Here is a 115,343-nt window from a genome sequence, read left to right on the forward strand (position 1 = left end):
TCAGCCAGCGCCTTGACGAGCGGCGCCATCTTGATCGCTTCGGGCCGCGTGCCGAAGACGGAGAGAATTTTCATAACCGGATAGAAGAAGCGCCGCCTACGCGTCGCAGACGCGCACACCGCACACAGGACTGACGAAGGGAATCGATTGACGCCTCGTCCGTGCCTCCTTCTTGTTGTCGTGCGACCGTGGGGGCGGGGATATCGTGCGTCGTGCAGGCCGCAATTTTCTCAATGAACGCGCCATTGCCGCCACCCCTCGTTTTTTTAAACAGAAAGGCTGACTAGGATTACCCCTTCTTTAGGGGTGACGGTAATGAATGGGAAGCCGCGGAGAAAAAGTGACGAATACACGCGTGCGTTGCTGAAACTGTCCGCTGGGCGCGGAACCGCACTGGCGCTTGCATTGCAGCCGATTGATTGCCTGAAATCGAATGACCGGGCAGTGAATCAGCGTTTCATGTCCGGTTTGTCTTGAAAACCGAAGCATGCGCAATTGCAACGCAAATGAAAACACAAAAAGCGAGAATCATTCCCACCCATTCGAGGGGTATGTCGATTGATCAGCAAAAAAAAATGCGCGGCGCCTTCCAAACGCCGCGCGCTGTGCATTGTTGGGGGAAGCACAGAAGTTAAATCGATTCGAGTTCGCGACCGCGTGTTTCGGGCAACGTGAGCGCCGCCACAATCAGCAGGCCGTAGGCGCCTGCTGCGAAGATGCCGATGGCATGGCCGAGCGAAGAATGCGCACTCACCTGCCCGATCAGGAACGGAAAGCACGCGCCAACCGCCCGGCCGACGTTGTAGCAAAAGCCCTGGCCCGAGCCGCGCACCGACGTCGGGAACAGCTCGGTCAGGAAGGCGCCCATGCCGGCAAAGATGCCCGACGCAAAGAAGCCAAGCGGCAGGCCGAGCAGCAGCATCATGCTGTCGGTAACTTCCAGGTGCGTGTAGGCCAGCGCCACCACCATCGAGCCCACCGCAAAGAGGATGAAATTGCGTTTGCGGCCCAGGCGGTCGGTCAGCACGGCGCTGGTGAGGTAGCCGATGTACGACCCGATGATCACCACGGCCAGATAGCCGCCGGTGCCCAGCACGGTGAGATGACGTTCGGTCTTCAGGAACGTTGGCAGCCAGGTGGTGATGGCGTAGTAGCCGCCTTGTGCGCCGGTGGTCAGCACGGCGGCGCGCAGCGTGGTGCTCAACAGCCGTGGCGAGAAGATGGCGAAGAAGCTTGTACGTTCGGCGGCCTGCGACTTTGCTTCCTGAAACACCTCCGGCTCTTTCACCAGCCGGCGCAGGAAGAACACGAACACCGCCGGCACGATCCCAACGAGGAACAACGCGCGCCATGCGGTTTCAGGCGGCATCACGCTGAAGAACCACGCATACAGCAATGCCGACGCGCCCCAGCCCAGCGCCCAACCGGCCTGCACCATGCCGACGGCCTTGCCGCGGTCCTGCGCGCGAATGGCCTCGCCGATCAGCACGGCGCCGGCCGTCCACTCGCCGCCAAAGCCGAAGCCCATCAGCGTGCGAGCAATCAGCAGTTGCTCGTAGTTCTGCGCGAGGCCGCAGAGGAAGGTGAACACCGCAAACCAGAGGATCGTGATCTGCAGCGCGCGCACGCGCCCGATGCGGTCCGACAGGATGCCGGCCACCCAGCCGCCTGCCGCCGATGCCAGCAACGTGCAGGTGCCGATCAACCCCGCATCGGCCTTGGACAGCCCCCACACGCCGATCAACGTGGGGATGACGAAGCTGAGGATCTGCGTGTCCATCGCGTCGAGCGCGTAGCCGACCTTGCAACTCCAGAACGTGCGCCGCTCCTGCGCGGAGATCTCTCCGTACCAGCGGAACAGGCCGCCGGAATTGGCTGCGGCTGAGGCGTCCGGCTCGGTGGGCGCTCGCGCAACCGTGGCTTCGGTTGTCATGGTGTTTCCTCCTTGTTACTGATGCTGTCTCGATGCGTTGATCGCTTATTGCTATAGACGAGCGCCTCTGCGTGCGCCAGTTGGAACCCCGATACCCGTCCGTCTTGTCTGTCTTTCTTCCGGCCCTGCGAGCGCGTGTTCAGGCGAGCGCTGCGGTGCGCAGGTCGGTGATCAGCATGTGCCCCGGCGCATGCGTGATGCACAGCTCAGGCCGCGCCTGTTGCACCACGGCCTGGGGTGTCACACCGCAGGCCCAGAACACCGGCACCTCGCCCGGCTGCACGGGCACCGCATCGCCCCAATCGGGCTGGGAGATATCTGCAATGCCGATGGCCGCCGGATCGCCAAAGTGCACCGGCGCCCCGTGCGCACGCGGCATGCGCGAGGTGATTTCAATCGCGCGGATGGCGTCGGGCACCGTCATCGGCCGCATCGACACCACCAGCTTGCCCGCCAGGCGCGACGTGCCGACCGTCTCGATCGACGTGCGATACATCGCCACGTTGCGCGACAGGGCGATATGGCGCAGCGGCACGCCGGCCTCCATCAACGCATGCTCGAACGAGAACGAGCAGCCGATGGCGAAGGCGACCATGTCGTCCGTCCACAGCGCTTCAACGTCGGCCGGCTCGTCGGCCAGCTCACCGTTGCGGTAGACGCGATAGCGCGGCACGTCGCGGCGCACGTCAACGTCCTGGCCCAGATGGCGGAATACCGGCACGCCGGGCTCGGTCACGTCCAGCAGCGGGCACGGTTTCGGGTTGAGCTGGCAGAAACGCAGGAACTCGTTGGCCCACGTATCGCGCAGCATCACGATGTTGGCCTGCACGTAGCCATCGCACAGACCGCTGGTATGGCCCCGCAGCACGCCCGAGCGCGCCGCCAGCCGGGCGGAATACGGATTTGCGTAGGCCACGCGGGCACCCGTGCGGGCGGGTGCGGGCGCCGGTTGTTCCGGCATTCTCTTCGCCTGGGCTGTCTCCACTGCCGTCGTCATGCAAGTGCTTCCCAAAAGGGTGGTTCGGTTGTTCGTGCGACAAATTGTGAAAGCGTGATGAAACGCGGTCCAACGAAAGTTTCGGATTGCGGGCGATAGGAAAAGATGATTGCCGAGGCGACTGCAGCACCGCGTGTAGAATCCTCGCCCCACCGTTTGCCCTCCTGGCCTGACATGGACTACCAAGCGATCCTGGACACTATCCACCGCGACATCCAGCCGGTCCTCGGCCGGGGGCGGGTTGCCGATTACATCCCCGAGCTGGCCGGCGCCAGCGCGACGGATTTCGGCATGGCCCTCGTCACGCTCGGCGGCGATGTCTACACGGTGGGCAAGTCCGATGTGCCGTTCTCGATCCAGAGCGTGTCCAAGCTGTTCGCCTGCACGCTGGCCTTCCAGCTCGAGGGCGAAGCGCTCTGGCAGCGCGTTGGCCGCGAACCTTCCGGCAACGCATTCAACTCGCTGGTGCAGCTCGAATACGAGAACGGCATCCCGCGCAACCCGTTCATCAATGCCGGTGCGCTGGTCGTGACCGACGTGCTGTGCCGGCGCTTCGTGCAGGCCGAGACCGCGCTGGTGCAGTTCATGCGGCGGCTGGTCGACAACCCGCGCATCGACTACGTGCGGCGGGTGGCCGAATCCGAACTGGCCCACGCCGACCGCAATCGCGCAATGGCGCACTTCATGAAGAGCTTCGGCAACCTGCACATGCCGGTAGAAACCGTCATCGATGCGTACTGCCGCCAGTGCGCCATCGAGATGGACTGCACGGACCTCGCACGCGCGGTGCTGTTTCTCGCCAACGGCGGCGTCGTGCCGTGGAGCGGCGAGCGCATCGTCGAGGCCAGCCCCGCCAAGCGCCTCTCCGCACTGATGCTGACCTGCGGCACCTACGACGCAGCAGGCGACTTTGTCTATCGCGTCGGCCTGCCCGCCAAGAGCGGCGTGGGCGGCGGCATCGTTGCCGTGCTGCCCGGCGAATTTGGCGTGTGCGTGTGGTCGCCGGGGCTGGACGTCAGCGGCAACTCGCTGGCCGGGCTGCAGGCGCTGGAATGGCTGACGACGCTGACCGGGCGCTCGATCTTCTGACGCTGCCGCCACGGCACGTTGCGTAGTTCAGGCGGCTCAGGCCGCTTCCGAGTTGCGCTCGACTTCTTCGGCGATGGCGTAGCGCGGGCCGACCGACAGGCAGAATTCCCGCGCCATCGTGCGCGCCAGGCCGACGATAGCCTCGTGCACCTCCAGCCCCGCCCCCGCGCGCCACGACGCGATGATTGGCAAGGTGGGCAACGCCGGCTCCACTTCCAGCACCGTCAAGGCGCCGCTCTCGATGCGGTCGCGCACCAGAACGGTGGGCAACGCGCCCACGCCAAAGCCGTCGCCCACCAGGCGCGTCATGGCGGCCACCGAGTTGACGCAGTTCACGCGCGGTGATTCCACGCCGCTCAGGTGCAGCAGGTTGAGCATGTCCTGATGCGGCCGCGAGTTGCGCACGAAGGTGATGAGCCGTTCGCGCGCCAGTTCGCCCAGGCTGCCATACGGATGGGCCAGCCGCGAATTGGTGGCCACCACCCAGTGAATCGGGTACTGCGCGAGCTGCACGTTGCGCACGCTTTCGGCGCGCAGCAGATCGGTCTGGAAGGCAATGTCGAGCGCACCCTTCTGCAATTGCTCGACGAGGTGCATGGCGCTGTCGGCCACGAGTTCGATTTCCAGCGCAGGGAACATCTCGGCGGTGCGCGCGATGAGCGGCGAGAGCCACGTGTGGATGACGCTGTCCATCGCCCCCACTCGCACGCGCCCTTCAAAGCCCGGGCGCTGCGCCACCGCCGCCTGCAATTGGTGCAGCGTGCTCACCATGCGGTCTGCGTATTCCAGCACCTTGTGGCCGTCGGGCGTGAGCTGCACGCCGCGGGTGTCGCGGTCGAACAGGCGTACGCCCAGCTCTTCTTCCAGCGCGGCGATCCGCGCCGAAATGGAGGCCTGCGTGGTGAACAGCTTGTCTGCGGTGAGGCGAAAACTGCGCAGCCGCGCCACCCAGACAAAGGTTTCCAAGAAACGTAGGTTCATGCCCTGCCCCTCGTATTGTTGTATGCGGCTCGCCTGCGTCGCACCCGCAGCGCCATCGGCCCATGCAGCGCGCCCAGGTTACGGATTTTCGTGCTGCGGCGCACGCCCCTGCGCGCCTGTTCGGTGGTTTTTACGCAAGCCCCATCAAAACTGCCACGGGACTTCGTAGTTTCTACAACGCAAGCGCTTCCACGGCCACGCTGCACTACGTAATTCGCCAATAGCTGCGTCGGCAACCGGCGTCCAGAATGCCCCTATCACCCGATTGCTTTCAATCAGGCCCACCCCGCATGGGGCGCCGCTGGAGAACACCATGCCCGCCATCGACGAGATCAACGGCCGCATCGTCTACTACCGTCCGCCGCCCCCTCCGCCGCCTCCGCCCACGCCCGAACAGAAACAGGCCGCCGCCGACGCCAAGACCAGGACCGACGCCGCAATCCAGACGGCCAACACGGCGGTCAACAACTACATCAACAACGGCGACGACTCGAAGGCCGCGCAGGCCACGCTCGACAAGCCGCTCTCGGACGTCATCAACTCGGTGCAGAACGAGTTGCGGCGGCAGGCCGACGAAGCGCGCGCGGGCAGCGAAAAGAAGGCCATCGAAGACGCAGCCGCCGCCATCAAGAAGCGCGACCCGGACGCCAAATGGCTCGACAAGATCGTCGACGACGCAAAAGACGCGGTGGAGAAGCAAGACCCGAGCCAGCGCACCGCCTCGGAAGCCCGCGACGGCGTGCTCGACGCGCAGGACAAGCTGCAGGACGCGCAGAGCATCAAGGTCACCAACCGCACGATCGCTGAAGACAAGCAGGACTCGATCAACACGGCGCAGGCCAACCTGAACAAGGCCATCCAGGATTTCAAGACCGCGCTCGGCAATGAGCTTTCCACGTACGAGAACTTCGGCTCGGGCGACAACCTGAAGGCCGCCAACGACGCCGCCGATGCGCTGGCAAAAGCCCATCCCGACTGGGACGACGGCAGCCTCGCATTTGCCAGGAACATCGCCACGGCCGACGCGGTCCAGTACCAGATCAACCACATCAACCCGAACGACCCGACGCTGTCGGCGCAGGACAAGGCACTCGCCACCAACGACCCGGTGCAGTTTGCGTGCGTGCAGCTTGCGCGACCGCATGCCAGCGACAAGAACGCCGAGCAGATCTACGAGCAGATCGGCGCGGCCAGCTACGACGTGCGCGTGAACTACACCAAGGACCAGGTCGCCGCCAAGATGAAGGCGGGCGATGCCGAGGGCGCGCTGAAGATCCTGTCGACCAACATGAACGACGTGTCGGTCACCAGCGCCGACCCCGAAGCGCGCGCGCATCTGTACGAAGTGGCCGGCGCACCGTTCTTCAACGCGCACAGCGACTACTTCAACAAGCAGATCACCGACCTCACCCAGGTCTACAAGTACGATCCGAAAGACACCGACAGCGGCAAGAAGATGGCCGACAGCACGGTCAAGTACGACGCCGTCGGCAAATGGATGAAAGACCTCGCCAAGGTGGCGCCGCCCGAAGTGGCGGGCAACCTGCTGACCACCGTTGAAGACCGCTTCAACGACAACGGCCACTGGTTTCAGAGCAATTCGGGCGATACCTCCGGCCTGATCCCGCACGGGTCGGATTTTTACGGGGGCTTGAGCCTGACGGCCGCCGTGGCCGATTCGCCACGCTTTGCCAGCGATCAGCCGAGCACCGACCATGCCCAGCAGGTGGCCAACTGGCTGACCACCAACTCCAACGCCAAATCGTTCCTCTACAGCATGCAGACCTCCGGCTCGGGGGGCAGCATGCCGTCGTGGGTGCCGGTGCAGAACGCCGTGGGCGACGGCAATGGCGCCACCGTCACGAACGCGCTGATCCAGCAGCACGGCAAGGACTTGCCCAACGCCGACATGCTGCAACGCGCCTTCGACCGCGGCAACGAGAAGGTCCAGCAGAAGCAGGCGGAAGCGGACTACAAGACGTTCCAGGCCGACCAGAACGGCGGCCTCAAGAACATCTTCGGGCAGATGTCCAAAGCCACGTTCGGCAAGGACAACCCGCTCTACAACGACAAGACGCAGGCCTTCACCGGCCCTGACGCCGATACGCAGCGCAAGAACTACATCGGCGCGGCGCTGATGATTCAGGCCGACAACTCGGGTGCACAGGCCAGCGGCGACACCAACGCCGCCTGGTACACCAGCGCCAACGGCACCAAGATCATCAACGAGGTCAACAAGGCGATACACGACGCCGGCGGCGACAACCCGAGCGTGAAGGCCATCCCGATCGCCTATGTCGACAAGAGCGCGGGGGTCATGCCCACCGCGCTGTTTGAAGTCACGGACAAGAACGGCACGAAGCATTACGTCGATGACCGCGGCTGGACCTACGACAACCTCGACGACTACCGCCATAACAACGCGCTGTCCGACGGCGGCACGATCTACCTACCCAAAAACCTCGCAGGCAAGGTCGGGCTCGACAGCAACGGCGTTCCCGACGTCGACCACTTCAGCGCGCACATCACCACCACGGGACAGAAGATCCGGCACGTTGTCGATATCGTGGCCGGTGTGGCGACGGCGGTGGGCGGCGTGATCCTGTCGGTGGGCACGTTTGGCGGCGCATCGATCGTGGGCGGCGCCATGGTGGCCGTGGGCACAGGCTGGATCGTTGGCGAATCCGTCGACCATCTCCATACGCTGGCTGACCACGGCCGCTCGTGGTCGCCCACCAACCCCGAGGCATTTAACGACTGGCTCGCCATCGTCACATCCGCAGCGGGTGAGTACAGCTTGGCGGGCAAAGGTGTGTCCGCGCTGTCGGAAGCGGCGGCGGCCTCAAAGATGTTCACGCTCACCCGCTCGGCTTCCGATTTGGTGGCCGGTGGCGGCGGCATCGTCATGACCGGCGCGCAGGTCAAGGACCTGCTGATGTACGGCGACCGGATGTCGGGCGAGCAGAAGGCCGAATCCATCATGTTCCTGGGCCTCGGCCTCGGGCAGGTAGGGGCAACGCGCATGCTGGAGCGTGTTGGCCTGTCGCAGGGCACCGAACGCGTCGGCCTGCTCAATGCACTGAAGAACAACGCCGACCGCTACAAGCCGACCGAGATGGCGCCCGAACCGACCACGGTGGCCGCCAACGACCCGGCCAGTGCCGGCCGCCCCACAACCGATCTGACCACCGAGCCGGTCATCACGCAAGCCGGCGGCAAGACCAACGAGCCGGGCACCACCACGCCCGGCACGGAAGGCAAGGACGGCACGACCGGCAAGCCCGCCACCGACCCGGTCGACCCCGCCGCAGGCAAGCCCAAGACCGCAGGCGAACCGACCACCGAACCCGGCAAAACCAGCCCGCCCGGGGACGAAGGCAGCCCGACCAACACGACACCTGCCCGCCCCTCCCGGCCGCTGCCGCGTGCCCTGGACGACCTGGCCAACCCGGAGGTCACGCTGACGAGCTTTACCGACACGCAAAAGGCGCTGGACGCCGGCACGCAGAACGCTTTGTCGCAGCATGCCGATCTGCTGCTGGACGCAGAGAACTACCGCACCAGCGGGACCACCACCGGCCGCCACCCGCGTGGCATTGGCGTGCGGCGCCTAGCTGCCGCCCTGCGAGAGATGAGCGACGAGCAGCGCAAGCTCATCCTGAGCAAGGCCGAGTTCGCGCACGACACCGCCAACATCAAAGACCCGGTACGCATGAGCTGGCGCCAGCGCATGCAGCTCTATCGCGGCAAGTCGTCGGTATTCGGGCGCACGGCGGATCGCATCATGTCGCCGGTGGACCGCATCCAGGCCATGTTCATCGACCGCGGCATCCGCAATTTCTTCGTCAAGGGCGGGACAGAAGACGCTGCCGCCGCGCTGATGGGCAAGCGCATCCTGATGGTGACCGGCTTTACGGTGGGGCGCGACCCGACGACGGGCCGCAAGCTGCCCGAGACAGACGGCCCCGTTGGCACCGGCGAGAAGGCTGCCGTCCTTGCGCAAGCCGGCTACGACATCACCGTCGCCACTGACTCGGCCAACATGCCCGTGCTCAAGGCGGTGCTCGACACGTATGAAGGCGGCCACCTGGTCAAGCTTGAACTGTTCGATGCCAAGCGCGGCCAACCCGCACGCGATGCGGCCAACGAACTGCTCGACCGGGTGCAGCCCGAAGCCGTGGTCGCCATCGAGCTGCCCGCGCGCAATGCCGACGGCGATTACCTGAACATGCGCGGCATCTCGGTCGCCGATGTCAATGCACCGAAAGACCAGATCATTCTGGAAGCCAACAAACGCAAGGGCATCGTTACGGTGGGCGTGGGCGACGGCGGCAATGAGGCCGGCATGGGCAGCCTGCGCAGCAAGATCCCGCCCGTCAAACTGGCTGACGGCAGCACGGTGGATTTCGCATCGACGGTGCCGGTGGACTTTCCTGTCACGGCGTGGAACTCCAACTTTGGCGCGCAGGCCATCCTGGCGAACATGCTGCGCAACATGGGCCGACTGGACCTCATGCCCAAGCCCGAGCAACTGCACGCGGCCATCAAGGCTTCGGTGGAAGCCGGCGCGGTGGACGGCGTGAGCCGCAAGGGCGAAGCCAGCGTCGACGGCTTCGCCTCGCAGGTGCACCAGGGCATGCTCGTGCTGTTGCGCAACGCCATGAACCACATGCCCGATGGCAAGACGTTTGACGAAGCCACGCCCAACGAACCCTTTACCGTTGCGGCCTTCGACTCCAGCAACGGCGGGCTGATCGCGGCCAAGAACATGCTGGCCATCATCAAGGCCGAAACCGGTGAAGACCTGCAGATGGTGCCGGTGGTGGACCATGCCAACGCGCCGTACGGCCCCAAGAGCCCCGAGACGCTCATTCGCTTGGTCGGCAACGGCCTGCAGACCGCGCAGCGCCTGAAGGCGGCCATGGTGGCGATGGCGTGCAACACCGCGTGCACGGCGTTCCCGAAAGCGCTGGACAACGTGGACGTGCCCGTCATCAACCTGATTGACGTGACCTCGCGCGCGATGGTGGAACACGGCGGCGACCGCCCTGCCGTCATCGCTACCGCCGGCACCGTCAAGAGCGGCGCATATCAGAACAAGGTTGCCGAACTGACCGATGGTGAGATCACCCCGCAGGCCGTGGCTGCCCACAAGTTTGCGGATTTCGTCAACGACCTCAAGCACAAGAGCGATGACCCGGCAGTGAAGGCAGAGCTGCAGGCCGCCTCGGACAAGTACGTGGAGGAACTCGATCCGAACACCACATCGCTGTGGCTGTGCTGCACGCACTATCCGGCGATGAAGGATTTCCTCGTAACGTCGCTGCAGAAGCGCGGGATGGATATTCCCGTGATCGATCCGATGGAGTACCAGGCCAAGGCGCTGCTCAACGAAATCGGCAAGAGTGAATGGCACACGCCCAGCGCGGCGTACTCCACCGATCCGTACGTCGTGACTTCCGGCAAGACGGGGCCCGTGAGCCAATCGGTGCAGAACCTGATGGAGCGCCTCAACGTGCCCGTGCAGCGCGTGCGTAGATTCGGCCCGGGCAAGACGCTGGACGGCACCATCCCGCCGAACCCGCGCATGGAGCCGACGCCCATCAGCAACGCCGTGATGGCGATGTTCAACCCCGACATGGCGCGCATTGAAAACCCGAAGGGGGTCGACAACGCCGCCGCTGCCCTGCAGGACAGCAATCGCATCCTGGTGTTGGCCGGCGCGCGCAATGCGCATGGTGCTGTGGACACCGACGGCATCGCCGGCGCCGCCGTGTTCGGGCACGACATGCAGGCAGCCGGCAAGCAGGTTGTGTATGTGGTGCCGCACGAGGCGGTACCGGCACTCGATGCGGCGCTTCAGGCACGCGGCGCCGCCGTCAACGACTACAGTATCGTGCCGTTCGACGCGGCACCGGGCGAGCAGGCACGCACCACCGCGCAGGATCTGATCCATCAGGAGTCGCCGGACACGATCGTCTCCATCAACGTGCACGGGCGCAACGCCGATGGCCGTTACATCGACCAGAACGGCAACGACGTCACCGACCAGACCGTGCCGCTGGACGAGGTGGTCGCCACCGGCTGGAAGACCGACGGCGTGACGACCATCGGTGTGGGCTCGCGCGGGCATGAGGCCGGCATGGGCAACACGCGCCGCACGGCCCCGCAGGTAACCCTGCCCGACGGCACCGTGGTCGACCCACGCTCCGTGGTGCCGGCCGACCACTACGTGAGCGCATCGAACTCCAACTGGGGCGCACACGGCCTTGCCGCGTCGGCGTTGAAAGCCGCCGGCCGCACGGATCTGCTGAGCACGCACCAACAGCACATGGACGCGCTGGAGGCGAGTGCCAACGCAGGCGCCGTGGATGGCGTGACCGGCCGGGCCGACCCGACCGTGGGCGGGCACGACACCAATACCTACCAGACCGTCGTGCAGATGATCAACCTGGCCGCGGGCAAGAAGCCCGACGTGCCCCCGCCGACGACTGCGAATGCAGCAGGACCGAACGGGCCGAATGGACCGAGGGGTCCCGAGGGCCCACAGCCCAAAGACCCCGCGTCCACCACGGAGCCCACCGGCAGCAAGACCACCGAGCCGATCACCGCAAAAACCAGCGAAGCCGGCAACGACGGCAACGGCACGCCACCGACCGACCCTGACAGCGCCGCCAACGCCGGCGAGCCCAAGCGCAAACCGTGGATCCGCTGGATCTTCGCGGGCTCGCTCACCGGGGCGTTCTCCACGGCGGCGAGTTCGGCCACGCTTACCGGAAGCGCTGCCACGCATGCGGTGTTCGATCCGACGATCACGAGCCCGGTCTCGTTCATGTATCGGGGCAGCATCGCGGCGCTGCGTGCCAACAAGACACGCGCGATCAACGAGCAGCTGGGCAAGCTCGGCACGGAAGACTCTGCCTCGGCGCTGGCGTGGCTCAAGGCCAACGTGCGTGACCGGGCCGGCCGCTGGGGCCTGTCCAAGACAGACCGTGCGGCCATCGGCGAGGCGCTGGACCACTTCCAGGCCAACCCGGATGCACTGACCGATGCGCTCAGCAAGAAGGACAACCCCGACGCCCAGACCGATCGCAACGTGCAGTGGCTGCAGGCATTGACGAGCGCACCGGCCAAACTGCTCTCGCCCAAGAGCCCCATGGGCCGCGCGAACGACACGCTGCAGCTGCTCACGCTGGCGCTGAACAACGGCAACACGGCTTACTGGTTTGCCACCCACGGCGCGCACCTGAACACACCGGCGTTCTGGAGCAACGCGCTGTTCCTCAGCGCCAACCTTGCGCTGTCGAGCCGCAACTTTGCCGGGCGCCTGGGCGCCACGTTCAACGACAAGGCGACCAACACGAGCCCGTGGCTGAACCGCGCACAGGCCTTCACGATGTCGCTATATACGGTCGGTTCGGTGCCGCTCGCCATGAACGACGCCCTCATGCATACGAACAGCCCCGCCATAGGCGCGACCAAGGCAGCCCTGGACCTGGCCTTCGGTGCGGGCGCACTGCGCATTGCCGGGGACCTGATGCCCAAGCTCGGCCAGCGGTTGCCCAGCAATGCCATGCTGCCCGGCGGCGTGATCCTGGGTGTGGCGGCCGTCACGCGCTTCGGCATCGAGCTGTTCGTGCCGAACCAGGCGGCCAAACCGGCCGTGGCGCAAGTCCAGGGCAACGGCAACGGCAATAACAACGGGCAGGACCAGAACAGCCAGCCCATTACCGCGTTCCCGCTGCCCGACATGCAGGGCGTGAGCGGCGATGTACTTCGCGCCAACGCCCCGCACGCGTTGCCATCGGTGGGCACGGCGACCTCGCCGCAGTACGCCATCGTTGGCCCGGGCGACACGCTCTGGCAACTGAGCGCCGCGGATGCCGCCAAGCTGCTGGGCACCACGGCCCCGGCATCCGACGCGCGTACGGCCGCCGCACTCGACAAACTGCCGCCCATGAACAGCCAGTTCGACTGGGCGGCGCTGGATGGCAATCCGTACACGCAAGGCGCAACGGGGCTGGACCCGGATCTCGTCGTCCCGGGTGACATCGTGCGCATCGGATAGCCCGGAAAGCGGGCACGGATCGGCGGACGCAGCAGTCGGGCGTCCGCTTTTTTCGTGCTCGTTCGCGCCGTCTCTACGCTTTCAGGAGGTGGACGACACGTACGGATTGCCGACTGCGTCTGCACCTTCGGCCCAGCGCAGCAGCGCGGCCACATCGCGGAACAGCGTGCGGTCAATGGTGGTATCCATCGGCACGGTGTCGTGCAGCCGCTCCGCCAGGCCTGCATTGGCGGCGGTCGGTACGAGGTGGTATTCGGCCATCTGCCGGATGCGCTGGACAGCCTCGCCGCTGCCCTTGGCGATCACCATCGGCAGCGTGCCGTCGCCGGGGTAATACAGCGCCACGGCATGCCGCGCGCTGAAGACGATGGCAGTCGCAATGCGCATGCGATCTTCCAATGCGCTGTATTGCACTTCCAATGCAAGCTGGCGACGGCGCCCCACGATGTGCGGATCGCCCTGCAGTTCGCGGTGCTCGCGGCGCAGTTCTTCGGTGGACATGCGGTTTTTCTTGAAGAACTCGAAGCGCACGTGCCAGTAGTCCAGCGCGGCCATCAGCACATACACCACTGCCGCCCAGCCGAACAGCAGAAGAACGAGATGCGCGACGACCGCCAGAATCGCCGCCGGCCGCCCGTAGCCCGCCTGCAGGGGCAGCGCCAACGACCCGCGAATCACCACGAACAGCGTCAGCGCCAGGCAGGCCACCTTGAACAGCATGATGGCCAGCCCGATCAGGTTGCGCACGGAAAACATCCGCTGGATGCCCTCGCCAGGATTGAGCCGCGACATTTTCGGCGTCAAGCGTTTGGGCGCGAACATCCCACCCACCTGGGCAAACGCACCCAGCACGGCGAGCACGGTCACCAGCACCAATACGGCTGCGCTCAACAAGATCCACTCCGCCCCCGCCGATACGAGTGCCTGCCGCACCGCTGCCGTCGGGTCGCGCGCCTGCGCCACCGCGTTGACGTTCTGTATCAGCAGACCCCGCATGCGTTCGAGCAGCCATGGCCCGCCCTGCCACAGCAACATGAGCATCCCAATGAAGACAAGCGCGCTCGTCACGTCGGCGCTGCGGACGACCTCGCCTTCGCGCCGCGCGTCTTCCAGCCGGCGCTGTGTCGGCTTGTGCTGTTTCTCGCTCATGTGCCGGGGCTGTGCAGCAATGCGCGCAACAGCCAGACCATCTCGCCGTTGCCGGCCAGGAAAGTGCGCAGCGATTCAAAGACAAAGCCGAGAAACAGCACCATCATCAGCACGGCCAGCAGGCTCTTCACGGGCTGGGCGAACAGGAACACGTTCAACTGCGGCACCGAGCGGTTGATCAATCCGATGCCCAGTTCCGCCACCACCAGCACGATGATGACCGGTGCGGCCAGCTTGAGCGTCCAGCCGAGCACGCTGTCGGCCTCGTGCACGGCAAACTGCTCCAGCGCGACCGACGCGCTGGGCAGCATGCGTTCGATCGGCCAGAGCTTGTACGACTCGAAGAACGCGCCGAGCATCACGTGCAGGCCGCCGCCCGTGACGAACAACGTGACGGCCATGAAGCCGAGGAAGCTGGCGGTGGGGCCGCTCTCGTGCCCCGCCACGGGGTCGAAGAAGGAGGCGTTGCCCGAGCCCGTCTGGAAGTCGATCAGGTGGCCGATGTTCTCGATCGCCCAGAGCAGTGCGCCAAACGCCATGCCCAGCAGCACGCCAATCAGCGCCTCCTTGAGCGCAAGGGCCATCCACAGGCCGCCGCCCTGCACGTTCATCGCCGCGCCTGCCATGGACGGCGCCACGAACACGGCCAGGATGGCGATGAACCCGCTGCGCACCATGCCCGTCACCACGCGCCCGCTGAACACGGGCACGATGAACATGACGGGCAGCAAGCGCGGCAGCACCAGCAACGCCTGGCGGAACAGGCCTTCCATGGAATGCGGATCGAATCCCTGCATCGGCTCAGGCGGGGGTCGTGTGGCGGCCAAACTGGCGCGCGAGCTGCGCCTCAAGCGCGGCGTCTTCTTCCTGCCATTCCGCCGCGCGGCGCTGGGCGGCCACCACGCGCTGTTCCGCGCGGTCGACGGCTTCGCATTTGGCGTTGGCGCGCGCGACATGCCGCTGGGCGCGTGCCTGCGCCATCTGTTCGGCTGCCAGCGCCGTGCCGGTCTGCTGCGATTCGACATGCGCTTCGACGATGGCGCGATCCAGCGCCAGCCGCGCAGCGTTGGCCCCGCATAGCAGCGCGACGGCACTGCGCGCATCTTCGCGCACGGCCTGCTCGATGGCGGCGTCGTGCGCGGAACGGGCCGATACCGTCTGCTGCAGCCCCTGCTGTGCCGCCGCGTTCTGTGCGGCAGCCTGCGCCACCAGGGCAGCCTGCTTCTGAGCCCGCGCCACGGCACCGAGCTTGCGCGCCTCGCGCACGCGGGCGAGTTGGCGCAGCACGTCGCTCATAGCGCCTCCACCACGGCTTCGAGATCGGCCACGGTGCGCTCCAGCTTCACACGCACGTCGGCGTCCTGCTCAAAGAAGCGCGACAGTGCGGCATGCGCGCGCAATGCGGTATCGCCGAGGGCATCGCTGCCCTCGCGGTATTCGCCGATCTGCACGAGCAGTTCGATCTCGTGGTATTTGGCCAGCAGTTCGCGCACGCGTTGCGCGGCGGCGCGGTGCGCGGGCGTGGTCACCTGCGGCATCACGCGGCTGATACTCGCCAGCAGGTCGATGGCCGGATAGCGCCCTGCCAGCGCCTGCTTGCGTGAGAGCACGATGTGCCCATCGACGATGGAGCGCACTTCTTCGGCGATCGGGTCGCTCTCTTCATCGCCTTCGACCAGCACTGTGTAGAACGCGGTGATGACGCCATGCGCACCGGCGCCCGCGCGCTCCAGCAATTGCGGCAACACCGAGAATGTCGACGGCGGAAAACTGCGCCGCGTGGGCGGCTCGCCGCTGGCCAGGCCCACCTCGCGCTGCGCCCGCGCAAAGCGCGTGAGCGAATCGACCAGCAGCAGCACGTTCTTGCCGCGGTCTCGGAAGTACTCCGCCACGGCGGTCGCGACCAGCGCGCACTTCACGCGCTCCATGGCTGGGCGGTCGGACGTGGACACCACCAACACCGTCTTGCGCCGGGTCGCCTCGGGCAGACACAGCTCCAGGAATTCACGCACTTCGCGCCCGCGTTCGCCAATCAGCGCGATGACGTTGACGTCGCTCTGCGCGCCGCGCGCAATCATGCCGAGCAGTGTGCTCTTGCCCACGCCCGATGGCGCGAAGATGCCCAGCCGCTGGCCAATCCCCACCGTCAGCATGGCGTCGATGGCGCGCACGCCGGTGGAAAGCGGTGCGTCGATGCGGCGGCGTGACAGGGGGCTGGGCGGCTCTGCATGCGTGGAAACACGCTCGTTGGTAAAAAGCGGCCCGCCGTCATCCATGGGCGCGCCGAGCCCGTCGAGCACGCGGCCGAGCAGCGCATCGCCCACGCCAAAGCGGTGCGCACTGCCGGACGGAATCACCTCCGTGGCGGCCGACAAACCGTGCACGCTGCCCAGCGGCGTCAGCAACGTGGACTGCCGCTCGAAGCCGACCACTTCCGCATACACGCTGCGCTCGCCCGGCGTCCGCAGTTCGCACACCTCGCCCAACCGCGCCTGGATGCCCGATGCATTGAGCATGAGCCCCACCGCGCGATGAATGCGCCCGCGCATCTGCACGCCAGTGCCCACGCCGTCGGGACGTTCCAGCACGTCGCGCAGGCTGCGTTCCAGATCGCCCGCGTCGATGATGTGACTGACGGCGGGTTCGGTCATGTTTCGTCCCCGACCAGCGCGGCGTGCAGCGCTGCCAGTTGCGTGTCGATGCCCGCCTCAACCACGCCGGATGCGGTCTCCACCACCAGCGCCTCTTCCGACAGGCTGGCGTCGGGCACCACGCGCACGCGGCGGGTGCCGTCGGTCATGGTCTCCAACACGCGCTCCAAGTCCGCCACCTGCTGCGGGGCGATGCGCACCGTCAGCACCGGCTCGTGTTCGACCAGCGTTTCGATGCGTGCAAAGGCCTTGGCATAGATGGCCTCGCGCGGCAGGTCGGCCACCAGCTCGCGCACGGTGCGTGTGACGAGTTCGGCCATCAACTGTTTCATGGCCGCCAGCGCGCGCGCGTTGGCGAGCGCATCGGCGTACAGGCGCGTGGCGGCTTCGCGTTCGCCTTTTTCATAGCCAGCGTCGTAGCCGGCCTTGAGCTGCTGCTCGCGCTGCGCCTCGGCGTCTTCCAGCAGGCGCTCGCGCTCGTCCTGCGCGTTGCCGAGGATGCTCGTCGCATCAAGTAGCGCGGCGTACTCGTGTTGTTTGAGCACCTTGCGCTCGCTCAGGATCTGCAGCTTGTCGGTGGTAATCAGAAAAGCCAGTCCCATGCCGGCACCTGTTCAGGAATCAAGCTCAGCCGCAGCAGTTCGCCCAGTTCTGCGCGTTGCGTGCGGCCCAGCAAATACGGCGGCCGATCGGCATCGGCGGCGTTGCGCGGAAATTTCAACGCCAGCCGACGGATGACGGCCGGGCCGAACGGCACCAGAAAATCGGTCAACAGCCGACGCCCGCGGGCACGCAGCGTTTCCACCACGAGGCGCGGGTGCTGACGCTGCGCATGCAGGGTCTCGGCGACGGCCTCGAAGGCGGGCATGCGCTCCAGTGCAAAGGCCACCAGCGGTGCGCCCAGCGCCAGATCGATGGCCTGGCGCGTCTTGCGCGGGACGTCGCCTTCGCGCAGCCACTGGCGGTGCAGGCACAGGCCACAGCACACGGCCATGCGCTCCAGCGCGTCGGCGGGCAACAGGGCGATGCGCTTTTCCACGGCAGCAAAGTCGTAGTCCCATTGCCCTTGCAACTGATGCGCCTGCAGCAGCGCCCGCGCCAGCACGGCGCGGCCGGCCTCGCCGTAGCGGGCCGGGTCGCGCAGCGGGAGCGGCCAGTCCGCCGGCAGCCACGATGCGTCGATGTAGCGATCCGGGCGCAGGTTGAACGTGGCGACCAGCCCCGCGAGGCGCGCATCGAGGGTCATGACGCGCGCTCCGGCCCTCGTCCGGCCAGGTTGTCGAATACGCCGCGTCGCCAGGCCACGAGCCCGGTCACCACCAGTGCCGCGACAATCAGCAGGCCCAGCAGCCACACCAGCGGATTGCGCGTGCTGAAGGTACCGAGCAGCGCGGCGCCTTTTCGCACATCCACCGGCACCGGCTGCGCGCCCTGCAGGAACAGCGATACGTTGTCGTAGCTCAGCCCCTCGATGCTGTGCGCGACGAGGTCTTTCACCATCGGCGCCATGGCGGTGAGGTTCACGCCGGGCCGGTAGCGGATGTACACGGCGGCTGATGCGGGCTTGGCCTTGTCGGCCAGCGGATCGTTCTCGGGAATGACGACGTGCACGTGCGCGAGCATCACGCCATCCACATCCAGCAGCGTGCGCGACAGCTCCTGCGATACGCCGTAGATGTAGCGCACCCGCTCTTCGGCCGGCGTGGCCACCAGCCCCTGCTTCTGGAACACCTGGCCGAGCGACGCGAGGCGCGGGCGCGGCAGGCCCTGCGCACGCAGCACCGCCAGCGAGGGGCCCATGTCGGCCTGGTCGACAGTGAGCGTCCAGGTGCGGCCCTCCTGGCCCTGGCCGTCCTGCACGAGCTTCTGTCCGCTGATGCCGGCTGAGGACAGCGCGGCCACCATCTCGTTGACCTCGACCTCCGACAGGCCGGTGTACAGCTCCTGCTCGCACCCGGCCAGGCCGAAGAGGCAGGCAAGCGCCATCAGCACACCCAGCAATCGGTTCATGTCAGCCTTCCTGGTTTTTCAGCAGCGAGTGGCTCACGCCGTTGGCGGCCTGCGCAAAGCTCATGTCCATCTGGTACTCGGCCAGCGTCATCGAGGCGAAGTAGCTGAAGTCGGCCAGCTTCACCATCGTCATGGTCACGTCCATGCTGTCGAGCGAATCGAGCATTTCCTGCCGCTTGCTGTTGATGCTGGTGTAGCGCTCGTTGAGGTCGTGCCCGTAGTCGCGCCACTGGCCCATCGCACCGTCCGCGCCGGGCCCCCGCGTGAATGAGAACGACACATCCGGCACGGGCGATGGCGTTGCGTGGGCGGCCATCGGAATCGGCTGCGCCGGTAGCGTCGCCGGCTGCGCGGCGGTGGTCGCAAGGGGGCGCATCATGCTGCCGAACTGCTGCGCATCCGCGGGCATTGCAGCCTGCGTTGCTGGAGCGCCGATGCCCTGCTCGACCTGCCCTGGCCCCTGGGCCGCATACGCGGCGGGGTTCACCTGCGCGGCCTGGCTGGCGCCGGCAGCACCGCCGGCTTGGGCCTGTGCGGCTTGAGTTGCGGCAACGGCCGCAATCGCATTTGCTTCGATCGACATCGTGCCCTCCTGAGTTCGATGAAGCGGCGGCAGGCCGCGCCCGCCGCCGCTGGGTTGCGCCTCAGCTAGCTCGCGCGCCGTCGCGGACGGCACCGGCGGCCGAAGCTGCCGTGTTGCTCAGCGATTGGGCCGCGCCGATGATGCCGCTGGCGGCGGCGCCCTTGGCTGCGGCGGCCTGCACGGCCGTGGCGATCTTCAGCTGGTCTTCGCCGGACTGGTTGATGCTGCCGATGGCGCCGTCGACGCCGGTAGCGGGTGTGCCCATGGTGCTCTCCTGGATGTCAGTCAAAAAGGTCAAAAGGGTCAAAAAGGTCAAAAGGAACGACCAACTTCACTGCCAACTGCTTGCGGCGGAAGCCGACCTCGCATCTGCCGGCCACCTCCGTACGACACACCGGGCGCATAGGAGAAAGGGGACCCTCTGCGCTACGGTGTTTGCGGCTGGATCGGCCAGGTGACCGATTGCCCGCCGCGGTCGAGCACCACACCATCTGAAGCGATGCTCTTCACCTGGAGGCCGCCCTTGAGCCGGGCGCCCTCGAAATACAACTGGCCGTCGCGCGTCTGCACAAAGCGCGTGCCGTCTTCGTCTTCGTACGTGCTGACGATGGCGGGCAGGCCGTCGGCGCGCGGCGTTTCCGCCACGATGTTCGGCGGCGGCGGGCCATCCCACGCCACGTGGTCGACCACTTCGACAGCGGGCTTGGCGTCGCGCGCGTAATTGCGGATGCGCTGCCATGCCTGGGCACGATCGGCCGTGCCGCTCACCACGATGCGGCCATGTCCGTCGTAAGCCACGTTCAGCGCGGCGGTGCCGCTGGTGCCGCCCGCGCTGAAGTACTGCTGCGCGGCGGCCAGCAGGTCGCTCACCACGTACACCTCGCCGATCGACACATCGGACAACCCGCGCGCGCGGCTCAGCAGCGCCTGGTGGTCGGCCTCGGTCGGCACGTAGCCGGAAACGCGCGACGTGCCATCCGACGCGGGCGTCACCACGATCTCCGGCGGGTCGCCCAGGGCGTGCCGCACCTGCGCCGCTCGCGCCGCAGGGTCGCGGCCCCAGAGCGACCAGCCGTCGTGCCCGGCAAACGCCACCACACCGCCGGCCAGCAGAACCGCAAGCCACAGGCCGATGCCGGCCACCAGCCACGTCCGCCCGCGCCCGGCCTTGGTCGACACGCGCGACAGCCACACCGCCGCGGCCAGCGGCAGCCATGACGGCACGCGCTCTGCCAGCACCGCGGCGCCCGCGCCTTCCACCGCAGCGGCCGGCATGCGGATCGTCCCGACCTTCTCGATGCCGACGCGGATGTCGCCCATGGCAATCACATCGCCCGGCACCACGCTGCGACGCGTCTGGCCGAACGGCTGGCCGTTGAGCGTCGGCTCGGCGTCGTCCAGGCGCCGCGCAGACACCGCGATGCCGCCCACCTCGAACATCAGCTCCCGCGCGGCGACGCTGCTGTCGGGCACGATGATTTCGCAGGTGGGCGCCGAGCCGACCACGTTGGCGCCCATCCGCAGCGGCATCGATCTGCCGTACAGCGGACCGCTCAGGAAGCAGAGCTTCCAGGGCGATTTATCCGCGTGCGGCGAGGGTGGTGTGGCTGGCGGGTTCATGCAGTCGCGAAACAGGCGGCGTGGGCAAGGCACCGACACTGGCCGGCGGCGAGTTGGGCGCCGGCGTGTTGGGCAGCGGGCCCGGTTTCCAATCGGTCGCACCCGGCACCGGCATGCCAACACCCGGGATCGACACGGCGGGCACGTCGTTCGGGTTGGTGCTGGCCGTGGTCAGGACGCGCGGGGTCAGCAGATAGAAGCGCTCCATGTGCTGACCGGTCTTGTTGGTGTACTTGAACAGGTTGCCGATGAAGGGCACGTCCGACAGGAACGGAATGCCCGACTTGGTGTTGTTCAGGCTGTCGGAGTTGAAGCCGGCAATCAGCAGGCTCTTGCCCTCTTCGATCATCGCCTTGGTCACGATCGAGCGCTCCTGCACCACCGGCAGTTGCGAGACGCGGTCGTTGGTCAGGTTGCCGTCGTCGATGTCGATCGACATCATCACGCTCATCTGGCCGGCCTCGTTGACGATGAGCGGCGTGACCTTCACGCTCGTGCCCGTCGTGATGCCGTACAGCGATGCATCCTGAAAGCCCGACACCGGCACGTAGAAGTGGATGAGGTTCTCAAGGATGGCCTCGGTGTTGTCCAGCGCCAGCACCTTCGGCTTGGCCTGCAGTTGCGCGTTGCCGCTCTGCGTAAGTGCGTTGATGCGCGCCAGCAGGTAGTTCCGCAGGCTGCCGCCGATCGACGCGGTGAGCGCCATGCCAACCGGCGTGGTGGTGCCGGTCTGGCCGTCTTCGGTGGTGCCCACGTTGAAGGTGAGCGGCGGGTTGTTTCCGTTGCCGGATTGGAAATCGCCGTGCTTGGTGTGCAGGCGCCAGTCCACGCCGAGGCTGTCGAGCGAATCGGTGCTGATGTCTATGATCGTGAGGTTGATCTCCACCAGCCGCGGCTTGGTATCGAGCGAGGCGATCAGGCGTTCGTACTGCGCCATGTGCTCGGGCACGTCGCGAATCAGCACGGCGTTGATGCCGGCGTCGGCCTCGATGCGGGGCAGGTCGGGTGGCGTACCGCTGCCGGATGCGGCAGCCGCCTGCGCGCCGTAACCGGAATCGCCTTGCGCGCCGGCCAGCGGGATCTCGATGCGCGGCACGTTGATGCTGTCGCCGGAGCTGAGCTTCATCTGCCGTGTCGGCCCCGTCAGCCGCATGGCGCGGGTGGGCGACGTGCCGGGGCTGCTGGCTGCCGGGTTGGGCGCCCCCAGCAGGCGGCGCATCATGGTCGCGATGCCAGGAATGGTCACGGGCTTGCCGGACCGGTTGATCTCCACATCGCCCGCCCATGCGTACTTGAGCGGGAATGCGCGAATCTCGGCGCGATCCGCACCGCGTGACGGATCGGCAATCGACGCAATGGCCTGCCGCACGAGTTCCACATAGCGCTTCGGGCCAGACGCGTAGACCGTGTTTTCCTTGTCGCTGACGACGAGCGGAAAGCGCTGATCGGTGATCTGCATGGCGCGCAGGATCTGCGCAAGCTCAGGGCCGCTGCCCTTCGGGATCGGGAAGACCTGCGTCTGTGAATCGTCGGCGCGGTCCACGTAGATGAGCGAGCCGTCGTAGTACCAGGTGAGCCCGTAGGTGGCGCACACGGTGTTGAGCGTGCTGGCCGGCGGGCCCGAGAACTTGCCGTTGATGGTGCCTTCCACCTTCGGGTCGACGACCGCCGTCACGCCCTGGGATGCCGCCAGCTCGCGGATGAAATCGCCCACCTTCTTGCCTTCGGCCACCAGCGTGTACGACCGGTTGCGCCAGCGCAGCTCGGCCGCCTCCACCACGGCCGCCGTCGTCAGCAGCCACAGGCACGCCGCTGATGCACTCCACTGCAGGAATCGATAGCGTTTGTTCACGCGTGTTCTCGCTCGGTTATGTTGTTGTTCGTTCGGCGCCATCTCGCGATCCCCCCGCTAGAAAGGCGCCACACCGCCGTAAAACACCTGATCGAGTGCCATGCGGGCAAAACGCAGCACCTCGCGTCCGCCCCACCCCGCCAGCACCACGATGGTCACCATCACCGCAATCAGCCGCACCGACAGGCCGATGCTCTGATCCTGGATCTGCGTCACTGCCTGCGCGATGGCAATCAGCAACGCCGATACCGTTGCCACCGCCACCACCGGCAACGAGACCAGCAGCACCAGCAGCAAGCCCTGGCGTGTGGCTTCGAGAATGGTGGCGCTCATGTTCATGGGCCTGTCTCCTTGCGTGTTCCTGCGTTCCGTCAGTTCCGTGCGTTCTGCGTATTCACGCGGGGTTCGTCACCCAGCCCACGGTGTTGAGTTCGATGGCTTCGTCGATCTCCTGGTACGACAGCACCGGCAGATCGCCAAACACCGGCTGCAGCATCGTCTTGACGTAGCGCCGGCAGTTGAGCGACACCATCACCGCCAGCGGGCGCCCATGGCGATCTTTCTCCAGCGGGCGTGTGCCACCCAGGATCTTCACCACCTGGTCGGTAATCGCCTGTTTGGCGTCGCGCGTGAGGCTCAGCACGCTGCCCTGCTTGGTGTGCACCACGGCCTGCTCGATGCGCTCCTGCAAGGACTGCTCGAACAGCACCACATCGAGCACGCGGCTAGTGCCGCAAAACTGCTCGGTGATCTGGCGGTGCAAGTCCACGCGCACCAGCTCCACCAGGCCGATCACGTCTTCGGGCTCTTTGGGCGACCACGTGATCAGGCTCTCGAAGATGGCGCGCAGGTTGCGGATCGACACGCCTTCCTGCACGAGCCGGCGCAGCACTTCGGTAATGCGCTGCGGGGGCACCAGGCGCGTGAGTTCGGCCACCAGCTCGCCGTGTTCGCGGCGCATGATCTGGATCAGGTTCTGCGTTTCCTGAATGCCGATGAGCGACGCGGCGTTGCGTTCGATGAGCGATTCGACTTCGGCGGCCAGACGGTCTTCGGCGCGCATGGCGTTATCCGAAATCGCATCGCGCTCGGGCAGCGTGCCCTCGGCGGCCAGCACGTCCTGCACGAGCAGCGCGTAGCCCTGGGCCGGCAAGGTCGCGTCCCAGTTCAGTTGCACGCGCGGGAACACCGCGCCGAGCCTGCGCTGCACGCGCGATTTCGCTTCGGCCAGGCGGGTCTGCAGGGCGACGAGGTCGATCTCGCCGCGCAGGTCTTCCGACAGGCGCACGGCGATGGGCGCCGCAATGCCCTCTGCCGGCGAGCCTGCTTCGGGCTCGGTCAATCGCCGTGCATCGGGGCCGAGCACCAGCAGGTCGAGCGGCGGCGCCTGACGGCGCTGGCGCATCCGGAGAAACGCTGCGGCCGCAGTGCCGATGGCCAGCAGCAGGAAGGACCACTTCGGAAACCCGGGCACCAGCAGGAACGCCAGCAGCACGCCGCTGGCCATCAGCATGCCGCGCGGGTGGGCCGTGATCTGCGCGCCGATCTGCTGGCCAAGGTGGCGTGCTTCACGGTCCCGCGTCGCCACGCGCGTGGTGACGATGCCGGCGGCAATCGACACCAGCAGCGACGGAATCTGCGAGGCCATGCCGTCGCCCACCGTCAGGATCGCGTAACGGTGCAGCGCATCGCCGATGGACATGCCGTGCATCAACGCGCCCACGGCAATGCCGGCCAGGATGTTGATGATCGCGATGATGATGCCGGCAATGGCGTCGCCCTTGACGAACTTCATCGCGCCGTCCATCGCGCCGTGCAGCTGCGACTCCTGCTCCAGCGCCTCGCGGCGGCGCTTGGCCTCATCCGACGTGATGATGCCGGCGCGCAGGTCCGCATCGATGCTCATCTGCTTGCCGGGCATCGCGTCGAGCGAAAACCGCGCGCCGACCTCGGCCACGCGCTCCGAGCCCTTTGCGATCACGATGAACTGCACCACCGCGATCACCAGGAACACGACACCGCCTACCACGAAGTTGTTGCCGACCACGAGCTTGCCGAAAGTGTCGATCACATGGCCCGCATTGGCCTGCAGCAGGATCAGCTTGCACGACGCGATGTTCAGCGAAAGCCGGAACAGCGTCGTAAACAGCAGCACCGCCGGAAACGACGAGAACGCCAGCGCCGACGGCAGATAGATCGATACGCACAGCAGCACGATGCTGGCCGCCAGATTCAGCGAGATGAGACCGTCCAAGACCACGGTCGGCAGCGGCAGCACGAACAGCGCGACCACCGCCACCACAAACACGGCAATCGCAATGTCGTAGTTCACCAGCCGCGCCCAGCGCATGCCGGTAAGCGGAACGTCCAACGCTGCAGCAAGATTCCGAGGCTTTGCCATGGAGCGCCTTTGTGCCTGTTTGGGGCCGTGCGGGCCAATGGCCCACGAATGTCCGTAGAAGCCAGACACCGTTCGGCACCCGCTTCCCTTGCGAAAAGTGTAGAAGTGAGGGGCCTGTCCGCTCAACGCTGAAACTCGTAGTCGCGCGGCAAATCTCTGACGAAGTTTCGGGGTCGACTACGCTTTTCGGTAGTTCATCGCGGCGTGTGCGCGCCACTACAGTGAGTGCATTCACTTGCCACGCGAGAGGCCACGGTTGACTGCTTCGAATGTGGGTGCCGGCGATGTCCGCGCGCCGATCCTGTTTGGCGAAGAACACATCGTGGTCGATGCGGAATCGATCCGGCTGGGCGCAATGGCGCGCGCCGAGTCGTTCTCTGAAACCGCGCAGGATCTGCGGGCCGCGCACGGTGCGCAGGAACGGCAATTGCTGCTGCGCGCCGTCTTGCGCAGCATCGGCTTCGACTGGCTCTGCTACTACCGGCTGACGCGCATTGGCGAATCGATTACGCGGGTGCTGTACTTTCGCGCCTATTCGCCGCCCAACTGGCCGAAGCGCTACGTCGACGAACGCTACTTTGAAGTCGACCCGCGTCTGGCCTTCGCGCTGCGCTACGAATGGCCACTCGTATGGGATCTGGCCGACCTGGGCGCCACGCCCACCGCACCGGCGGAGGCGGACCGTTTGCACCGTCTGCTGCAAGACGCGGAGCGCTGCGGCCTGCGCAGCGGCATCAGCTTTGGTGTCGTGAGCCCCCGCAGCCTGGAACACAGCGTCATCTGCTTCGGATCGGGCAACAACGCCAAGGGCTGGATTGCCGACAACGTGGTCGGCCAGGCCTATGCCGTGGGGCTGGGACTGCATGAATTTCTCATGCAGCACGCCAAGCCGCTGCATGAAGACACGCACGCGCGGGCGCTCACGCAGGTGCAACGCCAGATTCTGGAATTCATCACCAGCGGCCTGTCGGACAAGGCGATTGCCGAGCAGCTGAACATGTCGCCGCACAACGTCGACTATCACCTGCGTCAGCTCAAGAAAAAGTACGGTGCGCAGAACCGCGTGCAGCTCGCCTACATGGCCGGGCGCATGTTCATGACATGAATACGCTGGACGCCCGCATGCTTTCGGCCGTCGACCCGACATTGGCGCGCACGCTGTCGCGCCTGTATCTGGCGCGCGCGGCACTACCGTTTTCCGTAGGGGACACGCCCTACGAAGCGCGTTGCGAAGCCCATGCCCTGCACGCTGCGGCACAAGCCTACCGGTTCACGCTGGGCGATGCGCCGGGCTGGCTGCTGCTCGATGCCGCCGCCGAGCGCGCGTGGCTGGCCGACGCCGCGGATGCGCACGTACCGCAAGCCCTGCGCTGCGCCGTGCTGGCCGATGCGCTGGCGCCGCTCACACGTGCCATCGAACAACGCACCGGACGCCCCCTCGCGTGGCTGCCGGAGGCCGCCTCGCCTGACGTACGCCTGGACCGGCCCGACGTGCTGCACATGATCATCTCGCGCCGCGATGGCGAACCGGCCGAAGACCGTGCCGCATCGTGGCAGGGACGCGCGGGGCTGCTGTTCGATGCGCCGCAGGCGTTGGCCGAACTGTGCCCGGCGGAACTCGCTGCCGATCCCATCCCGCTGGCGGCCTTCATGGGTACGCAGGTGCCGCTGCGCTTCGAGCTGGGCGCCACCTTTCTGTCGCGCCGCGACTTTGCCGGCATTGCGCTGGGCGACATCGTCCGCATCGAAAAATGGCTGCCCGCCGGCGACGCGCTGCGCTGCGTGGCCCGCGTGCGCGGACGGCTGCACCTGCGTGTGTTCGGGCAAGTGCAAGGCAACCGCATCGTCGTGGAAAACGTGGAGGAAAGACCGATGACAACCGACAGCCCCGCCACCACCACCGCAGCATCCGCGCCGGAACCCGCCGCGCGGCCGCTTCCCACCGACAGCCTGGATGACATCGAACTGGTCACGACCTTCGAGCTGGAAGAGCGGCGCCTGTCGTTGGCCGAGCTGCGCGCGTTGCGGCCCGGCACTGTGATGGAGCTGGCGCAGCCGCTCAACCAGGCCGTCATCCGCATCCTCGCCAACGGCATGCCGGTCGGAGAAGGCCACCTGATCGCGGTCGGCAACCGGCTCGGTGTGCGCGTATCGCGCTTCATAGGCCAGCCAGCGCCCGGACAGGCATAACGCCCGCCTCGCGCCCCCCCCCCAACCAGAACAACGCATCGATACACTCGACACGCACATGGGAAACCTGCCCAATCCCGTAGCGATGATTGCCGTGGTGGCGGCACTGGGCATCGCGCCCTTTGCCGCGCTCATGGTCACGAGCTACACCAAGCTGGTGGTGGTGTTTGGCCTGCTGCGCTCGGCGCTGGGCATTCAGCAAGTCCCGCCCAACATCGTGCTCAACGGCATCGCGCTGATCCTGACGGTGTTCATCATGGCGCCCGTCGGCATGGAGATGGTCGACAACCTGCGCGGGCGCAACTTCAACCTGAGCAGCCAGATGAGCGTGGATGACGTGATCGCCATCCTTGATGCCGCGCAGCCGCCGGTGAAGAAATTCCTGGAGGCGCATACGCTGGAATCGGAGCGCAATTTCTTCGTCAAATCCGCCACGAGCATCTGGCCCAAGGAGCGCGCCGCCGGCCTCAAGAACGATGACCTGACCGTGCTTGTACCGAGCTTCACCCTTACCGAGCTGATCAAGGCGTTCCAGGTGGGCTTTGTGCTCTACATCATCTTCGTGGTGGTCGACCTGGTGGTGGCCAACCTGCTGCTGGCGTTGGGCATGCAGATGATCGCGCCGACCACCATCTCGGTGCCGTTCAAGCTGCTGCTGTTCGTGATGCTCGACGGCTGGTCGGTGCTGGTGCACGGGCTCGTGCTGTCTTACCGATAAAGGTGGCGACCATGCGAGCCCGCGCTTTCATCGCTGCCGCCATGACGTTGGGCGCCTGCATGACGGCCACGTCGGCCGTGGCGGGGCCGCGCATTGACGCGCGTGCCTTCGCCACGCTGGCAGCCACCTGCGCGCCGCGCGTGGACCGCCTCACGCTCGAAGCGCTGGTGCGCACGGAATCGGCCTACAACCCGTATGCGATCGGCGTGGTGGGCGGCCGTCTGGTGCGCCAGCCTGCCACGCTGGAAGAAGCCGTGGCAACGGCACGTTCGCTGGAACGCCAGGGCTACAACTTCAGCGTCGGACTCGGGCAGGTGAACCGCTACAACCTCGCCCGGTTTGGCGAGACGCTGGAAACCGCCTTCGACGCCTGCCGCAACCTGCGCGCAGGCGGCACCATCCTCGCTGAATGCTTTGCGCGTTCATTGCCGCGCTACGGCGATCAGCAACAGGCGTTGCGGGCGGCGCTGTCGTGCTACTACAGCGGCAATTTCGAGACCGGCTTCCGCCATGGCTATGTGCAGAAGGTCGTCGCCAACGCGGGCGACGTGCCTGCCATCGTGCCCGACGCAGCCGGTGGGCGCATCGAGCCGATTCCGGTGGTACCCGCCGGCGGCGGTACGCCGGCCCCGAGGGCGCCGCGTGCCGCATCAGCGCCGGCCCAGCCGCGGGTGCTGACCGGCAGCGCGTGCACGGGCCAAACCGGTCGGCAGGTCATGATCCTTGCGTGCAACCGCGCCGACGGCACATCCTGCCTGCGCTGCGTGGCGCTGCCGCGCTGAATGTCGCGCTGAACGCCGCGCGGCAACGCCCACATCGTCCTTGCGTCCTTCCCGATCGGATCAGATCAGGTTCAGGCGGCCCGCAATGTAAGCGAGCTGGGCACGGTTGGTCGCACCGTAGCGGCGGCGAATCAGCCGCAGGTGGTAATCCACGTTGTGCGCCGTGGTGTGCAGCTTGATGGCGATTTCCTTGTCGCTCATGCCCGCAGCCAGGCACGTCAGCACACGGCTTTGCATGACGGTGAGCGGCGCATCTTCGCCGCAGGCCCGCGTATTGCGCGTGAACGTTTGCAGCGGCGCCCGCCAGACCTGGTGCAGCGCCATGCCGAAGAGGATCGACTGGCCCAGCACGCTGTCGCTGATCCACTCCCGCCCCGCATGCGGCGCGCTGAGGCTGACGATCGCGTGGCTCGTGCCCTTGCCGGCGCCCAGGCTGAACATCACGCCGCTGCGCAGCCCGTGCTCGTCCATTGTCTGCAGCAGCACGCGCAACGCTGGATCCATGCGCGCGTGACCCCGCGCAAGCGATGCCAGATCCCATACCAGCGGCATGCCGGTCGCAAACACCGCAGGCAGACGCGGGTCGACGGCGAACAGGCGCTCTTCGCAGTAACGCTGCAGAAAGCGCGGTGCCACGTAGTTCTTGAGCATGGCGACCGTCGGCGGCGCGTTTTCGTGGCGTTCGGCCAGCGCGTAGGTCAACGACGAAAAGCCCATCAGCCCCATCAGCCCCGACACAATGCGCGCGCGCTCGGCGACGCCGCGTGCGGCTTGCAACTCGGCCGCCAGACGCAGTCGGCCAGGCTGTGCAGGCACCGGCTCGAACAGCAGCGCGTGCTCGTCCACGGGAACAACGTCGGTGCCCGGCGGCAGCGGCAGGAAAAAGCGATCGCCATTGGCCGCGTCGTCTGCGGCTGTGCGCGCAGCCAGGGAATCGGCGTGGCCGGGTAATGATGCCGTCAAGGGTGCCGTCAAGGGCGCGGCCTCGGCCCTGGCGGACAGGGCATTCAGGTCGATCTGGACGGAAGCGCTCGCGTGGGCGGAACCACCGGACGGCGCGTCCACCTCGTTGAGCGCGGGGCGCGCGTCCATCAGCAGCGCCAGGTCTTCAGCGCGGGGAAAACGTACTGCCTGCAAACCATCTGAGCGATGTGCGGCGGCCATTGCCGTCCTCCGGTCATGTTGGAAACACCCGCTTGGCTGCCGGAATGCGTCCGGCCATGGCCAAGGCTGTTTCCCCCCCGGGGGATGACATTTGCTGTGCGGTGACCCTGTGCACCGCGGGCGCGGATCGTGAAAAGCGACGTCCGGCCTACGTTTTGGCGCATTGTTGCAAGCCGATGGCAACGTTGTCCAACAAAACTTTTTAGTGCCCCACCATCGACGCGGCTTATGTCGCAATGCAGCGAACCTCGCTTCTGACAATGGCTGCAAGTCGCCCCATGCATGCCCCTTGCCGCATGCCGGACATCACTGTGTCAGGATTGACCGGGCGTTATATCCAACCCTATATTGCGGATAATTCACCCAATCTGTCGCCGGCACCCAACGCGTCACCCGGCCCTTCGCGGGCATCACCCGGCCGGCCGACGGCACCTTCGCAACGCATCCGCATGTCTGCTTCCATCTGGACGCCTCTGCTGCTTTCACTGAAGGTGGCCGGCTGGGCGACGGTTCTTAACCTCGTGCTGGGCGTCGGTGCGGCGTACGCACTCGCGCGCACGCGCAGCCGCCTGCGCGACGTCATCGATTCAGTCCTGACGCTGCCCCTGGTGCTGCCGCCGACGGTGCTCGGCTATTACCTGCTGGTGCTGCTGGGCCGGCGCGGCCCGATCGGCGGATGGCTGGACAGCCTGGGCATCCAGCTCGTCTTTACGTGGCAGGGCGCGGTGATTGCCTCCACCGTTGTGGCGTTCCCGCTGGTCATGAAGTCGGCACGCGCCGCCTTTGAAGGCGTCGATCATCAGCTGGAAAACGCGGCGCGCGTGCTGGGCCTGCCCGAGACCGCCGTGTTCTTTCGCGTCACGCTGCCGTTGGCCGCGCGCGGCATTGCCGCCGGCGTGCTGCTGGCCTTTGCGCGGGCCTTGGGCGAATTTGGCGCCACGCTGATGATTGCCGGCAACCTGCCGGGCCGCACGCAGACGCTGTCCGTCGCCATCTACGAAGCCGTGCAGGCCGGCGACGACGCCACGGCCAACACGCTGGTGCTGATCACCTCGCTCACCTGCATCGTGGTGCTGGTGGTGGCCAGCCGCCTGCTGCGGGGGCGCGCGCCGAACCTGCAGGAGCAGCTGGCATGAGCGGCGGCATGATCGACCTCGTCGTGCAGAAAACGCTGGCCAGCGCGGCGCGGGTGTTCTCGCTCGACATTGCCGTGCGCTCCGACAGCCGGCGCGTGGTGCTGTACGGCCCGTCAGGCGCCGGCAAGAGCCTCACGCTGCGCGCCATTGCCGGGCTGATGACACCAGAGCGCGGCCGCATCGTGCTGAACGGCCGCACGCTGTTCGACCATGCCGACGGCATCAACCTCAGTGCGCAGGAACGCCGCGTCGGCTATCTATTCCAGGATTACGCGCTCTTCAATCACCTGACGGTGGCCCAGAACATTGCCTTCGGGCTCAAGCGCGGTTGGTTCAACCCGCCGCGCCGCACGCACGACCCGCGGGTTCAGCAGTGGATCGACACGTTCGAGCTGGGCGCCGTCGCCGCCAATTTTCCGACGCAGATTTCCGGCGGCCAGCGCCAGCGTGTGGCACTGGCCCGCGCGCTGATTGCCGAGCCGTCCATGCTGCTGCTCGACGAGCCCTTTGCCGCGCTGGACCCGGCGTTGCGCACGCGCATGCGCTCCGAGCTGTCTGCCCTGCAAGCGCGGCTGCAGGTGCCGATGCTGATGATTACGCACGACCCGGCCGATGTAGAGATGTTCGGCGACCACGTATTCGAGCTGCGCGACGGCCGTGTCGTGGCCGATGCCGTGCGGGCGCCCGATGCGCCACCGCTCTCGCCGTATCCGCATCTGACGGCGGTGGTCAACCGCTAGCGTCAGAACACGCCCAACGCGAGCCCGGTCGCCATGGCCTGCCCAAGGGAACGGCAGTGCTCCAAGTCATCTGCGCCAAGTTGTTTTGGCGCGAGGATGGCCTCCGGCGTTTGCGCGTGCGTGCAGACGATGATCGGCTCGGCCACGGGCTTGAGCCGCCAGCCGGTGGCAATGCGTTCAATCTGACGCACCGCGTTCTGGCCATCGCTGCCCGCGCAGATCAGGCACGCGTATGGACGGCCGTTGATGTGATCGAGCGCGGGGTAGTAGCAGCGATCGAAGAAATCCTTGAGCTGACCGCTGATGGCAGCGAGGTTTTCGGGTGTTGCGAAAAGATAGCCGTCTGCGGCAAGCACATCGTCGGGACCGGCCTGCGCGGCGTGCAGCAAACGCACAGTCACACCGCCCTCTTCTGCGGCGCCGCTCTGCGCGGCCTCGGCCATCTGGCGCGTGCCGCCCGTCATCGAGTGGTAGACGATCAGCAGGGTCTTGGGCGTCATGGGCGCTTCAGGCCAATCCCAGAATCACGCTCGACGCTTCAAACACGGCCACGGCTTCCACGCCTGCGGCCAGTGCCAGCGTTTCCACCGCCGTGCGCGAGAGCATGGCCACCAGCACGGTTTCCCCCGCCGACGCGGCACTCGCATCCAGCAGGCGCAGCCGCACTTCGGCCTGCACCGCACCATCGCGGATTTCCGTGACCACGCACGGCAATTGGTTCTCTGCCGAGACGCGCCACTCGCCGGCGCCGCGCATCAGCATCACGGCAGGCGCCTTGATGAGTGCAACGGCCTGCACGCCCGGTGCCAGCCCAAGCGCGCGCGTGCTCTCCTGCGTGATGGTGGCGGCGACAGGCTGACCGCCGGGCAGGCGCAGCGTCACCACATCGTTGACAGCGCCCGGTGCGACCGATTCGACCGTGCCGAACAGCGTATTGCGCGCGCTCGTGCGCAGCATCAGGCGGCGCAGCAGGTGGACGTCTTCACTGGCGGCTTGCGCGGCGGCATCCAGGCGCTCGACAAAGCGGCGGTGCTCGGCTTCCAGGGCGCGAAAACTCTCGATCAGCCGTTGCGCGCGCGGCGTCAGCACGCTGCCGCCACCGCCCTTGCCGCCCGTGGTGCGCACCACCAGTGGCTCGCCGGCCAGGTTGTTCATGGTGTCGATGGCGTCCCACGCGGCCTTGTAGGAAAGACCCACGGCTTTGGCGCCTGCCGTGATGGAGCCGGTCTGCCCGATGGCAGCCAACAGTTCGATCCGGCCACGCCCGCCCCAGTTGTCTTCACCGGCGCGCAGCCAGATGGTGCCGTCGAGTTCCAGCATGTCGTCCCGTCTTGGATGGAGATTGCAACATGCAGGATGTTAACGTGTTAACGCCGATGCGCTGGCTCAAGCCGCCGCCAGGCGCGGCGTACGCACATGCAGCAGCACCGAGCGCGAGAGCAGCAGCCCGCCCAGGAAGCCGAACAGCGCGCTGAACAGCGCCATGAAGCTGCCGGAGTGCGAGACTTCCGGGTGCATCGCCAGCATCACGTTGTAGGCGTAGCGGGCAGAGAACAAGCCGACGATCACCACCATCGGCACCCAGCTTCCGGGCACGCGCACGGTGTCGGCGGTTTCAGACACGGCACCGTCGGGCGGAGACATGTACGTCAGCAGGAATGCCAGCAGAACAGCCACCAGCCACATCGTCAGCGCCAGCGCGCCGCCGTGGCTTGCCATCGACACGCCATAGAGCGAGTACGCGGCCACCACGAGCGGCAGCACGATCAGGCGGCGGCGCGACACGATGCGCGACTGCATCTGACGCACCCCGATGCCGATCAGCACGGCAAACACCACGAACACCCAGGCGGGCGTATGCGACACGATGGAGGTAATCGACTCGAGCATGGCGGTCTCCCTGTTGGAATGACGCCAGCTTAGGTGCCGGCTCCCGCACGCGGGAGCGGATTGCGACGAACGGCAGAAACGCCGGTGTGAACGGTGGGAAAGGCGCGTTTCCGGCCAGGCCGTCAGCCCAGCGCGGCGCGCACGCCGGCATCCACCACCGACAGGTGCGCCCGCAGCAAGCGGTCGAAACCTTCGGCCGTGACCGGCTTGCCGATGTAGTAACCCTGGATTTCCTGGCAGCCCGCCTTGGCGAGAAACTCCACCTGGTCGGCATCTTCCACGCCTTCGGCGGTGACCGTCATGCCCAGGGCGCGGGCCATGGCGACGATGGCCTCCGTCAGCGCCACGGAATCCGGATCGCCCGGAATGCCTGTGATGAACGAACGGTCGATCTTCACGTTGCTGATCGGGAAGCGCTGGAGATACGACAGCGATGAATAGCCGGTGCCGAAATCGTCGATGGAGATCCGGATGCCCTGCGCGGTGAGCGCATCGAACATGGGGCGCACTTCGTCCGCACCGCCCATCAGCAGGCTTTCGGTAATTTCGACTTCGAGCGCGGTGGGCGGCAGGCCGGTGTCGGCCAGCGTCTGCTCGATCATCGGCACCACGTCGCCGGCCTGGAACTGGCGCGCCGACAGGTTGACCGCCATGCGGAAGTCGTAGCCCAGCGCCTCGTACCAGATCACGGCCTGTTCGCACGCACGGCGCAGGACCCACGCGCCAATCGGCACGATCAGGCCCGTCTCTTCCGCCACCGGGATGAACTCCACCGGCGAGATCGCGCCAAGCTTGGCGCTGTTCCAGCGCAGCAGGGCCTCGGCGCCGACGATGCGATGGCTGGCCAGGTCGTACTTGGGCTGATAGACGAGCTGCAGTTCGTTGTTCTCGCGCGCGTCACGCAGCGCGTTTTCCAGCATGTAGCGGCGTTGCAGCCGGGCGTTCAGTTCAGCCGTGTAGAACTGCGCGCGGTTGCGGCCGTTCTGCTTGGCGCGGTACATGGCGGCGTCGGCCGAACGGAGCAGATCGGAACCCGAAATGCCGTCGTGCGGATACAGCGCCACGCCAATCGACACGCCCAGGTAATAGCGCCCGTTGACGGTGTCGAACGGCTCGCGCATGGCCTGCAGCAAACGCTCTGCCAGCAACGCAATGCGCTTTCCTTCGACACGCTGGTCGATCAGGATGACGAACTCGTCGCCACCCAGACGCGCGATCACGTCGCCAGGGCCGATGCAGTCGGTCAGGCGCGCGGCGGCGCTTTGCAGCAGCGTGTCGCCGCAGGCATGGCCCGCGGTGTCGTTCACGCTCTTGAAGCGGTCGAGGTCGAGGAAGAACAGCGCCAGTTCGCGGCTCTCGTCACGCGCGCCTTCAATGGCGCTTTCGAGGTGCGAGATGAAGAAGCTGCGGTTGGTCAGCCCCGTGAGCGCGTCGTGCGCGGCCAGATGGCGCAGGCGCTGCTCGGCGCGCTTGATGTCGGTGATGTCGGCAAACGACAGCATCACGCTGCTGGGCGTCGGCTCGGCGTGACGACGGATGGGAATGATGTTCTGCCGCACCCACATCAGTTCGCCCGTCTTGAGCAACAGCCCATACACGCGGCCGAAGATGGGCTCGCCGGTGCGCAGCACGTGAGCGGACGGCATCATGGTCAGGCCGACTTCCTTGCCGTCTTCATCGACCACCCGTTGAATCGGGTCGAGTCGGTTGCGGCCGACCAGCTGCCCGGGACGCACACGCAGGATGCGCTCGGCGCTGGCGTTGGCTGCCTGCACCACACCGTCCGGCGACATGATGACGACGCCTTCGTGCAGGTTCGAAATCGCCAGCCGATAGCGCTCTTCGCTTTCGGCCAGACCACGCTCAACGTTGTCTTTCTGAATGGCGACGCCTGCCAGGTGCGTGACGTCGTCAAGGAAATGCTGTTCTTCTTCCGCGGGCATGCTCGGCTGTCGATAGAACAACGCGAGCACGCCAAGCTTGTCCCCGCGCGATGAACGGATCGGCAACGCCCAGGCAGAAGCAAAGCCGGCCGACAATGCTGCCGTGCGCTCATGCTGCCAGCGCGGGTCGGTCGCAATGTTGTCGATAAGAACGGTGTCGCCCAGGTACACGGCGCAACCGCAGGCACCGGCATCGGGGCCGACAGGGTTGTTTTCCAGTGTGGCGGCGTAGGCCGCAGGCAGCGTGGGGGCCGCGGCCACGCGCAGCGTCTGAGAGGCGGCATCCAGCAACAGCACCGCCGACATGGCATTCGGATAGACCTGCTCGACGTACAGGCACAGGTGGCGCAGCACGGTCGACAGCGTCGCATTGGAGGCAAGTTGCGCAAGCACGGCATTCTCCGAAGCGAGCAGGCGGCGCGCATGCAGCGCCTCGGCGCGGGCCTGAACGGCGTGTCGCTCCAACGCATGGCGCGACACGGCTTCACGCAGCACGAGCATGACGGCGGGCTGGCCCTCGTGCTCGCACGCGGCGGCTTCGCTGGCAACCAGAACATGCGTGTAGTCGGCGCGCACGAGACGGTGCTCGACGGGCTGAGAAGATACGCCGCTGCTGACCATACCGGCCAGGCGCGGCACCGTCTGGGCCACGTCATCGGGATGAATCAGGCCGGCGAGTTGCAGGCCTGCCAGCTGCGTGGGGTCCTGGGCGCCCAACAAGCGCGCAGCGGCGGGGTTGGCCTGCACCACGCGCCCATCCACGGTCAGCAGGACCGCGTCGGATGACAGCCGGGACAGCGCCTCGAAATCGGTATTGCGCCCGTCGGCCATCGCCCCGGCCATGACCGCCACCGGACGTTGCGCGGCCTCGGGGCTGGGCGCAACGTCTGCAGGAGAGGCTCCGGCCTGGGCCGGAAGGAACTGGGTCATGGACAATGCGATGGCGTGAGCGATAACGGCAACAGCGACGGCAATGGGAAAGCGAGTCGCGAGACTACACGTGTCTCGACCCTAACCACAACGGCGCGCTGGTGGAAAACTGAAGGGTGTTGCTTGCGATACCCCTGCCGCGCATGTGGTGGCCGCCCTACGTTTGCACGGCCCAAGAAAAAACCCGCGCTCAGTTGACGAGGCGCGGGTTGAAATCTCTGGACCGTGTCGATCTGTTCCAGAGAGGAGAACCGACCCATGGGGCAATCGACGCAGTCACGCGTTGCATCGCCATGTTGTAAATCATAGTGGCCCCCTCGGAAAAACAAAGGGCGGAAAAGGCCGGGTATTCCATCCCATTTTCATTTCCGCCGACCCATTTGTTTTTGGCACTGCAAGAACCCCACTGCTGCTTGTCCCGTCTGCTTCCATCGCCTGCATGCGCGAGCCTGATGTGCAGCCCGTTTCACGATACCGGCGACGCCGGAAAAATCTCCCCGGCATATTGGTTGGTCGCTACATTGATAAGAATGTTCCGAGCGGTGCGATTATGTCGGTCACATGAAGCATTCTGTGCACATCAAATCACGCTTGAGTGACCTGTGAGGCAGATTGCCACGTCAAGTTCGGACGCGGCGTGCCGTTATTGGTCGAAAGAGCGCGCCTGTCCCGTGACGTTGCAGGCGCAATTTGGATGCCCGCGTCTGGACTGTCATGCCATCTCTGTCTCCCCCCACTACTCGACCGCTTTCGCGGCGCACGACACGGTTGCTGATTGCCGTGAGCGTCCTGGCCGCACTCGTCGCGCTGCCGCGCGCGCACGCTTCCACGACGCCAGCGCCGGCGACTGCTTCCAGTCCGCCACCGGTTGCTGTTGCTGCACCCACGCCCATTCCGGCCGCCAAGCCGGCCAAGGCCACCACGGTGGCTTCCAACGCCCCCACCTGTCACGCGATCATGCAGCGCCTGTCGGGCAGCCTGGCGGCCACGCCCAGCACCGCCGACAAGCCCGGCACCGTGATGATCGACGTCGACAAAGCCGGCGTGATGATGGCCTGCAGCCATTCCGACTCGGTGGCCATCCCCGTACCGGGCGGCAAGGCCAGATGACACCGCTCGTGTTCGCGCGCCGCGTCATGGCTGGCATGTTGGCGGCGCTGGCAGCGCTGTCCATGCCGGTGGCCGGCGCCGAACGCTGGATCCCGCTGCCCGACCAGCCGGACAGCCACGCGTCGCTCGACGTCGGCAGCATCCAGCGCATGCCCAGCGGCCCGGTCAGCGCCTGGGTGCGCGTGGAAGCGTCCAACCGCGCGGGCATGCGTTCGCTGCAGCGCATGTTCGGCGCGTTCCGGGGCGACATGGCCGATTTCCTGTACACCGTCGATTGCCGCAGCCGGCAGTTTTCCGTTTCGCAGGCCAAGCTGTATCAGGGCGCGCTGACCGTCAGCGAAAGACAGATCGCCAACGACGCCGGTTGGCAACGCGTGGATGGCGTCGGCCTGGCGGGCGAAGTCGCGCGCCAGCTCTGCAGCGGATAGCGCTCCAACGCGCTGCGTCGCATCGCGGTGCCATCGTTGGTAACATCGACGCGTGCGCCGCGCCCCCTCTTCCCCATCGACCCAACCAACTGATCCTCGCGTCACTGCAGACGCGAGCGTCTTCGGCACGCTTGCACGCGGCTCGCACGCGTCGCTGGAGCGCGTCGCGCATCTGGGCGATGGCGTGACCGCCGCCATCTGGCGCAACGAGCACGACGAGGCGCGCTACATCCAGCCCGAGCACCACACGCTTTCGGTCTATCTGCAGGGCGGGTACACCACGCATCGCCAGGATCTGCCGCACCTGTTCGGTGCGCCGGGGCGCGTCTGCATGCTGCCGGCCGAACACCAGTCGAGCTGGGTGATCGAGCAGCCGATGCGTTTCGTTCATCTGTATTTCACGCCGGACGCGTTGGCCGGGCACGCCGTGCGTCTGCTCGACGCAGAGCCCCGTCTGTTCACGCTGCACGACCGCACCTTTATTGAAGACGCGCTTCTCGCCCAAGCCTGCGCGAACATCGCCCAGCTCGATTGGGCCGACCTGGACGACCGCATGCGCGCCAACGCCCTGGCCAACGACACGCTGTCGTATCTAGTGCATACGCAGGGGCGCACGCGGGCGCTGGCCGTGCGCGGCGGATTGGCACCGCACGTGTGCCGGCGCATTGCCGCACGCATCGATGCCGAACTGCATCTGCCGCTGTCGCTCGGACAACTGGCGGCCGAGGCGAACCTGTCGGAATTTCATTTCGCGCGGATGTTTCGCATGTCGTTCGGGGTGGCGCCGCATGAATGGGTGCTGCAGCAGCGCATGGCGCGTGCGCAAACGCTGCTGCGCACGACCGGCCTTGCGCTGGCAGCGATTGCAGAGCAATGCGGCTTTGCCAGCCCGAGCCATTTCAGCCGGCGATTTGCGCTGCAGCTTGGCGCGTCGCCGTCGCGCTACCGGCAGGCGTGGCAACGCGGGTAAGCCGCAATCTGCCACGTCAATATCCGAACGACCGTGCATCGCGATGGTGCGATCGTACGGCGGTCATATCGGCCGAAATGCTGTGCTGCACTAGCGTTTTCCACGATAGAGGCGCATGGGCCGGCGCAGTAACGTTGAAGCGGGTTCCCCATGGAGACCGCCATGTTTACCCATATCCTCCTGCCGACCGACGGCTCCGAGCAGTGCCGCAAGGCCATCGACGGCGCGCTGAAGCTGGCGCGCGCCACCGGTTGCCGCCTGACCGCCTACACGTGCATTGAAGAGTTCCCCAACATGGCGTATTCCGCCGGTGTGGGCGAGTGTCCGCATGCGCACTACATGGAAACGGTGCAGGGCCATGCCAAGGACTGCATCGAGCGCATTGCCGCGCGGGCGCGCGAAGAAGGCGTGCAGTTCGACAGCGATGTCTCGCAGTTTTCCGAGCCTTACCTCGGCATTCTTGACGCGGCCAAGCGGCACGCGTGCGACGTCATCTTCATGGCATCGCACGGGCACCGCAGCCTGATGGGCCGACTGCTGATCGGCAACGAGACGCGCAAGGTTCTGACCTACGCGCACGTGCCGGTGGTGGTTTACCGCTAGGAATCTGTTCACAGGCCGCTTGCAGGCCGTGAACCGATTCCCACGCCGATCGCGGATCGCGCTTTACATTACATCGCTGCCAGTCCCGGCGGCGGCGCACCTTCGTCATGCCCCGGCGGGAGTTCGGCCACACGCTGGGCCTCGCGATCGGCGATCTGCTTGCGTTGTTCAGGCGTGAGCACCTGCATGACCTTGGCACCGGCCTGCGCACGCAGTTGCGCTTCACGGGCCACGGCGCGACCCAGCGTTTCGGTCAGGCTACGGGCACGCGCTTCGTCATACTGGCCGGAAGCCACCATCTGATGCAGATCGCGCCGGGCGTGCTCGATGGCCTTGCGCTGTTCGCGCGCTTCCGGCATCTGCGCATATTCGATGGCAAAGATCTTGTCGCGCTGCTCTTCGCTCAGGGCCAGCCCGCGCAGGAAAGGCGCGCCGCCATGATGCGGCCCCATGCCATGCGGACCGGCTGGGCCGAACGCAGGCCCGGGCCCTCGCCCCATCATGCCCGGGCCATGTTGCGGCATCGGCGGCATCGGCGAGAGCGGCGCCGCGCCCGGAGCGGCAGTCTGGGCCACCGCGGCACACGAGAAAATGAGCCCGGCAGCAGCAGCGGCCAGGCGGCGGGAAATCACAGCGGTCATGATGAAGCTCCTGATAAGAACGTCGGCCGGACACGCCAGCCATACGCCTACTGTAGCCATCGACCCTGCATGAAAAGTGGGCGAACCGTGGAGTTTTCTTGAACCTCAGGCGTCGAGCCGGTAACCCACGCCATAGACGGAATGGATCAGCTCGGTGCCCGGACTCACCTGCTCCATCTTGCGACGCAGGTTCTTGATGTGGGTATCGACCGTGCGGTCGGTCACGATGCGGTGGTCGTCGTAGATCTGCTCGAGCAGATTGGAGCGCGACAGAATCCGCCCGGGCGCAGCGGCCAGCGCCGCCAGCAGGCGGAACTCCACCGGTGTGAGGTCAAGGCGCTGGCCGCGCAGCGTTGCGGCATAGGCGGCACTGTCGATCTGCAGCGCGCTTTCCGGCACGCCGCCGCCGCGCTGCACACGGCGCAGGATGGTCTTGATGCGCGCCACGAGTTCGCGCGGGCTGAAGGGCTTGCAGACGTAGTCGTCGGCGCCCAGTTCGAGGCCGAGCAGGCGGTCGATTTCTTCCACGCGCGCCGTCACCATGACGATGGGCACCTCGCTGAAGGCACGCACCTCGCGGCAGATTTCCAGGCCGTCCTTGCCGGGCAGCATCAGGTCCAGCAGCACGAGTTCGGGCGCCGTCTCGCGAACGCGCTGCGTCGCGTGCGTGCCATCGGCCAGCCACTCGGTCTCGTAGTGAGCGGCGCGCAGATAGTCGGTCATCAATGCAGCCAGCTTGGGTTCGTCTTCAATGATCAGAATCATGGTCGGCTAGCGGATCAAGCACATCAAGAACAGGCAGGCGGATGGCAATCCACAGCCCGCCCAACGGCGAATGTCTGGCTTCAATGGTGCCGCCGTGCGCGGCGACGATGGTCTGGCACAGGCTCAGGCCCAGGCCGGCCCCGCCCTGCGCCCGGCTGCGGGAAGCATCCACACGGAACAAGCGGTCGAAGATGCGCGGCAGCATGGCCTCGGGCACGCCCGGCGCGCTGTCCTGCACGTCGATCTGCTGCCAACCGCCATCCTGATGGACATGCACGCGCAGCGTGCCGCCGGCGTCGGTATAGCGCAGCGTGTTTTCCAGCAGGTTCTGTATGACCTGCCGCAGGCGCTGCGGGTCGCCGTTAACCATCGTGGCATGCGACGGCGCTGCCGGCACGTCTAGCTGCAGCGCGATGCGCTTTTCCATCAGGCGCGGCGTGAAGCCTTGCACGGCGCTGCACACGGTGTCGGCCAGGTCGAGCGGCTCCATGTGGAACGCCAGTGCGCCCACGTCGGCGAGCGAAAGTTCATACAAGTCGTCGATGAGCTTGCTGAGTGTCGATACCTCGGCCTGCAATGACGCGAGCGACGTAGCGGTCAACGGGCGCACGCCGTCTTCCAGTGCTTCGAGTTCGCCGCGCAGCACGGCCAGCGGCGTGCGCAGCTCGTGGGAGATATCCGCCGTGAGCTGACGACGCATCTTCTGGTTGGCCTCCAGCGACGCGGCAAGGTGGTTGAAATCCGCCGCCAGCTCGCCGAGTTCATCGCGCGAGTGGACGTCGACGCGGGTGGCGTAGTCGCCGTCGGCCATGCGGCGCGCGGCATCCGTCAGCCGGCGCATCGGCGCGAGCAGGCCGCGTGCGAGCAGCACCGCCACCAGCGCCGCCAGCAGGACCGACAACCCGGCGATGATCCACGTCGCGCGCAACTGCTGCGCCTGGAAGGCCTGATCCGCGCCCTCGGGCACGCGCACCCGCGGCGGCATGGCCAACCAGCCGACGGTCTGGCCGTTGTGGTGGAGTTCCTGCCAACGTGCATTCGGCCCCAGTGGCGGCCCGTCGCCAATGATGACGTTGCGCTGGGCATCCAGCAGCCAGATCGGCGAGTGTGGGATCGGCGGCTCGCCGGGCGGGTGCGGCGGCATGCGGCCTGCGGTGGGCGGCCCCGGTGGAGGCGGTGCGTCTTTGCTCATGCCGGGCGGGATCGGATCGAAGCGATGGCCCGGTGGCAGGTCGAAACGGTCGCCGCCCATGCCGTTGGCGCGTGCCCGCGCGCCCTCGCGGCGCAGCAGGCGGAACCACGCCATGCGATCGTCGCGCAGGAAATCCCAGCTGCCGTGCTGCGTGTAGGCAGCCTCGACGCCTTGTGCCAGCGAGGCCATGCGCTCAGCCTCGCGTGCGTTCACGTAGTCGAGAAAGTTGGCGTCAAACCGCCAGCGCACCGCCGCACCCATGGCGAGCGCAACGACGATGCTCAGCATGAACAACGCAACGAACAGCTTGGAGGTGATACCGAAAGACGGGCGCATGGATCAGTCAGGGCTGCGGGGCGCCGCCGGCTGGCGCGGCTCCCGGCCTGGTCAGCGGCAGGCACGGCGCCATCTTACCGGGCACATTGCCGCAGAAAACCGCAGCATACCAATCGCCCGTGCGCAAAAAATGAGCGAAATGCGAAGAAAGCGTATGCTGCTGCCACGCTGCACCTCCATAGAGCACAGATTCGCGCATTCCCTCACAAGGAACCGCCCTTGTCCAACCGGCCGGCCAACCTCGCGTTCTCGATGCACCGCTGCGCCATGCGCGGCGTGGAAGCCGTCGCCGCCGATTCCGGCCACGCTTTTCCGCGCCACACGCATGGCCAGTTCGGCATCGGCATCGTCGATCGCGGGGCGCAGAAGTCGTTCAGCGGACGCGGCACCGTGGAAGCCGGCGCGGGCGACGTCATCACGGTCAATCCGCTTGAAGTGCACGATGGCACACCCATCGGCGATGCCGGCCGCGCGTGGCGCATGCTTTACCTTGATCCTGGCGTGGTCGCCGACATGGCGTCGGATCTGCACCCCGGCCACTACGGCGACGCCGAGTTTGACCGCCCTGTCATCCGCGACGCCACGCTCGCACCGCGCGTGCGCCTGCTGTTCGCGCAGATGACGACGCCCGCCGCCCAAAACGACGCGCTGCTGCGCGAGCAACTGCTGCTGTCGGTACTGGCGGACGCGCTGCATCCCGCCAACCGGCCGACCGGCAAACAGGGCGACGCCGCACCCGACGCCATCCGGCTCGCGCGCACGCGCATCGACGATGACCCGGCCGCGGCCATCTCCCTGCTCGACCTCGCGCGCGAAACCGGCCTGAGCCGCTTCCAGGTATTGCGCGGCTTTGCCCGCGTCACGGGCCTCACGCCCCACGCCTATCAGGTGCAGCGTCGCGTGGCCCTGGCGCGCCGGCTGATCGCCCAAGGCGAGCCGTTGGCGGACGTGGCGGCCGCTTGCGGCTTTGCCGATCAAAGCCACATGACGCGGCAGTTCGTGCGCAAGTACGGCGTGTCGCCAGGCATGGTGGCGGCGGCGCGCTAGGCGCGTCTTTCCCGCCCCGCTGCAATTTCGTTCAAGACGCGCGCATCGCGTGCGCCCATCCTGCGACCTCCACACACACGCAGGATGCGATATGCCCAAACTGTCCGGACGACTTGAAGGTTGTCTCTACCTTGCCCTCGCGATGGTGCTGGTGGGCAGCACCGTAGCGGCCAGCAAGATCATCGCGGCGGGCTTGCCGCCCTTTACGGCGACGGCGCTGCGCTTTGCGATGGCACTGCCGATGTTCCTCGTCATCATGCGCATGACCCGTTCGCGCTGGCCCGTGCTTGCACGCCGCGACTGGGTGCTGCTCTTCCTGCAGGCGGCCGCTGGCAGCGTGGGCTATACGACGCTGCTCATTTCGGGCCTGCGGCACACGTCTGCCGCAGACGCGGGCGTCATCATCGGGACGCTGCCGGTCATGTCGGCGCTTATTGCGATCGTGCTGCTGGGCGAACGTCCCGGCCGCGCGGTGCTGGGGGCGATTGGGCTGGCAACCGCCGGCGTGCTGACCATCGCCCTGCAACCGCGCGGCGACGCGGCACATCCGCTCCTCGGCAACCTGCTGGTGATGGGCGCCGTGGTGTGCGAGGGGCTCTTCATCCTGCTCAACAAGCGGCTGCGCACGCCGGTACCGCCGCTGGCGCTGTCGGCATTGATGAGTGCGTTCGGTTTGCTGACGGCGCTGGCGCCCGCGCTGTGGGAAGCGCCGTGGCAGTTGCACGCATCGGCGCAGACAACGCACGCGCTGATGGCGGTGGCGTACTACGCCATCGTGCCGACCGTCGGTGGTTTTGTGCTGTGGTACGCCGGGGCTGCGCGTGTGAGCGGTGCGGAGGCTTCGTTATTCACTGCGCTGGCGCCAGTGGCAGCCGTCGTATTTGCCGCCGCGCTGCTCGGCGAGGCCGTCAGCACGCGCCAGATCGGCGGCATTGCGTGCGTGCTGGCGGGTGTGCTGAGCCTTGGATTGGCGCGCGCACCAAGGCCGGCCTCATCGGCGACGTCTTAGGCTTCAGCCTCTGGAGCCGTCACATCTTCCATGCGCTCGATGCGCACGCGCACGATGCGGCGGCTCCCTGCTTCAAGGATCACGAAACGCAGGTCGTGGCGCACCAGCGTGTCGCCCACTTCGGGCAGGCGGTCCCACTGGTTGAAGAGATAACCGCCGAGGCTCGTGGCGCCGCCGCCTTCGTCGAGCAGCCAGTCGACATGCAGTACATCTTCGAGCTGGCGCAGGTCGGCCTCGCCAGCGACCTCCCAGCAGCCATCGCTGACTTCCACCACGCCGGGGCGTTCGTCTTCATCGGGGAATTCACCCGCAATGGCTTCGAGCACGTCGATGGGTGTCACCACGCCCTGCACCACGTCCAGCGGATCCGTCACCACCAGCATGCGCCCGCGCGCACGCTTGAGCTGATCCATCAGGCGCAGGATGCCGATGTTGTCGGACACCTTGAGCGCGGGCTTGACGCTGCGGTCTACGTCGATGGCGCCGCGCGTGTCGAGGTCGCCCATCAGGTCTTTGGCACGTGCCACACCCACGAGATCATCCAGCCCGCCGCGGCATACCGGAAACTGGTTGTGCGGCACGGCCAGCAGCAGCTTGCGCGTGACGGCCGCATCGGCGTCCAGATCCACCCACGAAATATCGTGGCGCGGCGTCATGATGGAACGCACCGAGCGCTCAGCCAGGTCGAGCACGCCGCTGACCATGCTGCGCTCTTCCGGGCGGAACACGGTCTCGGACGCGGTCTGGCCGGCCTCGTGCGAAACCGCCTCGTGCGATTCGGACTCCGCCGGCGCGCCGCGACGCTCGCCCAGGAGGCTCAGCACAGCATCGGCGGTGCGCTCGCGCAGCGGGCGGCGGCGCTCGTAACGCACGGTATTGCGCTGGGCCACCTGGTTGAAGAACTCGATCAGGATCGAGAAGCCGATGGCGGCGTACAGATAGCCCTTCGGAATATGAAAGCCCAGGCCCTCGGCAACGAGTGAGAAGCCGATCATCAGCAGGAAGCTCAGGCACAGCACCACCACCGTGCGATGCGCGTTGACGAACTCCGTCAGCGGGCGCGAAGCAAACAGCATGGCGCCCATCGCGATCACCACGGCCGCCATCATCACCGGCAGGTCGTTGACCATGCCCACGGCGGTGATGACAGAGTCGATGGAGAACACTGCATCGAGAATCACCACCTGCGCGATCACATTCCAGAACTTGCCGTGACCGCTGCCGTGGCTCTCGTCCTGCGGCTGGCCATCCAGACGCTCGTGCAGCTCCGACGTGGCCTTGAACAGCAGGAAGAAACCGCCGAGCAACAGGATGATCGATCGGCCCGACAGATCCACCGGCCCCAGCGTGAGCAGCGGCTTGGTCAGCCCGATCAGCCACGACATGGTGGCCAGCAGCACCATGCGCATCACCAGGGCAAGGCCCAGCCCGATCATCCGGGCGCGGTCGCGCAGGGCCGGCGGCAGCTTGTTGACGAGGATGGCAATGAAAACGAGGTTGTCGATGCCGAGAACGATCTCGAGCACCACCAGGGTAAACAGGCCGATCCAGATGGACGGGTCAGCAAGCCAGGTCATAGCGGGAAGTAGAAGACAGCAGAAAGACGATCCGCCGATGATAACCGCAGCGCACGTGCGGCCTTGCGCAAATCCTGCGCAAAGTGTTGCAACAAACGGGCCGGGCGGCTCCGGCCGGGCCGATCAGCGCTGTGCAACGCGGCTGCCGCCCTGGGCGCCGGATTGCGCCGTCCGCACGGGGCGATAGCCGTCGGTGAGCGTCTTGAGGAAGGCCACGATGTCACGCACGTCGGCCTCGGACAGCACGGGCTTGTCGCCGGGCTTGCCGCCAAACGGGGGATCCATGTTGACGTTGGCCCGGTATTGGGGCGGCAGGTCATCGAACTTGTCGACCGTGCCGTCCGCCTTGCGCGGATACCACTTCTGCGGCTGGGTGTCGCGCTGGGCGTAGAAGCGCACCGCGTCTTCCAGCGAATGGATGGCACCGTTGTGGAAGAAGGTCTTGCGCAGCGCCACGTTGCGCAGCGACGGCGTGCGGAACCGCCCGCAATAGTCGGCGCGGTCTTTCAGATCGGTCCGGTCGGGGCCGCACAGGCCCAGGTCGAAGAACTTCGGATCGGCATTCGCGGCCAGCGTGCGATTGCGCGGAACGCCCACGGCAATATGGCCGAAATCGGTGAAGGCCGGGAACGCCCCGCCCTGCTTGATCGCGCTCACGTGGCACGAGGCGCAGTTGCCCTTGGCCGGATCGGCAAACAGCTGCAGGCCGCGCATCTCCTGCGGCGACAGCTTCACCTGCTTGCGCAAAAACGCGTCGTACTTGCTGTCGTACGGATAGAACTCGGACGGCGTCTGCTGGAAGACTTCGAGCGCCATCAGCGCCGCGCGGAAGGCCGTGTCTTCGTTGTCGAGGATGTCGTTGCCGAATACCTGGCGGAACGTCTGCGCGTGGCGGCCATTGCGCAACTTGGCCACCACGGCGGCCTGCGTGCCATTGGCCATCTCGTGCCCCGACAGCAGCGGGATGCGCGCCTGGTCGTGCGTGGACGACACACGGCCGTCCCAGGTGTAGCCGCCAGTCGGGCCCTGGTCTTCCGAGTCGTTGCCATCGTTCTCGTAGAAATGCTCGGTGAATGCAGGAACGTTCTGGAGATAGCGCAATGACGGCGCGGCACGCACGCCCGTTTTGTTCATGCCCGTACCACCGAGCTGCACCGACAGATCGTTCGGCGGGCCATAGCCGTGCGTGGGGCTATGGCAGCTCGCGCAGGCCTGCTTGCCGGAGGCCGACAGGGCGGGATCGAAGAACAACGCCTTGCCCAGCGCCGTCATCGCCGGCACCGACGGGCGGCGCGTTGCCATCATCGTGTAGAAGGCTTTTTCGTAGGCCGGTGCCGCCGCCGGCTTGCCGGCCGTTGCTGCTGCGGGTGCCGCTGCTGGCGCCGCAGCGGCCGGTGTAGACGCCGCCATGGTCGCGGCATGGGCTGCCGCCGGCTCCCCTCGCCCGCAGCCACTCAACCCGACGACCGTCCCGGCAAGCGCCGAAACAGCGATCATGCGAAACGTTGCAGCGGGCAGGAAACAAGGCATTTTCGACGGACGCAATTTTGGGAGCCTTGCAACTTAGCATGGCGCCCATGACACTTTGATGTCGTCAAATGCATGTCACGTCAGCCCTTGGAGAGGTCCCATGGTGGCAAATGTCTTCAAACGTTCGGTGGTGCCCCTGCTCATCCTGACGATGGTGCTCGCCCTGAACTGGAGCGAAATGCGCTCCACGCCTGCGTTTTCATCATCAACTTGTCACACACGAAGCACAGACTCCGGCTCGCTTTCGTCCCCCACACAACAATCCAGGGAAATCATGAGCCGAGCGCTTCGTCTTCTGCCGCTGACCGCGTTGGTCGCGGCCAGCATGTCTGCCTGTGGTGGCAGCGATTCGAACAGCAGTGCCTCCGCGTCCACCTCGGGCGTGGTGACGGGCAGCTACTTCGAGAATGCCAAGGTCTGTATCGACGCCAACAACAATGGCAAATGCGATGCCGGTGAGGCCAGCACGCGCACCGACAAGAACGGCGCATACACGCTGCCGGGCTCGGGCGCGATCACGGTGGAAATCGGCACGGACGCGTTCCGCAATGACCCGGACACCGGCGCCCACACGGCCATCACGCAGCCGCTGGTGTTCCGCGCACCGGCCGGTGCCAACGCCGTCGTCAGCGCCATCTCGACCGAGCTGGCAGCCCTGATGGACAGCAACGGCGGCGACATCAACGCTGCCAAGACGGCACTCGCCGCACGCCTGGGCGTGACCATCGACAAGCTGCTGGAAGACCACAACAAGGAAACCGATGCCGGCACCAAGGCCGCGCTGCAGGCTGAAATCGAGCAGGCGATCGCGCTGATTGCCGATGCCGTGGCCAACGGCGGCGACTTCGGCAAGACGATTCGCGACGGCGTGGCCAAGCGCATGGCGCTGACCAACAACGTCAAAACGATCGTGGTGATCTACGCAGAAAACCGCGGCTTCGACAACCTGTACGGCCTGTTCCCGGGCGCCAACGGCATCCCCGGTGTGAACCCGACTTCGACCGGTACCGCCGTTGCGCAGAAGGACTTCGACGGCTCGGTGCTGCCGACGCTGCCGCCCACTTGGGGTGGCGTGACCGCAGGCGGCCAAAGCGTGCAGATCACACAGGCGTCCACGGCCAACATGCCGAACCAGATGTTCCAGATCGACAGCGCATCGGGCTTCGGCAGCACGGGCACGGTGGTCGGCCAGAACGTCATCACGCGCGACCTGTGGCACCGCTTCTATCAGAACCAGATGCAGATCAACGGTGGCAAGAACGACAAGTTCGCCGCCTTTGCCGATGCCGGTGGCCTGACGATGGGCTACTACGACGGCAGCAAGATGGCCATGTGGAACATCGCCAAGCAATACACGCTGGCGGACAACTTCTTCATGGGCGCGTTCGGCGGTTCGTTCCTGAACCACCAATACCTGATCTGCGCGTGCGCACCGATCTACCCGAATGCCAAGACGTCGCCGGCGGTCAATAGCATCGCCAACGTCAAGACGAATGCAGACGGCAGCCCGACGCTCATCCCGGCCGCAAGCTCGGTGATGGCCGGTGCGCCGACGTCATACGCAGGCGCGGGCGACGATGGCAACGCCACGAAGGACGGCAACCTGACGCCGGTCGACAGCAACGGCAATTCCTACGCCGTCAACACGATGCAGCCGCCGTACCAGCCTTCGGGCAACGCCGTGGCCAGCGGCAACGCGGCTTACGCCGATCCGACCAAGGCCACCACCCTGCCGAAGCAGTCGACCACCAACATCGGTGACCTGCTGACCGCCCGCGGCGTGGACTGGGCCTGGTACGCCGGCGCCTGGAACGCGGCCATCGCCGACGCCCCGAACGCTACGCGCAGCGTGATCTACAGCGGTTCGATCCAGTTCCAGCCGCACCACCAGCCGTTCAACTACTTCAGCCGCTTCGACCCGGCCACGAGCACCGGCGCCGCCGAGCGTGCCGCCCACCTGCGCGACTACGACGCCGCGTTCCTGCAAGACGCCGCCGCAGGCAAGCTGCCCGCCGTCACGTTCTACAAGCCGCAAGGCAACCTGAACCAGCACCCGGGCTATGCCAACGTGACCGACGGCGACGCGCACATCGCCAACGTGATCGCCCAGCTGCAGAAGAGCCCGCAGTGGAAGAACATGGTGATCGTCGTGACGTATGACGAAAACGGCGGCTTCTACGACCACGCCACGGTGCCGAAGGCCGACCGCTGGGGCCCGGGCACGCGTATCCCGGCGATCATCGTCTCGCCGTTCGCCAAGAAGGGTTTCGTTGACCACACCCAGTACGACACGGCTTCGGTCCTGCGCCTGATCACGCACCGCTTCGACCTGCCGACGCTGCCGGGTATCAAGCAACGTGACGCCGCGCTCATCTCCAACGGCAACAAGCCGATGGGCGACCTGACCAACGCGCTGGACTTCACGCAGACGCAATAACGCTGCTGCGCAGTCCCACGAAAAAGGCGGTCGGAGCAATCCTGGCCGCCTTTTTCCTTGCCCGTTATTTGCCCTTCTTCTTGCCGGCGGGCTTTTCGCTCTCCAGCGTCTCGAGCCGCATCCCCACTTTGATCGTCACCTGCCAGTGCGCGATCCTGCCGTCGACCAGGTGGCCGCGTGTTTCCAGCACTTCAAACCAGTCCAGATGCTTGAGCGTTTCGCCCGCACGCGCGATGGCGTTGCGAATCGCGGCATCGCTCGAGTCGGGTGAAGAACCGACCAGCTCGATCATCTTGTAGGTATGGGAACCCATATCGCCTCCTTGTTGGCATGGTTGGAACGTCGGCAGGGTGCTGCAAGGCGCGATGTGCATGCGGATGGTTCGATGCGCGCGCCATGGCACTTACCAGAATGGCACCTGCCCCCGCACCTTGATAGCCCAGATTTGCACGGGGCTGAAAATTCTTGGCGGTTAATTGCGTTTACAAATCTGACAAATCTCGTCAACAGACCGACGCGTGACGTCAAACCCTCGCCGATCCCGCGCCTTTGATGCTTGGCGATGTGCCATTTTTCGGGCGGCCGTACGATGCGGCCACGTCAAACCGGGCTGGTACGGAACCTGCGTTGCGGTGGATACCCGTGTCCCCCAAAGAGGAGGCGCCATGCGCCATCCCGAACAACAAGCATCCGCCTCATACTCGCCGCTGTCGGCCGTGCCGCCGGCACCGCCGGCTTCGCACGACACCGCGCGCCTGATCGCCGAGACCATCCCGTTTCATATCGAACGCGGCGGCCGAAGCATCGAGGCCACCTATTCGACCCGCAACGGCATCGTGACCGTCAAATACCGGGGCAAGACGCTCTCTACCTATTCGCCGCAGGGCGACGAAGCCAACTACAAGGCCGTCGCCCGGCAGCTGCTCAGCGTCATGCTGACCATCTGAGCAACACCGCACTGCCTCATTGCCGGGCCTTGGCCGCGCGCTGCGCCGGGCGGCCAAAGTCGGCACGCAGTGCATCCTTGGCTCGTTCGAGAATCCGGCGCCGCCCGGCGCTGAGGTTGTGCCCCGCCCGATTGATATAGAACGTCAGCATTGACATGGCCGACTGGAATGCCGTCCCCTTGCGCCGCCGGCTGTGCTCGGCGGATGCCTTGAGCGAGGCCGCAATCCGCGCGGGGCTGCGCGACTTGAAGATGTCAGGCTCGATATCCAGCGCGTCGCTGGTTTCCATCACATGGTGCGACCAGCGGTGGGGCTTTGACTTGGCCTCCGATTTGGCCTGCGACGGCTTCGACCGGGTGCGATGCGTGGCCATGATGAAATCTCCTGTAACGATGTACCGGCAGTTCCGCAAGCCGCGTACCCGTGCGGGCGGCTACAGAAGGCGGACTTCCGTTACGATGACGGTCGCTTCACGCCTCCTTTCCGCTTCCTTCATTGATCGCCGGGCTCCGGCGCACATTCAACGTGTCTGGCGACGCCGGTCTTTCCCCCGCTTCCTCTTCCGCCTCTGCGCAAACGCTGTCGCATGCGCCGTTTTCCTACCCCGCCTTCCGGCTGTTCTGGTTCGCCAGACTGTCCACCACGTTCGCGTATCAGATGTTCGGGGTGGCCGTCGGCTGGCAGATCTACGACCTGACGCGCAGCGCCTATGTGCTGGGGCTGGTCGGGCTGGCGCAGTTTCTGCCGTCGGTGGTGCTGGTGCTGGCCTCCGGCCATATTGCGGACCGCTACGACCGGCGGTACGTCGTGCGCGCCTGTCAGGCCATCGAGGCGTTGGTGGCGCTTGCGCTGGCCGTCATGGCAGCGAACGGGCATGCCGGCGTGCAGCCCATCTTCCTGTGCGTGGTCGTGATTGGCGCGATGCGCGCGTTCGAGACGCCGACGCTGCAAGCATTGTTGCCGACGCTGGTGCCGCCGCAGGCGTTGCCGCGCGCCGTGGCGCTGTCCAGCTCTGCCGGGCAGACCGGCGTCATCCTGGGGCCGGCGCTCGGCGGTTTTCTGTACGTGGCCGGGGCGCCCGTGGTGTATGCCACGGCAGCCGGGCTCTTTCTGCTCGCGCACGTATTGCTGGCGCTGGTGCGGATGGAGCGCGCCGTGCCGGTCAGCACGCCGGTGAGCCTCGCATCGCTGTTTGCTGGCATCGCGTTCATCAAGGGGCGGCCGGTGGTGCTGGGTGCCATCTCGCTCGACCTGTTTGCCGTGCTGCTGGGCGGTGCGACGGCGCTGTTGCCGATCTATGCGCGCGACATTCTCGGAACGGGCGCGTGGGGGCTGGGGCTGCTGCGCTCGGCGCCGGCGGTGGGGGCGCTGGGTATGGCGCTCTTCCTCGCACACCGTCCGCTGGATCGGCAGGTCGGCCGGGTGATGTTCGCCGCCGTGGCCGTGTTCGGACTGGCGACGCTGGTGTTCGGGGTGTCGCGCTGGCTGCCGCTGTCGATGCTGGCGCTGGTGGTGCTAGGCGCATCGGACATGATCAGTGTGGTGATCCGCACGTCGCTGGTGCAGCTCGATACGCCCGATGCCATGCGCGGGCGCGTGAGTGCCGTCAACTCCGTGTTCGTGGGTGCGTCCAACCAGTTGGGCGAATTCGAATCGGGCATGCTGGCCGGGTTGCTGGGGCCCGTGGCCTCGGTGGTGATTGGCGGCCTGGGCACGCTGTTGGTGGTGGCCGCCTGGATGCGGCTGTTCCCCGCGCTGACGCGGCGCGACCGCATGCGCGATCCGCACCCGGAACCCGCCGGACACCCCTCTTCAGGGGGATAAACCCGGCAGACCGCGCCACTGCTGGCCTGAGCAAGAATCGGGCGCCGTCTTGCAAGCGTGTCAGCGAAACCCCGATGGCACCGATGGCGACCAGTTCGTATCCTGAGTCACCTTTGGCTGCTCTGCTCTCTGCCCGGTGCTGCAACCGACTGTGACGTCCATTCCGCCCTCCTCGCCCCGCCCGTCGGATACGCGTGCTGCCGGCCCCGCCCGGCTGGCGGACCCCGGTCCCTTCAGCGCCAGCGGGTTCAACGCTGCACCGGCCATTCGCCCTTCGGCATGGCTGGTGGCGATCGGCGCGGCCGCGGTCGGAACCATTGGGCGGGTGCTGCTCGAATCGGCAATGGGCATCCATCTGCCGTTTTATCTGGCGTTTCCCGTGGTGACGATTGCCGCGTGGTACGGCGGCTTCTGGCCGGGCATCCTCGCCATCGTCTGTTACGCAGGGCTGTTCATGGGCCTGGCCGCCTTGCAAAGCTGGCCTGCCGCGGTGCCGCTGACATCGGTCCAGCTGACGGTGTTTGGGGTCGGTGCGCTGCTCATCTGCGCGTTGTGCGAGCAGTTGCGCCGCGCCCGCGCGGGGGCTGAGCGACGCGCGCGGGCTGAAACCCAGCAACGCCTGTCGCAGCAGCGCCTGCTGGCCGCGCTGCAGGCTTCGCCCATTTCGCTGTACGACGTCGACAACACAATGCACTTCACGTGGGTGCACAACCCCGTCTTCGGCCTGCCACCCGAACAGCTGCTGGGACGGACGGTGCGCGAAGTGTTCGGCCGCCGGGCCGCATCGCGCCTGACCGAAGCCGGCCAGCGCGTCATCGCAACGGGTACGCCCACGCGCGTGGAGTTCGCCTTCCGGCGGCGCCACACGCAGCGCGTGGTCTACGACGTGGTAGTCATGCCGCTGCGCGACGACACCGGCGAGATCATCGGCCTGACCAACGCCGTGATCGACATCAGCGAGCGCCGCCAGGCCGAGGCCCGCCGCACGCAACTCCTCGAGGCCGAATCCCGCGCACGCGAAGAAGCCGAGCGCGCCAGCCGCCTGAAAGACGACTTCCTGGCAACCGTCAGCCACGAACTGCGCACGCCGCTCAACGCAGTACTGGGCTGGGCCCAGTTGCTGAACATGCGCGCCTACGATGAGGCGATGTTCAAGCGCGGCATTGAAGCCATCGAGCGCAGCGCGCGCACGCAGGTTCACCTGATCGACGATCTGCTCGACATGTCGGCCATCCTCTCGGGCAAGGTTCCGCTGGAGATCGGCCCCGTGGACCTGGCCGACGTGCTGGAGCGCGCGCGCGAGACCATCGAGCCGATGGCCCGCCAGAAGAACATCACCATCGATACCGAATTCCTGCCCGTGCCGATGCTGCAAGGCGATGCCGGGCGCCTGAAGCAGGTGTTCTGGAACCTGCTGGCCAACGCCGTCAAGTTCACGCCCGAAGGCGGACACATCCGGCTTTCGGTGCATCCGGCGCCCGAAGGTGTCGTCGCCACGGTGCGCGACACCGGCATCGGCATCGAGCCGGCCTTCCTGCCGCATATCTTTGACCGCTTCCAGCAGGCGGACCTGTCCAGCACGCGCCGCCACGGCGGGCTTGGCCTGGGGCTCGCGATTGCCAAGCAGCTCGTCGAGCTGCATCACGGCCGCATCACCGCCGCCAGCAGCGGCGCAGACCGCGGCACCACCATGGCCGTGTCGCTGCCGCTGCATGCCGCGCAACCGGGCGAACAGGCCAACCGCACGCCGGGCCTCGTCGCGGGGACGGGCATGCCGACGCTGGACGGCATCCGCGTGCTGGCGGTGGACGACAACCCCGAATCGCTCGGCGTGATCGCACTGATGCTGGAGCGCTATGGCGCCGAGGTTGTCACCGTACCCAGCGGCGCCGCAGCGCTCGATGCCCTGGAGGAGGCGGCGGCCAACGCCTACCCCTTCGACGCGCTGGTCAGTGACCTCGCCATGCCGGGTATGGACGGCATGCAGCTCGTGCGGGCCGTGCGCGAACGCGGCTTGACCGACCTGCCCGCCATCGCGGTGACGGCATTTGCCGACCCGATCCGCCTCAAGGCAGCGAAGGAAGCCGGCTACCAATCCGTCATCACCAAGCCGATCTTCCCAGGCGAACTGGGCCACGTGCTGGCCGCCAATGTGCATCGCAAGACGGGGCCTGAAACGCTGGCATGACACACCGGTAGCCATGCCTTGACGGAATGGTTGACCGAACAAAAGTCATTGGCGCAGTTCGTTGCGCATCCGCATACTCGATAGCCTGTGCCGATCGGTGGGCATCTCTCCCCTAGCAGTTGCCAGCACCCGCTCAACCGATCGGCCAGCTTGCCCTTCCCATCAGCCGCGCTCGCGGTTGTCTGCCGTATCCATAAGAACGCCCGAATCCTTCCCTGTCCGTGTGGACTGCGCTGGCATGCCGGGCTCAGAGAGGAGACTGCATCGCCATGCCCATCCGTTCGCTTCCTGTTCTGCTGTCGGCCGTTGCGCTCGGCATGTCCGCGCAGGCCCTGGCCAAAGACGCGCCCCAAGCCACCACGCAGACCATCGTCGTACCGGGCCTATCCAAGCCCGCCGACATCCTGATCGACCGCTGGGGCGTGCCGCACATCTATGCCAAGAGCGAAGACGACGGCTTCTTCGCGCAAGGCTTCAATGCTGCGCGAGACCGCCTTTTCCAGATTGACCTGTGGCGCCGCCGGGGTCTGGGCCAACTGTCGGAAGTGTTCGGGCCGGCCTATGTGGAACAGGATCGCGCCACGCGGCTGTTCCTCTATCGCGGTGACATGCAGGTCGAATGGAACCGCTACAGCCCCGACGCGCAGCGCATTGCCACGCGCTTCGTCGCCGGCATCAATGCATATGTCGACTGGCTGGCCCGGCATCCGGAGCAGATGCCGTTCGAATTCCGCAAGCTGAACTACGCGCCCGCGCATTGGGCACCGGAAGACGTGGTGCGCATTCGCAGCCACGGCCTGACGCGCAATCTGCAATCGGAAGTTGCACGCGCCAACGTGGCCTGCAAGGCCAACCTCGCCGACGACACCGTCCGCTTCGGCCTGCAGCCCGCCTGGCAAACCCAGTTGCCCGAAGGCCTGGACCCATGCCTGCCGAAGGATCTGCTGAAGGTGTTCACCCTGGCCACGCAAGGCGTGAAACTCACGCCGGAATCGCTCAAGGGTGTAGACGTCGACAGCACGCGCGTCGCTGCCGCGGCCAACCTCGAAGAGACGATGGAAGGCAGCAACAACTGGGTGATCGCACCGGGCAAATCCACCACCGGCCGCGCCGTGATGGCCAATGACCCGCACCGCGCGTATTCGGCACCGAGCCTGCGCTACATCGCCCACATCAGCACACCCACGCTCGACATCATCGGCGCCGGAGAGCCCTCGCTGCCGGCCGTGTCGATCGGGCATAACGGCCACGTCGCGTTCGGCCTCACCATCTTCAACATCGACCAGGAAGACCTCTACGTCTACGAGCTGAACCCGGCCAACAACAGCGAATACCGCTACAACGGCGGCTGGGAGCCCTTCACCGTGCTGCACGAAACCGTGAAGGTGCGCGGCGGTGACTCCCGCCCCGTCGACCTCACCTTCACGCGCCACGGCCCGGTCATCTACGTCGACGCCGAGAAACATCGCGCCTATGCGGTGCGCTCCGCGTGGCTGTCGCCGGGCATGTCGCCGTATTTCGGCTCGGTCGGCTACATGCGCGCACGCACCTTCGCGCAGTTCAAGCAGTCAATGATGAACTGGGGCGCCCCCACCGAAAACCAGGTCTATGCCGACACGAAGGGCAACATCGGCTGGGTGCCTGGCGGCCTCGCCCCGATCCGCCCCAACTGGGACGGCCTGCTGCCCGTGCCCGGCGACGGCCGCTTCGAATGGGCCGGCTTCTGGCGCGGCGATCAACTGCCCAGCAGCTACAACCCGAAGTCGGGCTACTTTACCTCGTCCAACGAGATGAACCTGCCGGCGGATTATCCGTACCGCGAGCGCAAACTCGGCTTTGAGTGGACCAACGGTTCGCGCCACGCACGCATTGACGAAGTGCTGGCTAGGCTCGACAAGGTGTCGATCGAAGATTCGATGCGCCTGCAGAACGACATGGTGTCGATCCCGGCGCGCAGGCTGATGGCCCTGCTGGCGCCGCTGTCGTCCAACGACGCCGACACGCAGGCCGCGCTCAACCTGCTCAAGGGCTGGAACGCGACGATGCTGGCGGACTCTCCGCAAGCCGCGCTGCATGAGGTCTGGTTTACGCACCACCTTGGCCGCGCATTCAAGAACGCCGTGTTGTCCAAGGCCGGCGCCGAAGCCATGGCAGCGCCTGACACGGCAGTCATGCTCGACACGCTAGAGCACCCGCAAGGCAGCGAACGCAAGTTCGGCGAAGACCCGCAACAAGCCGCCGCCAAGCGTGATGCCGTGCTGCTCGACAGCCTGAAGAATGCGTGGGCCGATATGGTCAAGCGCCAGGGCCCGAACCCGCAAGCGTGGAACTGGGGCCAGCTGCACCACAACCTGAACGCCCACCCGTTCGCCGCCATCGTCGACGAGGCCACGCGCGCCAAACTCAACGTCGGCCCCACGCCTGAAGGCGGCAGCCCCTACACACCCAACCAGTCGACGTATCGCGCGAGCGATTTCCTGCAGACAAACGGCCCGTCGTTCCGCACGGTGGTGGACGTCGGCAACTGGGACAACTCCCGCGCCGTCAACCTGCCCGGTCAGTCCGGCAACCCCGACAGCCCGCACTACCGCGACCTGGCACCGCTATGGCTCAAGGGCGAGTACTTCCCGCTGCTGTATTCGCGCAAGGCTGTGGAAGCCGCAACCGAGTCGCGCGTGCACCTGGTGCCTGGAAAGTAAGCACACGATGCGCAAGCAAAAACGCCACCGCAAATACGCGGTGGCGTTTTTCTTTACCCAACAAGAACACAACTGGGCACCAACAATATCCATTCAGGCAGTCTGCATGGACGCCAACGCCGCCCGCACAACCTCCGCCCGCGGAATCGGCGCCACAGCGCTATACCCCGTCGTAGAAATCGCAGCCGCCACATTGGCATACCGCGCCGCCTCTGCAGGCGAATCCCCGGCAACAATCCGCGCCACAAACGCACCACCAAAGCAGTCCCCAGCCCCGGTCGCATCGACGGCATTGACGGTATGACGCGGCACCAGCGTACGGGACTCCGGTGTGGCCACGTAGCAGCCTTCCGCACCCATCTTGAGCGCTACCAGCTTCACGCCCCAGCCGAGCAGCGTATCGACAATGCCGTCACGGTCATGACAATCGAGCAGCACGGTCACATCGTCCCAACTCGGCAGGCACAGATCGCACGTGCGCATCGCTTCCTGCATCACGGCGCGGGCACGTGCGAGCGGCCACAGGCGCAAGCGCAGGTTGGTGTCAAACGACACCAGCACACCCGCAGCGCGCGCATGCGCCATCGCTGCCAAACCCGCGTCGCACGCGGTGTCGCTGATCGCCAGGCTGATCCCCGACAGGTGAAACGCCTTGGCAGACGCAATCGCCTGCAGCGGCAGTTGCGCGGTTTGGAAGCGGCTCGCAGCCGAGCCTGCACGCAGGTAGTCGAAATGGTGACCACGCGCGTCGTGCGAAACGAAGTACAGGCCGGTGGGCGCCTGCGCATCGGTGTGCACGTAGGTATGGTCGACGCCTTCGTCCTGCCACAGCGCACGCAGCGCCTGGCCGAAGCGGTCGGCGCCCACCGCGCTGATATAACCCGTGCGTGCGCCCTGCCGTGCCGCGGCAATGCAGAAGTTCGACGTATCGCCGCCGAAGCCGAAATTCCACGACGTGCTGCCGGGATCCGCCTGATTGAACTCGATCAGCGCTTCGCCATAGGCGAGGATGTCTGCCATGGGCGCCCCGCTCAGAAGTAGGTCTGCACAACGTCGACCACGTTGTAGGCGTCGTCAACGACAGAAATCTGGCGCCACTTGTCGAAGGTGAGGCACGGGTGCGAGATGTCGAAGGCGATCATGTCGCCGACCTTGATGTCGTCACCCGGGGCGATCTTCAGGTAGGCATGCTGATCCATCATGCCGGTGATTTCCCAGTGCGCCAGCGTGGCCGACGGCGTCTTGTCGCCCGGCCGGAAATGCAACACCGGCAGCGGCAGACCGGCGTCGAATGCAGCATCGCGCTTGCCCAGCGCAATGATGGCGCGCTCGCCCTCGGGCACGGATTGCACATAGGCCCACAGTTGCAGGGCGGGCAGCAGGCTCGAACGCATCTTGTGCGCGATCGGGTTGTTGGCGTCGATACGGGCCTGCGCGGCGCGGTAGATGCCCACGTCGTGCGTCAGATAGCAGCCGGGGCGCAGCACCACATCCAGCGGCTGGCCGATATTGGCCTTGGCGAACTCTTCGGCCACGACGTCGTACCAGGCTGAACCGGCGCCCGTCAGCACGGCCGGCGTGCGCTGGAGGCGCCCGTCCTTTGCAAGGTCACCCATCACCTTTACCGCGCGCTGCAGGAACGTGCGGATATCCGCCTCTTCCTTGATCACGCCTTCATAAACTTCCACGCCGGCAAGCTTGACGGCGCCATCGGCCCGCGTGAGCGCATCGAGCACCGATTGCAGTTGCGCGTCGTCGCGCACGCCCGTACGGCCACCCTGCACGCCCAGTTCGATCAGCACCTGGATCGGGCGCCCCGCCTTGCCGAAGAAGGCGGCAAGCTGATCGACCTGATCCGCCGCATCCACCAGGCAGAAGAACTCGAACGTCGGATCGGCCAGCAACTCGGCCAGGATCGCCATGTTGCGCTTGCCGACCAGCTGGTTGGCCATCAGCACGCGACGCACGCCGTGGGCATACGCAATGCGCGTCTGGTGCGCCGTTGCCAGCGTGATGCCCCACGCACCGCCGGCCAGCTGACGTTGGAACAGGCGCGGCGCCATCGTCGTCTTGCCATGCGGCGCAAGCTTGGCGCCGTATTCGCTCACGAAGCGCTGCATCCATGCGAGGTTGTGCTCCACGCGCGACTGCGAGAGCACCGCCGCGGGCAGGTTCAGGTCTTCGTTCAATACGTTCCACCGCTGGGCAGCGATCTGCTCCGGCGTGCATGCGGCTTCCAACGCACCCAAGCCCTTGTCGAGCGGGTTGACGACGGCGTTGGCGCCTCCTTGGTACTTTGTATCACTCATGGGAATGGACTCGTGTTCCTTTGGGGGTAAACATCGGGTTGACACAATGATAGCGGCGAAACTATTCTCCGGGCCAGCCTGTTACAAAGTACCAAAGCACTCTCAAAGCCGCTATCCGGACGACTACCGGGGGCCAGAATGCGAGACCCTAAGCCCGACCCGATGCGTGAACCGATGGACATCGTGACCCGACTCTCCCAGCGTGCCGCTGAACTGCGCCCCGCGGAGCAAAAGGTCGCGCAGACCGTCCTGAGCGACATTGCAGAAGCCGCCGCCGGCAGCATCCAGACACTCGCCGAACGCGCCGGCGTGAGTGAGGCCAGCGTCACCCGTTTTGCCAAGGCGATGGGTTGCCGCGACGTGCGCGAACTCAAGCTCAAGCTAGCGCAGGCAGCCGCAGTCGGCCAGCGCTTTCTGGATGGCGGTGCGGACCGCCCGCCCTCCAGCGCAGACGGCATCCTGGCCGACATCAGCAATGTGCTGGAGGCCAACCGCGCGCTGGTGCAGCCCGAGGCCTTCCGCACTGCCGCTATCGCACTGGTGGCGGCGCGCATGATTGCCGTGTTCGGCATGGGCGGCGGCTCGACCACCATGGCCGACGAAATGCGCTACCGGCTCGCCCGCCTGGGACGGCCGGTCACCACCTATCATGATTCGATGCTGCAGCGGATGGTCGCGGCCACGCTCAGCCCGGACGACGTGGTGGTCGTGTTTTCCGTGACCGGCCACGTGCCGGAGGTGATCGACAGCGTGACCATCGCGCGCGAGTACGGCGCCCGGATCGTCGCCATCACGGCCATGGGCTCGCCCCTGGCGACGCTGGCCGATGTCTTGCTGCCGATCCAGGCCATGGAAACCGATTTCATCTTCAAGCCGTCGTCATCGCGCTACGCCATGATGATGATGATCGACCTGCTGGCGACCGAGGTCGCGCTGCAGCAGTCCGATCGCAGCAAGGAGCTTTTACGGCGCATCAAGTACGTGCTCGATGCGCATCGCGGCGGCGGCAATCGCCAGCCGCTCGGAGATTGACATGCAGCAGTACGACACCGTCATCCGTCAGGTCCGCATTGTGGACGGCAGCGGCCACGAACCCGAGGCCACGCTGTTCGACGTGGCCATCACCGACGGCCGCATCGCCGCCATCGCCACATCCGACTCCACCGCGTGGCTGGGGGATGAGGAAATCGCCGGCGAGGGCCGCGTCCTTGCTCCTGGCTTCATCGACGTGCATACGCACGACGACACGAACGTGATTCGCACGCCCGACATGCTGTGCAAGGTGTCGCAAGGCATCACGACCGTCATCGTGGGCAACTGCGGCATCAGCGCGTCGCCGGCCACGCTCAAGGGCGAGCCGCCCGACCCGATGAACCTGCTGGGGCCTGCCAGCGCGTTTGCGTATCCGACCTTCGCGTCGTACGTGGACGCCGTCGAGCGCGCGCAACCGGCTGTGAACGTCGCCGCGCTGGTCGGGCACACGGCGCTGCGCAACAACCATCTGGACCGCCTCGACCGCCCCGCCACCGCTAACGAGGTTGAAGGCATGCGCGCGCAGCTGCGCGAGGCGCTCGACCACGGCGCGCTCGGCCTGTCGACCGGCCTGGCCTACGCCAACGCCTTTGCGTCGACCACCGAAGAAGTGATGGGCCTGGCGGAGCCGCTGGCCGAGGCCGGCGCGATCTACACGACGCATCTGCGTACCGAATTTGCGGCGATTCTCGATGCGATGGACGAGGCGTATCGCGTTGGCAAACATGCGCGCGTGCCGATCGTGATCTCGCACCTGAAGTGCGCAGGCGCTGCCAATTGGGGCCGCGCGGGCGAGGTGCTGGAATCCATCGAAGGTGCGCAGCGCTATCAGCCGGTGGGCTGCGACTGCTATCCGTACACCGCAAGCTCGTCCACGCTGGACCTCAAGCAGGTGACGGACGAATTCGACATCTTCATCACGTGGTCGGAGCCCGAACCCAGCATGGCCGGGCAGACGCTCAAGGAGATTGCTGCGGCGTGGGGCACCGACCTGATGGACGCCGCGCGGCGCCTGCAGCCGGCGGGCGCCGTGTACCACAACATGTCGGCGCAGGACCTGGACCGCATCATCACGCACCCCGCCACCGTCATCGGCTCTGACGGCCTGCCGAACGATCCGAAACCGCATCCGCGCCTGTGGGGCGCCTTCCCGCGCGTGCTCGGTTACTACAGCCGGGAGCGCAAGCTGCTCTCGCTTGCAGCCGCCGTCCGCAAGATGACGGGCCAGTCGGCCGAGCGCTTCGGGCTGAGCGAACGCGGCCTCGTGCGCGAAGGCTACTGGGCCGATCTCGTGCTGTTCGATCCGGAAACGGTGCGCGATGTCGCCACCTTTACCGACCCGCAGCAACCGGCGACAGGCATTGCGGCCGTGTGGGTCAACGGCCGTCTGTCGTATGAGGGAGGCGCCACGCAGCCCGCTGTGCGGACACCCGGCGCGGGTCGCTTCCTCAAGCGCGGCCTGCGTGCGCCGGCAACGGCGGCCGCCGAGGTCCACTGAATCCAAGTTTTGTTTGCAAGTTTGAAAGAAGGAACGTAGCGATGACGATTACCCGAATTGGCGTTGAAGGCGGCACCGGCACCGGGGGCCAGCACCTCCCCTTTGCCCGTGCGGCGGGCGCAGACGGCTGGCTGTTTGTGTCGGGCCAGACGCCCATGGTGAACGGCGAGGTGGTCGGCAACGGCATCGTCGAGCAATCGCACCAGACCATCAAGAATGTGCTGGCCATCCTGGCCGAAGCCGGCTACGGGCCCGAGCACGTCGTGCGCTGCGGCGTGTGGCTGGATGATCCGCGCGACTTCCAGTCGTTCAACAAGGTGTTCAAGGAGTACTTCGGCGCCAACCCGCCCGCGCGCGCCTGCGTGGTGTCGAGCATGGTCATCGACTGCAAGGTCGAAGTCGATTGCGTGGCCTACAAGAAGCCGTAATCCGCATTTTCATAAGGGCGCGCTGCACGACGGGGCGCCCAGACAACAAGAGCCGTGAATATCCCTGAGGAGGAAACCCGATGGTCCCGATGCAAGGCAACTCGCTATTGCTGACCGCCGCGCTGGCGGTGGTCGCACTGATCTACCTGATCGCTGTCCAGAAACTGAACCCGTTCGTCACGCTGATCGTCGTCTCGCTCGTGCTGGGCGTGGTGGTTGGCATGCCGATGGGCAATATCGTCAAGGCATTCGAAACCGGGGTGGGCAACACGCTGGGCCACATCGCCCTGGTGGTGGGCCTCGGGACGATGCTCGGCAAGATGATGGCGGAATCAGGCGGGGCCGAGCGCATCGCCAAAACGCTCATCAGTGCCTTTGGCGAGAAGAACGCGCACTGGGCCATGATGGTCGTGGCGTTCATCATCGGCTTGCCGGTGTTCTTCGAAGTCGGCTTCGTGCTGCTGATCCCGATTGCCTTCAACGTGGCCAAGCGCACGGGCACGCCGATCCTGCTGGTGGGCCTTCCGATGGTGGCCGGTCTGTCGGTGGTGCATGGTCTGATCCCGCCGCACCCGGCCGCGCTGCTGGCCGTGACGGCGTATCAGGCCGACATCGGCAAGACCATCATGTATGCGCTGATCGTCGGCCTGCCGACTGCCATCCTGGCCGGTCCGCTGTGGGCGATGCTGGTCTCGCGCTACGTCAAGCCGGACGAGAACAACCCGCTGGCTGCGCAGTTTGTTGAAGCCGACCAGAAGCGCGAGCTGCCGGGCTTTGGCGTGACGCTGTTCACGATCCTGCTGCCGGTGGTGCTGATGCTGATCGGCAGCTGGGCCGACCTGATCGTGCCGCCCAAGACACTGGCAAACGACATCCTGAAGCTGGCCGGCAACTCCGTGATGGCCCTGCTGATTGCCGCCATCGTGAGCTTCTACACGTTCGGCAAGGCACGCGGCTTCAATCGCGACACCATTCTCAAGTTCACCAACGAGTGTCTGGCCCCGATCGCCACGATCACGCTGGTGGTGGGCGCAGGCGGCGGCTTCGGCCAGATCCTGCGTGATTCGGGCGTGTCGAAGGCCATCGTGGCCGTCGCCACCGATGCCCATCTGTCGCCGCTGCTGCTGGGCTGGGTGGTGGCCGTGCTGATCCGCATCGCCACGGGTTCGGCCACGGTGGCCATGACGACCGCCTGCGGTATCGTCGCGCCGATCGCAGCCGCCTCGGGCGCCGCCGTCAAGCCGGAGCTGATGGTGCTGGCCACCGGCGCAGGCTCGCTGATCCTGTCGCACGTGAACGACGGCGGCTTCTGGCTGGTGAAGGAGTACTTCAACCTGACCGTGCCGCAAACCTTCAAGACGTGGACGGTGCTGGAAACCATCATCTCGATCGTCGCGCTGCTGCTCACGCTGGCGCTGGCGACCGTCGTTTAAGCTTGTTCCGTTGAAGTTGATCTAGGAGAACGTTGTGGGTATCGATTCCGTCGTCAAGGCCGGCCCGGTCATCCCGGTGCTGCAGTTCCAATCTGTCGATGAGGGCGTCAAGGTGTGCCGCGCGCTGTACGAGGGCGGTATCCGCACGTTCGAGATCACGATGCGCACGCCGGTGGCGCTCGACGTGATCCGTGCGGTGGTGAAGGACCTGGGCAGCGATGCCATCGTCGGCGCCGGCACGCTCACGCGGCCGGAGCATTTCCAGCAAGCGAAGGATGCGGGTGCAGTGTTCGCGGTGTCGCCGGGCATTACGCCGATGCTGGCCGTGGCACAGGCGAAAGCTGAACTGGACTGGCTGCCGGGCATCGCCACGCCGTCCGAGCTGATCCTGGCACTGGAGTTCAGCCTGACCACGCTGAAGTTCTTCCCGGCCGAAGCGGCTGGCGGCATCCCGATGCTCAAGTCGATCTACGGGCCGTTTGGCGATGTGCGTTTCTGCCCCACCGGCGGGATCACGCCGCAAAGCGCGCCAGACTATCTCGCACTTCCCAACGTGGTGTGCGTGGGCGGCTCGTGGATGGTGCCCAAGGACAAGGTCGCGGCCGGCGACTGGGCAGGCATCACGGCGCTCGCCAAGGAAGCCGCCGCGCTCAAGCGGTAACCAGCGTCACCTCTCTCGCGCGGCCGGCTGGTCGTCAGACAAAGCTGACCGCGCGCTCCATCTGCTCCCGATATTGAACGATGTCTTCAATGGTCAGCACCGGCAGGTTGTGCTGATCGGCGAAGCACACCGCGTCGTCACGGCGCGCCATGGTGCCGTCGGGCAGCATCAGTTCGCATAGCACGGCGGCCGGCGGCAAGCCTGCCAGGCGTGCCAGGTCGACCGAGCCCTCGGTATGACCGCGCCGCGTCAGCACCCCACCCTCCTTTGCCACCAGCGGGAATACGTGCCCCGGGCTGACGACCGATTGCGTATCGGCATCCGGCGCGATCGCCGCGCGGATGGTCGTGATGCGATCCGCCGCCGATACGCCGGTGCTCACGCCGGTGCGGGCTTCGATCGACACCGTGAACGCCGTGCCGTACTGGCTGCGGTTGTCTTCCACCATCGGGCGCAAGCCGAGCGACGCGCTCTTCTCCGCCGTCAGGCACAGGCAGACGATGCCGCTGCATTCGCGAATCAGCATGGCCATGCTGGCCTGCGTGAGCTTGTCGGCGGCGACGATGAGGTCGGCCTCGTTTTCGCGGTCGGCATCGTCGAGCACGACAACGGGCACGCCAAGCCGCACCGCGTCGAGCGCGGCGGCCATGCGCGCGGGCATGTCGGCCGGATCGAAGCGGGCTTCGATGGCGTCAAACGCCACATTCGCAGCAGACAATGCGGGCGGGTGAACTGCAGGGGATTGCTGAGTGGACAACATGGAAACGCTCCTCGCAAGATTGGCGACAAGACGTTCCAGGGCAAGCAGACAAACACGCGCGAGCCATGCAGCGGCGCAGCCCGGCACAAAGCCAGGCGCGCTCCTGCAGCTCGCGCGTGTTGTTCCGCACATCTTCTTCCATCCGGACTCTGACCGTCGGCCCCGGCATCTCACCGGATCTGCTGACCCCTGCATGCAGGCGCATGCAAGGCGCTCGCGGGCTCACGGACGCACGGTCCGCATACCGCCGGTGGGGAATTTCACCCCGCCCTGAAGACGTACTGAACCGGCAGGATTGCCGGCAAACGCAATGCTACCGCAACAAGTTGCAACGATTCGACCCTACTGACGGGTCGGGCAAAGCGCTATGCCGTCATATCGTTATCACGCCATTTCGCTCACCGCGCCCGGGCCAGCATGGCATGCAGCAGCACATCGGCGCCGCGCGTCACATCTTCGGGAAGCGCGTCTTCCGCTTCGTTATGGCTCAGACCGTTGACGCACGGGATGAAGATCATCGCTGTCGGGCAATGCTTGGCAATGTGGATGGCGTCGTGCCCCGCGCCGCTCACGATGCGCTGATGCGGGTAGTCGAGGGCCCCCACCGCATCGGCCACCGCCTTCACGCAAGCGGGGTCGAACGGCGTGGCCGGGCTGACCCAGTGCTGGTCAATCTGCACGGCCAAGCCGCGGCGCTCTGCAATGTCGGCAAAGCGTTCACGCAGCGCGGCCTCCATCTCGGCAATGCGCGCGTCTTCGTGGTGACGCAAATCCACCGTGAACGTGAGATCGGCGGCGATGGTGTTGCGCGAGGCATTGCGGATGCCGAGTTCGCCAATCGTCACGAGTCCATGCGGCGCAAAACTGTCGACCAGCGCTTCCAGCGCGGTCGCCATCTCCGCCGCTGCGAACATCGCGTCGCGCCGGAAACGCATGGGCGTGGTGCCCGCATGGGCGGCCTGGCCCTGCACATGCACATCGAGCCAGCGGATCGCCTGCCCGCCCGTCACCACGCCAATCGGCACGCCGTTCTCTTCCAGGATCGGCCCTTGTTCGATATGCGCCTCGAAGTAGGCGTCGAACGGTGCACCGGGGATGGCACGTTCGCCCGCGTAGCCCGTTGCCGCCAGCGCTTCGGCCACGGAGATGCCCTGCGCATCACGCGAGGCCAAAGCCTGTTCCAGCGGCATGACGCCTGCAAATGCGGCTGAACCCAACATGGCGGGCGTAAAGCGTGCGCCCTCCTCGTTGGTCCACACGACAATCTCGATGGGCTTGTCGGTTTCGATGTCCGCATCGTTGAGCGTGCGCACGACTTCCAGCGCGGCCAGCACACCGTAGACGCCGTCGAAGCGCCCGCCTTCGGGTTGCGTGTCGAGATGACTGCCGCTCGCCACGGGGCGGGCTTGCGCCGATTTGCCGGCACGACGCGCAAACAGATTGCCGACGCGATCGGTGCTCAGCGTCATGCCCGCGTCTTTGCACCAGCGCACGAACAGCGCGCGGCCGGCCGCGTCTTCTTCCGTGAGCGCCAGGCGCCGCACACCGCCTTTTGGCGTGGCACCGACCGCCGCCATTTCCATCAGGCTCGACCACAGCCGCGCCCCGTTGACCTTCAACATGTCTCCATTCCTTTTGCATGCGCGCCGACCGGCTCGGCGCATCCAGCCGCCTTTATCTGGCAATCGCAAAATGCGCGTCAAATTGCGAATGTTTATTCGGCCTATAAATCAGGCAAATACTGCTGGCCCGAAGCGTGCATCCACCCATTGCCCGCGTCGCTCATACGCACCGCAATGGCGCGATCAAGGCGTGCAGCTCCCAATCCCAGGACATAAGCCCGGCTAATACGGGGGAATCAAAAATGCGAATTTGCCGCCGCCCACGTCGATGCGCATAAATGGCGGCGTCGGCTGACGACCGACACCCCGCTTCCGCGACACAGACCGATGCCTGAACATCGGCGGCGCGCTGGCGGGGCCACGCCCAAAAGAGGAGGACGCCCCATGTCAACGCCGCAACCATCCACCGCGACGCACCAGCCCGTGCGCGCGGCCACCGCCGCCTTCATCGGCACCGCCGTCGAGTTCTACGACTACTACACCTACGCCACGGCCGCCGCGCTCGTGCTGGGCGAAGTGTTCTTTCCAAGCAGCAACCATTTCCTGAGCACGATGGCGTCGTTCGCCACGTTCTTTGTCGGCTTCATCGCACGGCCGTTGTCCGGCGCAGTGTTCGGGCATCTGGGCGACCGCATCGGCCGGAAAAAGATGCTGCTGGTGACGATGTTCCTGATGGGCATCGCCACGACCGGCATCGGCCTGCTTCCGGGCTACGCGACCATCGGCATCTGGGCGCCGATCCTGCTGGTGTTGCTGCGCGTGCTGCAGGGCATTGCGGTGGGCGGCGAATGGGGCGGCGCGGTGCTCATGGCAAGCGAGCATGCGCCGAAGGCCAAGCGCGTGTTTTTCGCGTCGTTCCCGCAGATGGGCAGCCCGGTCGGGTTGATCCTGTCGCTGCTGTCGTTCCGGCTGGTGTCGTCGCTCGATCATGAGAGCTTCATCACGTGGGGCTGGCGCCTGCCGTTCCTGGCCAGCTTCGTGTTGCTGCTTGTCGGTGTGGCGATCCGCATGGGCGTGAAGGAATCGCCCGAGTTCGAGCGCATGAAGCAGAACAACGAGGTGCTCAAGAACCCCGTGGGCGAAGTGTTGCGCACCGCGTGGCGCCCGATCGTGCTGGCGGCCATGGCCACCACCATCGGCTCCGCTGGGTTCTTCTTCACCAACACGTTCATGATTTCGTACGTAACGACGTACCTCGGCATGTCGAAGGCACTGATTCTCGACTGCCTGTTCGTCGTGACGATCCTGCAGCTGCTGTCGCAGCCGGTGTCGGCGCTGCTGGCGCAACGCTACGGAGACACGCGCTTCCTGACGTGGGCGGCGTCCATTTCGATGCTCACGCCGTATCCGATGTTCCTGCTGGTGAGCACGCAGAATCCGGTGGCGATGGTGGCAGGCATCACGCTGGCGGTGGTCACGCTGTCGGCCGTGTATGCCGTCATCGCAGGCTTCATGACGCCCGCCTTCCCGACGCGCGTGCGCTACTCGGGCATCTCGATCGCCTATCAGGTGTGCACCATGATCGCCGGCGGCACCACCCCGCTGATCGGCACGATGCTGGCCGAACGCTACAAGGGCGAATGGCTGCCGCTGGCGCTGTTCTTTACGGTGCTCTCCGCGATCTCGTTGATCGGCATCATCGGCCTGGGGCGGTATCGCGACGGCAAACAGCCTGAAGAAACCACGGCGCTCGCCACAAACTGATGTCTACCTCCCTCCGTATTCCCATGGAAGCCCAACCCGTTTCGCTGCACACGCGCCGCCCCGCGACCTTCTCTGAAACCGAATGGCAGGTTCGTACCGATCTGGCTGCGCTGTATCGGCTCGTCGATCATTTCCGCATGACGGACATGATCGACACGCACATCACCGCACGGCTGCCCGATGAAGACGGCCGCCCGACCTTCCTCATCAACCGCTACGGCGTGCTGTTCGGCGAGATGCGCGCATCGGATCTCGTCAAGATCGATCTGGAGGGCAACGTCATCGACGAACGCGCCGATGCGGACCGGGAGCACTACGCCGTCAATGCGGCCGGCTTCACGATCCACTCCGCCATCCATGCAGCGCGCAGCGATCTGCATTTCGTGGTCCATACGCATACGGCCGCGGGCATTGCGGTGTCGGCACAAGAGCATGGCTTGCTGCCGATCAGCCAGCATGCGCTGAAGTTCTACGGCAAGCTCGCGTATCACGACTACGAAGGCATCGCGCTGGACCTGGGCGAGCGCGAACGCCTCGTGCACGACTTCGGCCAGCACAAGGCGATGATCCTGCGCAACCATGGCCTGCTCGCCGGCGGCCACACGGCAGCAGATGCGTTTCACGAAATCTACTTTCTCGAGCGCGCCTGCCAGGCGCAGATTCAGGCACTGGCCGGCGGCACGCCGCTGCGCATGCCGCCCGAAGACGTGCGCCAGCGCACCGCCGCGCAGTTCAATCGGGAAGAGTCGCCCGTCATTGCGCGCCGCGCATGGCTCGCCGCGCTGCGGCTGATCGATACGTCCCGCTCCGATTACCGGAGCTGATGCGCATGACGACCCTCGCCCTCATCAGCCGCGACTACGACATGTCGCACCTGGTGCCGTCCATCCTGCGCGCCGCGCCCGAGTTCGACGTGCGCATGTACGGCGAGCCCGCCGCGCGGGACGCCGAGATCGCCGTCTGCTGGAACCCGCCCGAAGGCGCCATCGCCGCCATGCCGCGCGTGCGACTCGTGCACAGCATCGCCGCGGGTGTCGACAACATCCTCATCGACCCGACATTGCCGGCGGTGCCGCTCTGCCGCGTGGTCGACCCGCAGCACGCACGCGGCATGGCGGAATTCGTTACGTGGGGCGTGCTGCATTTCCACCGGCAGTTGGACCGCGTGCTGGCCAACCAGCGCAGCGCCACATGGTTCCGGCCCGAACAGCAGCCTCCGTCAGCCTGCACCGTGGGCGTGATGGGCCTGGGAGAAATCGGTTCGCATGTCGCCGGAGAACTGCATCGCCTCGGCTTCAGCGTGCGGGGCTGGGCGCGCCAGTCGCGTGATTTGCCCGGTATCGGCGTGTACTGCGGGCAAGCCGGCCTGCCGATGTTCCTGGACGGCACCGATATCCTGATCTGCCTCTTGCCGCTCACTGACGCCACCCGCGGCTTGCTGAACGCCGCCACATTCGGGCGGCTCAAGCCGGGTGCCAAGCTCATTCACGTCGGGCGCGGCGAGCATTTGGTCGCAGCGGATCTGCTCGACGCATTGCAAACCGGCCACCTCGGCGGCGCCATCGTCGATGTGTTTCCGAACGAGCCACTGCCCGCGAACGATCTGCTCTGGCGCGCACCCAACCTGATCGTCACGCCGCACATGGCGTCCGTCGCAAGCGCCGACACCATTGGCTTGCAGGTCGCACAAAACGTGCGGCGCCTGCTCAGGGGCGAGGCGCTCGCCAACGTGGTCGACGTCACGCGCGGTTATTGACCGCCCATCGTCCCCGACGCGGTCTCCGGATAGCGCGCATCGATAAAGCGATGCAGCGCTTCCAGAAACGCCGCTTCCGCCGCGCTGAACTTGCGGTCGGCCATCCATAGCAGGTGCATGTCGACGTCGGCCACGCCGGCTTCGGGCGGCAAGCGCTGCAGGCGGCCCTGTTCGACGTCGTCCTGCGCCACGTGCTCGGGCAGGCAACCGATGCCAAAGCCCGCCACGATCAGCCGCCGCACTTCCCACATGCTCGAAGACGAGCCGACCACGGGGCCGGTCAGGCCCATCTCGTCGCGAAAGAACGTGAGCATCGAGAGCGGATCGCCGATCTTGTCGCCCGTGAACGAGACAAACTTCTCGCCGGCCAAATCGGCGATCTGCACGTCGGCGCGACCGAACAGCGGGTGATATTGCCCGCAGAACAGGGCATAGCGCTGACGGAGGAACAACCGGTGTTCGATCTTCTTCGGCAGCGCACGCTTGGGCGATAGACCCAGCGTGGCCGTGCGCAATTCCAGGCTGCGCACCACGTCGGCGCTGCGCATCTCCTGGCATTCGAGTTCAATGCGCGGGTAATCGCGGTGGAAGCGGCCGAGAAACGCGTCGTACTCCGGAAAGTCCAGCCCGCTGACGATGGCCACGCGCACCATGCCGGCAATCTCGTGCCCGCCTTCGCCACTGGCTTGCGACAGGCGCGAAATGGTGCCGTAGACCTCCTCGGCAATCAGCCGGACCTCCTCGCCCGCCCGCGTGACCTCAATGGGATTGGCCTGGCGGTCGATCAATTGCAGGCCGAGCTGATCTTCAAGCCGCTTGAGCGCCTGGCTTACCGCCGGCTGCGTCAGGTGAAGGCGCGTGGCGGCACGGCTGATGCTGCGTTCCCGCGCGATGGCAAGGAACGTGCGCAGCAAATTCCAGTCGAGACGGTCGTTGAGGTAGGTGTCGAGCTTGGCCTTGCTCATGCGCAGTACCGGGAAGGATCATAGACATTTGGCCAGGCTAACCATCCGCTAATCCGGCATCGACTAGAATCCTACCCTTTCCGACCGTGCCCGCGAAGTTCATCCCAGCATGGAATCCCGCCTTGTTTCTTCCCGCCGCTCGCCGTGGATGGCGTTGATCGTTGTCGCGCTCATCGGCGTGTTCCTCGCGCTGTGGACGGACGACCTCTTCCAGCGCTCCACCCTGTTCCGGCCCGATGAAGGCCGCTATGCGGAAATCCCCCGCGAGATGGTGGCCTCCGGCGACTGGGTGACACCGCGTCTGAACGATCTCAAATATTTCGAAAAGCCGCCCCTGCAGTACTGGACGACCGCCGCCACGTTCGAGGCATTCGGCGTCAACGCCTGGGGTGCACGCCTGTGGCCGGTGCTGTTCGGTCTGGGCGGGATCCTGATGACGGCATGGACGCTGGCCGTCTATCGCGGTGGGCGCACGGCGGCGACGGGCGCGGCGATTTTGGCCTCGTCGCTGCTGTATCTGCTGTTCGGCCAGGTCATCACGCTCGACATGGGCGTGGGCTTTTTCCTGACCGTCGGTGCGTGCGGCTTTGCACTGGCGCAGCGGTCGGGCGCATCGCGTGGCGGACGGCTCGCCTGGATGCTGGTGGTCTGGCTGGCGCTGGCCGGCGCGACGCTTACCAAGGGGTTGATCGGGCTGGTCGTCCCGGGCTTGATCGGCGTGGCCTACCTGCTGATGACACGCGACTGGGCGCTGATCCGCCGCATGCATTGGCTGCCGGGCCTGGCGCTGTACCTGATCGCCACGGTGCCGTGGTTCGTGATCGTGCAGCAGCGCAACCCCGAGTTCTTCAACTTCTTCTTCATCCACGAACATTTCCAGCGCTTCCTCACCAACGAGCACCATCGCAGCGGCAAGTGGTGGTACTTCATCGCGGTGGGCGCGGCCGGGTTGCTGCCGTGGACGCCGCTGCTGTTTGCGGCCATCGGCCGGCGCCTGGGCCGCGTGGCTGATCTCTTTGTCGGCACGCGGCAGTTTGACCTGATGCGCTGGTCGATTGCCTGGGCGGGGATGATCTTTCTGTTCTTCTCGGCCTCCAGTTCGAAGCTGCCCGGCTACATCGTGCCCGCCTTCCCCGCGCTGGCCATTGTGCTGGCGCTGGCGCTGGAAAAAATGCCGACGCGCGCCGTTGCGTGGTCGCTCGGCATCAATCTGCTGATCGCCATTGGGCTGTGGTTTGCCGTGCCGACGATCGGCGCCAAGGCCGGCGCGAAGATGCCCGCCGAACAGGTGGCGCTGGCCATGCCGGCACTGCGCGAAGTGATGGCCATGCTGGCTGTCGGCACGTTGGCCGCGCTCGCAGCCTTGCGCTGGCAGCGGCGCACCGTCGCCGTGATCGTGCTGTCGATCTCCGCCCTGCTCTGCTGGGACCGCGTGCTCAACGCCAGCGAGATCTTCCGCGATGCATTGTCTGCCCGCGATCTCATCGAAAAGACGCTGAATGCGACGGGCCCGATTCCTCCCGAAACGCCCTTTTACTCGGTCGAGTGGCTGGACCAGACGGCCATCTATTACCTCGGGCGGCCGATGACACTGGTGTCAGGCTTTGACGAACTCGAAATGGGCGCCGGGCTTGAACCGAGCAAGGTCGTCGCCACCACCGACGAATGGATCCGGCGCTGGACCGACGGGCCGCCGGCCTACGCCTTCATGCGCCGCACGACATGGCAGAACCTGCAAGCCGCCGGTGTGCCGATGCGGCTGGTGGCGGAATCCGCCGACAAGGTGGTGGTGGCGCGGCGGTAAGCGTCGCCAAACCGGTCGCATCTTCCAAAACAAAAGGGCCGCAACTTCTGCGGCCCTTTCTTTGCCTGCAGAGACTGCCGGCGCTTACCACGTGCAACTGCCGCGCAGGAACGCCCATTCCTCGCATTCATCCCCGCCGGGGCTCACGCAGGTGCCCACCTCGGCGCCATTCGCCCGCGTGGAAAATTCAAGCTGACCGCCGCGCTGCAGACAATACGTGGATGCCGGATTCGCCATGCCGGGCGTTGCGCGCGGCGGTTCGGTGTCAGCAGCAGGCGGTGCGGTGTAGGTCGGCGGCGGCGTCGGCACCGGCTGCATGGCAGGTGAAGGCGGCAGCGTCGTGGTAGGTGGGGGTGCTGGTGCAGGTGCGGGGGCCGGCGGGGGCGGCGGCGCGGGTTGGATGATGGTGCGCGGCGGCTCCCACGGAGGCATCGGCGACGAGCAACCCGCCAGACCCATCGCCAGCACACATGCGGCAACGGCAGCGGTCATGCGGGCCTGGCCAGCATCCTTGACGAGACAGACAGCGCGATTCATGCGTTTCCTCCCGGAGTTCTGGTGAGCGCACGCAACAAGCGTGCTTGCCTCGCCTAGGATAGCTTACGCAACCGCGTGCCCATATGTCAGTCGGGCGATTGGAGGAATGGACGATCGGGCGATCAAGCCGCCGCAGTCGACGCCGGAAACCGCATGGTGATGCGAAAACCGGGCGCGGACGCATCCGCCGCTGTCGGTCCGACCACGAGGTCGCCGCCAAGATGACGCACCAGCCGATCGACGATCGCCAGGCCCAGCCCGCAGTGCGCGTTGCCGCCCCGTGCCGGGTCCAGGCGCACAAAGGGCCGCATGACGCGGTCAAAGTCGGCCGCGGGGATGCCGGCGCCGTGATCTTCCACCGTCAGCGTGTAGCCGGCATCGTCCACGGCGGTGCGCACGTTGACGGGCTCCGCGCCATACGCGAACGCGTTGTCGAGCAGATTGACGACGATGCGCTCCAGATGCGTCGGCTTGAGGCGGAAGCGGTCCCCCGCATGCAGATCGAGCGCGACGTGCTTGCCCTGCTCGGCAAACGGCTGCACCAGACCGCGCAGATGGCGGTCGACCGACACCTCGCGCGCCTCGCTGTCGCCGCTTTGGGCATAGGCAAGAAACTGCTCGACGATGGCGGACATGGACTCGACATCGCGTTCGATACCGGCGCCGGCTTTCTGGTCGGCCAGCATTTCGGCGCGCAGGCGCAGGCGTGACAGCGGCGTCTTCAGGTCATGCGCAATGCCGGCAAGCATGGTGTTGCGCTCTTCGTCGGCGGCTGACAGGTCCGCCGCCATATGGTTGAACTGCTCGGTCAGCTGGCGAAGCTCGTAGGGGCCGCGCTCCTTGAGCGGGGGGACGTATCGACGGCGGGCCAGCGCACCGGCTGCATCGGCCAGCTCGCGCACGGGGCGCTGGATCTGCCACGCCGCGAAGAGCGAAAACGCAATCGCAATCGCCAGCACCACCATCACGCCGGGAACCACGGCCGAGATGGTGGGCGGCGCATGCACCCACACCAGCGGCATGGCGATCCACTTGTTGCGCTGCGGAAAGCGCACAAACACGCGCGGCGTGGGGCCCGCTTCGAGCCGCAACTGCGTGTCGGAAGGCAAGCGGCGCGCAAGCTGGCGCACCAGCTCCGCAGATTTATCGGACGCCGACGAAGCGTCGCCCGCCGGGGGCTCGGCGGTTTCGGTCACGAGGTCAGGCAGCTTCACGCGCAGATGACCATCCATGGCTGCCTGAAACGCCTGCAACTGGAACGCCATCTGGTCTACCGACGCCTGGAACTGCCGCTCGCGCCGCTCCGCACGCAGCACGCCCAGCCACGAAAAATGGCTGAGCACGAGCACCACCACGATCAGCACGGCCAACCGGCCGAACAGCGTGTCGAATCTGGGGCGGATCTTATTGAACGTCATTGACCTCTTCCCGCTCGTCCGGCACGAAGGTGTAGCCGCGGCCGCGTACTGTCTGGATATAGCGCGGGCGCTGGGCGTCTTCTTCCAGCACGCGACGCAGGCGCCAGATCTGTACGTCGATGCCGCGGTCGGACACGCCGCTGCCCGGGCCGTACATCAGCTCGACGATGTGCTCGCGCGTGAGCACCTGCATCGCATGCCCGATCAGCAGTTTCAGCAGCGCGAATTCGGTATCGCTGATGGACAGGGCGCGGTCGCCGCGAAACAGCGTGCGCATGCGGAAGTTGAGCTTGAACGGGCCGAAGCTGAAGCTGTCGCGGTCCTCCGGTGCGGAGGCCGGCACGGCCAGGCGGCGGCGCAGCACGGCGTTGATACGGGCCAGCAGCTCGCGGGGGGAAAACGGCTTGCCGAGGTAGTCGTCGGCGCCGATTTCCAGGCCGATGATGCGGTCGATCTCGTCGCTGCGGGCAGTGAGCAGGATGACGGGCACGTCGTCATTGCGGGCGCGCAGGTCTCGCAGGGCGGACAGCCCGTCCACCTTGGGCATCATCAGGTCGAGGACGACCAGCGCGGGGCGCTCGCGCTCAAGCCGGGCTGCAAGCCCATCGCCGTCGTGCAGCACGGAAACGGCAAAGCCCTGCTGGGTCAGGTATTCGCGCAGGAGGTCGCGCAGTTCGACGTCGTCATCGACGACCAGGATCTTGGTGCCGCTCATCTGTCTGGTGGAGTGTCTGGTACACGCAGGAAGGTGTGCTCATGATAGCGACTGTGGCCGTCACGAATCCGGCGCACTTTCACCATATTGTTTCTCCCGGTAACACCGCAACGGGTTTGTAATCTGACGTAATAGAACCCGCTGCGCGACTAATTCAGCGCAAAGACGTTGCCTTTAAGCTGCGGTCTGACTGGCACGGGCGCCCGCTATCATGTGCGCTCGTCCCCATATTGCTAAGAACAGGAACGCCAACATGTCCGATCCCAAGGACCAGAAGCCCGGCCAGTTTGACGACGCCGGTCGCCGTACACACGACGGGAAAGAGACGCCCCACGAGGTGTCTCCGACGCTGCTGCCGCCCCCGCGCGAGGGTGGCAAGCGCCGCCGCTGGGGCATCTGGGTGGTGATCATTCTCCTGGTGCTGATCGGTTATGCGGTCTATCACGCCAAGTACCGCAACGCGGGCGGGCCCGGTAGCCGGGGCGGCGCTGGCGGACGCGGTGCCGCCATGGCCAACAAGCCGATGCCGGTCATGGTCGGCACGGCCGTCAAGGGCGACATCAACGTGGTGCTGTCGGCGCTGGGCAATGTCACGCCTGTCAACAACGTGACGGTCAAAACACGCGTGGACGGCCAACTCGTGCGCCTGGCGTTTACCGAGGGACAGACCGTCAAGGCCGGCGACCTGCTGGCCGAGGTCGACCCGCGCACCTATCAGGCGCAGCTCGCCCAGGCCGAGGGCCAGCTTGCGCGCGATCAGGCGCTGCTGCAGAACGCGAAGCTCGACCTGCAGCGCTATCAGACGCTGCTTTCGCAGGATTCGATCTCCAAGCAGCAGGTGGATACGCAGGCCGCGCTCGTGCGCCAATACGACGGCACGGTCAAGCTGGACCAGGGCAACGTCGACAACGCGCGCGTGCAGCTCTCCTACACGCGCATCACGGCGCCGGTGGCTGGCCGGGTTGGCCTGCGCCAGGTCGATCCGGGCAACATCGTGCATGCGTCGGATACCAACGGCATCGTCGTCATCACGCAGATCGACCCGATCACGGTCATCTATTCGATTCCCGAAGACAGCCTGCCCAAGGTCATGCCGCGCCTGCAGTCCGGCGACAAGCTGCCGGTGGAGGCATGGGACCGCAGCCAGACCACGCAGCTCGCGCGCGGCGTGCTCATGACGGTGGACAACACCATCGACAACACCACCGGTACGGTCAAGCTGCGTGCGCAGTTCCCGAACCAGAACGCGATGCTGTTCCCCAATCAGTTCGTGAACGTGCGCATGCAGGTGGATACGCTGCGCGACGTGGTGATCGTGCCAGGCGCCGCCATCCAGCGCGGCACGCAGGGCACCTTCGTCTACGTGGTCGGCGACGACAACAAGGTGGCGCTGCGCGTGGTCAAGCTGGGCGTGACCGAAGGCGAGCGCGTGTCGGTGGCGCAAGGCCTGCAGCCCGGCGAACGCGTGGTGATCGATGGTGCCGACAAGCTGCGCGACGGTTCGCCGGTGGAGGTGATCCAGCCGGGTGCCGGCCCTGCCAGTGCCCCCGCAGCGGGCCAGGGTCACCAGGGCGGGCGACATCGCCGCGGCCAGGGTGGCGCTTCCACGCCGGCCGCGAGTGCCCCGGCCGCCAAACCGTAAGCCCTGAGTCGTGCATTGCGTGCACGCGCCTGACGAAGTCTTCTGTTCCGAGCTGGCATGAATCCCTCCCGAATCTTCATCCTCCGGCCCGTGGCGACCACGCTGTTGATGGTCGCCATCCTGCTCTCGGGCCTGGTGGCTTATCGGATGCTGCCGCTCTCTGCGCTGCCCGAAGTCGACTACCCGACCATCCAGGTCACGACGCTGTATCCGGGTGCCAGCCCCGACGTGATGACGTCGTCCATCACCGCGCCGCTCGAACGCCAGTTCGGGCAGATGCCGGGCCTCAAGCAGATGACGTCGTCCAGCTCGGGCGGCGCCTCGGTCATCACGCTGCAGTTCGATCTGTCGCTCTCGCTCGACATTGCCGAGCAGGAAGTGCAGGCGGCCATCAACGCGGCCGGCAACCTGCTGCCGAACGACCTGCCGATGCCGCCGATCTACAGCAAGGTGAATCCGGCCGACGCGCCGATCCTCACGCTGGCGATCACCTCCAACACGATGCCGCTGCCCAAGCTGGAAGACTTGGTCGACACGCGCATCGCGCAGAAGCTGTCGCAGTTGCCGGGCATCGGTCTGGTCAGCATCAGCGGCGGGCAGCGGCCGGCTGTGCGCATTCAGGCGAACACGTCGGCGCTGGCGGCGCTGGGGTTGTCGATTGACGACATCCGTACCGCCATCGGCACCGCCAACGTGAATGGCGCCAAGGGCAGCTTCGACGGCCCGGCGCGCGCCTCCACCATCGACGCGAACGACCAGCTCAAGTCGGCCGCCGAGTACGGCAAGATGATCGTCGCCTACAAGAACGGCGCGCCCATCCGCCTGACCGACGTGGCACAGATCGTTGACGGCGCCGAAAACAGCAAGCTGGCCGCGTGGTCCAACACCACACCCGCCATCATCCTGAACGTGCAGCGCCAGCCGGGCGCCAACGTGATCGAAGTGGTGAACCGCGCCAAGGCTCTGCTGCCGCAGCTCAAGGAGACGCTGCCCGGCAACGTGGAAGTGTCGCTGCTGACCGACCGCACCACGACCATCCGCGCCTCGGTATCGGATGTGCAGTTCGAGCTGATGCTCGCCGTGGCGCTCGTCGTGATGGTGATCTTCCTGTTCCTGCGCAACGTGCCGGCCACGGTCATTCCGGCGGTGGCGGTGCCGCTGTCGCTCGTCGGTACGTTTGGTGTGATGTACCTGGCAGGTTTTTCGATCAACAACCTCACGCTGATGGCGCTGACCATCGCCACGGGTTTCGTGGTGGACGATGCCATCGTCATGATCGAAAACATCGCCCGCTACATCGAAGACGGCGACCCGCCGATGGAAGCCGCGCTCAAGGGCTCCAAGCAGATCGGCTTCACCATCATCTCGCTCACCTTCTCGCTCATCGCGGTGCTGATTCCGCTGCTGTTCATGGGCGATGTAGTGGGGCGGCTGTTCCGCGAGTTTGCCATCACGCTGGCGGTATCGATCCTGATCTCGGCCGTGGTGTCGCTCACGCTCACGCCGATGATGTGCGCACGCCTGCTCAAGCACATTCCCGAAGCCGAGCAATCGCGCTTCTATCACGCGGCCGGCGCGTTTTTCGACAACGTCATCGCGCGATACGGCCGCATGCTGCAATGGGTGCTTGACCGGCAGAAGACGACGCTGCTGGTGGCCATCGGCACGCTGGTGCTGACGGGGCTGCTGTATGTGGTGGTACCCAAAGGCTTCTTCCCGGTGCAGGACACAGGCGTGATCCAGGGCATTTCGGATGCGTCGCAGTCGATCTCGTTCTCGGCCATGGCCGAGCGTCAGCAGAAGCTGGCCGAGGTGGTGCTCAAGGACCCGGCAGTGGAGAGCCTGTCGTCGTTCATCGGCGTGGATGGGGTGAACACCACGCTCAACAGCGGCCGCATGCTGATCAACCTCAAGCCGAAGGATGAGCGCGACGCCGACGCCACCGAGATCATCCAGCGCCTGCAACCCGAACTGGCCAAGGTGGCGGGTATCCAGCTGTACATGCAGCCGGTGCAGGATCTGACGATTGAAGACCGCGTCAGCCGCACGCAGTACCAGTTCACCGTGGAAGACCCGGACCCGAACAACCTCTCGAAGTGGGTGCCGAAACTCGTTGAACGCCTGCAGCAGACCCACGAGCTGCGCGATGTGGCGAGCGATCTGCAGGACAACGGCTTGCGCGCCTACGTGCAGGTCGATCGCGACAAGGCGGCGGTGTACGGCATCACGATGGCGGCTGTCGACAGCGCGTTGTACAGCGCCTATGGCCAACGCCTGGTGTCGACCATCTTCACGCAATCGAACCAGTACCGCGTGGTGCTCGAAACCGACCCGAAGATGCAACTGGGGCCGCAATCGCTGTATGACCTGCACGTGGCATCGAGCAGCGGCCAGCAGATTCCGTTGGGCGCGTTTGCCACGGTGGTGGAGCAGCCCGGCTCGCTCGTGGTGAACCATCAGGGCCAGTTCCCGGCCGCGACCATTTCGTTCAACCTGGCGCCGCGCGCATCGCTGGGCGCCGCGGTCGACACCATCAATGCGGTCGAAGAGGAAATCGGCTTGCCGGCCAGCATGCAGACGAGTTTCCAGGGCGCGGCGCTGGCGTTCCGCGCGTCGCTGTCGAACCAGCTGTGGCTGATCCTTGCGGCCATCATCACGATGTATATCGTGCTGGGCGTGCTGTACGAAAGCACGATTCACCCCGTGACGATCCTGTCGACGCTGCCGTCGGCCGGCGTGGGCGCCCTGCTGTCGTTGCTGGTGTCGGGCAAGGACATGGGCATCATTGCCATCATCGGGATCATCCTGCTGATCGGCATCGTCAAGAAGAACGCGATCATGATGATCGACTTCGCCTTGGAGGCCGAGCGCGAGCAAGGCATGGCCCCGCGCGATGCCATCTACCAGGCGTGTCTGCTGCGCTTCCGCCCGATTCTGATGACCACCATGGCCGCGCTGCTGGGCGCCCTGCCCCTCATGCTCGGCACCGGCGTGGGCTCCGAACTGCGCCAGCCGCTCGGCATCACGATGGTGGGCGGCCTGCTGGTCAGCCAGGTGCTGACGCTGTTCACCACGCCGGTCATCTATCTGGCCTTCGACAACCTTGGCGCACGCCTGCGTGACTGGCGCGCGCGCCGCGCCGCCCGACGCCATGGCGCGGCCGGCGCCAACCAATCTGGCGGACCGCGATGAACCTGTCCGCCACTTTCATCGCGCGGCCGGTTGCCACGGCGCTGCTGACCATCGGCGTGGCGCTGGCCGGTATCGCGGCGTTCCGCCTGCTGCCCGTGTCGCCGCTGCCGCAGGTGGACTTCCCGACCATCTCGGTCAGCGCATCGCTGCCGGGCGCCAGCCCAGAGACCATGGCGGCCACCGTGGCCACGCCGCTGGAACGTTCGCTCGGCCGCATTGCGGGCATTACCGAGATGACCTCGTCCAGCTCGCTCGGTTCGTCGCGCATCACGTTGCAGTTCGACCTGTCGCGCGACATCGACGGCGCGGCGCGCGACGTGCAGGCCGCCATCAATGCGTCGCGCAGCCTGCTGCCCTCCGGCCTGCCGAGCAACCCGACGTATCGCAAGGTGAACCCTGCCGACGCGCCGATCATGATCGTGGGGCTGACGTCCGACACCAAGTCGCGCGGCGAGCTGTACGACGCGGCCTCGACCATCCTTGCGCAGAAGCTGTCGCAGATCAACGGCGTGGGCCAGGTCACCATCGGCGGTGCATCGCTGCCGGCGGTGCGGGTCGAGCTGAACCCCATGGCGCTGAACAGGTACGGCATCTCGATGGAGACCGTGCGCACCGTCATCACCAGCACAAACGCGAACAAGCCCAAGGGCATGATGGAATCCGGCGACCGCGTCTGGACCATCTACGCCAACGACCAGGCCAAGAAGGCCGTCGAATACCAATCGCTCATCATCGCGTGGCGCAATGGCTCGCCGGTGCGGCTGGCCGACGTGGCCGAGGTGACTGACAGCGTGCAGGACATCCGCAACTACGGCTCGGCCAACGGCAAGCCTTCGGTGCTGCTCATCATCAGCCGGCAGCCGGGCGCCAACATCATCGACACGGTCGACCGCATCAACGACATCCTGCCGTACCTGCGCAACACCATTCCCGCGCAGATCAACCTCGATGTGATGATGGACCGCACCCCCACCATCCGCGCCTCGCTCAAGGATGTGGAGCGCACGCTGGTGCTGTCGATCGCGTTGGTGATCATGGTGGTGTTCCTGTTCTTGCGCAACGTGCGGGCGACGCTCATTCCGAGCGTGGCGGTGCCGGTCTCGCTCATCGGCACATTCGGGGTGATGTACCTGTGCGGCTACAGCCTCGACAACCTCTCGCTGATGGCGCTGACCGTGGCGACCGGCTTTGTCGTGGACGATGCCATCGTCGTGCTGGAAAACGTCTCGCGCCACATCGAAAACGGCATGCGGCCCATGCAGGCTGCGCTCAAGGGCGCGCGCGAGGTCGGTTTCACCGTGGTGTCGATGAGTTTTTCGCTGATTGCCGTCTTCATCCCGCTGCTGATGATGGGCGGTATCGTCGGCCGGCTGTTCCGTGAGTTTGCGGTGACGCTGTCGGTCGCCATCCTGGTGTCGCTGGTGGTATCGCTGACGACTACGCCGATGATGTGCGCACGCTTGCTCAAGCCCGCCGCCGAGGAAGAACACGGCTGGTTCCATCGCAAGACCGAAGGCTTCTTCACCTTCCTGCTCGACCTCTACCGCAACTCGCTGGCGTGGGCGCTGCGGCACAGCTGGCTCACGCTGCTGATCCTGTTGGCCACGGTGTGCCTGAACGTCTACCTGTACATCATCGTGCCGAAGGGGTTCTTCCCGCAGCAGGATACCGGCCGGGTGATCGGCTTCATCCAGGCGGACCAGTCGATCTCCTTCCAGGCGATGCGCACCAAGTTGACCGACTTCATCACCATCGTTCGGCAAGACCCGGCGGTGGAGAACGTGGTGGGCTTTACGGGGGGCAGCCAGCGCAATACCGGGCAGATGTTCATTCAGCTCAAGCCGCTGGCCGAGCGCAAGATGTCTGCCGACCAGATCATCAACCGATTGCGCGGCAAGCTTGCACGTGAGCCGGGCGCGAGCCTGTTCCTGCAATCGGTACAGGACATCCGGGTGGGCGGTCGGGCCAGCAACGCGCAGTACCAATACACGCTGCAGGCCGATGACCTGAACGAGCTGCGCGCGTGGGATCCGAAGATCAAGCAGGCGCTCACGCAGGTGAAGTCGCTGACCGACGTCAACACCGATACGCAGGACAAGGGCCTGCAGACATCGCTCGTCATCGACCGCGACAAGGCCAAATCGCTCGGCATCAACCCGAGCGACATCGACAACGCCCTGAACAACGCGTTCGGGCAGCGCCAGGTATCGACCATCTACAACCCGCTCAACCAATACCGCGTTGTGATGGAAGCCGCGCCGCAGTACTGGCAGAACCCCGACGGCCTGCGCGACATCTACATCATCACGTCGACAGGTGCGCAGGTACCCCTGTCGACCTTCTCGCATTACGAGCCCAGCAACACGGCGCTGGCCGTCAATCACCAGGGGCAGTTTGCGGCGAGCACGATCTCGTTCAACCTGGCGCCGGGGGCGTCGCTGTCGGGTGCCACGCAGGACATCCAGGATGCGATGAACCGCATCGGCGTGCCGTCCTCCGTGCACGGCAGTTTCCAGGGCACTGCCAAGGCGTTCCAGGATTCGCTCTCCAGCCAGCCGGTGCTGATCCTGTTTGCGCTCATCACCATCTACATCGTGCTGGGTGTGCTGTACGAGAGCTATGTGCACCCGATCACGATTCTGTCGACGCTGCCTTCGGCCGGTGTAGGGGCGCTGCTGGCCCTGATCATCACCGACACGGATTTTTCGATCATCGCGTTGATCGGCGTGATTCTGCTCATTGGTATCGTCAAGAAGAACGCGATCATGATGATCGACTTCGCGCTGGAGGCGGAGCGCAGCCAGGGCATGAGCCCCGCAGATGCGATCTTCCACGCCTGCGTGCTGCGCTTCCGGCCGATCCTGATGACGACGATGGCCGCGCTGCTGGGCGCCCTGCCCCTGGCGCTCGGCCACGGCGACGGCGCGGAGTTGCGCACGCCGCTGGGCATCTCCATCGTCGGCGGTCTGCTGGTCAGCCAGATCCTCACGCTCTACACCACGCCGGTGGTCTACCTGGCGCTCGACCGGCTGCGCCTGCGTCGCGCCGGCCGCAGCAAAGACGCACCGCTGCCCGCACTGGATTCGCAAGGAAGCTGAACATGACAAGAGGCACCCAAGCCCTTCGCACCTCGTTGCTCGCGCTGGCCGCGTGCGCACTCGTCTCTGCCTGCGCGGTCGGGCCTGACTACAAGCGGCCCGATGCCGAGGTGCCGCAGCAATACAAGGAAGCCGGCGACTGGAAAATCGCCGACCCGAGCGACGCCATCGCCCGCGGCAAGTGGTGGGAGATCTTCAACGACCCGCAGCTGAACGCGCTGGAGGAACAAGTCGCGGCCGCCAACCAGAACATCCTGGTGGCCGAGGCGCAGTACCGCCAGGCCCAGGCGCTGGTGCAATCGGCGCAGGCTTCGTTCTTCCCGACGCTCGGGGCGAGTGCGTCGGCCACGCGCAGCCGATCCGTGCGCACGTCGGTCAATCCGGACGGCAGCCTGTCGACTGGCAACCCGAGTCTGCTCAATTCGCAGAGCCTGTCGCTCAACGCCAGCTGGGAGCTGGACCTGTGGGGCCGCATCCGCCGGACGGTTGAGTCGAACAAGGCCAGCGCGCAAGCCAGTGCAGGCGATTTATCGTCCGCTTTGCTGTCGGCCCAAGCCACGCTTGCGCAGAACTATTTTCAATTGCGTGTCACGGATACCCAGAAGGCCGTCCTGCAGCGCACCGTTGCTGACTACGAACGCTTCCTGAAGCTCACGCAAAACCAGTACGCCGTGGGCGTGGCGCAGCGCTCGGATGTGCTGACCGCGCAGACGCAGCTCAAGCAGTCGCAAGCGCTGCTGCTGGATACGGAAGTCACTCGCGCACAGCTTGAGCACGCCATCGCGGTGCTGATCGGCAAACCGCCGGCGGAGTTCTCGCTGGCTCCGGCCACCTCTGCCAGCGTGGCCGACTTGCCGGCGCTGCCCGCCATTCCGCTGGAAGTGCCATCGGCTGTGCTGGAGCGGCGCCCCGACATTGCCGCCGCCGAGCGCCGCATGGCTGCCGCCAACGCGCAGATCGGCGTGGCCAAGGCCGCGTACTTCCCCACGCTCACGCTGGGGGCATCGGCCGGTTTGGCGGCCAACACGCTGTCGCGCCTGGCAACGCTGCCCAGCCGCGTCTGGTCGATCGGCCCGACGCTGGCGGCCACGCTGTTCGATGGCGGCGCACGTGCCGCTGCCGTCGACAAGGCCGGCGCTGCTTACGATGCGTCGGTCGCAACGTACCGCCAGACCGTGCTCGGCGCGTTCCAGGATGTCGAAGACAACCTTGCCGCGCTGCGCTGGCAAACCCAGGAATTCGCGGTGCAGGCCGACGCCGTCAAGGCCGCGCAGGAAGCCGCCCAGCTCAACCTGAACCGGTATCGCGCCGGCACGGTGAGCTTCCTGGAAGTCATCACGGCACAAGCCACGGCCTACAGTGCCGAGCGCACGCTGCTCACGCTGCAGGGCAAGCAGTATTCGGCAGCGGTGCTGCTGGTGAAGGCGCTAGGCGGCGGCTGGCACGGCGAAGTGCCGGTGGTCGGCCAGGCGGCGCTGCAGCCGGCTTCCGCCCCCGCCGCCGAATAACCCTTCTGGCATTGCTGGTGGCCGACGACATTTCGCCGCCGGCAATGTCCCCTTGTGCGTAAGCACGCACGCAGTCGGATAGTTCCCCCTATAATCGTCGGAATTTGTTCCGGACCGTCCCGATCATGTGGGCCGGCGGGTGCAGCAGCAGGCGCGCAAATTGCGTGGTCCGGTGCCTTGCAAGCCCGCCCCGGTGCGATCCCGACCGTCCGTTTGCCTGCCACCATGTCCGCCGCGCGCGTGGTTGCCGACGCAGTTGCCCCGATTCACGCGCGCCGTTCAATTGATTCTGCCCTCTCTGATGATCCGATCCGCGCTTCCCCGCTCCGCCAAGTTGCTGGCCACCGCCCTGGGCGCCGCCACGCTGTTCGCCGCCCTGCCTGCGCAGGCAGACCCTTCCGTGCGCGTCATCTACGGCCGTGACAACAGCCACGGCATCGAGAAGTACGGCGTCGATCTGGATTTCGATTCGGGCTTCCACTGGGGCAACCCGCAAGGCTGGTTCGTGAACCTGGATTGGGAAGTGGCGCTGGGCCAATGGCGTTCGACCAAGGGCACCAATCGCCAGAACCTGACCGAATTTGGCGTGACACCGCTGTTCCGCATCGAAAAGCGCGGCGGCTCCTGGGTGCCGTTCATTGAAGCTGGCATTGGCCCGCGCCTGCTCTCGCACACCCGCACGTCGGATGAGCACAACTTCAGCACGGCCTTCCAGTTCTCGGACATGATCGGCGTGGGCGTGGCCTTCGGCAGCAAGCAGCAATTCCAGATGGGCTATCGCTTCGAACACCTGTCGAACGCGTCGATCAAGCGCCCGAACCCGGGCACGGATCTGAACGAGCTGTACTTGCGGTACACGTTCTGATTCCCGCAAACGGCTTGGCGACGGCAACTGTTCAAAATCTGTTCAAAATTCGTTCAAAACGATCACCGTATGCTGACCTTGATCGGGGCAATCCCGCGCGGGTCGGCATACAGGTTTGCGGCCTCGTCGGACAGGTGGCCAAGCCACGCCTGACGCCGGCAGCCATTTCCCATACGGGGCAGCCGTAGCATCCACGACTGGGGTTGAACCACGGCGGGAGTCGCCGTGCTCAGTCGTTCCCGAGGAGAAAATTCCCGCGCAGATCGAGCTGCTCCCCGCTCTCGCTCTGCGTCTCATCCTTCAGCGCCACGCCCGATAAACCGCGGCGATGTGCCTCGGACATCAGGTAGTGCAGCTTGTAAGCGGCCTCCTCATAACGCAAGCCTTGCGGACGGACATTCGAGATGCAGTTGCGGCTGGCATCGGTCAGGCCGCGCGCAGGCATCCACGTCAGATACAGCCCCATGCTGTCAGGCGAACTCAGGCCCGGGCGCTCGCCGATCAGAATCACCACCAGCTTCGCACCCAGCAGCTCGCCCACTTCGTCTGCCACGGCCACGCGCCCCTGACGCACGATGACCGGCGGCGCGATCTTCCCGCCTTCCGGGGCGATGCGCCGGTGGAGCTCAGCGAGGAACGGCGCAGCGTTCTGCCCGACTGCCAATGACGACAGGCCGTCGGCGATGACGAAGGCGACGTCATAAGGACGTGCCTGTGCCGCAGCCGCGAATGGCGCGGCGAGCATCTGCGCACGCGATGCGTCGGATAGGCGCCGCCCAAGATCGGGCCGCTGCAGGTAGGTGAGCCGGTCAGGGGCGGCGCTGTGCACCTCCATCACCGCATCTGCCGCGCAAATGCCATGCTCCTGCAACTGCACCTTCAGCGCATCCACATCCAACGCAAGATGGACGGCGTCGCGCGCCTGTGCGTGCGCGAGCTGGAAGGCCAGTTGCGGCTGCGTGGGCAAGCTCACGCCAGCACGCCCCAAGGCGATGCGCGCGGCGGTAAAGCGGCGCAGCGCCTCCCATGGATTGTCGGTTACCGGTTTGGCGGCCGGGTCGGACTGGCCAGGCTTGCCGCGCTTTTCAATCTCGTCCATGACTCAGTGCAACCGCAGCAACGCGTCGCGAAAACCGGGCGGTGTGCTGGCATGCAGGCGGAACTGCCCCTCCCCCCCTACGGTGTTGAAGATCTGCATGTTGCGCAACCACGTCTCAAACTCGGGCGCCGGACGCGAGCCCAGCACACGGCGCGCGTACAGCGCATCGTGAAACGACGTGGTCTGGTAGTTGAGCATGATGTCGTCTGAGCCGGGGATGCCCATGACGAAGGTACAGCCGGCCACGCCCAGCAATGTCAGCAACACGTCCATGTCGTTCTGGTCGGCCTCTGCATGGTTGGTGTAGCAGACGTCGCAGCCCATGGGCAAGCCCAGCAGCTTGGCGCAGAAATGGTCTTCCAGCCCGGCGCGGACGATTTGCTTGCCGTCGTAGAGGTATTCGGGGCCGATAAAGCCAACCACGGTGTTCACCAGCAAGGGCTTGAACTGCCGCGCCACCGCGTAGGCGCGTGCCTCGCAGGTCTGCTGGTCCATGCCATGGTGGGCGTTGGCCGACAGTGCGCTGCCCTGGCCGGTTTCGAAATACATGACGTTGTCGCCGACGGTGCCGCGCTTGAGCGACAGTGTCGCCTCGCGCGCCTCGCCCAGAATGGCGAGGTCGATGCCGAAGCCGCGGTTGGCGGCCTCGGTGCCGGCGATGGACTGGAAGACCAGGTCCACCGGCGCGCCGCGCTCGATGGCGGCGATGGTATTGGTGACGTGGGTCAGCACGCACGACTGCGTGGGAATCTCGTAGCGGGCGATGACGTCGGCCATCATACCCACCAGCTTCATCACCTGCGGCACGTTGTCGGTGGCCGGATTGATGCCGATAACCGCATCGCCGTTGCCGTACAGCAGGCCATCGAGCATGCTGGCGGCGATGCCGCTGGCGTCGTCGGTCGGGTGGTTGGGCTGCAATCGCGTGGACAGCCGCCCCGGCAGACCGATGGTGTTCCGAAAGGCGGTGACCACGCGGCATTTCTTGCCCACCAGGATCAGGTCCTGGTTGCGCATGATCTTGGAGACAGCCGCCGCCATCTCCGGCGTGATGCCGGGCGCGATGGCGGCCAGCACAGCGCTATCGGTATCGTCGGCCAGTAGCCAGTTGCGAAAATCGCCGACCGTCAGGTGCGAGATGGGCGCGAAGGCGGCGCGGTCATGAGTGTCGATGATGAGGCGCGTGATCTCGTCGTCTTCATAGGGGACCAGCGGCTCCTCGATGAAGGTCTTCAGCGGCAACTCGGCCAGCGTCATCTGTGCCACCGCACGCTCTTCCGCGTTGACCGCGGCCACGCCAGCCAGCATGTCGCCCGAACGCGCGGGCGACGCTTTGGCCATTAGCTCCTTCAGGTCGCGGAAAGCGTAACTGGCGCTGCCAACGCGGTGCTTGAACCTGTGTCCCGACATGCTCGTTCTCCGTCGTCTTCAACGCGGTCCGGCAGGCTGGCCGCCGGACCGTGCACCCTCAGGTGGTCAGCAATTGCGGTGCCGTCTTGCCGTACTTGATGCTGGTTTCCACCGGCAACCAGTTACCGGTCGACTCCTGACGCCCCTGCAACAGGAAGCGCGGCTTGGACGAAGGAATCTGCTCAGCCGCCAGTTTGGACAGCTCGCCGATCTTGCCGCTCTTCATGCGATTGACGATCAAACCGTATTGCGTCTCGGGGAAGTCGCGCAGCATGTCGTAATCGCCATCGCTGTCGCCGGCCACGAACAGCGGGCCGTAGCCCTTCTTCACCACGAGTTCCTTCTTGATGGCGACGGATTTGCCCGGGCCCCAGGTCAGCGGCCAGTCCTTCAAGTAGGCGTTGCGGTAGACCCCGCCGTTACGCTCCAGGCGCAGGCCGATGATGTTCTCGCGCGGCACGTTGTAGCCATACTTGGGATGGGTGGCGAACACCGCCACCACATCTTCCAGTGACGCGGTGCAGACATAGACATCGATGCCGTTGCTGCGCAGCGTATCCATCATGCCACCGATCTCCGTGCACAGCCGGATGCCATGGAAATGTGTAACGCTGACCACCCCGGCCTTGCCCGGACGGTCAGCCGGGCTGGTGTACTTGACCTTGCTCAATGCTGCACCCAGTGCGGCATCGTTGGAGGCCTCGGCCAACGCGCTGACCTCAGCCTCACTCATGTTGGCGAAGAAGTAGATCACCCAGGGGTAGCCGACGCTCACCCCGTGGGTGTCGTTGACCGCCTCATACAGGTAGTAGAGCTTGGCGCGGAAGTCCTGGAACTCGGCCGTGGCGGTGATCTCCTCCAGCGGTTTGCTGCCGGCCATGCCCTTGTAGTTGGCGTGCAGGAAGGCGTAGTCGGCGTCCAGGTCGGCGCAGATCGAGTCGAGGTCGACCACGTTGCCCGCGGCGTTTTTGAAGTCCTTGCTGAACGGGCCCGGCGGCACGTTCTGGCGGATGATGGCGGCAAACTCGGGCGGCGTGAGCTTGAAGGCAAGCTTGTTGATCTGATACATCAACAGCGCTTCCTCGCAGTCGTTCATGATGCTGGTGTTGTCCCAGTCAAACACGGCGTAGGGGCGCTTGCTGGCCTTGTAGCCGGGTGCTGTGTTGCCGTGCGCGGCGATCATCTGCGCCACCATCTGGTGGTTGCGCGGTGCCCATTTGGCACGGTCCAGGCCGATGGCCGTCTCGGTGGTCGCCTTCTTTGCGGCGGCATGGCCCATGGCCGGTGCCAGCGCGCCGCCGGCTACGGCCGCCAGCAGTCCGCCCAGGAAGCCGCGGCGCGGCATCCCATCGGCACCGGCTTGCGGCATGTCGTGAATGTCTTGCACGGCAGGCATCTTGTCGCTGTTGTTCATGATGGTCGCTCTCGTCGAGTGGGTGGATTGCGTCAGTCTGGGAAGAAACCATTCAGCGGCCGGAGACCGCGCCCACCGCCGCATCGCTCTCGGCACGGCGGCGCGCGGTCGCCACGAACCAGGCATAGCCCAGCGCCAGCAAGGCCAGGAAGATGCCGAAGATCAGCGGGTTGTAGTAGATCATCGTGGCCATGCACACCAGCGCACCGAACAGCGCGAAGGCCGGGAAGTACGGGTACAACGGCGCACGGAACGGACGCACCAGGCCGGCCTCGGCACGGCGCAGCTTGAACAGGCTCAGCATCGAGAGGATGTACATCAGGATGGCGCCAAACACCGACATGGTGACGATGTTGGCCGTCAGCGTCTGGCCGCCGATGGTGATCAGCTCGTCGCTGTAGATGGCAGCGATACCGATGATGCCGCCGGCAATGATGGCGCGGTGCGGCGTCTTGAAGCGCGGATGCACCCGAGCAAAATACGTCGGCAGGTAGCCTTCGCGGGCCAGGGCGAAGATCTGGCGCGAGTAGCCTAGGATGATGCCGTGAAACGACGCCACCAGCCCGAACAGGCCCAGCCACACCAGCATGTGCAGCCAGTTGCTATTGGCCCCGACGATCAGCTTCATGGCCTGCGGCAGCGGGTCGTTGATATTGGCGAGCTTGGTCCAGTCGCCCGCGCCACCGGCGAACAGCATCACGCCAACGGCCAGCACGACCAACGTCAGGATTCCGGTGATGTAAGCGATAGGGATCGACCGCTTCGGATCCTTGGCCTCCTCCGCCGCCATCGCCACGCCTTCGATGGCGAGAAAGAACCAGATCGCAAACGGGATCGCGGCGAACATGCCGGGTACCGCCGCCAGACTGAAGCTGTCGCTGCCCGACCAGCCACCCTTGGTGAAATTCGCCATCGAGAATCCGGGCGAGACCACCCCCATGAACACCAGCAGCTCGAAGATGGCCAGCAGCGTCACGCACAGCTCGAACGTGGCGGCGATCTGCACACCGACGATGTTTAGCGTCATGAACACCAGGTAGGCGCCCAGCGCCGCCAGCTTGATATCAAGGGCGGGAAACTGCACGTTGAGGTAGGCGCCGATTGCCAAGGCAATCGCCGGCGGCGCAAACACGAATTCGATCAGCGTGGCCGCTCCGGCGAGATAGCCACCCACCGGACCGAACGCGCGCTTGCTGTAAGCGAACGGGCCGCCTGCATGAGGAATCGATGTCGTCAGCTCAGTGAAGCTGAAGATGAACGTGGTGTACATCGCCGCGATGAACAACGCGGTGATCGTGAAGCCGAGCGTGCCGGCGCTTGCCCAACCGTAACTCCAGCCGAAGTATTCGCCCGAAATCACCAGGCCGACTGCGATTCCCCACAGCTGCAGGGTATTCAAGACCGGCTTCAAGACGTGGTCCTGGCCGGATGAGCTGGCATCCATGGGGCTCTCCTGTTGGCGCAATTTCAAAGCTTGCGGGCACAGCGCTTGCATGAAAAACAACAAGCGCCGCGCCATCGGCAGAAATATAGACACGGTGGTCTTGGCGGCGTTATCGAAATTCGGCAACCCTGTCATGGGCCTAGCCGCAGCGCACGAACGGGAGTCATTCACATGTCGAAGGCCCAACTGCTCCAAACTGCAACAACCGACTCCTCCGCGCGCGCAAGCCTGGCACAGCCGCACCCGAAACGGGCACTGCGCACCGTCATCGCGCACGATGTCGATGAACACGCCCACAACCTGACCAACTGGGAGCAGCGCTACGACCAGATCGCCTGCGGCGCCTTTGAAGGCGTGCTGGACGAATGGCAGAGCGCGGGCGTGCAGATCTTCCGTGAAAGCACCAGCCGCGCCATCCGCCAGTCCTGTCGGGTATGGTCGGACGCACTCTGGTTCGGCATCGAAGCCTACGCGGCGGGCATGCGCATCAACGGCCGCCAGGTCGGCGCCGATGCGGTGATGATGCGTCCGGGCGGCGGCGAGTTCGAACTGGTCACACCCGACCGGCATGCGATCTACGGCATCGTGGTACAGCGCGACGCGCTGGTGGCCACCGCCGACCGTCTGGGCTGTGAAGTGGATTGGAGCAAACTCGGCCAGGCCGAATTGCTGAATGTCGAGCACGATGCGCTGGACATCTGCCGCCGCCATATCGGCGACCTGCTGCAGTTGGCCGGCGGCATGCAAGACGCAACCGGCAACGCGGCGCTGCAGTTGCGCCAGGAAGCGGTGCTGGTGTCGCTGCTGGCACTGCTGGACAGCGGCAAGATCGAGGCTGAGGCCAGCGCGAACTTCCAGCGCCGGGTCCGCATCGTCAACAACGCGTGCGAGTATGCGATGGCACAGCAGCAATGCCCGGTCACTGTGCCGATGCTGTGCGAAGCCGTACATGTCAGCCGGCGCACGCTGCAATACTGCTTCGAAGATGTGCTGGGCATCAGCCCCATGGCGTACCTGCGCGCGCTGCGCCTGAACGGCGTGCGGCGCGCGCTATGCGAAGACAACGGCAGGCACGCCATTGGCGACATTGCGGCGGCCTGGGGCTTCGTCAACTTCAGCCAGTTCTCCTGCGACTACAAGAAGCTCTTCGGTGAAACACCTTCGGCCGCTTTACGGGCGAGGATGCGTTGCTGACGCCAAGCGCCCCGCCAAACACCGGCCGCCGCAGCGCGATCTGACCTGCCGTCGCTCCCGCGAAGGCGGGGATCCAGTGTCATTCAAGCGCCGCCCTCCCCGGCCTTCGCGGGGACGACATCGCAAATCCGACGTCCGACGAGCCCCAGATGGAGTGCGGCGAAGGACATCACGGATGAACAAAGCGCCCAGCGCCCGAGTTGAGGAAGACGGGCCCGCCCTTGCGGCGGGCCGTTTTGTTTTGGCGCGCGGTGTTGGATCAGCGCGCGTCGGCTTCGCCGTCGAGATCGCGATTGCGCGATCGCATGCCCATCAGCCGCTCGTAGTTGAGCGAGGCATGGAAGCCGAGGCCATTGCCACCGGCACGTTTGACTTCATACATCGCGGCGTCGGCATTGCGGATGAGCGTCTGCGCGTCATGCCCGTCGGTCGGGTACAACGCCACGCCCGCACTCACGCCCATCGACAGCACATGGCCTTCCACCCGGAACGGCGTCTGCAATTGTTCGATCAGGCGCTCCACGGTTTGCGTGACATCCTCGCGTGTGGCGCAGTGCGTGAGAACGGCGACGAATTCATCGCCGCCCAGCCGCGCCACCGTGTCGGAAGCGCGCAGCCCGCTGCGCAAGCGCATGGCCGTGGCCTTCAGGACGAGGTCGCCCACGGCATGGCCATACTCGTCGTTGACCGGCTTGAAGCGATCGAGGTCAATGAACACCACGGCGACCTGCCCGCGCGCGCGACGCGCCGCCTGAATGGCGACGAACAGGCGATCGCGAAGCAGACGTGCGTTCGGCAAGTCCGTCAGCGGATCATGCAGCGCGAGGTGATGCGCCTGATCGAGCGCCGCGCGCCGCTGCGTCACGTCGAGCAGCGTGCCGCTCACGCGGGTGGCCACGCCCCGGGCATCGCGCTCGGTCACGCGCCCACGCGCGGCCACCCAGATCCATTGGCCATGGCGCGCGCGCATGCGCTGCTCAATTTCAAAGCTGTCGGCATCGCCGCGCATATGGCGATAGATGCGTCGCGCGCTCAAGGCGGCGTCCTGCGGATGCACCATGGCGTACCACGCATCCGGATCGTTGGGCAGATCCGTCGGCTCGTAGCCGAGCATGTCGGCCGTCCGGCGGTTGAACGACACATGCCGTGCGCGCGTGGACCAGTCGAATGTACCGAGCCCCGCGCCGTCGAGCACATAGGCCAGTCGTTGCTCCGACGCGCGCAGCGATTCCAGCGCCAGGCGCCGCGCAGTCACGTCCTGCATCTGCACAACGAGGTGCTGGCTGCCAGCATCGCGCGCCACCGCCACGTCGGTCTGCACCCACACGGTGGTACCGTCCTGGCGCACCAGGCGCGTTTCCATCGAGAGCGCATCGCGCTGGCCGGCGAGCAGCGACTCGACACCATGTCGCGTACGTTCAGTGTGATCGGGGTGGCAAAGGTCGAACAGATCGCGCGTGCGCAGCGCCTGTGCTTCGTGACCGGTCAGCGCGCACAGCGCACGGTTCACGTCGAGGAAGCGACCCTCCGGCGCGCACAGGCCGATTCCTATCGGCGAATGTTCGATCGCAGCCTTATACAAGTGGTGGTCCTCAAGCATGGCGATGCTGTTTCGCGAATGCGGCAGTCCCGGGGGTGTGCTGGTGTGATGGCCGTTGCGCCGCAGATGCTCCATCACGCAATGCTTTGCGCTGGGCCCCTGCGGTGGTTGCTGGCGTGATCCCCGTAACCGGTCTCGTGGTCTGCGTAGCCCGGCTGGCAGCCGGCAAACAGACCTTGGTGCGTTGCAAGCGCACGAATCGAGGCGGACTATAGAAGCCGCGAGTTAACGGGGCAATCCCTTCCCGCGAGGGGACATGGACCGCACACGCGCTTTGGGTCCCCTCGTACGCGAAATGACGCGAAGGAAACGCGCCCCGCGTCATTCCCGTCTGCGTTGGTCGACGTCCATTGTCGACACCCGTCCAGCGTCGCCGGACAGGCGACAACTCTACACGGGTCGCACCCGCGATGGAGCTAGCCGTTCGGCTAGGTCTGGCTGCCGCGGCCACCGCGCAACCGTTTGCCGCCGCGGCGTGCGGCGCTTTCCACAATGTGAATGTCTGGAGGTGGAGACAAAGCCCCGGACTTCATCCGGAAGGACGAAACGCGCAACCGGGCAGCTCCGTTACTATTCTTCAATATCGCTTCGGGGGGCGAAGTCAGACACGGCGAGCCGCGGCACATCCGCACGCGGTTGTGGGAGGTTGTATGGAATTGAGCTTTGTCGCCCCCGGCACGCACACGCATCGTTACGCGCTGAAGCTTGCTGGCCTGCCCGAAAGTACCGAACCGGGCTCGAAACCGGTCGATCCAGCGTGGGTCGACGATGCGCTCACCGCCGCCGTGCGCGTCTTCGATGCGCACCGCGTGCACTTTGCCGATGCCTATTTCGCCTATCGCGCACGCGAGACGGCGCAGCATCCGCCCCGCACCGGCGGCCAACCCGGGCCGGCACGCGTGGCGGGCGATCTCCACGACGACACGCCGCTCCTCGCGGATACGTTTGCGATTGCGCAGTTGGCGGCACTTGTTTCGCTGGAAGCGTCCGGCGTGGCCGATGTCATTGACGTGCGGCTCGTCGTGGAACGCCTGCGCGACGACAACCCCATCCCGCCAACGGACGGCATCGGCGAAGTCACGTTCGTCGCGGAACCGACCGCGGGCCTGCAGAGCGTGGCAAGCCGGCATTAACGTCGCCGGGCCGCTCACGGCCCTTTGCGCGGGGGCGGCTCCAGCACGATGTCCGGTTGCGGCTCCGTTGGCGCACCGACGGTGTCGGCGTCGCGGAACGTCCAGTGCCGGTGGACGAGGAAGTTGAAAACGGCCGTGATGGCCGAGGCGAACACCTGGGCGATCAGGTAATACAGCCCGAGCCCCAGGCCGATGGCCATGATGGTGGCGTTGCAGCCAAGCGCGAGAAAGGCCACCAGGCCAAACCGCACCATCGCCCCGATATGCCCGCGCGTGCTGTTGAAGACGGCCTGCCGGCTGATGAAGTAGTTGAGCGTGGCGCCGATCACGCTGCCCGCCACCGACGCCCGCCACGGCGAGACGCCCACCTGCACCAGCCCGAACAGGATCACATAGTGCGCCAGCGTTGCGCCGCCGCCGATCACGATATAGCGCGCAAACTGCTCCACCGCTGCCCAGAAATGCCGCCGAGACGCCATGCGTGCGCTGACCCCGTTCACTTTGGAACCGACATTGTGTTCGATCATGGCTGCCGGGCCGCAACTCGCGTGCCAGCCTCTGCACAATAAGTGCGCTTAAAGTTGTGCAACATTTGGCCGTATAGAAACGTGGGGCCCCGCGCGGGTGTGGGCTCCCCATTGCCATGCTCGAACTTCAACCTCTCGACATTCCGCTTGCGATTCCCCTGCCGTGGCCGATGCTTGACGCCGACGGGCAGTTGCTCGTCCCGAAGGGCGACGTCATCCACTCGCCGGAGGAAATCGACCTGCTGTGCACGCTGCACCGCCCGCACCGTCAGGCGGACGGCACGCCCGCGCCTGCGCCGGCGTTTGCCAATACGCAGTTCCCGAACACGATGTTCCCCGACATGGCCGACGACCCTGACGGCGAACGCACGATCGCGATGGAGCTGCTGGGCCTGCGCCCGGGCGGCATGCTGACCGTCCGCCTGACCGCAGGCGCCGGGCAGACCAAAGGTGCCGCGCGCGTCATGGGGTACAGCCCGCAGCGGCATCTGCTCATCACCATGCCCATTGACGGCGGCCGCACGGTCATGCCGGTCAAGGATGAATTGGTGGAGATTCACGCCTTCTCGGGCGAAGGCATTGCCACGTTCGAATGCACGGTCATGGCGGTAAGCCGCATTCCGTTCGAATACGTCGTGCTGTCGCCGCCGCGCCGGATCAAGAACCGCACGTTGCGCAAATCGCTGCGCGTGCGCGCCAATGTGGTCGGCAAGATGCTGGTGAGCGGCGATCCGCCGCGCATGATCCACATCTCCGACATCAGCACGACCGGCGCGTCGTTCCGCTCGGCGCATCGGCTGGAAGTCAGCGGAGCCCCCGCGCGCCTACGCTTTCGCGTCAAAACGCGCGACTACCACTCCGAGCTGGTGGCGGCCGCCCTGGTGCGCAGTGAAAAACCGGCCGACCTGCCCAACGTCTATCAATACGGCGTGGAATTCGTCGAACTGCTGGCGGCGCAAAAAATGCTGCTGCAGTGCTTCATCTATGAACAGTTGCTTTGGGGCGGTCAGCGCATGGTGTAACGTGCAGACAGAACTGATATTCGTATCGCTTTGATCAGAATTAATTGCTGCTAAACGTTAAAAGAGTGTGCCTGATGCACACGAAAACATGCCGGGAAACGGCCACCATGGCCGACTTTCCGCTTATGATGCCGCAGGCTTGCTTGTGACAAAGCTATACAATTGACAGCGCATCAAGCGCACGCATTTCCGTTTTAAAGGCATTTGCAGGACGATCCCCATTTATGAGCCGCGCAAGGTCTGCCGCGCCATCGCGTCTGGATCCCATCTCCGGATTGCCGGACCGCGAGCGATTCGTCCAACTGCTGGCTGCCATGCCGCAACCCGCACGCGCGGACGCAATCGGCGCGCTGCTGCTGATCGGCTTCGACCATTTTGCCGAGGCGACCAACACCCTCGGGCCGCTGGCGGCGCGAGACGTCATCGTTGAATGCGCATCGCGCCTCGAAGCGCTGAGCGTGCCGGCCGCCAATGGCATCGCCCCCATCGTCGGGCGCATCGGCCCCGAAACATTTGCCGTTGCCTGCGCAGATTTCGCCTCAGTGCAGGATGTGCACGATCTCGCCCGGCGTATTTCTGCTGCGCTCACACGGCCCTTCATCACGCACGGTTACGAGCTGGTCTGCTCGTGCAGCATCGGCATGACGCTGTTCGAAAGCATGCCCAGCGATGCGGCGCGGCTCATTGAACAGGCCGACCGCGCGCTCTACGGTGTGCAGCACGGTGCCGAACAAAGCCCTGCGCTGTATGCCCCGGCGGCCATGCCACCACGCACGGCCAGCGGCACTGGCGATGCGGGAGATGCGGGAGATGGGGGCGATGCAGGCCACAGCGACGGATACGACGCCATCGCCGAACATCCTCGCCTGGCAGCACAACTGCGCCATGCGCTCGCGCGCCGCCAGTTCAGCCTGAACCTGCAGCCCCAACTGAGCCTGACCGACGGACGGATCGTCGGCTACGAATTCTTGCTGCGCTGGATCTCTCCGGAATTGGGCGGCGTGGCACCAGCCGCTTTTCTGCCGATCCTGGAGCAGACCGGCGACATCCGCCAGGTGGGCCACTGGGTGCTCGATAACGCCGCACAAATGCTGGCCGGGCTGCTGCGCGAAGAATCGCAGCGCGCGGGGCGCAACAGCCGGCATCAGCCGGGCGTGCATGCGGCCGTCAATTTGTCGGTTGCGCAGCTGCTTGATCCGCAATTGAGCGATGTGGTGCGCGACATTGCCGCGCGCCACGCGGTGCCGACCACGCGTCTCGTCTTCGAGATTTCGGAACATACGCTGCACCGTGCCAACGGCGCCGCGCAAAAGGCGGTGGAGGCGCTGCACGCCTGCGGCGCACGCGTCGCAGTGGAAGACTTTGGGGCCACTGCGCACAGCCTGGATTGCCTGGCAACGTTCCGCCCGGATCAGGTCAAGCTCGATCAGGCCGTCGTCAACGCCGTGACCAACACGAGCGATCAGACCATGCTGCAACGCCTGGTGACGGCCGCGCATGGTGCGGGCGTGCCCGTCACCGCTACGCGCGTGGAGACCGCTGCGCAGCTCGACGCATTGCGCGCCTGCCGGTGCGACGTCATCCAGGGCTATTTGCTCTCGCAACCTTTCCCGGCGCGCTGGATCGACGACACACAAGACGTGATTGCCGAGCGCGCACGCGATCTGATGCCGTAAAGGAAAACGCCCTCCCGCCTGCAAAGCGGAAGGGCGCTGCTGCTGGTGCCTGATGGCGCCTGGGTGTGCCGACCGGTTTATGCGTGCTCGACGCGGAAGACCGCCACCGCGCTGCGCAGCGCCTCGGCCTGCTCTTCCAGCGACTCCGCAGCGGCCGCCGCCTGCTCGACCAGCGCGGCGTTCTGCTGCGTCACCTGATCCATCTGCGTGACGGCCTGGTTGACCTGCTCGATGCCGCTGCTCTGCTCTTCCGACGCGGCACTGATCTCGCCCATGATGTCGGTCACGCGGCGCACGGCCACGACCACCTCCTCGATGACCGTACCGGCTTCGGCCACCAGGGTCGAACCGTTCTGCACGCGGCCCACTGAATCGCCGATCAGTTCCTTGATCTCCTTGGCGGCCGTGGCGCTGCGCTGCGCGAGGCTGCGAACCTCGCCCGCAACAACGGCAAAACCGCGGCCCTGCTCGCCAGCGCGGGCGGCTTCCACTGCCGCATTCAGCGCAAGGATGTTGGTCTGGAAGGCAATGCCCTCGATCACACCGATGATGTCGGCGATCTTGCGGCTGCTTTCGTTGATGCCGGCCATCGTGTCCACCACGCGGCCCACGACTTCCCCGCCCTTGACGGCGATGTCCGACGCGTTGACCGCCAGCGTGCTCGCCTGACGCGCGTTGTCGGCGTTCTGCTTCACGATGCTGGTCAGCTCCTCCATGCTCGATGCTGTTTCTTCCAGAGACGAGGCCTGCTGTTCGGTGCGCTGCGAGAGGTCAGCATTGCCGGCGGCAATCTGCTTGGTGGCGCTGGCGATCGAATCCGAGCCCGTGCGCACCTGCCCGATGATCTGCTGCAGGCTCGTTTGCATGGACGACACGGCATGCATGAGACGCGCGGTTTCGTCGCGGCGGCCGGCGGCGGTCTGGCCTTCCACACGCGTGGCGAGATCGCCCGAGGCCATGCGCTCGAAGACCTGAATGGCACGTTCCAGCGGGCGCACCACCGTGCGGCTGAGCACGCCGCGCGCCACGATCGACAGCACCAGCGCGGCGGCCAGCAAGCCACCGGAAATCCAGATGCTCATCGCATAGCGCGATTGGGAATGGTCGAAGCGCTGCTGACCGTACTTGAAGCGCGCTCCGACCAGCGGCCCCAGCGCCGTGTCGTAATCGACGAAGAGCTTCGGCACCAGGTTCGTGTTCAGCTCACGGTACGTGGTGAGGTCGCTGCGCTCCAGGGCGGCAATGGCCGGCTCCAGCGCGGTCTTGACGAACTTGGTGCGGGCGGCGTCGGCGGCTTGCAGCTGCGCGCGGTCGGCATCCGGAATCGGCAGCTTCATGAACTGGGCCCAGGCATCGTTGGCCGAGTTGACCATGGTGTGCGCATCGGCCAGCAGCTTCTTGAGTTCTTCCGGCGACGAGACCGAATCGAAATTGGTCAGGTGAATGCGCGCCCACAGCAGGTTGATGGTGTCTTTCGCCAGCAGGTCCAAGCCCTTGGCGTCTTCCAGGTACACCGCGCGCAAATCGTCGTTGGTAGCCCGGCCGGTGGTGATACCCGCGAAGCCGACCACGGCAATCATCACCGCAAATACCGCGACCAGAAACGTCAGCCGCGTGCGAATGCTTGTGTCCATCCACTTCCACATGTCTTTTTCCCCTGCATGGTTGGGCCGTGCAGCGCTGAGACGGTCTTCCAGCGCCGCTCTTCGGGCACCCTGTTCACTCCCAAAGGTGCTAACGGCAGCGGACAGGAGAAATAGAGGGCAGCGCCCCGAATGTCCGGAATGCGCCGCAAGTGATACGCAAGGCGATAAAAAAGATGCGGGGGACGGACCCCACGTGCGCGGGGTGGCACTAAAATGCGGGTTACGCCACCGCCTTGGTGGCAATCACGCGAACATCGTGCGGGATACCGCACGGCTCACAAGGGGATCGAGATGAAGAAACTGATCGCACTGCTGGCCCTGGGCTGCGCCGTTCTGGCTGGCTGCAACACGATGGCAGGCATGGGCAAGGACATCCAGACGGGTGGCCAGAAGCTCGAAAACGCTGCTGACAACACCAAGCAGAAGATGTAATGAAGCAACGGCCAGGCAACCCCTGGCCTGCGCTGCAAAACGCCGCCCTTCGCGGCGTTTTTCTTTTTGGGGCCCTACAGCAGTTCTTCCGGCGTAAACGGCGCCAGCAACTGGATCCACGTCCGGCGGCCCAGGCCCACTTCGGGCTCGTGATCGACCACTACGTCCTTGCCGTTTTGGCGTGTGGTCCAGCGCAGCCGGCCGTCTTCCTTGGTCACCCGATAGGCGCTGTCGCGCACCGAGTCGTCGAACAGCTTGGCCACCGCTTCCGCCAACACCGGGCTGCGGATGATCAGCCCCGTTTCGGTATTCAACCCGATGGAGCGCGGGTCGATGTTCATGGAGCCGACAAACAGCGTGCTGCGGTCCACCACGATCGATTTCACATGCAGGCTCGCCTGCGACGAACGGAACGTGCCGATTACCTTGGGGCGATCGCCGAGCGTCGGTCGCAGCTCGTACAGTTCAACGCCGTCGTCGACCAGCTCGCCGCGATATTTGGCATAGCCCACATGCACGATGGGCGCGTCGGTTGCCGCCAGGGAGTTGGTCAGCACACGCAGCCGCACACCACGATCCTGCAAACGCTTCGCCACTTCGAGGCCGCCCTTGCCGGGCACGAAATACGGCGAGATCAGCACCACCTCGCGCTTGGCCTCGTCGATCAGACGCAGAAGCGTCTGGGCAAGGCGCTCGCCGCCGGGTTCCACCTTGTCGCCCGACACCTTGGCCGGACGATCCACGATGACCTGCGCGGGCGCCCACTCCAGGCGCAGCCGGCCCCGGGCGATCTGGTCAGCGAGGAACCAGTCGCGGGGGGCCGGCTTGAGCGGCAGAGGCTGCTCCGGCGCAGGGCTGGCGAGATCGGTCTGGTTGCGGCGCTGCTCGAGCTGCGAGATTGTCTTGTCAGGCGAGGCCTTGCCGGACCCGGAGCCCGAACCCATGTCGATCGGCCGGGTCGGCACGTCGATATGCTGGGGCGGCCCTTCCGGCCGGTTCGGCGTCGTCACGGGTGCGGGATAGTTGCCGTCTTTCTGCACGGGCGGATGCGCCGTGCTCGGCTCGGGCGCCAGCGCCTGCACCGGATAGGCAAATTCGCTGTTCCAGTACGCATCGAACGCCGACGACAGTTGCCGCACCGCCGGCCCGGCCGCCAGCACGTCCAGATCGACAAAATTCGTGGTCTCGTTCTGCGTGAAATATTCGGCGCCCAGATTGCGCCCGCCCGTCACGGCCAGCGCGTTATCAGCAATGAAGGCCTTGTTGTGCATGCGCCGGTTGACGCGACGGAACTCGGCGGCGCCGCTCAGGTACCGCGTGACGTTCGACATGCGGCCGCCCGGAAACGGGTTGAACAGGCGTACGTCGATGTTCTTGTGCGACGAGAACTTGAGGAACGCCAGATCACGCCCGTCGCTGTGCAGATCGTCGACCAGCATGCGCACGCGCACGCCGCGCTCGGCAGCGGCCAGCACGTGGCGCATCAGTTCGCGCACACTGTTGTCGCTGGCGATGATGAAGTACTGCAAGTCCAGCGTGCGCTCGGCGCGGTCAGCCAGCGTCAGCAACGTGGCGTACGCCTCTTCGCCCGACGGGATCAGCCGGAACCCGGACACGTCCGCCGACGGCGCATTCGTCTGCACCAGCCGCCCCAGCGACGTGGCCGACTCGGCGTTCGGCAGCGCCGTCGTGACAGGCCGATCGACGTGCTCGGGCAGGCTGGCGCAGCCGGTCAGCAGTGCGATGGCCAGATAGGCAAACCAGGCGCGCAGATACGCGATCCAAAGATTCCTCGGGTGCCGTTGCATGTTCGATATCGTGTTGGAGACGGCGTGGCGACAGGACGTCGACTTCACACCAGCATGCGGCGTGCCTGGGCCGACCGCCCCGCCAGACTACGCGAGTTGGCAGCCACGGCAATATCCGTGTTTGTCCGACGCCACCTGGGGCGTGTCAAAATGGCCCACGGTGCGCCTCTTCCTGCTGCGTTCGATGCTGACCAACACCACGGCATTTGCCGCCTTCCTCTTTCTTGTGCACTGCGTGGGCGTGCTCGCCGCCATGCATGCCGTGCTGACCGTGCGCACGTCGCAGGGCGCCATCGCGTGGGCCATTTCGCTGGTCACGCTGCCGGAATTCACGCTGATCCCCTATCTGATCTTCGGGCGCAGCACCTTTGCCGGTTACGTGGATGCACGCCGCTTCCACAACGCCCGCTTGCGAGAGATCACCCTGTCCGACGACTGGCGCCGCCTGCGCGACCATGAATCGAGCGTGGTCGCGCCGCAGCACACCTGCATGCAGGCCTTGCCGCGCCTGACCGGCACACCGTGCCTGGCGCGCAACCGCGTACGGCTGCTCGTCAACGGGGCGGAAACCTTCGATGCCATCTTTGCGGCCATTGCACAGGCGCGCCGGGTGCTGATCGTGCAGTTCTTCATCGTGCACGACGACACGCTCGGCCGCCGACTCGCCGAACTGCTGCTCGAACGCGCGCGGGCCGGGGTGCGCGTGTACTTTCTCTTCGACAGCATCGGCTGCCACGCACTGCCCCGCCACTATGTGCATCGGCTCGTCGAAGGCGGCGTGCACGCCAAGCCGTTCTCCACCCACGCCGGGTTCGTCAACCGCTTCCAGCTCAACTTCCGCAACCACCGCAAGCTCGTCGTGGTGGACGGCGAGCGTGCCTACGTGGGCGGCCACAACGTCGGCAACGAATACATGGGCGAGAAGCCACCGCTTGCACCGTGGCGCGATACGCATATCGAGATCGTCGGTGCCGCGGTGATGGACCTGCAGCTCACCTTTGCCGAAGACTGGTACTGGGCCGCCCGCGAAGTGCCGCAGCTGATCGTGCCCGAATTACGGCCGGAAGAAGACATGGTCTGCCAGGTGGTCGCCAGCGGCCCGGCCGACAAGCAGGAAACCTGCTCGCTGTTCTTCATGGAAGCCATTCAGTCGGCGCGCAAGCGGCTGTGGATCACGTCGCCGTACTTCATTCCGGACGAAGCCGTGTTTGCCGCGCTGCGCCTGGCCGTCCTGCGCGGCGTGGACGTGCGCATCCTGATCCCGTCGCGGCCGGACCACCACATGGTCTTCCTGGCGTCCTCGCTGTACGCGTATCAGGCGATCCGCGCCGGTGTGAAGATCTACCGTTACCTGCCCGGCTTCCTGCACCAGAAGGTCGTGCTGATCGACGACGAGGCCGCCGCCGTGGGCAGTGCCAACCTCGACAATCGCTCGTTCCGCTTGAACTTCGAGCTGATGATCATGACCGCCGACGCGCGCTTCGCCAACGACGTCGCGCAGATGCTCGAAGCCGATTTTGCCGAAGCCGCCCGCGTGGGCCGTGACGAATACGAACACGCACACCCGCTGCGCCGCGTAATCATGCACGTGGCCAAGCTGTTCGCGCCCATCCTGTAGCCACGGCCGCGCTCCGAATTTGCCCGCAAAAAGCGGAGCGCATCCAGACATCGCCGCCCCTAACCTGAGCGAACGTTTTCAGGAGTGTGCGATGTCCGATCCCCATGTCCATGCTGTCGACTGCCTGCCGCCAGGCTTCAACCGGCTCGCCGGTTCCAACCTGGCCGCCCAGTCGGCCGAGCAGATTGCGCTGGCGGCCATGCCAATGGTTGCGGTGCTCACCCTGCATGCCGACGCCAGCACGGCAAGCTGGCTGCAAGTGGCGCTCACGCTGCCGTTCGTACTGTTTGCCATTCCCATCGGCATGCTGGCGGACCGTTGGCCCAAGCGCGCGTTGATGGCCGGCGCGGAGGCGGTGCGCGCACTGGCGTTGTTTGCTGTGGCGGGGCTGCTGATGGCCGGGCGGTTGAACCTGACGGCGCTGGGCGTGCTCGGCTTTGTGGCGGTGTGCGGCACGGCGGTGTTCAGCGTGGCAGCCCCGGCGCTGGTGCCGTCGCTCGTGCCGGCCGCGATGCTCGCACGCGCAAACGGCCGCATCGAATTGGCGCGCACCGTTGCATTTGCGTGCGGCCCCGCCATCGGCGGTGCGTTGATCGGCTGGACCGGCGCGATGGCGGCGTTCGTGCTGGCGGCGGCGTTGTCGGCCATGGCGTCGGCAATGTTGGCCGGCGTGACCGCTCGGGAGCCTGTGGCACCGCGCACAGCGCATCCGCTGCAAGACATTGCGGAAGGCGCGCGCTTCGTGTTTCAGCATCCGCTGCTGCGGCCGGTATTCATCACCCAGCTCGTCTTCACCATGTCCTTCTTCATGGTGTCGGCCATCTTCGTTCCGTATGCGGCGCATCGGTTGAATCTCTCTGCGCAGGCGATCGGGCTGACGCTCGGCATGTACGGCGCGGGCATGGTGATTGGTGCGCTGCTGGCAGCGCGGATTCTCGCGCGCTGGCGTTTCGGCCATGTGGTGGCGACAGGCCCCGTATGCGGACTGGCGGGCGGTGTGCTGCTTGCGGCCACGCTGTGGCAGCCGTGGCCTGCGCTGGCTCAGGCCGGCTTCTTCCTGCTCGGTTGTGGGCCGATTCTTTGGGTGGTGAGCACGACCACGCTGCGGCAGACGGTGACGCCGCCCGCGCTGCTGGCGCGCGTATCCGCAGTCAACGTGATGTCGTATGGTGCTCGGCCGGTCGGTGCGGCCATGGCCGCGTGGCTTGCGGCACATGCCGGTGTCGGGGCGTGCCTGCTGGTGGCGATGGCGGGCCTTGCGCTGCAGCTGCTGTGCATCCTGCAATCGCCCGCGGTGCGGCTGGCGCGTCAGCCGCGTGCGGATGACCCGTCGGCCGGGCTGGAGCCCGCCTGAGCCGCGTCGCCAACCCGATCACCGCGCTGCGCATCGCGCCACGCGCGCGGCGTCATGCCAAAGTGGGCGATGAACCAGCGCGTGAACGACGCCTGCCGCGTATAGCCGAGCAGCGCTGCCACCCGACCGATCCGGTAGCTGGGGTTGGCCATGTAGCGAACGGCAAGGTTGTGCCGCACCTCCTCCACCAAGTCAGAGAACGTCATGCCGGCCAATTCCAGCTGCCGCTGCAACGTGCGCACGCTCAGGTGAAGGTGATCCGCCACCTGCTCCACCGACGCACGCTCCAACGGCAGCAGCAGATAGATCGCGCGACGCACGTCCTGCACCACCGCCTCCTGCGCCGATACATTGAGCGGCTCCGCAAGGCTCTCGGCATAGCGCACAAGCGCCGGATCGGCAGCGGGGTTGGGCGTTTCCAGATCGGCAGCCGCACAGACGATGCCGTTGAAGTCGCTGCCGAACACGATGGGGCAGCCGAACACGCGCCTGTGCAGGCTGAGGTCGGCGGGGGCGGTATGTGAGAAGTGAATGCTGCGCGGCTTCCAATGCACGCCGAGCAGCGCACTGCACGTCCGGGCGAGCACGCCGACGGCCAGCTCGTTGGCCTGCCGCAGCGGCACCGGCGTCTCGGTGATGACCTCTTCGCGAATCACCACCATGTCGCCGTCGGATTCCAGGTAGATCGCCAGCGCGTCGTTCAACAGGTGGCGGTACTGGATGATGGCCTGCAGCGCCTCGCGCAGCGTGCGCTTATGCGCCAGCAGCAGCCCCAGCACACCGAAATCCAGTTCCTGGCGCGCCCCGGCCATCTGCAGGCCAAGCGTCGGGCACGGGGCACTCGCGGCAGTGATCTCCATCAACTGGCATGTCGCCACCACCGGCACGGGCTGCTCCGGATCGGCCAGCTTGGCCGGGTCCAGCCCAAGCTGCCGAAGTGCTTCCTGCGGGTTGAAACCGAGCCGACGCACGACCTGGAAGTAGCCGTTGAGCGAGCGGGCACGCACCATCGTTTCCATCGATTTCAGGGCGCTCCGAGCCGTGTTGGTGTTTACGCGGAATGGCGCGTAAAGAGAAAAACTTGGCGCCAAATGAGAAATTCAAAGCTACCGCTTCCCTATAGTGAAGTCCAGCCGAGACATCCCCTACAGGAGCCCCCACATGCAATTCCTCGATGATTCGCTGCACCCCGAAAACCAGGACAAGGTTGTCATTACCGTGGCGCCGTACGGCCCGGAATGGATGCCGGAAGATTTTCCCGAAGACATTCCGGTGACGATGGAAGAACAGGTGCAGAAGGCCGTCGATTGCTACAACGCCGGCGCGACGGTCCTGCACCTGCACGTGCGCGAGCTGGACGGCAAGGGCTCCAAGCGGCTGTCGAAATTCAACGAGCTGATTGCCGGCGTGCGCGCGGCGGTGCCCGACATGATCATCCAGGTCGGCGGCTCGATTTCGTTTGCGCCGGAAGACGAAGGGCAAGCCGCCAAGTGGCTGTCCGACGACACCCGCCACATGCTGGCCGACCTGACGCCCGCGCCCGACCAGGTGACCGTGGCCGTCAACACCACGCAGATGAACATCATGGAGCTGCTGTATCCGGCCTACCTGGAAGGCACGTCGCTGGCCAACCCCGCGCTGGCCGCCGCCTATGCGGAGATGACCGTGCCCGCCGGCCCCGCCTGGCTGGAGGAGCACCTGCGCCGCCTGCAGGCCGCCGGCGTGCAACCGCACTTTCAGCTGACCGGCATCCACGCGCTGGAAACGCTGGAGCGCGTCGTCCGCAAGGGCGTCTACAAGGGCCCGCTCAACCTGACGTGGATCGGCATTGGCGGCGGCTTCGACGGCCCCAATCCGTTCAACTTCTTCAACTTCATCCACCGCGCCCCGGATGGCTGCACGCTGACGGCCGAGTCGCTGCTCAAGAACGTGCTGCCCTTCAACATGATGGCCATGGCAATGGGCCTGCATCCGCGCTGCGGCATTGAAGACACGATCATCGACCAGCACGGCAAGCGCATGACGTCCGTGCAGCAGATTGAGCAGTGCGTGCGCGTGGCCCGTGAACTGGGCCGCGAGGTTGCCAGCGGCAAGGAGGCCCGTGCCATCTACCGCATTGGCGTGCAATATGACAGCGTGGAAGAAACGCTGGCGAAGAACGGCATGTCTCCCAACCGTGCCCCCAACGTGAAGAACCTGCCGCTGCGCGCGGCTTAAACTGAACGCCGCAGCATCACCGGGCCAACACAGGCGGCGCTCAACGCAAGCGCCGCCACTCGGAGACAACCATGAATCTGCATGCCGCCGACCCGCGCGCAGACCACGACGACTACCTCGTCAGCCGCCCCCAGGCGTGGTTTGCGTTTGCGATGACCTTTGCACTGATGCTGTTCGATTACATCGACCGGCAAGTCATCGTGTCGCTGTTTCCGCATCTGAAAACCGCCTGGGCGCTGTCCGATAAGCAGCTTGGCGCGCTCGTCTCGGTCATCTCGATCGTGGTGGCGGTGGGTGGATTGCCGGTGGCGCTGATGGCGGACCGCTTCAGCCGCGTCAAGAGCATCGTCGTGATGGCCACTGTATGGAGCCTCGCAACGATCTCTTGCATGTTCACGCGCAATTACGCACAGCTCTTCACCGCGCGAGCCATTGTTGGCGTGGGTGAGACGGGCTACGGCTCGGTGGGCGCGGCGCTCATTGCCAGCCTGTTCCCCAAACGCCTGCGCGCCACGTTGATGGGTGCCTTCTTTGCGGCGGCGTCCGTCGGTTCGGTGTTGGGCGTGCTGCTCGGCGGCGTGATCGCAGCGCGTTGGGGCTGGCAAGCGGCGTTCGGCGTGGTGGGCGTACCGGGGCTGGTGCTGGCGTTGCTGTATGTGTTCGTGCCGGATTACAAAACGGTGGCGATCGCGCCTGGCAACGGGCACGTGCGGCAGTCCGCAGGCACGCTCCTGCAGCGCGTGGCCGGCGCGCTGACCAGTTCGCGCACGCTTTGGTGGACGTGCCTGGGCGCTGCCTTCCAGTTGATCGTCGTGTCGACCATCTGGTCATGGCTGCCGAGCTACCTGAATCGCTACCACGGCACGCCGCCGGACCGCGCCGCCATGCAAGCCGCGCTGGTGGTGCTATGCGGCGCGCTGGGCGCCTTCGTGTGGGGCGTGGTGGCCGATGTGGTGGCAGCACGCCGCCAGCGCAACCGGCTGATTGCGGTGGCAGTGCTGGCCGTCGTCACGCTGCTCGTCTTCATGACGGCGTTCGGTACCGCCATGCCCGCCAACCAGCAGTTCCTCATGATCGCCTTCGGCGGCTTCCTGATGACGTGCACGGTTGCGCCGGCTTCGAGCGTGGTATTCGACGTGGTCCACCCCGGCGTGCGCTCGACCGGCGCCGCGGTGCTGTCGCTGTTCCAGAACCTGTTCGGCCTGGCGATCGGGCCGTTTGTGGGCGGCGCCATGTCCGATGCATGGGGCCTGCAGACCGCCCTGGCCGTCATGCCGGTCTTCGGCGTGGTGGCTGCAGGCTGCTTCCTGCTGGCCGCACGCAGCTACGAAGCTGAACTCCAGCGCGTGGCCAACGTGTCGATCGACGCGGCACCTTCCGCCGCACCCGCCGCCGTGGCTTCCGCATGACGGCCTTGCTCCGCTAACCGCGCGCCGCCTTCAAGGCACCCACCCCTGTCCGCTTTGACCGCGTCTCCTGAGCGAGCCGCGCGGGCGGCGCGCACCCCGAACATCCGAAAAAGTAATCCAGGAGATACCCATGGCAACCGCAATCCGCTTTCATGAAACCGGCGGCCCCGAGGTCTTGCGCTGCGAGAGCGTCGAGGTCGGCCAACCCGGCCCGGGGCAGGTCCGTCTGCGCCACGAAGCCGTCGGCCTGAACTTTGCCGACACCTACTTCCGCTCGGGGCTCTATCCCGTACCCCGCCCCGCCGGCATGGGCGTTGAGGCGGCAGGCATTGTTGAGGCCGTCGGCGATGGCGTCGCCAATGTCGCCGTGGGCGATCGTGTGACCTACACGGGCTTCATCAACACGCTTGGCGCATACAGCACCGAACGCCTCATTCCGGCCGCTCCGCTCATCAAGCTGCCTGCCGCCATTGCCTGCGAAACCGCCGCCGCCATGACCATGCGCGGCCTGACGTCGGCCTACCTGCTGCGCCGCATCTACCCGTTTGCGAAGGGCAACACGGTCCTGCTGCATGCGGCCGCCGGCGGCGTGGGGCTCATCGTCTCGCAGTGGGCCAAGCTGCTCGGGCTGACGGTGATCGGCACGGTATCGAGCGAAGCCAAGGCGGACATCGCTCGCGCGCACGGCTGCGACCACGTCATCAACTACGCGCACGAAGACGTTGCAAAACGCGTGCGCGAACTCACCGATGGCGTGGGGGTGAACGTGGTGTTCGACAGCGTGGGCAAGGCCACCTTCGATGCCTCGCTCGATTCGCTCAAGCGACGCGGCCTGATGGTGTGCGTCGGCACGGCGTCGGGCCCGATCCCGCCGTTCAACCCACAGCTGCTGGCGATGAAGGGATCGCTTTACCTGACGCGTCCGGCCCTGGCCGATTACATCGCCGATCCGGCCGAGAAAGCCGAGCTTGCCGGCGAGTTGTTCGACCATGTAGCCGCCGGTCGCATCAAGATCGAAATCCACCAGCGCTATGCGTTGGAAGACGCCGTGCAGGCGCACCGCGATCTGGAATCGCGCAAGACGACGGGGTCGTCCGTCTTCGTCATCTGAGGGGCCGTCATGCGCATTGAACAACTGACCAACGCCCTGGGTGCCGAGCTAACCGGCGTGCAATTGCGCGACGCCATCGAAGACGACGGCCTGTTCAGCGAGATCCGCGCCGCGCTGCTCAAGCACCGCGTGATCTTCCTGCGCGACCAGGACCTGAGCCGCGCGCAGCACGTCGCATTTGCCCGCCGCTTCGGCGATCTGGAAGACCACCCCGTGGCCGGCAGCGACCCCGAACACCCGGGCCTCGTGCGCATCTACAAGACGCCCGATCACCCGAACGACCGCTACGAAAACTGCTGGCACGCCGACACCACCTGGCGCGAGGCGCCGCAGTTCGGCGCTGTGCTGCGCTGCGTGGAATGTCCGCCCGTTGGCGGCGACACCATGTGGGCCAACATGGTGCTGGCCTACGAAAACCTGCCTGAAGACGTCAAGCGCGACATCGCCGGCTTGCGTGCGCGCCACAGCATCGAGGCCAGCTTTGGCGCGGTCATGCCGATCGAAAAGCGCCTCGCGCTCAAGGCGCAATATCCCGATCCGGAACACCCCGTGGTGCGCACGCACCCCGAGACCGACGAAAAGGTGCTGTACGTGAACGGCTTCACGACGCACTTCACGAACTACCACACACCCGCGCGCGTGCGCTTCGGACAGGACGCCACCGGCGGCGCGTCGGAGCTGCTGCGCTACCTCATCAGCCAGGCCTACATTCCTGAATACCAGGTGCGCTGGCGCTGGAAACCGAACAGCGTGGCGATCTGGGACAACTCCGCCACGCAGCATTACGCCGTCATGGATTACGCGCCGTGCCATCGCAAGATGGAGCGTGCCGGCATCATCGGCGGGAAGCCGTTCTAACGACCGTCGGGACACATCGGACCCGTCGGCGACAACACCAAGAGGAGACCCTGCAACATGAAGACGAAGCACATCGCCCCCGCGGCGCTGCTGGCCTGTGCCGGCGCAGCCTGCGCGCAATCCGGCGTCACGCTGTACGGCGTTATCGACACCAACATCGAATATGCGACGAACCTGCCGGGCGCCACGCCGGGCAGCTCAGGCAATCGCGTTTCCATGCAAAGCGGCGGGCTGTCCGGCTCGCGGTGGGGCCTGCGCGGCGTGGAGGATCTGGGCGGCGGCCTGAGCGCGCTGTTCGTGCTCGAAAGCGGCTTTGCCAGCGACACGGGCCAATCGCAGCAAGGCGGCCGGTTGTTCGGGCGTCAGGCCTACGTTGGCCTCAAGAGCAGTTCGATCGGGCAGTTCACCTTCGGCCGCCAGTACACGACGCTGTTCCAGCTGCTGGCCAACTTCGAGCCGATGGCGTATTCCACGCAGTACGAACCGGCGGCCGTGCAGACCGGCGTGAATTTCCGCTCCGACAACACGGCCATGTACACCGGCAACTTCGGCCCGGTGACTGCGCAGGCCCATTGGTCGTTCGGCACCGGCGCCCCGAGCGCCAACCCAACGGGCGGCGGCAACGGCGAAGTGCCGGGCCAGGCGCGACGCGACAGCGGCTATGGCGCAGGGATGGCCTATTCGGCCGGGCCGCTGGGCGCCACGCTCGCGTATGACGAGTACAACCCGAGCACCCCCCTGGGTGGCGGCGCGTTCAGCTCCGGCACGGTGCGCAAGGCAGCGCTGGCAGGCAGCTATCTGCTGGGCGATACGCTCAAGGTCATGGGCGGTTACCGCTGGGGCCAGAACAAGAACGCCAACGGCAGCGTGGCACTGCGCGACGACTACTTCTGGGCCGGCGCCAACTATCAGGCGACGAACGCCGTGATGCTCTCGCTCGAATACTCGTATCAGAAGATCAAAACCATCAACAGCGCACCGTCGACACAGGCCAACCCGTGGCAGGTCGCATTCATTGCCGACTACACGCTTTCGAAGCGCACCGACCTGTATCTGACGACGGCATATGCGCGCAACGCTGGCCTGGCGCTCGACCAGTCCACGGTAGACCTCAACGCCACCGGCTACGGCCTGGGTGCCGGCAAGACCAGCATGCTCGGCGCGGCTGTCGGTATCCGCCACAAGTTCTGAGCGGCCAAACCTCGGGAGGCGGGCTCCGCCCTCTCCCCGGTCGGCATTCGAGGAGGGCGACCTCCTCGTTTTTTCTGCATGGCGCTTCATCATGACGTTGTCCAACACCCCTTCCACCCTCCTTTTCGTGCCTGGCCTGCGCGACCACGTGGCCGAACACTGGCAGACATTGCTCGAAGCCAAGCTCCGGGCGGCAGGCCACAAGGCTGTGTCGGTCCCGCCGCTGGAGGTCGACAAGTTGAGCTGCGCGGCACGGGTCGCCGCCTTGGACAAGGCCATCAACGCCATCGATGGGCCGGTGATTCTGGTCGCGCATAGCGCCGGCGTGATGATCACCGTGCATTGGGCGCGGCGGCACACGCGCAAGATCCACGGCGCCCTGCTGGCCACGCCGGCCGATCTCGACACGCCGCTGCCTTCTGGCTACCCCACGCGCGAAGTACTTCAGGAGAACGGCTGGCTGCCATGCCCGCGCAATCCGCTGCCGTTTCCAAGCATCGTTGCGGCCAGCCGGAACGATCCGCTGGCCTCGTTCGAACGCGTGGCCGGCATGGCCGCAGACTGGGGCAGCCGCCTGGTCGATCTCGGAGAGGTGGAACATCTGAATCCCGCCGCAGGCTTCGGCCCGTGGCCCATGGCGGAAGCGCTGATCCATGAACTCGTTTGACTCGCCCAGGCAGGCAAGTCCTGCCGGCGTGAGCGGCCGGCGCGCCACGCTCACTGTCGATGTGTTCTTCGACTTCATTTGCCCATGGTGCTGGATCGGTACGCGCCATCTGGCGAGCGCACTGCGTACGTTCGCAACGCTGCATCCGGAGGTGAAAACCAAGGTGCGGTGGCGCCCCTATCCGCTGCTGCCGGATACCCCGGAGGACGGACTGCCTTACCAGGCGTTCTATCTCAGCCGCCTGGGCAGCCCCACTGCCGTTTCGATGCGGCGTGCCCAGGTGCAACGCGCGGGGCAAGCCGCCGGCATTGACTTCGATTTCACACGCATCAACGTCCTGCCCAATACCGAGCGCGCGCACTGCGTGGTTCGGAAATACCGCCGCATCGATGCGGGCGGACAGCCGGCCCAACTGATCGAACGCATCTTCAGCGCCTATTTTGTGGAAGGCGCAGACATCGGTCACGAAGACGTGCTGCAACGGCTGGAGATCGAGAACAGCATCTCCCCCGCGATGTCGCTCGACGCGTGGCCACCCAGCATATGCAAGCCAGTCGGCCGCGGCGTGACCGTTTCCGGAGTGCCGCATTTCATCTTCAACTCCGACGTGGCGATCTCCGGCGCGCATCCTGCAACGACGCTCGTGCGCGCCATGCAAAACGCGCTATCGCCGTCGCACCTGCACTGCACATCATGACGCGCAATGTCACCGTGGCGTCGGCCAGCGACCTGGGCGCCGGTCAGCGCAAGCTCGTCTTCGTCAACCGCCGCAGCATTGTCGTGTTCAACGTCGAAGGCCAGCTTCGTGCCGTCGACAACAGTTGCCCGCACAACGGCGCGTCGCTGGCCTCTGGACGCTTGGACGGCAACGTCTTGCAGTGCCCTGCGCACGGCCTGCGCTTCGATCTCGCCACCGGCTGCATGCCCGGCGCCGGCGGCCTGTGCCTGAAGACCTACGCGATTCAGGAGACCGACGGCCACATCGTCATCCAGGTGGAAGACGCTGCCTGAATCGCTACGCCCACTTGAACCTGCATACAGAACAAGGCCCTTCAGAACATGCATGAGAACCTCATCACCCCGACACCGTCGGCGTATACCTATCCACTGCTCGTCAAGCACTTGTTGACCAACGCGCAATGCCTTTATGGCGAACAGGAAATCACGTATCGCGGTGCGCTGCGCTACAGCTATCGCACGTTTCGCGAACGCATCGGCCGGCTCGCATCGGCACTCAGCACCCTGACGGTTCAGCACGGCTCGACCGTAGCCGTCATGGACTGGGACAGCCACCGCTACCTTGAGTGCTATTTCGGTGTGCCAATGATGGGCGCCACGCTGTTCACCGTGAACGTGCGGCTCTCCGCCCAGCAGATTCTCTACACACTCAACGATGCGCGGGCTGAAGTCGTGCTCGCGCACGCCGACTTCGTGCC

General features: G+C 65.9%; 95 protein-coding genes and 1 riboswitch (2 of these 96 running past the window's edge). Of the genes, 49 read left to right on the plus strand and 46 right to left on the minus strand.

From position 1 onward, the window contains the following. From wecB to ABIC76_RS01470, 3 genes are all read right to left on the minus strand, one after another. A protein-coding gene (wecB, locus tag ABIC76_RS01460; RefSeq protein ID WP_102066268.1) for a non-hydrolyzing UDP-N-acetylglucosamine 2-epimerase crosses the window boundary here: on the minus strand, positions 1-74 show its 5' end (the start). The gene continues 1,078 nt to the left of window position 1, outside the view; the window shows 74 of its 1,152 coding nt (coding positions 1-74); it begins with the start codon at positions 72-74; its stop codon lies off the left edge, out of view. 557 nt (positions 75-631) lie between these two features. Beyond that, positions 632-1,933: an MFS transporter gene (locus ABIC76_RS01465; protein WP_102066267.1), complete on the minus strand. Its 1,302-nt coding sequence runs from the start codon at positions 1,931-1,933 to the stop codon at positions 632-634. A gap of 139 nt (positions 1,934-2,072) precedes the next feature. After that, entirely contained in the window at positions 2,073-2,894 is an 822-nt protein-coding gene (locus ABIC76_RS01470; protein WP_354532724.1) for a putative hydro-lyase, read from the minus strand. Between the two features lie 210 nt (positions 2,895-3,104). On the opposite strand from ABIC76_RS01470, the gene ABIC76_RS01475 reads away from it, so the two are divergent. After that, positions 3,105-4,019 carry a glutaminase gene (locus tag ABIC76_RS01475; protein ID WP_102066359.1) on the plus strand — a complete coding sequence of 305 codons (915 nt, stop codon included), beginning with the start codon at positions 3,105-3,107 and terminating at the stop codon, positions 4,017-4,019. A gap of 36 nt (positions 4,020-4,055) precedes the next feature. On the opposite strand, the gene ABIC76_RS01480 is transcribed toward ABIC76_RS01475, so the two are convergent. Beyond that, positions 4,056-5,000 carry a LysR family transcriptional regulator gene (locus ABIC76_RS01480; protein WP_027679083.1) on the minus strand — a complete coding sequence of 315 codons (945 nt, stop codon included), beginning with the start codon at positions 4,998-5,000 and terminating at the stop codon, positions 4,056-4,058. A 313-nt stretch (positions 5,001-5,313) separates the two neighbouring features. Between ABIC76_RS01480 and ABIC76_RS01485 the strand changes: the two genes are divergently transcribed. Beyond that, a complete protein-coding gene (locus ABIC76_RS01485; RefSeq protein WP_354532725.1) occupies positions 5,314-13,068 on the plus strand; it encodes a glutamate cyclase domain-containing protein in 7,755 nt (2,584 codons plus the stop codon). An 81-nt stretch (positions 13,069-13,149) separates the two neighbouring features. On the opposite strand, the gene ABIC76_RS01490 is transcribed toward ABIC76_RS01485, so the two are convergent. The 13 genes from ABIC76_RS01490 to ABIC76_RS01550 all read right to left on the minus strand — a co-directional run bounded on the left by ABIC76_RS01490 (position 13,150) and on the right by ABIC76_RS01550 (position 25,283). Then, positions 13,150-14,217 (minus strand): EscU/YscU/HrcU family type III secretion system export apparatus switch protein, encoded by a 1,068-nt coding sequence (locus ABIC76_RS01490; RefSeq protein ID WP_354532726.1) that lies wholly within the window; start codon positions 14,215-14,217, stop codon positions 13,150-13,152. Beyond that, entirely contained in the window at positions 14,214-14,990 is a 777-nt protein-coding gene (sctT, locus tag ABIC76_RS01495) for a type III secretion system export apparatus subunit SctT (protein ID WP_354532727.1), read from the minus strand. Before sctT ends, ABIC76_RS01490 begins: the two co-directional genes overlap by 4 nt. A gap of 28 nt (positions 14,991-15,018) precedes the next feature. Next, positions 15,019-15,513 (minus strand): hypothetical protein, encoded by a 495-nt coding sequence (locus ABIC76_RS01500; protein WP_354532728.1) that lies wholly within the window; start codon positions 15,511-15,513, stop codon positions 15,019-15,021. Next, positions 15,510-16,868: a FliI/YscN family ATPase gene (locus ABIC76_RS01505; RefSeq protein WP_354532729.1), complete on the minus strand. Its 1,359-nt coding sequence runs from the start codon at positions 16,866-16,868 to the stop codon at positions 15,510-15,512. The genes ABIC76_RS01500 and ABIC76_RS01505 overlap by 4 nt, the downstream gene beginning before the upstream one ends. Then, positions 16,865-17,470, minus strand: a complete 606-nt coding sequence (sctL, locus tag ABIC76_RS01510; RefSeq protein ID WP_354532730.1) for a type III secretion system stator protein SctL — start codon at positions 17,468-17,470, stop codon at positions 16,865-16,867. The genes ABIC76_RS01505 and sctL overlap by 4 nt, the downstream gene beginning before the upstream one ends. Continuing rightward, complete coding sequence (locus tag ABIC76_RS01515) at positions 17,452-18,114, minus strand: SctK family type III secretion system sorting platform protein (protein WP_354532731.1); 663 nt, start codon at positions 18,112-18,114, stop codon at positions 17,452-17,454. The genes sctL and ABIC76_RS01515 overlap by 19 nt, the downstream gene beginning before the upstream one ends. After that, positions 18,111-18,878 (minus strand): type III secretion system inner membrane ring lipoprotein SctJ, encoded by a 768-nt coding sequence (gene sctJ / locus ABIC76_RS01520; RefSeq protein WP_081785342.1) that lies wholly within the window; start codon positions 18,876-18,878, stop codon positions 18,111-18,113. Before sctJ ends, ABIC76_RS01515 begins: the two co-directional genes overlap by 4 nt. 1 nt (position 18,879) lies before the next feature. Beyond that, on the minus strand, positions 18,880-19,461 hold the full coding sequence (locus ABIC76_RS01525; RefSeq protein ID WP_354532732.1) for a hypothetical protein: 582 nt from the start codon (positions 19,459-19,461) through the stop codon (positions 18,880-18,882). A 61-nt stretch (positions 19,462-19,522) separates the two neighbouring features. Continuing rightward, positions 19,523-19,726 (minus strand): hypothetical protein, encoded by a 204-nt coding sequence (locus tag ABIC76_RS01530; protein ID WP_027679090.1) that lies wholly within the window; start codon positions 19,724-19,726, stop codon positions 19,523-19,525. A gap of 161 nt (positions 19,727-19,887) precedes the next feature. Next, entirely contained in the window at positions 19,888-21,081 is a 1,194-nt protein-coding gene (locus tag ABIC76_RS01535; RefSeq protein WP_354532733.1) for an FHA domain-containing protein, read from the minus strand. Next, on the minus strand, positions 21,041-22,975 hold the full coding sequence (gene sctC / locus ABIC76_RS01540; RefSeq protein WP_502947825.1) for a type III secretion system outer membrane ring subunit SctC: 1,935 nt from the start codon (positions 22,973-22,975) through the stop codon (positions 21,041-21,043). Before sctC ends, ABIC76_RS01535 begins: the two co-directional genes overlap by 41 nt. 15 nt (positions 22,976-22,990) lie before the next feature. After that, positions 22,991-23,266 (minus strand): type III secretion system export apparatus subunit SctS, encoded by a 276-nt coding sequence (gene sctS, locus ABIC76_RS01545; protein WP_024978637.1) that lies wholly within the window; start codon positions 23,264-23,266, stop codon positions 22,991-22,993. A gap of 61 nt (positions 23,267-23,327) precedes the next feature. Next, the gene (locus ABIC76_RS01550) at positions 23,328-25,283 is read right to left on the minus strand and encodes an FHIPEP family type III secretion protein (protein ID WP_354533524.1); all 1,956 of its coding nucleotides are present in this window, start codon (positions 25,281-25,283) and stop codon (positions 23,328-23,330) included. A gap of 307 nt (positions 25,284-25,590) precedes the next feature. On the opposite strand from ABIC76_RS01550, the gene ABIC76_RS01555 reads away from it, so the two are divergent. The 4 genes from ABIC76_RS01555 to ABIC76_RS01570 are packed head-to-tail and all read left to right on the plus strand — an operon-like array spanning position 25,591 to position 29,024. Continuing rightward, a complete protein-coding gene (locus tag ABIC76_RS01555; RefSeq protein WP_139110975.1) occupies positions 25,591-26,439 on the plus strand; it encodes a helix-turn-helix transcriptional regulator in 849 nt (282 codons plus the stop codon). Further along, entirely contained in the window at positions 26,436-27,524 is a 1,089-nt protein-coding gene (gene sctQ / locus ABIC76_RS01560) for a type III secretion system cytoplasmic ring protein SctQ (protein ID WP_354532734.1), read from the plus strand. Before ABIC76_RS01555 ends, sctQ begins: the two co-directional genes overlap by 4 nt. A gap of 58 nt (positions 27,525-27,582) precedes the next feature. Continuing rightward, positions 27,583-28,242: a type III secretion system export apparatus subunit SctR gene (gene sctR / locus ABIC76_RS01565; protein WP_102066252.1), complete on the plus strand. Its 660-nt coding sequence runs from the start codon at positions 27,583-27,585 to the stop codon at positions 28,240-28,242. 11 nt (positions 28,243-28,253) lie between these two features. After that, the gene (locus ABIC76_RS01570) at positions 28,254-29,024 is read left to right on the plus strand and encodes a lytic transglycosylase domain-containing protein (RefSeq protein ID WP_502947826.1); all 771 of its coding nucleotides are present in this window, start codon (positions 28,254-28,256) and stop codon (positions 29,022-29,024) included. A 60-nt stretch (positions 29,025-29,084) separates the two neighbouring features. Here the strand turns inward: ABIC76_RS01570 and ABIC76_RS01575 are convergent, their stop codons facing one another. Then, the gene (locus ABIC76_RS01575) at positions 29,085-30,188 is read right to left on the minus strand and encodes a helix-turn-helix transcriptional regulator (protein ID WP_354532735.1); all 1,104 of its coding nucleotides are present in this window, start codon (positions 30,186-30,188) and stop codon (positions 29,085-29,087) included. A gap of 449 nt (positions 30,189-30,637) precedes the next feature. Between ABIC76_RS01575 and modB the strand changes: the two genes are divergently transcribed. Together modB and ABIC76_RS01585 are read left to right on the plus strand one after the other, a co-directional pair. Next, positions 30,638-31,324 (plus strand): molybdate ABC transporter permease subunit, encoded by a 687-nt coding sequence (modB, locus tag ABIC76_RS01580; RefSeq protein WP_354532736.1) that lies wholly within the window; start codon positions 30,638-30,640, stop codon positions 31,322-31,324. Next, positions 31,321-32,064, plus strand: coding sequence for a sulfate/molybdate ABC transporter ATP-binding protein (locus ABIC76_RS01585; RefSeq protein WP_027679095.1), 744 nt, complete (start codon positions 31,321-31,323; stop codon positions 32,062-32,064). The genes modB and ABIC76_RS01585 overlap by 4 nt, the downstream gene beginning before the upstream one ends. Positions 32,065-32,066: 2 nt before the next feature. Here the strand turns inward: ABIC76_RS01585 and ABIC76_RS01590 are convergent, their stop codons facing one another. The 4 genes from ABIC76_RS01590 to ABIC76_RS01605 all read right to left on the minus strand — a co-directional run bounded on the left by ABIC76_RS01590 (position 32,067) and on the right by ABIC76_RS01605 (position 36,827). Continuing rightward, on the minus strand, positions 32,067-32,564 hold the full coding sequence (locus ABIC76_RS01590; RefSeq protein ID WP_354532737.1) for a flavodoxin family protein: 498 nt from the start codon (positions 32,562-32,564) through the stop codon (positions 32,067-32,069). Between the two features lie 7 nt (positions 32,565-32,571). Then, positions 32,572-33,384 (minus strand): TOBE domain-containing protein, encoded by an 813-nt coding sequence (locus ABIC76_RS01595; protein ID WP_354532738.1) that lies wholly within the window; start codon positions 33,382-33,384, stop codon positions 32,572-32,574. 66 nt (positions 33,385-33,450) lie between these two features. Next, complete coding sequence (locus ABIC76_RS01600; protein WP_354532739.1) at positions 33,451-33,954, minus strand: DUF6622 family protein; 504 nt, start codon at positions 33,952-33,954, stop codon at positions 33,451-33,453. A gap of 122 nt (positions 33,955-34,076) precedes the next feature. Then, the gene (locus tag ABIC76_RS01605) at positions 34,077-36,827 is read right to left on the minus strand and encodes a sensor domain-containing protein (RefSeq protein WP_354532740.1); all 2,751 of its coding nucleotides are present in this window, start codon (positions 36,825-36,827) and stop codon (positions 34,077-34,079) included. A 714-nt stretch (positions 36,828-37,541) separates the two neighbouring features. On the opposite strand from ABIC76_RS01605, the gene ABIC76_RS01610 reads away from it, so the two are divergent. From ABIC76_RS01610 to ABIC76_RS01625, 4 genes are all read left to right on the plus strand, one after another. Then, positions 37,542-37,937: a glycoprotein gene (locus tag ABIC76_RS01610; protein WP_354532741.1), complete on the plus strand. Its 396-nt coding sequence runs from the start codon at positions 37,542-37,544 to the stop codon at positions 37,935-37,937. Then, entirely contained in the window at positions 37,934-38,365 is a 432-nt protein-coding gene (locus ABIC76_RS01615) for a hypothetical protein (RefSeq protein WP_102066241.1), read from the plus strand. The genes ABIC76_RS01610 and ABIC76_RS01615 overlap by 4 nt, the downstream gene beginning before the upstream one ends. A gap of 52 nt (positions 38,366-38,417) precedes the next feature. Continuing rightward, positions 38,418-39,335, plus strand: a complete 918-nt coding sequence (locus ABIC76_RS01620) for a helix-turn-helix domain-containing protein (protein ID WP_354532742.1) — start codon at positions 38,418-38,420, stop codon at positions 39,333-39,335. A 162-nt stretch (positions 39,336-39,497) separates the two neighbouring features. Continuing rightward, positions 39,498-39,938: a universal stress protein gene (locus ABIC76_RS01625; protein WP_354532743.1), complete on the plus strand. Its 441-nt coding sequence runs from the start codon at positions 39,498-39,500 to the stop codon at positions 39,936-39,938. A 68-nt stretch (positions 39,939-40,006) separates the two neighbouring features. On the opposite strand, the gene ABIC76_RS01630 is transcribed toward ABIC76_RS01625, so the two are convergent. From ABIC76_RS01630 to ABIC76_RS01640, 3 genes are all read right to left on the minus strand, one after another. Further along, entirely contained in the window at positions 40,007-40,579 is a 573-nt protein-coding gene (locus ABIC76_RS01630) for a Spy/CpxP family protein refolding chaperone (RefSeq protein ID WP_354532744.1), read from the minus strand. A 105-nt stretch (positions 40,580-40,684) separates the two neighbouring features. Next, positions 40,685-41,344 carry a response regulator gene (locus ABIC76_RS01635; RefSeq protein ID WP_354532745.1) on the minus strand — a complete coding sequence of 220 codons (660 nt, stop codon included), beginning with the start codon at positions 41,342-41,344 and terminating at the stop codon, positions 40,685-40,687. Then, positions 41,328-42,872: an ATP-binding protein gene (locus ABIC76_RS01640; RefSeq protein ID WP_354532746.1), complete on the minus strand. Its 1,545-nt coding sequence runs from the start codon at positions 42,870-42,872 to the stop codon at positions 41,328-41,330. The genes ABIC76_RS01635 and ABIC76_RS01640 overlap by 17 nt, the downstream gene beginning before the upstream one ends. Positions 42,873-43,139: 267 nt before the next feature. Between ABIC76_RS01640 and ABIC76_RS01645 the strand changes: the two genes are divergently transcribed. Both ABIC76_RS01645 and ABIC76_RS01650 read left to right on the plus strand, forming a co-directional pair. Then, complete coding sequence (locus ABIC76_RS01645) at positions 43,140-43,919, plus strand: AraC family transcriptional regulator (protein WP_354533526.1); 780 nt, start codon at positions 43,140-43,142, stop codon at positions 43,917-43,919. 91 nt (positions 43,920-44,010) lie between these two features. Further along, entirely contained in the window at positions 44,011-44,928 is a 918-nt protein-coding gene (locus tag ABIC76_RS01650) for a DMT family transporter (RefSeq protein WP_354532747.1), read from the plus strand. Here ABIC76_RS01650 and ABIC76_RS01655 read toward each other — a convergent pair. Together ABIC76_RS01655 and ABIC76_RS01660 are read right to left on the minus strand one after the other, a co-directional pair. Continuing rightward, the gene (locus tag ABIC76_RS01655; RefSeq protein WP_354532748.1) at positions 44,925-46,505 is read right to left on the minus strand and encodes a TerC family protein; all 1,581 of its coding nucleotides are present in this window, start codon (positions 46,503-46,505) and stop codon (positions 44,925-44,927) included. The two genes, ABIC76_RS01650 and ABIC76_RS01655, sit on opposite strands and share 4 nt — an antisense overlap. 123 nt (positions 46,506-46,628) lie before the next feature. Continuing rightward, entirely contained in the window at positions 46,629-48,035 is a 1,407-nt protein-coding gene (locus ABIC76_RS01660; protein ID WP_354532749.1) for a cytochrome-c peroxidase, read from the minus strand. Positions 48,036-48,309: 274 nt separating this feature from the next. Between ABIC76_RS01660 and acpA the strand changes: the two genes are divergently transcribed. Beyond that, positions 48,310-50,472: an acid phosphatase gene (gene acpA, locus ABIC76_RS01665; RefSeq protein WP_354532750.1), complete on the plus strand. Its 2,163-nt coding sequence runs from the start codon at positions 48,310-48,312 to the stop codon at positions 50,470-50,472. A gap of 64 nt (positions 50,473-50,536) precedes the next feature. Here acpA and ABIC76_RS01670 read toward each other — a convergent pair whose 3' ends face one another. Continuing rightward, positions 50,537-50,785, minus strand: a complete 249-nt coding sequence (locus ABIC76_RS01670) for a dodecin (RefSeq protein ID WP_027679112.1) — start codon at positions 50,783-50,785, stop codon at positions 50,537-50,539. Between the two features lie 352 nt (positions 50,786-51,137). Here ABIC76_RS01670 and ABIC76_RS01675 point away from each other — a divergent pair, with 352 nt between their 5' ends. After that, on the plus strand, positions 51,138-51,419 hold the full coding sequence (locus ABIC76_RS01675; RefSeq protein ID WP_102066231.1) for a hypothetical protein: 282 nt from the start codon (positions 51,138-51,140) through the stop codon (positions 51,417-51,419). Between the two features lie 16 nt (positions 51,420-51,435). Here the strand turns inward: ABIC76_RS01675 and ABIC76_RS01680 are convergent, their stop codons facing one another. Then, positions 51,436-51,792 carry a DUF3175 domain-containing protein gene (locus ABIC76_RS01680; protein WP_316891275.1) on the minus strand — a complete coding sequence of 119 codons (357 nt, stop codon included), beginning with the start codon at positions 51,790-51,792 and terminating at the stop codon, positions 51,436-51,438. Positions 51,793-51,944: 152 nt separating this feature from the next. Here ABIC76_RS01680 and ABIC76_RS01685 point away from each other — a divergent pair, with 152 nt between their 5' ends. The 3 genes from ABIC76_RS01685 to ABIC76_RS01695 all read left to right on the plus strand — a co-directional run bounded on the left by ABIC76_RS01685 (position 51,945) and on the right by ABIC76_RS01695 (position 58,130). Then, positions 51,945-53,243, plus strand: coding sequence for an MFS transporter (locus ABIC76_RS01685; RefSeq protein ID WP_354532751.1), 1,299 nt, complete (start codon positions 51,945-51,947; stop codon positions 53,241-53,243). Between the two features lie 151 nt (positions 53,244-53,394). Next, positions 53,395-55,431, plus strand: coding sequence for an ATP-binding protein (locus ABIC76_RS01690; protein WP_374220527.1), 2,037 nt, complete (start codon positions 53,395-53,397; stop codon positions 55,429-55,431). Between the two features lie 269 nt (positions 55,432-55,700). After that, on the plus strand, positions 55,701-58,130 hold the full coding sequence (locus tag ABIC76_RS01695; RefSeq protein ID WP_354532752.1) for a penicillin acylase family protein: 2,430 nt from the start codon (positions 55,701-55,703) through the stop codon (positions 58,128-58,130). A 93-nt stretch (positions 58,131-58,223) separates the two neighbouring features. Here the strand turns inward: ABIC76_RS01695 and ABIC76_RS01700 are convergent, their stop codons facing one another. Further along, on the minus strand, positions 58,224-59,150 hold the full coding sequence (locus ABIC76_RS01700) for a sugar kinase (protein WP_354532753.1): 927 nt from the start codon (positions 59,148-59,150) through the stop codon (positions 58,224-58,226). A gap of 11 nt (positions 59,151-59,161) precedes the next feature. Further along, on the minus strand, positions 59,162-60,439 hold the full coding sequence (locus ABIC76_RS01705; protein WP_354532754.1) for an amino acid deaminase: 1,278 nt from the start codon (positions 60,437-60,439) through the stop codon (positions 59,162-59,164). A 162-nt stretch (positions 60,440-60,601) separates the two neighbouring features. Between ABIC76_RS01705 and ABIC76_RS01710 the strand changes: the two genes are divergently transcribed. The 5 genes from ABIC76_RS01710 (at position 60,602) to ABIC76_RS01730 (ending at position 65,491) form a co-directional block, all read left to right on the plus strand. Further along, positions 60,602-61,471, plus strand: a complete 870-nt coding sequence (locus tag ABIC76_RS01710) for a MurR/RpiR family transcriptional regulator (protein ID WP_354533527.1) — start codon at positions 60,602-60,604, stop codon at positions 61,469-61,471. Between the two features lies 1 nt (position 61,472). Further along, positions 61,473-62,969: a D-aminoacylase gene (locus ABIC76_RS01715; RefSeq protein WP_354532755.1), complete on the plus strand. Its 1,497-nt coding sequence runs from the start codon at positions 61,473-61,475 to the stop codon at positions 62,967-62,969. Between the two features lie 41 nt (positions 62,970-63,010). Further along, positions 63,011-63,397 (plus strand): RidA family protein, encoded by a 387-nt coding sequence (locus ABIC76_RS01720; protein WP_009240594.1) that lies wholly within the window; start codon positions 63,011-63,013, stop codon positions 63,395-63,397. Between the two features lie 80 nt (positions 63,398-63,477). Then, entirely contained in the window at positions 63,478-64,830 is a 1,353-nt protein-coding gene (locus ABIC76_RS01725; protein ID WP_027679122.1) for a GntT/GntP/DsdX family permease, read from the plus strand. A 34-nt stretch (positions 64,831-64,864) separates the two neighbouring features. Then, positions 64,865-65,491: a bifunctional 4-hydroxy-2-oxoglutarate aldolase/2-dehydro-3-deoxy-phosphogluconate aldolase gene (locus tag ABIC76_RS01730; protein WP_354532756.1), complete on the plus strand. Its 627-nt coding sequence runs from the start codon at positions 64,865-64,867 to the stop codon at positions 65,489-65,491. Positions 65,492-65,525: 34 nt separating this feature from the next. Here ABIC76_RS01730 and ribB read toward each other — a convergent pair whose 3' ends face one another. Both ribB and ABIC76_RS01740 read right to left on the minus strand, forming a co-directional pair. Next, complete coding sequence (gene ribB, locus ABIC76_RS01735) at positions 65,526-66,251, minus strand: 3,4-dihydroxy-2-butanone-4-phosphate synthase (protein WP_354532757.1); 726 nt, start codon at positions 66,249-66,251, stop codon at positions 65,526-65,528. A gap of 126 nt (positions 66,252-66,377) precedes the next feature. Next, a riboswitch (FMN riboswitch) is annotated at positions 66,378-66,533 on the minus strand. Between the two features lie 116 nt (positions 66,534-66,649). Beyond that, positions 66,650-67,873, minus strand: coding sequence for a Zn-dependent hydrolase (locus ABIC76_RS01740; protein WP_354532758.1), 1,224 nt, complete (start codon positions 67,871-67,873; stop codon positions 66,650-66,652). Positions 67,874-68,257: 384 nt separating this feature from the next. Between ABIC76_RS01740 and ABIC76_RS01745 the strand changes: the two genes are divergently transcribed. The 3 genes from ABIC76_RS01745 to ABIC76_RS01755 are packed head-to-tail and all read left to right on the plus strand — an operon-like array spanning position 68,258 to position 71,333. After that, entirely contained in the window at positions 68,258-69,577 is a 1,320-nt protein-coding gene (locus ABIC76_RS01745; RefSeq protein WP_354532759.1) for an MFS transporter, read from the plus strand. 23 nt (positions 69,578-69,600) lie between these two features. Then, the gene (locus ABIC76_RS01750; protein WP_102066222.1) at positions 69,601-70,401 is read left to right on the plus strand and encodes a class II aldolase/adducin family protein; all 801 of its coding nucleotides are present in this window, start codon (positions 69,601-69,603) and stop codon (positions 70,399-70,401) included. A gap of 5 nt (positions 70,402-70,406) precedes the next feature. After that, the gene (locus ABIC76_RS01755; RefSeq protein WP_354532760.1) at positions 70,407-71,333 is read left to right on the plus strand and encodes a 2-hydroxyacid dehydrogenase; all 927 of its coding nucleotides are present in this window, start codon (positions 70,407-70,409) and stop codon (positions 71,331-71,333) included. Here the strand turns inward: ABIC76_RS01755 and ABIC76_RS01760 are convergent. Continuing rightward, entirely contained in the window at positions 71,327-72,298 is a 972-nt protein-coding gene (locus ABIC76_RS01760; RefSeq protein WP_027679129.1) for a LysR family transcriptional regulator, read from the minus strand. The two genes, ABIC76_RS01755 and ABIC76_RS01760, sit on opposite strands and share 7 nt — an antisense overlap. Positions 72,299-72,407: 109 nt before the next feature. On the opposite strand from ABIC76_RS01760, the gene ABIC76_RS01765 reads away from it, so the two are divergent. Next, positions 72,408-74,102 carry a phospholipid carrier-dependent glycosyltransferase gene (locus ABIC76_RS01765; protein ID WP_354532761.1) on the plus strand — a complete coding sequence of 565 codons (1,695 nt, stop codon included), beginning with the start codon at positions 72,408-72,410 and terminating at the stop codon, positions 74,100-74,102. A gap of 84 nt (positions 74,103-74,186) precedes the next feature. Here ABIC76_RS01765 and ABIC76_RS01770 read toward each other — a convergent pair whose 3' ends face one another. From ABIC76_RS01770 to ABIC76_RS01780, 3 genes are all read right to left on the minus strand, one after another. Further along, entirely contained in the window at positions 74,187-74,639 is a 453-nt protein-coding gene (locus tag ABIC76_RS01770; RefSeq protein ID WP_354532762.1) for a putative hemolysin, read from the minus strand. A 122-nt stretch (positions 74,640-74,761) separates the two neighbouring features. After that, a complete protein-coding gene (locus tag ABIC76_RS01775) occupies positions 74,762-76,057 on the minus strand; it encodes an ATP-binding protein (protein ID WP_354532763.1) in 1,296 nt (431 codons plus the stop codon). Further along, the gene (locus ABIC76_RS01780; protein WP_102066217.1) at positions 76,044-76,772 is read right to left on the minus strand and encodes a response regulator; all 729 of its coding nucleotides are present in this window, start codon (positions 76,770-76,772) and stop codon (positions 76,044-76,046) included. Before ABIC76_RS01780 ends, ABIC76_RS01775 begins: the two co-directional genes overlap by 14 nt. 253 nt (positions 76,773-77,025) lie before the next feature. Between ABIC76_RS01780 and ABIC76_RS01785 the strand changes: the two genes are divergently transcribed. The 5 genes from ABIC76_RS01785 (at position 77,026) to ABIC76_RS01805 (ending at position 87,077) form a co-directional block, all read left to right on the plus strand. Then, complete coding sequence (locus tag ABIC76_RS01785; protein WP_102066216.1) at positions 77,026-78,414, plus strand: MdtA/MuxA family multidrug efflux RND transporter periplasmic adaptor subunit; 1,389 nt, start codon at positions 77,026-77,028, stop codon at positions 78,412-78,414. Between the two features lie 57 nt (positions 78,415-78,471). Continuing rightward, entirely contained in the window at positions 78,472-81,606 is a 3,135-nt protein-coding gene (locus ABIC76_RS01790; protein ID WP_102066215.1) for an MdtB/MuxB family multidrug efflux RND transporter permease subunit, read from the plus strand. After that, positions 81,603-84,704, plus strand: coding sequence for a multidrug efflux RND transporter permease subunit (locus ABIC76_RS01795; protein ID WP_354532764.1), 3,102 nt, complete (start codon positions 81,603-81,605; stop codon positions 84,702-84,704). Before ABIC76_RS01790 ends, ABIC76_RS01795 begins: the two co-directional genes overlap by 4 nt. A gap of 2 nt (positions 84,705-84,706) precedes the next feature. Then, the gene (locus tag ABIC76_RS01800; protein ID WP_354532765.1) at positions 84,707-86,212 is read left to right on the plus strand and encodes an efflux transporter outer membrane subunit; all 1,506 of its coding nucleotides are present in this window, start codon (positions 84,707-84,709) and stop codon (positions 86,210-86,212) included. Positions 86,213-86,513: 301 nt separating this feature from the next. Then, positions 86,514-87,077, plus strand: coding sequence for an acyloxyacyl hydrolase (locus tag ABIC76_RS01805; RefSeq protein ID WP_027679138.1), 564 nt, complete (start codon positions 86,514-86,516; stop codon positions 87,075-87,077). 229 nt (positions 87,078-87,306) lie between these two features. Here ABIC76_RS01805 and eutC read toward each other — a convergent pair whose 3' ends face one another. From eutC to eat, 4 genes are all read right to left on the minus strand, one after another. Next, positions 87,307-88,176, minus strand: a complete 870-nt coding sequence (gene eutC, locus ABIC76_RS01810) for an ethanolamine ammonia-lyase subunit EutC (protein ID WP_354532766.1) — start codon at positions 88,174-88,176, stop codon at positions 87,307-87,309. Positions 88,177-88,179: 3 nt separating this feature from the next. Further along, on the minus strand, positions 88,180-89,586 hold the full coding sequence (locus ABIC76_RS01815; RefSeq protein ID WP_354532767.1) for an ethanolamine ammonia-lyase subunit EutB: 1,407 nt from the start codon (positions 89,584-89,586) through the stop codon (positions 88,180-88,182). 58 nt (positions 89,587-89,644) lie between these two features. Continuing rightward, positions 89,645-90,931, minus strand: coding sequence for an HAD family hydrolase (locus tag ABIC76_RS01820; protein WP_354533528.1), 1,287 nt, complete (start codon positions 90,929-90,931; stop codon positions 89,645-89,647). 121 nt (positions 90,932-91,052) lie between these two features. Continuing rightward, positions 91,053-92,444: an ethanolamine permease gene (gene eat, locus ABIC76_RS01825; protein WP_354532768.1), complete on the minus strand. Its 1,392-nt coding sequence runs from the start codon at positions 92,442-92,444 to the stop codon at positions 91,053-91,055. A 171-nt stretch (positions 92,445-92,615) separates the two neighbouring features. Here eat and ABIC76_RS01830 point away from each other — a divergent pair, with 171 nt between their 5' ends. Then, a complete protein-coding gene (locus ABIC76_RS01830) occupies positions 92,616-93,638 on the plus strand; it encodes a helix-turn-helix domain-containing protein (RefSeq protein ID WP_354532769.1) in 1,023 nt (340 codons plus the stop codon). Between the two features lie 259 nt (positions 93,639-93,897). Here the strand turns inward: ABIC76_RS01830 and ABIC76_RS01835 are convergent, their stop codons facing one another. Next, on the minus strand, positions 93,898-95,238 hold the full coding sequence (locus tag ABIC76_RS01835) for a sensor domain-containing diguanylate cyclase (protein WP_102066354.1): 1,341 nt from the start codon (positions 95,236-95,238) through the stop codon (positions 93,898-93,900). A 650-nt stretch (positions 95,239-95,888) separates the two neighbouring features. On the opposite strand from ABIC76_RS01835, the gene ABIC76_RS01840 reads away from it, so the two are divergent. Next, positions 95,889-96,371, plus strand: a complete 483-nt coding sequence (locus tag ABIC76_RS01840; protein ID WP_354532770.1) for a hypothetical protein — start codon at positions 95,889-95,891, stop codon at positions 96,369-96,371. A gap of 14 nt (positions 96,372-96,385) precedes the next feature. Here ABIC76_RS01840 and ABIC76_RS01845 read toward each other — a convergent pair whose 3' ends face one another. Continuing rightward, positions 96,386-96,898, minus strand: coding sequence for a GtrA family protein (locus ABIC76_RS01845; protein ID WP_354532771.1), 513 nt, complete (start codon positions 96,896-96,898; stop codon positions 96,386-96,388). Between the two features lie 116 nt (positions 96,899-97,014). On the opposite strand from ABIC76_RS01845, the gene ABIC76_RS01850 reads away from it, so the two are divergent. Continuing rightward, a complete protein-coding gene (locus ABIC76_RS01850) occupies positions 97,015-97,920 on the plus strand; it encodes a flagellar brake protein (protein WP_102066210.1) in 906 nt (301 codons plus the stop codon). Positions 97,921-98,144: 224 nt separating this feature from the next. Beyond that, positions 98,145-99,596, plus strand: a complete 1,452-nt coding sequence (locus ABIC76_RS01855) for an EAL domain-containing protein (protein ID WP_354532772.1) — start codon at positions 98,145-98,147, stop codon at positions 99,594-99,596. A gap of 77 nt (positions 99,597-99,673) precedes the next feature. On the opposite strand, the gene ABIC76_RS01860 is transcribed toward ABIC76_RS01855, so the two are convergent. Continuing rightward, the gene (locus ABIC76_RS01860) at positions 99,674-101,242 is read right to left on the minus strand and encodes a methyl-accepting chemotaxis protein (RefSeq protein WP_102066208.1); all 1,569 of its coding nucleotides are present in this window, start codon (positions 101,240-101,242) and stop codon (positions 99,674-99,676) included. A 291-nt stretch (positions 101,243-101,533) separates the two neighbouring features. Between ABIC76_RS01860 and ABIC76_RS01865 the strand changes: the two genes are divergently transcribed. Continuing rightward, positions 101,534-101,674 (plus strand): entericidin A/B family lipoprotein, encoded by a 141-nt coding sequence (locus ABIC76_RS01865; protein WP_009240575.1) that lies wholly within the window; start codon positions 101,534-101,536, stop codon positions 101,672-101,674. A gap of 74 nt (positions 101,675-101,748) precedes the next feature. Here ABIC76_RS01865 and ABIC76_RS01870 read toward each other — a convergent pair whose 3' ends face one another. Continuing rightward, entirely contained in the window at positions 101,749-103,482 is a 1,734-nt protein-coding gene (locus ABIC76_RS01870) for a phospholipase D family protein (RefSeq protein WP_354532773.1), read from the minus strand. A gap of 184 nt (positions 103,483-103,666) precedes the next feature. Here ABIC76_RS01870 and cls point away from each other — a divergent pair, with 184 nt between their 5' ends. Together cls and ABIC76_RS01880 are read left to right on the plus strand one after the other, a co-directional pair. Then, positions 103,667-105,100: a cardiolipin synthase gene (gene cls / locus ABIC76_RS01875; RefSeq protein WP_102066353.1), complete on the plus strand. Its 1,434-nt coding sequence runs from the start codon at positions 103,667-103,669 to the stop codon at positions 105,098-105,100. A 91-nt stretch (positions 105,101-105,191) separates the two neighbouring features. Further along, the gene (locus ABIC76_RS01880; protein WP_354532774.1) at positions 105,192-106,454 is read left to right on the plus strand and encodes an MFS transporter; all 1,263 of its coding nucleotides are present in this window, start codon (positions 105,192-105,194) and stop codon (positions 106,452-106,454) included. Here ABIC76_RS01880 and ABIC76_RS01885 read toward each other — a convergent pair. Beyond that, positions 106,409-107,473, minus strand: a complete 1,065-nt coding sequence (locus ABIC76_RS01885; protein WP_354532775.1) for an AraC family transcriptional regulator — start codon at positions 107,471-107,473, stop codon at positions 106,409-106,411. The two genes, ABIC76_RS01880 and ABIC76_RS01885, sit on opposite strands and share 46 nt — an antisense overlap. A gap of 142 nt (positions 107,474-107,615) precedes the next feature. On the opposite strand from ABIC76_RS01885, the gene ABIC76_RS01890 reads away from it, so the two are divergent. The 9 genes from ABIC76_RS01890 to ABIC76_RS01930 all read left to right on the plus strand — a co-directional run. Beyond that, positions 107,616-108,671 carry a beta-keto acid cleavage family enzyme gene (locus tag ABIC76_RS01890; RefSeq protein ID WP_027679148.1) on the plus strand — a complete coding sequence of 352 codons (1,056 nt, stop codon included), beginning with the start codon at positions 107,616-107,618 and terminating at the stop codon, positions 108,669-108,671. 71 nt (positions 108,672-108,742) lie between these two features. Continuing rightward, positions 108,743-110,080 carry an MFS transporter gene (locus ABIC76_RS01895; protein WP_354532776.1) on the plus strand — a complete coding sequence of 446 codons (1,338 nt, stop codon included), beginning with the start codon at positions 108,743-108,745 and terminating at the stop codon, positions 110,078-110,080. A 130-nt stretch (positions 110,081-110,210) separates the two neighbouring features. Then, complete coding sequence (locus ABIC76_RS01900; RefSeq protein ID WP_354532777.1) at positions 110,211-111,191, plus strand: quinone oxidoreductase family protein; 981 nt, start codon at positions 110,211-110,213, stop codon at positions 111,189-111,191. A 9-nt stretch (positions 111,192-111,200) separates the two neighbouring features. Continuing rightward, positions 111,201-112,049, plus strand: coding sequence for a TauD/TfdA dioxygenase family protein (locus ABIC76_RS01905; RefSeq protein WP_354532778.1), 849 nt, complete (start codon positions 111,201-111,203; stop codon positions 112,047-112,049). 57 nt (positions 112,050-112,106) lie between these two features. After that, on the plus strand, positions 112,107-113,240 hold the full coding sequence (locus tag ABIC76_RS01910; protein WP_354532779.1) for a porin: 1,134 nt from the start codon (positions 112,107-112,109) through the stop codon (positions 113,238-113,240). Between the two features lie 91 nt (positions 113,241-113,331). Beyond that, positions 113,332-113,907 carry an RBBP9/YdeN family alpha/beta hydrolase gene (locus tag ABIC76_RS01915; RefSeq protein ID WP_354532780.1) on the plus strand — a complete coding sequence of 192 codons (576 nt, stop codon included), beginning with the start codon at positions 113,332-113,334 and terminating at the stop codon, positions 113,905-113,907. Beyond that, positions 113,894-114,604 carry a DsbA family oxidoreductase gene (locus ABIC76_RS01920; RefSeq protein ID WP_354532781.1) on the plus strand — a complete coding sequence of 237 codons (711 nt, stop codon included), beginning with the start codon at positions 113,894-113,896 and terminating at the stop codon, positions 114,602-114,604. Before ABIC76_RS01915 ends, ABIC76_RS01920 begins: the two co-directional genes overlap by 14 nt. After that, positions 114,601-114,918 carry a Rieske (2Fe-2S) protein gene (locus tag ABIC76_RS01925; RefSeq protein ID WP_354532782.1) on the plus strand — a complete coding sequence of 106 codons (318 nt, stop codon included), beginning with the start codon at positions 114,601-114,603 and terminating at the stop codon, positions 114,916-114,918. The genes ABIC76_RS01920 and ABIC76_RS01925 overlap by 4 nt, the downstream gene beginning before the upstream one ends. Before the next feature lie 48 nt (positions 114,919-114,966). Further along, a protein-coding gene (locus tag ABIC76_RS01930) for a fatty acid--CoA ligase (protein ID WP_354532783.1) crosses the window boundary here: on the plus strand, positions 114,967-115,343 show its 5' end (the start). 1,270 nt of this gene lie beyond the right edge of the window; 377 of the gene's 1,647 nt are visible here — the first part of the coding sequence; the start codon lies at positions 114,967-114,969; its stop codon lies off the right edge, out of view.

It is taken from the genome of Ralstonia sp. 1138 (genome assembly GCF_040544795.1).
Taxonomy (GTDB): Bacteria; Pseudomonadota; Gammaproteobacteria; order Burkholderiales; family Burkholderiaceae; genus Ralstonia; species Ralstonia flatus.

Bases quoted from the DNA above. Each gene is read 5' to 3' on its own strand.
- ABIC76_RS01465 (WP_102066267.1), bottom strand. From the start codon at position 1,933: ATGACAACCGAAGCCACGGTTGCGCGAGCGCCCACCGAGCCGGACGCC.
- ABIC76_RS01470 (WP_354532724.1), bottom strand. From the start codon at position 2,894: ATGCCGGAACAACCGGCGCCCGCACCCGCCCGCACGGGTGCCCGCGTG.
- ABIC76_RS01475 (WP_102066359.1), top strand. From the start codon at position 3,105: ATGGACTACCAAGCGATCCTGGACACTATCCACCGCGACATCCAGCCG.
- ABIC76_RS01480 (WP_027679083.1), bottom strand. From the start codon at position 5,000: ATGAACCTACGTTTCTTGGAAACCTTTGTCTGGGTGGCGCGGCTGCGC.
- ABIC76_RS01485 (WP_354532725.1), top strand. From the start codon at position 5,314: ATGCCCGCCATCGACGAGATCAACGGCCGCATCGTCTACTACCGTCCG.
- ABIC76_RS01490 (WP_354532726.1), bottom strand. From the start codon at position 14,217: ATGAGCGAGAAACAGCACAAGCCGACACAGCGCCGGCTGGAAGACGCG.
- sctT (WP_354532727.1), bottom strand. From the start codon at position 14,990: ATGGAAGGCCTGTTCCGCCAGGCGTTGCTGGTGCTGCCGCGCTTGCTG.
- ABIC76_RS01500 (WP_354532728.1), bottom strand. From the start codon at position 15,513: ATGAGCGACGTGCTGCGCCAACTCGCCCGCGTGCGCGAGGCGCGCAAG.
- ABIC76_RS01505 (WP_354532729.1), bottom strand. From the start codon at position 16,868: ATGACCGAACCCGCCGTCAGTCACATCATCGACGCGGGCGATCTGGAA.
- sctL (WP_354532730.1), bottom strand. From the start codon at position 17,470: ATGGGACTGGCTTTTCTGATTACCACCGACAAGCTGCAGATCCTGAGC.
- ABIC76_RS01515 (WP_354532731.1), bottom strand. From the start codon at position 18,114: ATGACCCTCGATGCGCGCCTCGCGGGGCTGGTCGCCACGTTCAACCTG.
- sctJ (WP_081785342.1), bottom strand. From the start codon at position 18,878: ATGAACCGATTGCTGGGTGTGCTGATGGCGCTTGCCTGCCTCTTCGGC.
- ABIC76_RS01525 (WP_354532732.1), bottom strand. From the start codon at position 19,461: ATGTCGATCGAAGCAAATGCGATTGCGGCCGTTGCCGCAACTCAAGCC.
- ABIC76_RS01530 (WP_027679090.1), bottom strand. From the start codon at position 19,726: ATGGGCACACCCGCTACCGGCGTCGACGGCGCCATCGGCAGCATCAAC.
- ABIC76_RS01535 (WP_354532733.1), bottom strand. From the start codon at position 21,081: ATGAACCCGCCAGCCACACCACCCTCGCCGCACGCGGATAAATCGCCC.
- sctC (WP_502947825.1), bottom strand. From the start codon at position 22,975: ATGGCGCCGAACGAACAACAACATAACCGAGCGAGAACACGCGTGAAC.
- sctS (WP_024978637.1), bottom strand. From the start codon at position 23,266: ATGAGCGCCACCATTCTCGAAGCCACACGCCAGGGCTTGCTGCTGGTG.
- ABIC76_RS01550 (WP_354533524.1), bottom strand. From the start codon at position 25,283: ATGCGCTGGGCGCGGCTGGTGAACTACGACATTGCGATTGCCGTGTTT.
- sctQ (WP_354532734.1), top strand. From the start codon at position 26,436: ATGAATACGCTGGACGCCCGCATGCTTTCGGCCGTCGACCCGACATTG.
- sctR (WP_102066252.1), top strand. From the start codon at position 27,583: ATGGGAAACCTGCCCAATCCCGTAGCGATGATTGCCGTGGTGGCGGCA.
- ABIC76_RS01570 (WP_502947826.1), top strand. From the start codon at position 28,254: ATGCGAGCCCGCGCTTTCATCGCTGCCGCCATGACGTTGGGCGCCTGC.
- ABIC76_RS01575 (WP_354532735.1), bottom strand. From the start codon at position 30,188: ATGGCCGCCGCACATCGCTCAGATGGTTTGCAGGCAGTACGTTTTCCC.
- modB (WP_354532736.1), top strand. From the start codon at position 30,638: ATGTCTGCTTCCATCTGGACGCCTCTGCTGCTTTCACTGAAGGTGGCC.
- ABIC76_RS01585 (WP_027679095.1), top strand. From the start codon at position 31,321: ATGAGCGGCGGCATGATCGACCTCGTCGTGCAGAAAACGCTGGCCAGC.
- ABIC76_RS01590 (WP_354532737.1), bottom strand. From the start codon at position 32,564: ATGACGCCCAAGACCCTGCTGATCGTCTACCACTCGATGACGGGCGGC.
- ABIC76_RS01595 (WP_354532738.1), bottom strand. From the start codon at position 33,384: ATGCTGGAACTCGACGGCACCATCTGGCTGCGCGCCGGTGAAGACAAC.
- ABIC76_RS01600 (WP_354532739.1), bottom strand. From the start codon at position 33,954: ATGCTCGAGTCGATTACCTCCATCGTGTCGCATACGCCCGCCTGGGTG.
- ABIC76_RS01605 (WP_354532740.1), bottom strand. From the start codon at position 36,827: ATGACCCAGTTCCTTCCGGCCCAGGCCGGAGCCTCTCCTGCAGACGTT.
- ABIC76_RS01610 (WP_354532741.1), top strand. From the start codon at position 37,542: ATGCCATCTCTGTCTCCCCCCACTACTCGACCGCTTTCGCGGCGCACG.
- ABIC76_RS01615 (WP_102066241.1), top strand. From the start codon at position 37,934: ATGACACCGCTCGTGTTCGCGCGCCGCGTCATGGCTGGCATGTTGGCG.
- ABIC76_RS01625 (WP_354532743.1), top strand. From the start codon at position 39,498: ATGTTTACCCATATCCTCCTGCCGACCGACGGCTCCGAGCAGTGCCGC.
- ABIC76_RS01630 (WP_354532744.1), bottom strand. From the start codon at position 40,579: ATGACCGCTGTGATTTCCCGCCGCCTGGCCGCTGCTGCTGCCGGGCTC.
- ABIC76_RS01635 (WP_354532745.1), bottom strand. From the start codon at position 41,344: ATGATTCTGATCATTGAAGACGAACCCAAGCTGGCTGCATTGATGACC.
- ABIC76_RS01640 (WP_354532746.1), bottom strand. From the start codon at position 42,872: ATGCGCCCGTCTTTCGGTATCACCTCCAAGCTGTTCGTTGCGTTGTTC.
- ABIC76_RS01645 (WP_354533526.1), top strand. From the start codon at position 43,140: ATGCGCGGCGTGGAAGCCGTCGCCGCCGATTCCGGCCACGCTTTTCCG.
- ABIC76_RS01650 (WP_354532747.1), top strand. From the start codon at position 44,011: ATGCCCAAACTGTCCGGACGACTTGAAGGTTGTCTCTACCTTGCCCTC.
- ABIC76_RS01655 (WP_354532748.1), bottom strand. From the start codon at position 46,505: ATGACCTGGCTTGCTGACCCGTCCATCTGGATCGGCCTGTTTACCCTG.
- ABIC76_RS01660 (WP_354532749.1), bottom strand. From the start codon at position 48,035: ATGCCTTGTTTCCTGCCCGCTGCAACGTTTCGCATGATCGCTGTTTCG.
- acpA (WP_354532750.1), top strand. From the start codon at position 48,310: ATGAGCCGAGCGCTTCGTCTTCTGCCGCTGACCGCGTTGGTCGCGGCC.
- ABIC76_RS01670 (WP_027679112.1), bottom strand. From the start codon at position 50,785: ATGGGTTCCCATACCTACAAGATGATCGAGCTGGTCGGTTCTTCACCC.
- ABIC76_RS01675 (WP_102066231.1), top strand. From the start codon at position 51,138: ATGCGCCATCCCGAACAACAAGCATCCGCCTCATACTCGCCGCTGTCG.
- ABIC76_RS01680 (WP_316891275.1), bottom strand. From the start codon at position 51,792: ATGGCCACGCATCGCACCCGGTCGAAGCCGTCGCAGGCCAAATCGGAG.
- ABIC76_RS01695 (WP_354532752.1), top strand. From the start codon at position 55,701: ATGCCCATCCGTTCGCTTCCTGTTCTGCTGTCGGCCGTTGCGCTCGGC.
- ABIC76_RS01700 (WP_354532753.1), bottom strand. From the start codon at position 59,150: ATGGCAGACATCCTCGCCTATGGCGAAGCGCTGATCGAGTTCAATCAG.
- ABIC76_RS01705 (WP_354532754.1), bottom strand. From the start codon at position 60,439: ATGAGTGATACAAAGTACCAAGGAGGCGCCAACGCCGTCGTCAACCCG.
- ABIC76_RS01710 (WP_354533527.1), top strand. From the start codon at position 60,602: ATGCGTGAACCGATGGACATCGTGACCCGACTCTCCCAGCGTGCCGCT.
- ABIC76_RS01715 (WP_354532755.1), top strand. From the start codon at position 61,473: ATGCAGCAGTACGACACCGTCATCCGTCAGGTCCGCATTGTGGACGGC.
- ABIC76_RS01720 (WP_009240594.1), top strand. From the start codon at position 63,011: ATGACGATTACCCGAATTGGCGTTGAAGGCGGCACCGGCACCGGGGGC.
- ABIC76_RS01725 (WP_027679122.1), top strand. From the start codon at position 63,478: ATGGTCCCGATGCAAGGCAACTCGCTATTGCTGACCGCCGCGCTGGCG.
- ribB (WP_354532757.1), bottom strand. From the start codon at position 66,251: ATGTTGTCCACTCAGCAATCCCCTGCAGTTCACCCGCCCGCATTGTCT.
- ABIC76_RS01740 (WP_354532758.1), bottom strand. From the start codon at position 67,873: ATGTTGAAGGTCAACGGGGCGCGGCTGTGGTCGAGCCTGATGGAAATG.
- ABIC76_RS01745 (WP_354532759.1), top strand. From the start codon at position 68,258: ATGTCAACGCCGCAACCATCCACCGCGACGCACCAGCCCGTGCGCGCG.
- ABIC76_RS01750 (WP_102066222.1), top strand. From the start codon at position 69,601: ATGGAAGCCCAACCCGTTTCGCTGCACACGCGCCGCCCCGCGACCTTC.
- ABIC76_RS01755 (WP_354532760.1), top strand. From the start codon at position 70,407: ATGACGACCCTCGCCCTCATCAGCCGCGACTACGACATGTCGCACCTG.
- ABIC76_RS01760 (WP_027679129.1), bottom strand. From the start codon at position 72,298: ATGAGCAAGGCCAAGCTCGACACCTACCTCAACGACCGTCTCGACTGG.
- ABIC76_RS01765 (WP_354532761.1), top strand. From the start codon at position 72,408: ATGGAATCCCGCCTTGTTTCTTCCCGCCGCTCGCCGTGGATGGCGTTG.
- ABIC76_RS01770 (WP_354532762.1), bottom strand. From the start codon at position 74,639: ATGAATCGCGCTGTCTGTCTCGTCAAGGATGCTGGCCAGGCCCGCATG.
- ABIC76_RS01775 (WP_354532763.1), bottom strand. From the start codon at position 76,057: ATGACGTTCAATAAGATCCGCCCCAGATTCGACACGCTGTTCGGCCGG.
- ABIC76_RS01780 (WP_102066217.1), bottom strand. From the start codon at position 76,772: ATGAGCGGCACCAAGATCCTGGTCGTCGATGACGACGTCGAACTGCGC.
- ABIC76_RS01785 (WP_102066216.1), top strand. From the start codon at position 77,026: ATGTCCGATCCCAAGGACCAGAAGCCCGGCCAGTTTGACGACGCCGGT.
- ABIC76_RS01790 (WP_102066215.1), top strand. From the start codon at position 78,472: ATGAATCCCTCCCGAATCTTCATCCTCCGGCCCGTGGCGACCACGCTG.
- ABIC76_RS01795 (WP_354532764.1), top strand. From the start codon at position 81,603: ATGAACCTGTCCGCCACTTTCATCGCGCGGCCGGTTGCCACGGCGCTG.
- ABIC76_RS01800 (WP_354532765.1), top strand. From the start codon at position 84,707: ATGACAAGAGGCACCCAAGCCCTTCGCACCTCGTTGCTCGCGCTGGCC.
- ABIC76_RS01805 (WP_027679138.1), top strand. From the start codon at position 86,514: ATGATCCGATCCGCGCTTCCCCGCTCCGCCAAGTTGCTGGCCACCGCC.
- eutC (WP_354532766.1), bottom strand. From the start codon at position 88,176: ATGGACGAGATTGAAAAGCGCGGCAAGCCTGGCCAGTCCGACCCGGCC.
- ABIC76_RS01815 (WP_354532767.1), bottom strand. From the start codon at position 89,586: ATGTCGGGACACAGGTTCAAGCACCGCGTTGGCAGCGCCAGTTACGCT.
- ABIC76_RS01820 (WP_354533528.1), bottom strand. From the start codon at position 90,931: ATGCCGCGCCGCGGCTTCCTGGGCGGACTGCTGGCGGCCGTAGCCGGC.
- eat (WP_354532768.1), bottom strand. From the start codon at position 92,444: ATGGATGCCAGCTCATCCGGCCAGGACCACGTCTTGAAGCCGGTCTTG.
- ABIC76_RS01830 (WP_354532769.1), top strand. From the start codon at position 92,616: ATGTCGAAGGCCCAACTGCTCCAAACTGCAACAACCGACTCCTCCGCG.
- ABIC76_RS01835 (WP_102066354.1), bottom strand. From the start codon at position 95,238: ATGCTTGAGGACCACCACTTGTATAAGGCTGCGATCGAACATTCGCCG.
- ABIC76_RS01840 (WP_354532770.1), top strand. From the start codon at position 95,889: ATGGAATTGAGCTTTGTCGCCCCCGGCACGCACACGCATCGTTACGCG.
- ABIC76_RS01845 (WP_354532771.1), bottom strand. From the start codon at position 96,898: ATGATCGAACACAATGTCGGTTCCAAAGTGAACGGGGTCAGCGCACGC.
- ABIC76_RS01850 (WP_102066210.1), top strand. From the start codon at position 97,015: ATGCTCGAACTTCAACCTCTCGACATTCCGCTTGCGATTCCCCTGCCG.
- ABIC76_RS01855 (WP_354532772.1), top strand. From the start codon at position 98,145: ATGAGCCGCGCAAGGTCTGCCGCGCCATCGCGTCTGGATCCCATCTCC.
- ABIC76_RS01860 (WP_102066208.1), bottom strand. From the start codon at position 101,242: ATGTGGAAGTGGATGGACACAAGCATTCGCACGCGGCTGACGTTTCTG.
- ABIC76_RS01865 (WP_009240575.1), top strand. From the start codon at position 101,534: ATGAAGAAACTGATCGCACTGCTGGCCCTGGGCTGCGCCGTTCTGGCT.
- ABIC76_RS01870 (WP_354532773.1), bottom strand. From the start codon at position 103,482: ATGCAACGGCACCCGAGGAATCTTTGGATCGCGTATCTGCGCGCCTGG.
- cls (WP_102066353.1), top strand. From the start codon at position 103,667: ATGCTGACCAACACCACGGCATTTGCCGCCTTCCTCTTTCTTGTGCAC.
- ABIC76_RS01880 (WP_354532774.1), top strand. From the start codon at position 105,192: ATGTCCGATCCCCATGTCCATGCTGTCGACTGCCTGCCGCCAGGCTTC.
- ABIC76_RS01885 (WP_354532775.1), bottom strand. From the start codon at position 107,473: ATGGAAACGATGGTGCGTGCCCGCTCGCTCAACGGCTACTTCCAGGTC.
- ABIC76_RS01890 (WP_027679148.1), top strand. From the start codon at position 107,616: ATGCAATTCCTCGATGATTCGCTGCACCCCGAAAACCAGGACAAGGTT.
- ABIC76_RS01895 (WP_354532776.1), top strand. From the start codon at position 108,743: ATGAATCTGCATGCCGCCGACCCGCGCGCAGACCACGACGACTACCTC.
- ABIC76_RS01900 (WP_354532777.1), top strand. From the start codon at position 110,211: ATGGCAACCGCAATCCGCTTTCATGAAACCGGCGGCCCCGAGGTCTTG.
- ABIC76_RS01905 (WP_354532778.1), top strand. From the start codon at position 111,201: ATGCGCATTGAACAACTGACCAACGCCCTGGGTGCCGAGCTAACCGGC.
- ABIC76_RS01910 (WP_354532779.1), top strand. From the start codon at position 112,107: ATGAAGACGAAGCACATCGCCCCCGCGGCGCTGCTGGCCTGTGCCGGC.
- ABIC76_RS01915 (WP_354532780.1), top strand. From the start codon at position 113,332: ATGACGTTGTCCAACACCCCTTCCACCCTCCTTTTCGTGCCTGGCCTG.
- ABIC76_RS01920 (WP_354532781.1), top strand. From the start codon at position 113,894: ATGAACTCGTTTGACTCGCCCAGGCAGGCAAGTCCTGCCGGCGTGAGC.
- ABIC76_RS01925 (WP_354532782.1), top strand. From the start codon at position 114,601: ATGACGCGCAATGTCACCGTGGCGTCGGCCAGCGACCTGGGCGCCGGT.